Annotated in this window: 95 protein-coding genes, 3 tRNA genes, 1 other RNA gene and 2 pseudogenes (1 of these 101 cut by a window edge); 70 read left to right on the top strand and 31 right to left on the bottom strand. The window is 72.1% G+C overall.

Annotated elements, in window-relative coordinates; translation table 11 throughout:
• The 4 genes from AC2TEW_RS00505 to AC2TEW_RS00490 all read left to right on the top strand — a co-directional run.
• Window positions 1-61: the 3' portion of a tyrosine-type recombinase/integrase gene (locus AC2TEW_RS00505; protein WP_484621255.1), read on the top strand. The gene continues 545 nt to the left of window position 1, outside the view; only the last 61 of its 606 coding nucleotides appear in the window; its start codon lies off the left edge, out of view; the stop codon is at window positions 59-61.
• Between the two features lie 934 nt (window positions 62-995).
• Entirely contained in the window at window positions 996-1,376 is a 381-nt protein-coding gene (locus AC2TEW_RS00500; protein ID WP_484621254.1) for a hypothetical protein, read from the top strand.
• Window positions 1,373-3,532: a hypothetical protein gene (locus tag AC2TEW_RS00495; RefSeq protein ID WP_484621253.1), complete on the top strand. Its 2,160-nt coding sequence runs from the start codon at window positions 1,373-1,375 to the stop codon at window positions 3,530-3,532. Before AC2TEW_RS00500 ends, AC2TEW_RS00495 begins: the two co-directional genes overlap by 4 nt.
• 335 nt (window positions 3,533-3,867) lie before the next feature.
• Window positions 3,868-4,284 carry a hypothetical protein gene (locus AC2TEW_RS00490; RefSeq protein WP_484621252.1) on the top strand — a complete coding sequence of 139 codons (417 nt, stop codon included), beginning with the start codon at window positions 3,868-3,870 and terminating at the stop codon, window positions 4,282-4,284.
• A gap of 503 nt (window positions 4,285-4,787) precedes the next feature.
• On the opposite strand, the gene AC2TEW_RS00485 is transcribed toward AC2TEW_RS00490, so the two are convergent.
• On the bottom strand, window positions 4,788-4,982 hold the full coding sequence (locus AC2TEW_RS00485; RefSeq protein ID WP_484621251.1) for a hypothetical protein: 195 nt from the start codon (window positions 4,980-4,982) through the stop codon (window positions 4,788-4,790).
• Between the two features lie 222 nt (window positions 4,983-5,204).
• Here AC2TEW_RS00485 and AC2TEW_RS00480 point away from each other — a divergent pair, with 222 nt between their 5' ends.
• Window positions 5,205-6,503 carry a pentapeptide repeat-containing protein gene (locus tag AC2TEW_RS00480; RefSeq protein ID WP_484621250.1) on the top strand — a complete coding sequence of 433 codons (1,299 nt, stop codon included), beginning with the start codon at window positions 5,205-5,207 and terminating at the stop codon, window positions 6,501-6,503.
• A gap of 453 nt (window positions 6,504-6,956) precedes the next feature.
• Here AC2TEW_RS00480 and AC2TEW_RS00475 read toward each other — a convergent pair whose 3' ends face one another.
• Together AC2TEW_RS00475 and AC2TEW_RS00470 are read right to left on the bottom strand one after the other, a co-directional pair.
• Window positions 6,957-8,198, bottom strand: a complete 1,242-nt coding sequence (locus AC2TEW_RS00475) for a DUF4365 domain-containing protein (RefSeq protein WP_484621249.1) — start codon at window positions 8,196-8,198, stop codon at window positions 6,957-6,959.
• Window positions 8,199-8,347: 149 nt separating this feature from the next.
• Window positions 8,348-8,432: transfer RNA gene (locus AC2TEW_RS00470), tRNA-Ser, on the bottom strand.
• Between the two features lie 131 nt (window positions 8,433-8,563).
• Between AC2TEW_RS00470 and ffs the strand changes: the two genes are divergently transcribed.
• From ffs to AC2TEW_RS00425, 9 genes are all read left to right on the top strand, one after another.
• Window positions 8,564-8,654, top strand: an RNA gene (gene ffs / locus AC2TEW_RS00465) — signal recognition particle sRNA small type.
• Between the two features lie 159 nt (window positions 8,655-8,813).
• Entirely contained in the window at window positions 8,814-11,129 is a 2,316-nt protein-coding gene (locus AC2TEW_RS00460; protein ID WP_484621248.1) for a DNA polymerase III subunit gamma and tau, read from the top strand.
• A 120-nt stretch (window positions 11,130-11,249) separates the two neighbouring features.
• Window positions 11,250-11,594: a YbaB/EbfC family nucleoid-associated protein gene (locus tag AC2TEW_RS00455; RefSeq protein ID WP_082526132.1), complete on the top strand. Its 345-nt coding sequence runs from the start codon at window positions 11,250-11,252 to the stop codon at window positions 11,592-11,594.
• Window positions 11,595-11,889: 295 nt separating this feature from the next.
• On the top strand, window positions 11,890-12,489 hold the full coding sequence (gene recR / locus AC2TEW_RS00450) for a recombination mediator RecR (RefSeq protein ID WP_484621247.1): 600 nt from the start codon (window positions 11,890-11,892) through the stop codon (window positions 12,487-12,489).
• Window positions 12,482-13,126 (top strand): DUF5063 domain-containing protein, encoded by a 645-nt coding sequence (locus tag AC2TEW_RS00445; RefSeq protein ID WP_484621246.1) that lies wholly within the window; start codon window positions 12,482-12,484, stop codon window positions 13,124-13,126. The genes recR and AC2TEW_RS00445 overlap by 8 nt, the downstream gene beginning before the upstream one ends.
• Before the next feature lie 385 nt (window positions 13,127-13,511).
• Entirely contained in the window at window positions 13,512-14,792 is a 1,281-nt protein-coding gene (locus tag AC2TEW_RS00440; protein WP_033817621.1) for an aspartate kinase, read from the top strand.
• A gap of 355 nt (window positions 14,793-15,147) precedes the next feature.
• Complete coding sequence (locus tag AC2TEW_RS00435) at window positions 15,148-15,717, top strand: SigE family RNA polymerase sigma factor (protein WP_484621619.1); 570 nt, start codon at window positions 15,148-15,150, stop codon at window positions 15,715-15,717.
• Window positions 15,710-16,819 (top strand): hypothetical protein, encoded by a 1,110-nt coding sequence (locus AC2TEW_RS00430; protein ID WP_484621245.1) that lies wholly within the window; start codon window positions 15,710-15,712, stop codon window positions 16,817-16,819. The genes AC2TEW_RS00435 and AC2TEW_RS00430 overlap by 8 nt, the downstream gene beginning before the upstream one ends.
• A gap of 335 nt (window positions 16,820-17,154) precedes the next feature.
• Window positions 17,155-17,943, top strand: coding sequence for an SURF1 family protein (locus AC2TEW_RS00425; protein ID WP_484621244.1), 789 nt, complete (start codon window positions 17,155-17,157; stop codon window positions 17,941-17,943).
• A gap of 64 nt (window positions 17,944-18,007) precedes the next feature.
• Here the strand turns inward: AC2TEW_RS00425 and AC2TEW_RS00420 are convergent, their stop codons facing one another.
• Window positions 18,008-18,328, bottom strand: coding sequence for a hypothetical protein (locus AC2TEW_RS00420; RefSeq protein ID WP_484621243.1), 321 nt, complete (start codon window positions 18,326-18,328; stop codon window positions 18,008-18,010).
• Entirely contained in the window at window positions 18,325-20,142 is a 1,818-nt protein-coding gene (locus AC2TEW_RS00415; RefSeq protein ID WP_484621242.1) for a S9 family peptidase, read from the bottom strand. Before AC2TEW_RS00415 ends, AC2TEW_RS00420 begins: the two co-directional genes overlap by 4 nt.
• Before the next feature lie 142 nt (window positions 20,143-20,284).
• Between AC2TEW_RS00415 and AC2TEW_RS00410 the strand changes: the two genes are divergently transcribed.
• The 4 genes from AC2TEW_RS00410 to AC2TEW_RS00395 all read left to right on the top strand — a co-directional run bounded on the left by AC2TEW_RS00410 (window position 20,285) and on the right by AC2TEW_RS00395 (window position 25,340).
• The gene (locus AC2TEW_RS00410) at window positions 20,285-20,821 is read left to right on the top strand and encodes a DUF6197 family protein (protein ID WP_484621241.1); all 537 of its coding nucleotides are present in this window, start codon (window positions 20,285-20,287) and stop codon (window positions 20,819-20,821) included.
• Window positions 20,822-20,965: 144 nt separating this feature from the next.
• The gene (locus AC2TEW_RS00405; protein ID WP_484621240.1) at window positions 20,966-23,194 is read left to right on the top strand and encodes an MMPL family transporter; all 2,229 of its coding nucleotides are present in this window, start codon (window positions 20,966-20,968) and stop codon (window positions 23,192-23,194) included.
• A gap of 68 nt (window positions 23,195-23,262) precedes the next feature.
• The gene (locus tag AC2TEW_RS00400; RefSeq protein ID WP_484621618.1) at window positions 23,263-23,685 is read left to right on the top strand and encodes a GNAT family N-acetyltransferase; all 423 of its coding nucleotides are present in this window, start codon (window positions 23,263-23,265) and stop codon (window positions 23,683-23,685) included.
• Window positions 23,686-23,840: 155 nt separating this feature from the next.
• Window positions 23,841-25,340, top strand: coding sequence for an MFS transporter (locus AC2TEW_RS00395; protein WP_484621239.1), 1,500 nt, complete (start codon window positions 23,841-23,843; stop codon window positions 25,338-25,340).
• A gap of 9 nt (window positions 25,341-25,349) precedes the next feature.
• Here the strand turns inward: AC2TEW_RS00395 and AC2TEW_RS00390 are convergent, their stop codons facing one another.
• Window positions 25,350-26,987 (bottom strand): FAD-dependent oxidoreductase, encoded by a 1,638-nt coding sequence (locus tag AC2TEW_RS00390; RefSeq protein WP_484621238.1) that lies wholly within the window; start codon window positions 26,985-26,987, stop codon window positions 25,350-25,352.
• 337 nt (window positions 26,988-27,324) lie between these two features.
• Here AC2TEW_RS00390 and AC2TEW_RS00385 point away from each other — a divergent pair, with 337 nt between their 5' ends.
• The 8 genes from AC2TEW_RS00385 (at window position 27,325) to AC2TEW_RS00350 (ending at window position 33,280) form a co-directional block, all read left to right on the top strand.
• Entirely contained in the window at window positions 27,325-28,416 is a 1,092-nt protein-coding gene (locus AC2TEW_RS00385) for a SchA/CurD-like domain-containing protein (protein WP_484621237.1), read from the top strand.
• 78 nt (window positions 28,417-28,494) lie between these two features.
• On the top strand, window positions 28,495-28,935 hold the full coding sequence (locus AC2TEW_RS00380) for a cupin domain-containing protein (protein WP_033817611.1): 441 nt from the start codon (window positions 28,495-28,497) through the stop codon (window positions 28,933-28,935).
• A complete protein-coding gene (locus AC2TEW_RS00375; RefSeq protein ID WP_033817610.1) occupies window positions 28,932-30,197 on the top strand; it encodes a beta-ketoacyl-[acyl-carrier-protein] synthase family protein in 1,266 nt (421 codons plus the stop codon). Before AC2TEW_RS00380 ends, AC2TEW_RS00375 begins: the two co-directional genes overlap by 4 nt.
• The gene (locus AC2TEW_RS00370; protein ID WP_484621236.1) at window positions 30,194-31,426 is read left to right on the top strand and encodes a beta-ketoacyl synthase N-terminal-like domain-containing protein; all 1,233 of its coding nucleotides are present in this window, start codon (window positions 30,194-30,196) and stop codon (window positions 31,424-31,426) included. Before AC2TEW_RS00375 ends, AC2TEW_RS00370 begins: the two co-directional genes overlap by 4 nt.
• A 53-nt stretch (window positions 31,427-31,479) precedes the next feature.
• Entirely contained in the window at window positions 31,480-31,734 is a 255-nt protein-coding gene (locus AC2TEW_RS00365) for an acyl carrier protein (RefSeq protein ID WP_033817608.1), read from the top strand.
• Between the two features lies 1 nt (window position 31,735).
• Window positions 31,736-32,191 (top strand): SRPBCC family protein, encoded by a 456-nt coding sequence (locus AC2TEW_RS00360; RefSeq protein ID WP_033817607.1) that lies wholly within the window; start codon window positions 31,736-31,738, stop codon window positions 32,189-32,191.
• Window positions 32,188-32,538 (top strand): TcmI family type II polyketide cyclase, encoded by a 351-nt coding sequence (locus tag AC2TEW_RS00355; RefSeq protein ID WP_484621235.1) that lies wholly within the window; start codon window positions 32,188-32,190, stop codon window positions 32,536-32,538. The genes AC2TEW_RS00360 and AC2TEW_RS00355 overlap by 4 nt, the downstream gene beginning before the upstream one ends.
• A gap of 229 nt (window positions 32,539-32,767) precedes the next feature.
• Complete coding sequence (locus AC2TEW_RS00350; protein ID WP_484621234.1) at window positions 32,768-33,280, top strand: hypothetical protein; 513 nt, start codon at window positions 32,768-32,770, stop codon at window positions 33,278-33,280.
• 85 nt (window positions 33,281-33,365) lie between these two features.
• Here AC2TEW_RS00350 and AC2TEW_RS00345 read toward each other — a convergent pair whose 3' ends face one another.
• Together AC2TEW_RS00345 and AC2TEW_RS00340 are read right to left on the bottom strand one after the other, a co-directional pair.
• Complete coding sequence (locus AC2TEW_RS00345; RefSeq protein WP_484621233.1) at window positions 33,366-34,439, bottom strand: methyltransferase; 1,074 nt, start codon at window positions 34,437-34,439, stop codon at window positions 33,366-33,368.
• Between the two features lie 112 nt (window positions 34,440-34,551).
• Window positions 34,552-35,625 carry a right-handed parallel beta-helix repeat-containing protein gene (locus AC2TEW_RS00340; RefSeq protein ID WP_484621232.1) on the bottom strand — a complete coding sequence of 358 codons (1,074 nt, stop codon included), beginning with the start codon at window positions 35,623-35,625 and terminating at the stop codon, window positions 34,552-34,554.
• 267 nt (window positions 35,626-35,892) lie between these two features.
• Here AC2TEW_RS00340 and AC2TEW_RS00335 point away from each other — a divergent pair, with 267 nt between their 5' ends.
• Together AC2TEW_RS00335 and AC2TEW_RS00330 are read left to right on the top strand one after the other, a co-directional pair.
• Complete coding sequence (locus AC2TEW_RS00335; protein WP_484621231.1) at window positions 35,893-36,399, top strand: pyridoxamine 5'-phosphate oxidase family protein; 507 nt, start codon at window positions 35,893-35,895, stop codon at window positions 36,397-36,399.
• 131 nt (window positions 36,400-36,530) lie between these two features.
• Complete coding sequence (locus tag AC2TEW_RS00330) at window positions 36,531-37,652, top strand: ADP-ribosylglycohydrolase family protein (RefSeq protein WP_484621230.1); 1,122 nt, start codon at window positions 36,531-36,533, stop codon at window positions 37,650-37,652.
• Window positions 37,653-37,745: 93 nt separating this feature from the next.
• Here the strand turns inward: AC2TEW_RS00330 and AC2TEW_RS00325 are convergent.
• Together AC2TEW_RS00325 and AC2TEW_RS00320 are read right to left on the bottom strand one after the other, a co-directional pair.
• Window positions 37,746-37,819, bottom strand: a tRNA-Pro gene (locus AC2TEW_RS00325).
• Between the two features lie 110 nt (window positions 37,820-37,929).
• Entirely contained in the window at window positions 37,930-38,871 is a 942-nt protein-coding gene (locus AC2TEW_RS00320) for a metallophosphoesterase (RefSeq protein ID WP_484621229.1), read from the bottom strand.
• A 187-nt stretch (window positions 38,872-39,058) separates the two neighbouring features.
• On the opposite strand from AC2TEW_RS00320, the gene AC2TEW_RS00315 reads away from it, so the two are divergent.
• On the top strand, window positions 39,059-39,514 hold the full coding sequence (locus AC2TEW_RS00315) for a GatB/YqeY domain-containing protein (RefSeq protein WP_484621228.1): 456 nt from the start codon (window positions 39,059-39,061) through the stop codon (window positions 39,512-39,514).
• 135 nt (window positions 39,515-39,649) lie between these two features.
• Here AC2TEW_RS00315 and AC2TEW_RS00310 read toward each other — a convergent pair whose 3' ends face one another.
• Complete coding sequence (locus tag AC2TEW_RS00310) at window positions 39,650-41,920, bottom strand: transglycosylase domain-containing protein (RefSeq protein ID WP_484621227.1); 2,271 nt, start codon at window positions 41,918-41,920, stop codon at window positions 39,650-39,652.
• 400 nt (window positions 41,921-42,320) lie between these two features.
• Here AC2TEW_RS00310 and AC2TEW_RS00305 point away from each other — a divergent pair, with 400 nt between their 5' ends.
• Window positions 42,321-42,644, top strand: a complete 324-nt coding sequence (locus tag AC2TEW_RS00305) for a WhiB family transcriptional regulator (protein WP_033817598.1) — start codon at window positions 42,321-42,323, stop codon at window positions 42,642-42,644.
• A gap of 248 nt (window positions 42,645-42,892) precedes the next feature.
• Here the strand turns inward: AC2TEW_RS00305 and bagB are convergent, their stop codons facing one another.
• Window positions 42,893-44,041: an ATPase BagB gene (gene bagB, locus AC2TEW_RS00300; protein ID WP_484621226.1), complete on the bottom strand. Its 1,149-nt coding sequence runs from the start codon at window positions 44,039-44,041 to the stop codon at window positions 42,893-42,895.
• Complete coding sequence (gene bagA / locus AC2TEW_RS00295) at window positions 44,038-45,111, bottom strand: ATPase BagA (protein ID WP_484621225.1); 1,074 nt, start codon at window positions 45,109-45,111, stop codon at window positions 44,038-44,040. The genes bagB and bagA overlap by 4 nt, the downstream gene beginning before the upstream one ends.
• 160 nt (window positions 45,112-45,271) lie before the next feature.
• On the opposite strand from bagA, the gene sp36 reads away from it, so the two are divergent.
• The 5 genes from sp36 (at window position 45,272) to AC2TEW_RS00270 (ending at window position 48,104) form a co-directional block, all read left to right on the top strand.
• A complete protein-coding gene (gene sp36 / locus AC2TEW_RS00290) occupies window positions 45,272-45,430 on the top strand; it encodes a Sp36 family protein (RefSeq protein ID WP_095874066.1) in 159 nt (52 codons plus the stop codon).
• The gene (locus tag AC2TEW_RS00285; RefSeq protein ID WP_484621224.1) at window positions 45,430-45,900 is read left to right on the top strand and encodes a RidA family protein; all 471 of its coding nucleotides are present in this window, start codon (window positions 45,430-45,432) and stop codon (window positions 45,898-45,900) included. The genes sp36 and AC2TEW_RS00285 overlap by 1 nt, the downstream gene beginning before the upstream one ends.
• Window positions 45,901-46,016: 116 nt before the next feature.
• Complete coding sequence (locus AC2TEW_RS00280) at window positions 46,017-46,889, top strand: NUDIX hydrolase (RefSeq protein WP_484621223.1); 873 nt, start codon at window positions 46,017-46,019, stop codon at window positions 46,887-46,889.
• Window positions 46,890-47,091: 202 nt separating this feature from the next.
• Complete coding sequence (locus AC2TEW_RS00275; RefSeq protein ID WP_484621222.1) at window positions 47,092-47,286, top strand: hypothetical protein; 195 nt, start codon at window positions 47,092-47,094, stop codon at window positions 47,284-47,286.
• Window positions 47,283-48,104, top strand: coding sequence for an MBL fold metallo-hydrolase (locus tag AC2TEW_RS00270; RefSeq protein WP_484621221.1), 822 nt, complete (start codon window positions 47,283-47,285; stop codon window positions 48,102-48,104). Before AC2TEW_RS00275 ends, AC2TEW_RS00270 begins: the two co-directional genes overlap by 4 nt.
• A 169-nt stretch (window positions 48,105-48,273) precedes the next feature.
• Here the strand turns inward: AC2TEW_RS00270 and AC2TEW_RS00265 are convergent, their stop codons facing one another.
• Complete coding sequence (locus AC2TEW_RS00265; RefSeq protein ID WP_033818547.1) at window positions 48,274-48,948, bottom strand: Crp/Fnr family transcriptional regulator; 675 nt, start codon at window positions 48,946-48,948, stop codon at window positions 48,274-48,276.
• Window positions 48,949-49,541: 593 nt separating this feature from the next.
• Here AC2TEW_RS00265 and AC2TEW_RS00260 point away from each other — a divergent pair.
• On the top strand, window positions 49,542-50,378 hold the full coding sequence (locus AC2TEW_RS00260; RefSeq protein ID WP_484621220.1) for a sulfurtransferase: 837 nt from the start codon (window positions 49,542-49,544) through the stop codon (window positions 50,376-50,378).
• A 39-nt stretch (window positions 50,379-50,417) separates the two neighbouring features.
• On the opposite strand, the gene AC2TEW_RS00255 is transcribed toward AC2TEW_RS00260, so the two are convergent.
• From AC2TEW_RS00255 to AC2TEW_RS00245, 3 genes are all read right to left on the bottom strand, one after another.
• Window positions 50,418-52,970, bottom strand: coding sequence for an FtsX-like permease family protein (locus AC2TEW_RS00255; protein WP_484621219.1), 2,553 nt, complete (start codon window positions 52,968-52,970; stop codon window positions 50,418-50,420).
• The gene (locus tag AC2TEW_RS00250; protein ID WP_484621218.1) at window positions 52,967-53,815 is read right to left on the bottom strand and encodes an ABC transporter ATP-binding protein; all 849 of its coding nucleotides are present in this window, start codon (window positions 53,813-53,815) and stop codon (window positions 52,967-52,969) included. The genes AC2TEW_RS00255 and AC2TEW_RS00250 overlap by 4 nt, the downstream gene beginning before the upstream one ends.
• A gap of 121 nt (window positions 53,816-53,936) precedes the next feature.
• Window positions 53,937-54,317: a hypothetical protein gene (locus tag AC2TEW_RS00245; RefSeq protein WP_484621217.1), complete on the bottom strand. Its 381-nt coding sequence runs from the start codon at window positions 54,315-54,317 to the stop codon at window positions 53,937-53,939.
• Between the two features lie 350 nt (window positions 54,318-54,667).
• Between AC2TEW_RS00245 and nth the strand changes: the two genes are divergently transcribed.
• Both nth and AC2TEW_RS00235 read left to right on the top strand, forming a co-directional pair.
• On the top strand, window positions 54,668-55,594 hold the full coding sequence (gene nth / locus AC2TEW_RS00240) for an endonuclease III (RefSeq protein WP_484621216.1): 927 nt from the start codon (window positions 54,668-54,670) through the stop codon (window positions 55,592-55,594).
• Window positions 55,591-56,295, top strand: coding sequence for an NUDIX hydrolase (locus AC2TEW_RS00235; RefSeq protein ID WP_484621215.1), 705 nt, complete (start codon window positions 55,591-55,593; stop codon window positions 56,293-56,295). The genes nth and AC2TEW_RS00235 overlap by 4 nt, the downstream gene beginning before the upstream one ends.
• A gap of 548 nt (window positions 56,296-56,843) precedes the next feature.
• Here AC2TEW_RS00235 and AC2TEW_RS00230 read toward each other — a convergent pair.
• Window positions 56,844-57,452, bottom strand: a pseudogene (locus tag AC2TEW_RS00230) (DUF4389 domain-containing protein); the annotation flags it as partial.
• Between the two features lie 163 nt (window positions 57,453-57,615).
• Here AC2TEW_RS00230 and AC2TEW_RS00225 point away from each other — a divergent pair.
• Both AC2TEW_RS00225 and AC2TEW_RS00220 read left to right on the top strand, forming a co-directional pair.
• Entirely contained in the window at window positions 57,616-58,800 is a 1,185-nt protein-coding gene (locus AC2TEW_RS00225) for a MarP family serine protease (RefSeq protein WP_484621214.1), read from the top strand.
• A 127-nt stretch (window positions 58,801-58,927) separates the two neighbouring features.
• Entirely contained in the window at window positions 58,928-59,641 is a 714-nt protein-coding gene (locus AC2TEW_RS00220) for a metal-dependent hydrolase (protein ID WP_484621213.1), read from the top strand.
• A gap of 31 nt (window positions 59,642-59,672) precedes the next feature.
• Here AC2TEW_RS00220 and AC2TEW_RS00215 read toward each other — a convergent pair whose 3' ends face one another.
• The 4 genes from AC2TEW_RS00215 to nhaA all read right to left on the bottom strand — a co-directional run bounded on the left by AC2TEW_RS00215 (window position 59,673) and on the right by nhaA (window position 63,192).
• Window positions 59,673-59,903: a hypothetical protein gene (locus AC2TEW_RS00215; RefSeq protein WP_484621212.1), complete on the bottom strand. Its 231-nt coding sequence runs from the start codon at window positions 59,901-59,903 to the stop codon at window positions 59,673-59,675.
• 171 nt (window positions 59,904-60,074) lie between these two features.
• Window positions 60,075-61,037: an alpha/beta fold hydrolase gene (locus AC2TEW_RS00210; RefSeq protein ID WP_484621211.1), complete on the bottom strand. Its 963-nt coding sequence runs from the start codon at window positions 61,035-61,037 to the stop codon at window positions 60,075-60,077.
• Window positions 61,038-61,178: 141 nt separating this feature from the next.
• Window positions 61,179-61,652, bottom strand: coding sequence for a phage holin family protein (locus AC2TEW_RS00205; RefSeq protein ID WP_033822945.1), 474 nt, complete (start codon window positions 61,650-61,652; stop codon window positions 61,179-61,181).
• 214 nt (window positions 61,653-61,866) lie between these two features.
• The gene (nhaA, locus tag AC2TEW_RS00200) at window positions 61,867-63,192 is read right to left on the bottom strand and encodes a Na+/H+ antiporter NhaA (protein WP_484621210.1); all 1,326 of its coding nucleotides are present in this window, start codon (window positions 63,190-63,192) and stop codon (window positions 61,867-61,869) included.
• A gap of 358 nt (window positions 63,193-63,550) precedes the next feature.
• Between nhaA and AC2TEW_RS00195 the strand changes: the two genes are divergently transcribed.
• On the top strand, window positions 63,551-64,759 hold the full coding sequence (locus AC2TEW_RS00195; protein ID WP_484621209.1) for a serine hydrolase domain-containing protein: 1,209 nt from the start codon (window positions 63,551-63,553) through the stop codon (window positions 64,757-64,759).
• A gap of 222 nt (window positions 64,760-64,981) precedes the next feature.
• Here the strand turns inward: AC2TEW_RS00195 and acs are convergent, their stop codons facing one another.
• The gene (gene acs / locus AC2TEW_RS00190) at window positions 64,982-66,940 is read right to left on the bottom strand and encodes an acetate--CoA ligase (protein WP_484621208.1); all 1,959 of its coding nucleotides are present in this window, start codon (window positions 66,938-66,940) and stop codon (window positions 64,982-64,984) included.
• A 406-nt stretch (window positions 66,941-67,346) separates the two neighbouring features.
• Between acs and AC2TEW_RS00185 the strand changes: the two genes are divergently transcribed.
• Entirely contained in the window at window positions 67,347-67,892 is a 546-nt protein-coding gene (locus AC2TEW_RS00185) for a C40 family peptidase (RefSeq protein WP_484621207.1), read from the top strand.
• 246 nt (window positions 67,893-68,138) lie between these two features.
• On the opposite strand, the gene AC2TEW_RS00180 is transcribed toward AC2TEW_RS00185, so the two are convergent.
• Window positions 68,139-70,520 (bottom strand): SulP family inorganic anion transporter, encoded by a 2,382-nt coding sequence (locus AC2TEW_RS00180; protein ID WP_484621206.1) that lies wholly within the window; start codon window positions 70,518-70,520, stop codon window positions 68,139-68,141.
• A 328-nt stretch (window positions 70,521-70,848) separates the two neighbouring features.
• Window positions 70,849-71,844 carry an ATP-binding protein gene (locus AC2TEW_RS00175; RefSeq protein WP_484621205.1) on the bottom strand — a complete coding sequence of 332 codons (996 nt, stop codon included), beginning with the start codon at window positions 71,842-71,844 and terminating at the stop codon, window positions 70,849-70,851.
• 201 nt (window positions 71,845-72,045) lie between these two features.
• On the opposite strand from AC2TEW_RS00175, the gene AC2TEW_RS00170 reads away from it, so the two are divergent.
• Entirely contained in the window at window positions 72,046-72,951 is a 906-nt protein-coding gene (locus tag AC2TEW_RS00170; RefSeq protein WP_484621204.1) for a Fic family protein, read from the top strand.
• A 409-nt stretch (window positions 72,952-73,360) separates the two neighbouring features.
• On the opposite strand, the gene AC2TEW_RS00165 is transcribed toward AC2TEW_RS00170, so the two are convergent.
• A complete protein-coding gene (locus AC2TEW_RS00165) occupies window positions 73,361-74,278 on the bottom strand; it encodes an HAD family hydrolase (RefSeq protein WP_484621203.1) in 918 nt (305 codons plus the stop codon).
• A 610-nt stretch (window positions 74,279-74,888) separates the two neighbouring features.
• Between AC2TEW_RS00165 and ssd the strand changes: the two genes are divergently transcribed.
• The 7 genes and pseudogenes from ssd to AC2TEW_RS00130 form a co-directional block, all read left to right on the top strand.
• Window positions 74,889-76,004: a septum site-determining protein Ssd gene (gene ssd / locus AC2TEW_RS00160; protein ID WP_484621202.1), complete on the top strand. Its 1,116-nt coding sequence runs from the start codon at window positions 74,889-74,891 to the stop codon at window positions 76,002-76,004.
• Window positions 76,005-76,621: 617 nt separating this feature from the next.
• On the top strand, window positions 76,622-77,779 hold the full coding sequence (locus AC2TEW_RS00155) for a TadA family conjugal transfer-associated ATPase (RefSeq protein ID WP_484621201.1): 1,158 nt from the start codon (window positions 76,622-76,624) through the stop codon (window positions 77,777-77,779).
• 289 nt (window positions 77,780-78,068) lie between these two features.
• Window positions 78,069-78,905 carry a type II secretion system F family protein gene (locus AC2TEW_RS00150; protein ID WP_484621200.1) on the top strand — a complete coding sequence of 279 codons (837 nt, stop codon included), beginning with the start codon at window positions 78,069-78,071 and terminating at the stop codon, window positions 78,903-78,905.
• Between the two features lie 212 nt (window positions 78,906-79,117).
• Window positions 79,118-79,771 carry a type II secretion system F family protein gene (locus AC2TEW_RS00145; RefSeq protein WP_484621199.1) on the top strand — a complete coding sequence of 218 codons (654 nt, stop codon included), beginning with the start codon at window positions 79,118-79,120 and terminating at the stop codon, window positions 79,769-79,771.
• 89 nt (window positions 79,772-79,860) lie between these two features.
• Window positions 79,861-80,127 carry a DUF4244 domain-containing protein gene (locus AC2TEW_RS00140; RefSeq protein ID WP_484621198.1) on the top strand — a complete coding sequence of 89 codons (267 nt, stop codon included), beginning with the start codon at window positions 79,861-79,863 and terminating at the stop codon, window positions 80,125-80,127.
• Between the two features lie 34 nt (window positions 80,128-80,161).
• A complete protein-coding gene (locus tag AC2TEW_RS00135) occupies window positions 80,162-80,518 on the top strand; it encodes a TadE family type IV pilus minor pilin (RefSeq protein WP_484621197.1) in 357 nt (118 codons plus the stop codon).
• Window positions 80,506-80,919 (top strand): annotated as a pseudogene (locus tag AC2TEW_RS00130) (Rv3654c family TadE-like protein); the annotation flags it as partial. The gene AC2TEW_RS00135 and the pseudogene AC2TEW_RS00130, both read left to right, overlap by 13 nt.
• Here AC2TEW_RS00130 and AC2TEW_RS00125 read toward each other — a convergent pair.
• A complete protein-coding gene (locus AC2TEW_RS00125) occupies window positions 80,850-81,050 on the bottom strand; it encodes a hypothetical protein (RefSeq protein ID WP_484621196.1) in 201 nt (66 codons plus the stop codon). The pseudogene AC2TEW_RS00130 and the gene AC2TEW_RS00125 overlap by 70 nt on opposite strands.
• Window positions 81,051-81,157: 107 nt before the next feature.
• Complete coding sequence (locus tag AC2TEW_RS00120; RefSeq protein ID WP_484621195.1) at window positions 81,158-83,665, bottom strand: DEAD/DEAH box helicase; 2,508 nt, start codon at window positions 83,663-83,665, stop codon at window positions 81,158-81,160.
• A gap of 218 nt (window positions 83,666-83,883) precedes the next feature.
• On the opposite strand from AC2TEW_RS00120, the gene bldG reads away from it, so the two are divergent.
• The 5 genes from bldG to AC2TEW_RS00095 all read left to right on the top strand — a co-directional run bounded on the left by bldG (window position 83,884) and on the right by AC2TEW_RS00095 (window position 88,038).
• Window positions 83,884-84,225, top strand: coding sequence for an anti-sigma factor antagonist BldG (gene bldG, locus AC2TEW_RS00115; protein ID WP_033822951.1), 342 nt, complete (start codon window positions 83,884-83,886; stop codon window positions 84,223-84,225).
• 132 nt (window positions 84,226-84,357) lie between these two features.
• Window positions 84,358-84,777 (top strand): ATP-binding protein, encoded by a 420-nt coding sequence (locus tag AC2TEW_RS00110; protein ID WP_484621194.1) that lies wholly within the window; start codon window positions 84,358-84,360, stop codon window positions 84,775-84,777.
• Window positions 84,778-85,042: 265 nt separating this feature from the next.
• Window positions 85,043-85,447: a cyclophilin-like fold protein gene (locus AC2TEW_RS00105; RefSeq protein WP_484621193.1), complete on the top strand. Its 405-nt coding sequence runs from the start codon at window positions 85,043-85,045 to the stop codon at window positions 85,445-85,447.
• A gap of 122 nt (window positions 85,448-85,569) precedes the next feature.
• A complete protein-coding gene (locus AC2TEW_RS00100) occupies window positions 85,570-86,334 on the top strand; it encodes a small secreted protein (protein ID WP_484621192.1) in 765 nt (254 codons plus the stop codon).
• A gap of 168 nt (window positions 86,335-86,502) precedes the next feature.
• Window positions 86,503-88,038, top strand: coding sequence for a DUF7059 domain-containing protein (locus AC2TEW_RS00095; protein ID WP_484621191.1), 1,536 nt, complete (start codon window positions 86,503-86,505; stop codon window positions 88,036-88,038).
• 110 nt (window positions 88,039-88,148) lie between these two features.
• Here the strand turns inward: AC2TEW_RS00095 and AC2TEW_RS00090 are convergent, their stop codons facing one another.
• Window positions 88,149-88,772, bottom strand: a complete 624-nt coding sequence (locus AC2TEW_RS00090; RefSeq protein ID WP_484621190.1) for a hypothetical protein — start codon at window positions 88,770-88,772, stop codon at window positions 88,149-88,151.
• Window positions 88,773-89,187: 415 nt separating this feature from the next.
• Between AC2TEW_RS00090 and AC2TEW_RS00085 the strand changes: the two genes are divergently transcribed.
• The 15 genes from AC2TEW_RS00085 (at window position 89,188) to AC2TEW_RS00015 (ending at window position 112,789) form a co-directional block, all read left to right on the top strand.
• The gene (locus tag AC2TEW_RS00085) at window positions 89,188-89,772 is read left to right on the top strand and encodes a hypothetical protein (RefSeq protein ID WP_484621189.1); all 585 of its coding nucleotides are present in this window, start codon (window positions 89,188-89,190) and stop codon (window positions 89,770-89,772) included.
• 467 nt (window positions 89,773-90,239) lie between these two features.
• The gene (gene topA / locus AC2TEW_RS00080) at window positions 90,240-93,128 is read left to right on the top strand and encodes a type I DNA topoisomerase (RefSeq protein ID WP_484621188.1); all 2,889 of its coding nucleotides are present in this window, start codon (window positions 90,240-90,242) and stop codon (window positions 93,126-93,128) included.
• A gap of 125 nt (window positions 93,129-93,253) precedes the next feature.
• Window positions 93,254-96,550 (top strand): dTMP kinase, encoded by a 3,297-nt coding sequence (gene tmk, locus AC2TEW_RS00075; RefSeq protein ID WP_484621187.1) that lies wholly within the window; start codon window positions 93,254-93,256, stop codon window positions 96,548-96,550.
• A gap of 258 nt (window positions 96,551-96,808) precedes the next feature.
• The gene (locus AC2TEW_RS00070) at window positions 96,809-98,023 is read left to right on the top strand and encodes a DNA polymerase III subunit delta' (RefSeq protein ID WP_484621186.1); all 1,215 of its coding nucleotides are present in this window, start codon (window positions 96,809-96,811) and stop codon (window positions 98,021-98,023) included.
• 202 nt (window positions 98,024-98,225) lie between these two features.
• Window positions 98,226-99,305, top strand: coding sequence for an alpha/beta hydrolase (locus AC2TEW_RS00065; RefSeq protein WP_484621185.1), 1,080 nt, complete (start codon window positions 98,226-98,228; stop codon window positions 99,303-99,305).
• A gap of 345 nt (window positions 99,306-99,650) precedes the next feature.
• Entirely contained in the window at window positions 99,651-101,246 is a 1,596-nt protein-coding gene (locus AC2TEW_RS00060; RefSeq protein WP_484621184.1) for an alpha/beta hydrolase, read from the top strand.
• A 125-nt stretch (window positions 101,247-101,371) separates the two neighbouring features.
• Window positions 101,372-102,079 (top strand): leucine efflux protein LeuE, encoded by a 708-nt coding sequence (leuE, locus tag AC2TEW_RS00055; protein WP_484621183.1) that lies wholly within the window; start codon window positions 101,372-101,374, stop codon window positions 102,077-102,079.
• 154 nt (window positions 102,080-102,233) lie between these two features.
• A tRNA-Thr gene (locus tag AC2TEW_RS00050) sits at window positions 102,234-102,310 on the top strand.
• Between the two features lie 1,354 nt (window positions 102,311-103,664).
• Window positions 103,665-104,765, top strand: coding sequence for a DNA cytosine methyltransferase (locus AC2TEW_RS00045; protein ID WP_484621182.1), 1,101 nt, complete (start codon window positions 103,665-103,667; stop codon window positions 104,763-104,765).
• Between the two features lie 137 nt (window positions 104,766-104,902).
• A complete protein-coding gene (locus tag AC2TEW_RS00040) occupies window positions 104,903-105,307 on the top strand; it encodes a very short patch repair endonuclease (RefSeq protein WP_484621181.1) in 405 nt (134 codons plus the stop codon).
• 124 nt (window positions 105,308-105,431) lie between these two features.
• Window positions 105,432-108,077 (top strand): Z1 domain-containing protein, encoded by a 2,646-nt coding sequence (locus AC2TEW_RS00035; RefSeq protein ID WP_484621180.1) that lies wholly within the window; start codon window positions 105,432-105,434, stop codon window positions 108,075-108,077.
• A complete protein-coding gene (locus AC2TEW_RS00030; RefSeq protein ID WP_484621179.1) occupies window positions 108,074-109,108 on the top strand; it encodes a PD-(D/E)XK motif protein in 1,035 nt (344 codons plus the stop codon). The genes AC2TEW_RS00035 and AC2TEW_RS00030 overlap by 4 nt, the downstream gene beginning before the upstream one ends.
• A 110-nt stretch (window positions 109,109-109,218) precedes the next feature.
• On the top strand, window positions 109,219-111,084 hold the full coding sequence (locus tag AC2TEW_RS00025) for a hypothetical protein (RefSeq protein ID WP_484621178.1): 1,866 nt from the start codon (window positions 109,219-109,221) through the stop codon (window positions 111,082-111,084).
• On the top strand, window positions 111,081-112,007 hold the full coding sequence (locus AC2TEW_RS00020) for a hypothetical protein (protein WP_484621177.1): 927 nt from the start codon (window positions 111,081-111,083) through the stop codon (window positions 112,005-112,007). The genes AC2TEW_RS00025 and AC2TEW_RS00020 overlap by 4 nt, the downstream gene beginning before the upstream one ends.
• Entirely contained in the window at window positions 112,004-112,789 is a 786-nt protein-coding gene (locus AC2TEW_RS00015; protein ID WP_484621176.1) for a DUF6339 family protein, read from the top strand. The genes AC2TEW_RS00020 and AC2TEW_RS00015 overlap by 4 nt, the downstream gene beginning before the upstream one ends.
• Before the next feature lie 217 nt (window positions 112,790-113,006).
• Here AC2TEW_RS00015 and AC2TEW_RS00010 read toward each other — a convergent pair whose 3' ends face one another.
• Window positions 113,007-113,195 (bottom strand): hypothetical protein, encoded by a 189-nt coding sequence (locus AC2TEW_RS00010; RefSeq protein WP_484621175.1) that lies wholly within the window; start codon window positions 113,193-113,195, stop codon window positions 113,007-113,009.
• 704 nt (window positions 113,196-113,899) lie between these two features.
• Window positions 113,900-114,493: a TetR/AcrR family transcriptional regulator gene (locus AC2TEW_RS00005; protein ID WP_484621174.1), complete on the bottom strand. Its 594-nt coding sequence runs from the start codon at window positions 114,491-114,493 to the stop codon at window positions 113,900-113,902.
• Window positions 114,494-114,715: the final 222 nt, after the last annotated feature.

The following is a 114,715-nucleotide window of genomic DNA, read 5'->3' as shown; positions in this document are numbered from 1 at the left end:
CGCCTTGCTCTGGGGCACGGCGGCTGACGGCCTCGAAGCCTCTGGAGAAGACGCCGTCTGAGTCCGAAGTCCGAGTCGGGAGCAATACCGAGACGACAGGCTGGGGCCCGACTTTCACGTAGTCGGGCCCCAGCCTGTGGAATTGTCCGAGCACTGCGTGACCCTGGTTGCTGGCTGTAGCGATTCAGGTCATTCCTTCGTGGGCTTATGCGTCAAGATCCTTGTCGACTCCTTTGGTTCCGCTACCACTTTCCGTGTACCGCGTCATGGCGTCTTGGACATAAGGCATCTCATCCAAGTGGTACCGGAGCCTGACTAGCTGCCATGCAGCTTCGTCCGGCAGTCCGCCACTAAGTAGTCGCTGGAGACGACGCACGCGCCAGCTGCTAATGGGGGCCAAGAGCCAGCGCACGGTGGTGACCTTCACATCGGCAGTGTTGCATTTCACCTCGCGTCAGTGAACGGTAAGCAGCCATTTGCATAGGGCGCACCTCTGCCCGGGAATGGGCTGTTTGTGATCAGAGGTCTGGCAAATGCGCTGGTCACGTGACAAGCTTGGCGTGTCATGCGGCAGGCGGGGCTGCTGTACGCAGACGGGTCTAGATTTACTGTCGCAGACTGCTGATGCTCTCCCAAGTTCGAACAACTGATCGCAGTGGGCACTGTGCCGCAGGTGTCATAGGCTTGACCAGGCTGAATTCACATCTCGAATGCCTCGCATGCGGAGGCTCCCATGTCTGCGATCGCTGGAAGCGGGAATGGCTTGATTCGGCCAGAACTAGTGTGCCATATCTGTCGGTTGGCAGGCATGTTGCCGCTGGGGATCGTTAACTTCTGGGGTAGGGATATCCAGGGAGCCGTTCATGGCTTCCCGCTCTGTCTGCATGTCTTGGCGCGGGCAGTGAGGTGAGCATGAACGGATATTCGATTCAGGGGGTCTGTTGTCGACATCGGTGGAGCTGGCCGCGACAGCTGCTGGGGCTTTCGCAGGTGCGATGGGTACCGACGTGTGGGGGCTCGTCAGGCAACGGTGTGCGCAGTGGTTCCAGCGGCACGGGACGCCTGAGGAGGGGCAGGCCATCCTGGTTCGGCTCGACGAGTTCCAGCAAGAACTTGCCGGGCTGCCTGAGGACGAGCGCGAGGGTGCTGAACGGTTCTACGCCGGGCGTTTGGCGAGGGCGTTGCTGCCCCTGGCCGAGCGCAGCCTTGAAGCGGAGGCTGAACTGTTGCAGTTGATCGAGGAATTGCGGAACGATCCTCGGTCCGCGGAGGCCGGCGTGGTGATCAACAGCGGTCAGACGTTCAAGAACATCAAGACTGGCGGTGGGGACTTCACCGTAGTCGGACGTGACCAAATCAAGGGGAGGAAGGCGTGAACCCCTACGAGTCGCTTGGACCGGATGCCGAGCCGCAGGTTCCTCCTGGCCAGTCCCTGACCCGGGTTGGAACGGATCCGCAGACAGGCGTAACGGCACCCGAGTCCGCCGTTGCGGCTCCGCCCCAGCAGTCTGGCGACCCCAACGGCGTCGCGATGACGGACAATCAGATCGGCGGTGACGTCAACATCGCCCGCCGGGACCTCTACATCACGAAGTATGTTCAGGGTCTCGCGCACCTTCGCCCGCGTCCCCTCTCCCGCGAACACATCCTGCGACGTGATCTGTTCGAGCCACCGGGCGGTTTCACGGACGCGTCGCGGCTGCTCAAGGCCGAGTACGGTCAGGGAGACGCCCAGCACGTGTTGGTGCTTGTGACCGAGCGAGGAACAGGCGGGCGCACTGAGGCACTGCGATTGCTGGACGACTGTCTGCCGCGTGGTGCTCGGCTCTTTGAGTTGCTTCCCGACTGGGAGAAGCCCGACGTCGCGCTTATCCCAGAGGAGCCCAACACCGGCTACCTGCTCAACCTGGCAACTGAGGGCGACTTTCTGTCCGACCGCTTTCGCGAGCAGTTGGCGCAGTACGCAGTCCGTGCCCGGGCTGATGGCACATGGTTGGTAGTGCTCGCGAGTCGTGACGCCTGGGGATCCGTCGGTGACGCCGCCAGCGGGACAGCAGTTCCTGCCGTGCCTGCGATTCGGCCAAGCGCCGCCGGTGTCGTGGAGCGCAGGCTGCTCGCAAAGTCTGACACCGCAGACCGGGTCAAGTGGCTGAGCATGAGCGACAGCGTGTTCGTCAATCTGCTCACTCCGGACACCGCTCCGGGAGAGGCGGAACGCCTCGCCGGCATCATCGCGCGGGCCGCTGCCCACGACGACGCCAACGCCCGAGCCGAGTACAAGAACTGGGAAGGCGTGCTCGAGCAGTGGTTCAGCGGTGATGAGGACGGCGCACCCCGACCACGAGCGCTCCGGATCGCCGGCGCATTTCTGGATTGCTGCCCTGCACGGGTGGTGCTGGATGCCGCTGACCGGCTCCTCGCCATGTCACAGGTGAACTGGCCGACCTTACCTGGCGGTCCACTGGCCGGCCCCGATGCCAAAAGCCGGTGCGCCGACGCGGACATTGCCTTCCGGGCGAACGGTACAGCCTCGATCAGCCAGGACCGTCCGGGGATCGACCGGGCAGTACTTCGTCACGTGTGGCACACAAGGCCGCAGCTTGTCCCCGTGCTGAAGGACTGGTTGGGTCAGATCAGTGCTGCCAAGGAGATCGCAGAGCCGTACCGCGAGCGCCTGGCGTCCGCCTTGACCACGCTCGCCGAATCCGAAGGGCCGGGAACGATCCTCGACCTAGTCGAGCAATGGCTCGCCCAGGAGGGACGCAAGAGTCTGGCGGTCAATGTCCTCGACGACCTGGCCGTCCACCCGGTGATCGGTGCAGCTGTTCGCGATAAGCTCCGCAACTGGGCGAAGGGGACGAGCAAGGGCGAGCGGCAACGCGCAGTGGTCGCAGTCTGCGGTCGGCAGCTTGGCCACGACTTCCCGCACATCGCGCTGACCCGCCTGCGCTACGTCCTTGATCAACCTGCTGACGAGGCCACGGCACGAGCGGCCCTCGACACCTTGGCTGGCATGCTTGGTGAGCCGACGCTTGCCGCCCAGGTGCTCAAGGCGCTTGTCGACTGGATGCCGGAGCAGGACGGCGACGCCAGGCCGCCGAGTACGGCCGCGACGACCTTCATTGGTCTCCTGGACCTTGGTAGCGCAGGGACGGCGGATGATGACGGGGTCGGCTCCGTTGCCGCCTTGGTGCTCGATCTGCTCAGCCATGAGGGAGCGGAGGGCGAAGCAGTCCGGAAGCTCCTGATGGACGGATGGCGCGCCGCATGGCGCAACAGCGGAACGCGGTCGGTCGCAGCGCTAGCCCTGGATAGTTGGTGTCGCGCTGCAGAGGCGAGCAAGATCCCGGGTGGCCTTCTGCAGGAGGTGATTTCGGTTGTCTTCGAGGAAGAGGCTGACAGCCTCGGCGACGACCTCAACCACCTCCTCGGCGGTGACAGCGAATTGCGCCGCGGTCTGCGGCACCAGTATGCCCAAGCTATCCGTGACGCCATGGCCGCTCGCGCCCGCATCAGTGCGTCGGTCGAGTGAGTCGCTTCCGACTCTGGGGAGGTCGCCCAGGGCACAGGCCCGAGGCGACCTCCGCGGTTGACCGCTTCCCGAACTCGTTTACGACCGTACTGAACAGTGCGCGTGGTGGCCTTCGGTTCACAGCCGTGGTGTCATACGAATTCGCGGTGCCCGCTGACGTCGGGGCTCCTCCTCTGCACCCGCACGCGCTCACTCGATCACTGCTTCGTGCCGAGGCTGAGCGAGTCAGCCAGAGGTTTCTACCTCTACAGACCGAGGAGGCGGAGGACGCTGTCAATGGTGCGCTGGCGGACCCGATTGGGGTGGATCCACGCATCACGATCACTGGTGGGGTCGTGCTCAGCCTCGACGCGGAGACCGCGGAGTACGCCCGCCAACAGGCACTCACCGAACGCCGAATCCGGCTGGATGAGCAACGCGAGACCGCTCGGCTTGCCGCGCTGCGTGAACGCCTTGCTGACGATGCTCTCGGTCTGACCTGGTGGATCGACAAGTACGCAGACCTTCAGTTCGCGACAGGCGATCCGGAGGTGAAGGCCACTGCGGTGATCAAGGCGTTTGCTGGCGTACGCGCCGCACTGCGGCGTGAAGAGATAGATCTCATGCCGAAGGAGAGGGACTTGGTAGCAGCCAGGGTCGATGAACTCCTGAGCGCCTTGGAAGATCCGGACACTGGTGCTCGGGCTGCAGGACTTCTGGAACAGCTGGTGCACATCCTCCACACTGACGCGCAACGACCAGCTCGGTCATGAGGCACTGCACTGGTTCACGCTCCAGCTCGGCCAGCATGGCAGGGCATTACGCGGCGGTGCTCAGCGCTGTCGAGGGGAGACAGCCGGTCTTATAGCCGACGCTGGGGCACGGCTGGCGATGGGATTGAAGACTTGGGTAAGAGTGGTTGGTGGGCCCCCAAGATCCCAACTGAGACCACGCAACGACGAGGGCCCCGACCGCTGAGCGGTCGGGGCCCTCGTTTGCCCTGGCGGGCAGGTGCGGAGGATACGAGATTCGAACTCGTGAGGGGTTGCCCCCAACACGCTTTCCAATTCTCCCGAACCCTGTCCGCCGGGGTTCACACCCGTCCTGAACTGGGCCGGAGTGAGCCACTGGGCGGCGGTTGAACCCGGCTGGACGGTGAGTGAGACCAAAACTGAGACCATGGTCGACTCCCTGCAAGCACCTACTTTGGGCGAGCGGGAGCGTCACAGGTAGTAGGCCCCGGCCCGTCCAGGCGGGAGGCCCGCACCCGCTCGGGTCAGGGTGCCAGCCAGTGCAAGGCCTCGGCCCAGCGAATTCGCTGAGCCTCGTGCATCAGCGCCAGAGCGGCGGAGCCACTGAAGGCTCGGATCAGCACGTCTGCCAGCAGCATTAGGCTCAGCCGCCGACTGCGGCGTGGCTCAGGCTTCGGTATCGACACCTCACCAGCCCGCTCCTCCAGTTCGACGATCACTGTCGTTCCCTTAGCCGCTCCACTCACCTTGACCCGAACCACCTGGCCATTCGTTCTCATGGCCAACTCCCCTCATCTAGACACCGATGGGATGAGGTTGGTCGCTGCAAGCCCTGGCTAGAGGCGATCGCAGACCGATCGCGAACGCATCCCGAACAGGAGCATCGAGGGTTTCCTAGGGGATCGCCGAGATCAGGGTTGGGATTCTGGGAGGATGCAGGGGTGAACGAGGTGGCCGAGGACTGGCAGGGGGCCGTCCGACGATTTGGCGGTTTGCTAGGCCGGTTGCGCGGGGAGGCCGGGCTGACCATGCGCGAGCTTGCCGAAGCCATTGGGGTCGCCCCCGCCACTGTCTCGAAGACCGAGAATGGAGGCTACGCGAGGCCGCAGGACTTCTATATCGTCAAGCAGTGGGTCGCGGCCTGCGTGAATCACGTGGACGGGCGTAGCGGATCGTTCTCGATCCCGGTGGCGATCGACTGGTGGCGGGAAGAGCACGGTCAACTAGAGCGTCTCTACGAAAACTTGCGCCTGAGGCCGCTCGGCTCCGAATCTGTCGCGCCCACCGTGACTGCGGCCCCTAGTCACGGGCGCGAGCCCCACCCAATCCCCTTCGAGGTACTGCATCAGAAAGCGGTCGATCACCTGGCCGGCCGTTTGCCGCACGTGCGTATGGCAGCTCTGCGCACGCTTGGAGATCTGGGGGACGAGTATCCCGAGAAGCGGCAGCGAATCGTCAATGAGTTGTGCGACTACCTCCGTATCCCGCCGGACACGAGCGACGTGGGCGAGGGTCAGGTCAGGCGCACCGCCCAGATGCTGCTGGCTGCCAGGCTGAGGCCCCAACGCGGTGACGGCGTGAACCCGGTCTTCTGGCCGGACATGGATGTCGACCTGAAGCGGGGATATCTCTGTGACGCGCATTTCAGCGGCTGCGAGTTCCGCCGTGCTGACTTCGATGAAGCGCAGTTCGAGGGAGAGGCCTACTTTAATGGTGCGCGATTCGTCGGGGAGGCCAGATTTGTCGGAGCCGTCTTTCTGGGATATGAGGTCTCATTCCAGAGGGCACGCTTCGAGGCGGTCAGCTGGTTTCGATGGGTGGCCTTTCATGGCCACACCGACTTCCAGGATGCCTACTTCGGCTTCAATGCCGAGTTCTCGCGGTCGCAGTTCAGCGAGAATACCTACTTCGACCGCATGATGGTACAGAACCACGCCTGGTTCACCCATGCTGTTTTCCACGGCTCGGTCACCTTTCAGAAAGCCCAGGCTAACGGGGCGACGTTCTTGCTTGACTCCTTCCGGGCGGGCGTCGATTTCCGAGGGGCACAGTTCGCCTTGCCGCCAAGTGTTGGCAATTGCGTGGCTGTAGGCCAGGCCGAGAGCTACTGGCCCAACAACTGGGTGGAGTTGACGGCGGAGGACGCCTCCGGATTTGTTGACTCATGGCCGGAGGACTGGGCCGCAGTTGTCGAGGAGGCGCAGGCTGCGGAGACCAGGGCCCGATGGCAATCGTCATGACCAGGTGCCGACCAACACCGGCTCGGGCCGGAGCGTGATCCCGGTTGCGATCTTGACCTGCGCAGATTGCTCAGGCGACTCACGCCCGTCGCTCTGAGCAGCTTGTGCCGGTAGGGGAGTTCGCGCACCTCGTCCTCTTGCGGACACCGTTCTGTCGCGGCTTCTTGTACGCGGATGAGGCACGGTGTCCAGCCGCTCTGCTGTGTGGAACGCTTCGGCGAGACCGACGAGTTGGCCGAGAGGTACGCGGGCGTTCCATGGGTCGGTGCCAAGTCGGTGCAGGAGCGCCGTCTGGATTCGGTGGCCAGAGCACAGGAGTGGCATGCCCTCGGCTCCTGGCGAGCCGGGAAGGGGGGCATCACGGCGTAGTGGTCACGCCGCAACGACGGGCGTCTCCTTGCTCAGCTGACGGGCCCTGCCCAGGGACGGGTGTGTTCTCCGTGGAGCCGGCCGTCAACCCGCGGCGAAGGCTTCCGGTTCGGGCTCGGGAATGCGCCATTCGATTCGGACCTGCTGGTCGAGGGGTAGCGAAGGGCCACCGATGTAGATGCGGTGGATCAGATAAAGCACCGCCAGCCGGAACGCCTCCGGTTCGAGGTTCCCCACAGTGGCGCGGCTCAGCTTCATCACCTGCCGGACGACATGTGGATCGGCTTCGAGGGGACCGAGTTCCGCCACGATCTCCGGAGTAATCCGGCCGTCCTCGCGCATGGCCGATATGGAGCGGCGAAGGAGGTCCGGCTCGGCTTCGATCCGGGTGAGGACACAGTCGATGACGAACTCGTGGAGTACGTCCGCCGCGATCTTGCCGTGCTCGACGGGCTCCTCGCCCGTGCACTCCGGGCACCCGGCGCATTCGTCCAGGCCGTAGAGATCCGCCGACTCCTCGTCCGTCTGCCGGGTGGACATGAAGCAGGAGGCCACCCACATGATCTCCGGCTGACTCAGCTCCAGGTCCTCGGCAGTCGACAGGTCGGGGTCGTGCCAGAGACGATCCATGCTCTCGTCGTCCGCCCCGAGATCCGGAGGCGGGATTTCGGAGCGCATCAGGGATGCCAGACTGACGAGAAACGGCTCCCAGTCGAGCGCGCTGTGCAGAAGGGTGGCGGCATCGGCGCCGGGGCGCTTCCAGAATATGAGGTCCTCGTCGTCACCGTTGACGAAGTGCAGGACGTGGTCCGTCGAGTCGAATTCGACCCCGGACATCTCTCCCAGGTGAGTGAGAACGGCTTGCCTGCCTCGGTAGCGCCCGACATAGCGCCGGGCTTGAGCAACGAACGACTCCATCGTTGCGTCGTTCAGCACCGCGTTGGGGCTGACCCCGATGACCTTCGGGCGGTTGAACGGGCCGGACCGCCGGAGCTGCTGTGTTGCGTTCGCCCAGAAGAGCCGCTTGCTGTCCGGGTCGTACACCACGCAGTAGACGGGGATGTTCCCGTCAGCCCAGGTACTGCCGTGGTGGGCGACGGGTACCGCGTAGCCGTTGGCCCGGCGCCACTTCTCCCCGCCCTTGACCTGCACCCTGATCACGTCGCTCGTCACGTGCTCGTCCTCGACGAAGGTGACGTAGAGGTCCTCGCCGAAGTCGTTCTGCCCGGAGATCTCCTGGACAACGTGGTCGTGCTCCTCAAGGAGCGCGCGCACCGCGTTCACGGCGGCCTGGCCCACGCGCCGGCCCTTTGGGATCTTCGGCATGCTGTCTCCCCCCGGATGTTCCCCGTTCGCCTCGTCTGGGCTCGGGATGGTTGTTGCCCTCGCGATTCTGCCCCGTGCCTCTGACATGGCACCCGGAGCCGGGAACGACGAAGGCCCGGACCGTCGAAACGGTCCGGGCCTTCTGCCGGCGGAGGATACGAGATTCGAACTCGTGAGGGGTTGCCCCCAACACGCTTTCCAAGCGTGCGCCCTAGGCCTCTAGGCGAATCCTCCGTGGGAGAGCTTAGTACATGTTCTGGGGTGCTCGCGACCAGCTATCCGCAGGTGGTCACGGGTGGCTGCCTGCGGATCGTGGATGCGGGGTGGCGGTACAGGTCGCGGCGGGGATCCGCTACTCTGGTGCCAGCCCCTCGTGTGGCGTTATCTCTCTGAACCCCCCCAGGGCCGGAAGGCAGCAAGGGTAGGAGGGCTCTGGCGGGTGCACGAGGGGTCCTTGCGTTCCCGGACCAGGCCCGGACAGGCCTGCGGACAGGCTCGGACAGGGCGCAGACGGGCCCGCGGAAAGAGCCGGGCCGGGCCCGTGCGGGGCCCGGCGGTAGTGGGGTGGCCTGCGGGGCGACGCGTTTGTCTGTCGCGCCCGATATCGTCGGTGGCGTGTCCCTAGCCCTGTACCGCCGCTACCGCCCGGAGACCTTCGCGGAGGTCATCGGGCAGGAGCACGTGACCGCTCCGCTCCAGCAGGCCCTGCGCAACAACAGGGTCAACCACGCCTACCTCTTCAGTGGCCCCCGCGGCTGCGGCAAGACGACCAGCGCGCGCATCCTCGCCCGCTGCCTCAACTGCGAGCAGGGCCCGACGCCGACCCCGTGCGGTGAGTGCCAGTCCTGCCGCGACCTGGCGACCGGCGGGCCGGGCTCGATCGACGTGATCGAGATCGACGCCGCCTCGCACGGTGGTGTGGACGACGCCCGTGAGCTGCGCGAGCGCGCGTTCTTCGCGCCCGTGCACAGCCGGTACAAGATCTTCATCCTGGACGAGGCGCACATGGTGACCTCGGCCGGCTTCAACGCGCTGCTGAAGGTGGTGGAGGAGCCGCCGGAGCACCTGAAGTTCATCTTCGCCACCACGGAGCCGGAGAAGGTGATCGGGACGATCCGCTCCCGCACCCACCACTACCCGTTCCGCCTGGTGCCGCCCGGCACGCTGCGGGACTACCTGGCCCAGGTCTGCGGCCGGGAGCAGATCCAGGTCGAGGACTCGGTCTTCCCGCTGGTGGTGCGGGCCGGCGCCGGCTCGGTGCGTGACTCGATGTCGGTGATGGACCAGCTGCTGGCCGGTGCCACCGAGGGCGGGGTGACGTACCAGATGGCCACCGCGCTGCTCGGGTACACCGACTCCGCGCTGCTGGACGAGGTGGTCGACGCGTTCGCCGCGCAGGACGGCGCGACCGTTTTCCAGGTGATCGACCGGGTGGTCGAGGGCGGGCACGACCCGCGCCGGTTCGTCACGGACCTGCTGGAGCGGCTGCGCGACCTGGTGATCCTCGCCACCGTGCCGGACGCGGGGGAGAAGGGGCTGCTCGACGCGCCCGCCGACCGGGTCGCGATCATGCAGGCGCAGGCGGACGGGTTCGGCGCGGCCGAGCTGAGCCGCGCCGCCGACATCGTCAACACCGGCCTGACGGAGATGCGGGGGAACGCGGCCCCGCGCCTCCAGCTGGAGCTGATCTGCGCCCGGGTGATGCTGCCCGGCGCGTACAGCGACGAGCTGTCGTTGCAGGCCCGGCTGGACAAGCTGGAGCGGCGGGCCGCGACCGGTGCCCTGACCGCCCCGGCCGGCGGTTTCGCCGCCGCGCCGCCGTACCAGCCGGCTCCGCCGCAGTCCCAGCCGCCGCAGTCCCAGCCGCCGCAGCACCAGCAGCCGCCGTACCAGCAGCAGGCACCGGCCGCCGCGCCCCAGGCCCCCATGCCCGCACCCGTCCCCACGGCCGCGCAGGCACCCGCACCCGCGCCCGCACCGGCTCCCGCCGGGCCCGCGCCCGGCGCCTGGCCGATCCCGCGCAGCTTCCCCGCGCCGGGTGGCCCGGCCGAGCAGCCCGGCGCGGCGGTGCCCGCCGCCCCGGCCCCGGAGGCCGCCCCGGCGTACCCGCCCGCTGCCCCGACCGCACCCGTGCCGACGCCCGTCGCCACGCCCGCGCCGACGCCGCCGGCCTCGCCCGTGGCGGCGCCGGCCGCGGCCCAGGCGCAGCCGTCCGCCAGTGCGCAGCAGGGCGCCGCGCAGATCCGCCAGATGTGGCCGCAGATCCTGGACGCGGTGAAGAACCGCCGCCGTTTCACCTGGATCCTGCTCAGTCAGAACGGACAGGTGGCCGGCTTCGACGGCAGCGTCCTCCAGGTCTCCTTCGTCAACGCGGGGGCGCGCGACAGCTTCGTCTCCAGCAACAGCGACGAGGTGCTGCGCCAGGCCCTGGCCGACTCGCTCGGCGTGGACTGGCGGGTGGAGTGCATCGTCGACCCGTCCGGCGGTTCGGCGGGCGGGCTGCCCCCGGCCCCGCCCGGCGGCGGGGGTGGCGGCGGTGGCTGGGGGGCACCGGCCCCGGCGGCCCGCCCCGCCTCGGCGTACCCGCCACCGGCGGCCCCGGCGCCGATGGCCGCGCCCGTGCAGCCGGGCCAGCCGGGCCAGCCCGATCAAGCGATGCAAGCGATGCAGGCGATGCAGCAGGCGCCGTCCGCCCCGCCGGTGCAGGCCCCTCCGGTCCAGCCCCAGCAGCAGGCCCCGTCGGCCCCGCAGCCGTCCGCCGGCCACGCCGGGCCGTCGCAGCCGCAGCCCCCGCAGCCGTACGTGGCCCCGGAGGACGACGTTCCCGAGGACGACGACCCGGATCTGAACGAGCAGGTGTTCTCCGGTCAGGAGCTGATCATCCGCGAGCTGGGTGCCACGGTCCTGGAGGAGATCTACCACAACGGGTGACCGGGACGGCGGCCGACCGGCGCATCGGCCGCCCCACCCGGCGGCCGACCGGGTGGCGCGTAGGCTCGGAAGGGTGTCGTCGGTTTCGGCGACCCTTCCGTGTACAGGCAGGAGAGAGCCGTGTTCCCTGGTGGTGGCCAGCCCAACATGCAGCAGCTGCTGAAGCAGGCGCAGAAGATGCAGGAGGAGCTGGGCAAGGCGCAGCGCGAGCTGGCCGAAACGCAGGTGAGCGGTTCGGCGGGCGGTGGCCTGGTCGAGGCGAAGGTGACCGGCGCTGGTGAGCTGGTGGCGCTGACGATCGCGCCCGCCGCCGTCGACCCGGAGGACACCGAGACCCTGGCCGACCTGGTGCTGGCCGCGGTCCGGGACGCCAACGCGGCGGCGCAGAAGCTGCAGGCCGAGCGGATGGGCCCGCTGACCCAGGGCCTGGGTGGCGGCGCCGGGATCCCCGGTCTGCCGTTCTGACCCGTTCCCGCAGCTCCGGACCCGCCCGCGGGCGGGGCCGTTCCCGCGGGCCCGGATCGGCCCGGGGACCCGGCGGCGCGGCGGAATCCCGGCGCGCACGCGTCGCGCTTCGCGGCGCCCGCCCGGCCCGGCGGTCCGCCGCCACGCGCCCGCAGGGCGCGTGATGTGTGATTTATGAGGTGGTCGGGCGTCGGACGGTGTGTCCGACGCCCGATTCGTTGGATGATGGCACCGGAGCACCCGGCGCCGGGGTAACAGGCCCCGGAGCGGTGCCCGGCCGACGGAAGGCGCGGAGTTGTACGAGGGCGTGGTTCAGGACCTGATCGACGAACTGGGCAGGCTGCCCGGCGTCGGGCCCAAGAGCGCGCAGCGGATCGCCTTCCACATCCTGCAGGCCGATCCGGTGGACGTGCGCCGGCTGGCGTTCGCGTTGCAGCAGGTCAAGGAGAAGGTCCGGTTCTGCGTGGTCTGCGGCAACGTCGCGGAGGCCGAGCAGTGCCGGGTCTGCCTGGACCCGCGCCGCGACCTCGCGGTTATCTGCGTGGTCGAGGAGCCGAAGGACGTCGTGGCGATCGAACGCACCCGGGAGTTCCGGGGCCGCTACCACGTACTCGGCGGCGCGATCAGCCCGATCGAGGGCATCGGCCCGGACGACCTGCGGATCCGCGAGCTGATGACCCGGCTCGCGGACGGCACGGTCACCGAGCTGATCCTGGCCACCGACCCCAACCTGGAGGGGGAGGCGACCGCCACCTACCTGGCCCGGCTGTGCAAGCCGATGGGCCTGAAGGTGACCCGGCTGGCGAGCGGTCTGCCCGTCGGCGGGGACTTGGAGTATGCCGACGAGGTCACCCTCGGCCGGGCCTTCGAAGGGAGACGACTGCTCGATGTCTGACGTAACCCACAGCCTCACCCATACCGATGAGCCGGACGACTTCGCCGTCCAGATCGCCGACTCGGTGGAGAGCTTCGTGCTGGCGGTCTCCGAGGTCGCCAAGGGCGACGAGCCGGGCAGCGCGGTCTCGCTGCTCCTGCTGGAGGTCTCCCAGCTGCTGCTGGCGGGCGGAAGGCTGGGGGCGATCGAGGACGTCCTGCCCGAGGACCGCTTCGAGCCGGACACCGGTCCCGAGCCGGACGGCGTGGAGCTCCGGGAGCGGCTCGCCGAGCTGCTCGCGCCGATCGACGTCTACCACGAGGTCTTCGACCCGTACGGACCGCCGGAGAAGCCGAGCGCGTTCCGGATCTCGGACGACCTGGCCGGGGTGGTGGCGGAGCTGCAGCACGGGCTCACCCACTACCGCGAGGGCCGGACCAGCGAGGCGCTCTGGTGGTGGCAGTTCTCGTACCTGTCGAACTGGGGCTCCACCTGCACCGCCGTGCTGCGGGCACTGCAGTCGCTGATCGCGCACGTCCGGCTGGACAGCCCGATCGGCGCGGCGCCGGACGGGGCCGACACGGACGACGACGGGCTCACCGACGAGCAGCTGGAGCAGCAGGCCGGCGATCTGATGGCGGCCGAGCTGGGGCTCTGAGCCCCGCCGCGCCACGGCGGACGGCCTGTCTCCGGTCCGGTCAGGGTCCGGTCCGGTCTGGTCCGGCCCGGGCCGTCCGCAGCGGTGCGCCGTGGTGCGCCGGGCGGAGTGTGACGAAGCCGTCAGCGATTCGCCGGGCGCTGGAATCCCGGGTGCCGGGCGGCCGGTGGCCCGGCGATTCTGCGGGCGGGCGGCGGCCCCGCAGGAGACCTGCCGGTGCGGCCCGCCCGTGGCGTTCCAGCAGGCGATACCGGCGTCTCATCATATGGAATGCGGCGGATCGCCCTGCCCTGCTCGATAGACTGACGCGGACCGCACAGCCCCCTGCCCCTGGGGGTGCGGGGGCCATCCACCCCCCGAAACCGACTCAAGTCGAGGAGCGCACGTGGGCCTTGTCGTGCAGAAGTACGGCGGCTCATCCGTTGCGGATGCCGAGGGCATCAAGCGCGTGGCCCGCCGGATCGTCGACACCAGGAAGGCCGGCCATGAGGTCGTCGTCGTGGTGTCCGCGATGGGCGACACGACGGACGAGCTCATCGAACTCGCGGAGCAGGTGACGCCTATTCCGTCCGGCCGTGAGTTCGACATGCTGCTGACCGCCGGAGAGCGGATCTCCATGGCCCTGCTGGCGATGGCGATCAAAACGCTGGGCCACGAGGCCCAGTCCTTCACCGGCAGCCAGGCCGGTGTCATCACGGACTCCACGCACAACCGGGCGCGCATCATCGATGTCACGCCCGGCCGGATCCGCAACGCGCTGGACGGCGGCAACATCGCGATCGTCGCCGGCTTCCAGGGCGTCTCGCAGGTCAGCAAGGACATCACCACGCTCGGCCGGGGCGGCTCCGACACCACGGCCGTGGCGCTGGCCGCCGCGCTGGGCGCGGAGGTCTGCGAGATCTACACCGACGTGGACGGCGTCTTCACCGCCGACCCGCGGGTGGTGAAGAAGGCCCGCAAGATCGACTGGATCGGCTTCGAGGACATGCTGGAGCTGGCCTCGTCCGGCTCCAAGGTGCTCCTGGACCGCTGTGTCGAGTACGCGCGGCGCTACAACATCCCGATTCACGTACGCTCGTCCTTCTCCGGCCTGCCGGGGACAATTGTCAGTGGCACCAACCCGAACAAGCCCGAAGGGGGCGAGATGGAGCAGGCCATCATCTCCGGAGTCGCCCACGACACGTCCGAGGCCAAGATCACGGTCGTCGGCGTGCCGGACAAGCCGGGCGAGGCGGCCCGCATCTTCCGCGCCATCGCGGACGCCGAGGTCAACATCGACATGGTGGTGCAGAACGTCTCCACCGCGTCGACCGGACTGACCGACATCTCCTTCACCCTGCCCAAGGCGGACGGCCAGAAGGCCATCGACGCGCTGGGCCGGGTCAAGGAGGGCATCGGCTACGAGTCGCTGCGCTACGACGACGCCATCGGCAAGCTCTCGCTGGTGGGCGCCGGTATGCGTTCCAACCCCGGGGTCACCGCGACCTTCTTCGAGGCGCTCTCGGAGGCCGGGGTGAACATCGAGCTGATCTCCACCTCGGAGATCCGGATCTCGGTGGTCACCCGCTCCGAGGACGTGCCGGAGGCCGTCCGCGCGGTGCACAGCGCCTTCGGCCTGGACACCGAGACCGACGAAGCCGTGGTCTACGGCGGCACCGGGCGCTGAGGCGAGGCGCCGGGACCGCCCTCCGGGGCCGGTTCCGCGCTCCCTCCTGGCCCATGACGGACCGGCCGGTCACCTTCGGGTGGCCGGCCGGACGCCGTTCCCGGCCCGGTGCCCTGCGGCGACCGGCGGCGGAGCAGCGCCGTCCGGCCCGGCCGCACCTCGCTGACCTGGGGCGACCGTCACGGGCCCGGACCCCGCCGGACGACGGGTCAGAATCCCTCCCCGGAACCCTGGAGGGGAATTCCGGCGGTACGGAAGAATGCTTCCGGGGTCAGGGCAACCATGACAGGGGTTCGAGTGTCCAACAGGCGTGGCGAATGCGATGGGGGCAGTGGGAGTGGCGACGCTGCCGGTGATGACGCTGCCGGGGGCGGCCCGGCGGCCGGCCGATAGCGCCGTGACAGCTGCTGCGGCGGCAGCGGACGCGTCCGGGGCCAGCGTCGACCAGCTCACCGAGACCTACCAGGCCCACTACCGGTCCCTGCTGCGGCTGGCCGCCCTGCTGCTGGACGACCTGTCCTCCTGCGAGGACGTGGTGCAGGAGGCGTTCATCCGGGTGCACGCGGCCCGGCGGCGGGTCCGCGATCCGGAGAAGACCCTCGCCTATCTGCGGCAGACCGTGGTCAACCTGTCCCGGTCCACGCTGCGACGGCGGATCCTCGGTCTGCGGCTGCTGCCCAAGCCGATGCCTGACATGGCCAGTGCAGAAGAGGGCGCCTACGATGCGCTGGAGCGCGACCGGCTCCGGTCGGCGCTCCGGGGGTTGCAACGCCGTCAGCGGGAGGTACTGGTGCTGCGCTACTACGCGGATCTGACCGAGGCTCAGGCCGCGGAGGTGCTCGGTATCTCCGTCGGCTCGGTCAAGGCGTACGGCTCCCGCGGGCTGACCGCCCTCCGGGCCGTGATGGACACCAGCGATGACTGACGGCCACGGGCGGCTTCCCGGCGCCGATCCGACGAGCGGTCAGCCCGGTGAGGGCACCCCGCTGGAGCGCGAGTTGCGGCTGCTGCTGCACCGGGCGGTCGCCGAGGTCGAGCCCGATGCGGCGGCCCTGCGCCGGATCCGGATCGGTGTGCCGCGTAGACGGGTGCGCTACCGCAACACCTGGACCGGTGCGGCGGCCGCGGTCCTGATGGCCGCGGCCGCCGTCCCGGCGATCCACGGGGTCGGACCGCTGGGCCTCTCGGGAGGCGCCGGCGGCGACACGGTCCGCACCCCGGTGCACACCGGCGCCGCGCCGACCGGACCGGGTACGGCCCAGCACCCGGTCTCCTCGGTCCGTCCGAGCGACCCGAACGCCGGTGCGGGCGTGCCCTCGGACAGCGGCACCGCCGCGCCGAGCCAGGCCACCTCGGCCGGGCCGGGCGGCCAGCCCTCCCCGGCGCCCGCGCCCTGGTGCACCGCGGCGGACCTCGGTTCGCCGGAGAGCCGGGTGGAGGCGCCGGACGCGGCCGGCAAGGTGTACGGCTGGTTCGCGCTGCGGAACACCTCCACCGGCAGCTGCCGGGTCGCGGACGACGGCCGGCTCACGGTCAGCGCCGCCGTCGGCGGTGACCCGGCCGGTGTGAAGGTGGTGCCGCACCGCGCGGGCGACGCGGCGGCGGCCCTGCCGGCCCCGCCGGCCGCCCCGGCGGAGCTGCTGCTCGCACCGGGCGCCTGGTACCGGGTCAGGTTCGGCTGGGTGCCGGGCGAGAGCTGTACGTCACCGGGCGGCGGGCCCAGCGGACAGGCGGTGCCCGCGATGGTGCCGGCCCGTTTCGTCGAGGTCGCCTCCGCGGCGCCGGGCGGGGCGGACCCGGTCCCCGGCAGCAGCCCGAGCCCGACCGACCAGAGCACCCCGGCCCCGACCCCGAGCCCGTCGCCGACGGCCGCCGACCCCTCCCTCACCCTGGCGTACGCACCCCGGGCCGACGGCCAACCGGTCGCCACCGCGGTGCTCAAGGGCGCCTGTGGCGGGGCGGTCCACCAGGCCTTCCCGGAACCGGGCGGCACCGCGTCCCAGCCCTCACCGCCCCCCGGCGGCTGACCCGGGCCGCCGCCCGGCGCGGCCGCCGACAGGCTCCGGCCCGCCGTCGCCGCGTCCGGCCCGGCGTCCGCGCGGCCCGGTCCGACTGCCGACCGGGCCCGGCCGCAGCGCTCGCCGACCGCCCCGCGGCCGGGGCACCCGCCCCCGGCCTCGGCTCCCGATCGCCGTCCCCGGCCTCCGTCCCGGACCGCCGTCCGTGTCCGCGGCTCCCGGCCCGCCTGCAGCGCCGTCCGATCCCTGCCTGCCTTCCCGTACGGGTGGGCGGAGCCTTCCCGCCCCGCCCCGGGCCCGACCCGGCGGCCGGGAGGGCGTGAGGACTGGTTACCGTGGGGGGTGTGTACCGGTTTCTCCTGACCCCGCGCTGGCTCGGCGGCACCGCCCTCGGCCTGGTCGCCATCGTGGTCTGCGTGCTGCTCGGTTCCTGGCAGCTCGGGCGGTTCGAGGACCGGCTCGGCACCCACCGCGCCTCGGCCGCCGCCCCCGGTACGGCGGGCGGCCCGGCGACCCCGCTCGGTTCGGTGCTGGACGGGCCGCAGGCCAAGGTGGGCAGCGACACGGTCGGCCGCGAGGTCACCGCCACCGGCGACTACGACGCCGGGCGTCAGCTCCTGGTCCCGGGCCGGGCCGTCGACGGCCGCACCGGGTACTACGTGCTCACCCCGCTGCGGACCGCGGACGGCCGCGCCGTCGCCGTGGTCCGCGGCTGGGCGGCCGGCACGCCGGGGGCGGTCCCGCCGCCGCCGGCCGGGACGGTCAGCGTGACCGGCCGCCTGCAGGCGCCGGAGAACGCCGGCAGCGGCGGTGCGGTGGCGGGCGGCCTGCCCGCCGGGCAGCTCGGCACCATCAGCCCGGCCACCCTGGTCAATGTGCTGCCCTACGCGGTGTACGACGGCTGGGTGGCCGCCGACGACGCGCCGGCCGGGCTGACGGCCGTGCCGACGGTGCAGCCGCAGGGCGGCGACGGGCTGAGCCTGCGGGCGTTCCAGAACCTCGGCTACACCCTGGAGTGGTTCGTCTTCGCGGGCTTCGTGGTCTTCATGTGGTTCCGCCTGGTCCGCCGCGAGGCGGAGGCCGCCCAGGACCGGGCCCTCGGTCTGGACCCGGTCCCGGACCCGGTCCGGTAGCGGACGTCCGGCCACCGGAAGGATCCCCGGCCACCGGCTACCGGCCCCCGGCTACCGGCACCGGCTACCGGCTCGGCAAGGGCGTCGGTGCCGGCCCGCAGTCGTCATCGTCGTCGCCGGAGCGCGAGGTGGTGTGATGGTGCACCGTCCGGCTGCTCTTCGACGTGGACTTCGACTTCGACGACTTCGACGAGCTGCCGCCCGAGCTCTTGCTGCCGCCGCTGCTGCTCTTGCCGCCGCTGCTCTTGCCCAGTACCTGGGCCGGCGCCCCGAGCGCCTGCACGCAGTCGTAGTCGTCCGAGGACGCGCATCCGCTCGCGGTCAGCAGCAGGGTGAGCACCGCGGCCGAGGCGGCCGCCGCCGACCGGCGGGCGGGCCGGTTCACCCGGCGTCCCCGAGGTGGCGGCGGACGAAGTCGATCTCCAGCCGGAGCTGCCTGATCCGCTCCTCCACCACCAGCGAGCCGTGGCCGGCGTCGAACCGGTACACCTCGTGCACCTTGCCCAGCTCGGTGAGCCGCCGCACGTAGTTGTCGATCTGCCGGATCGGGCAGCGCGGGTCGTTGACCCCGGCGCTGATGTAGACCGGCGCCCGGACCTCGTCGACGTAGGTCAGCGGCGAGGAGGCCCGCCACCGCTCGGGGACCTCCTCGGGGGTCCCGCCGAAGAGCGTGCGGTCCAGGGACTTCAGCGCCTCCATCTCGTCGGCGTACGCGGTCAGGTAGTCCGCGACGGGGACGGCGGCCAGGCCGAGGGTCCAGTGCTCGGGCTGCACGCCGAGGCCCAGCAGCGTCAGGTAGCCGCCCCACGATCCGCCGGAGAGCACCAGCCGGGCGGGGTCGGCGAGACCGGAGGAGACCGCCCACTCGCGGACGGCGCCGATGTCCTCCAGCTCGATCAGGCCGACCCGCTCGCGCAGCGCGTCCGTCCAGGCCTGGCCGTAGCCGGTGGAGCCGCGGTAGTTGACCCGGACCACCGCGAAGCCGTGGTCCAGCCAGGCGGCCGGACCGGCGGCGAAGGAGTCGCTGTCGTGGTGGGTCGGGCCGCCGTGCACCTCGAAGACGGTCGGGAACGGTCCCGTCCCCGCCGGGCGCTGGACCAGTGCGTGCACCCGGCCGCCCGGGCCGTCGACCCAGACGTCCTCGGCCGGCACCGAGCCCGGCGGCACCGGGCCGGGGGCCCGCAGCACGACCGCGCCGGAGGTGGAGCGCACCACCGGCGGCTCGGCCGCCGAGGACCACAGGAACTCCACCGTGCCGTCCGGCCGGGCGGTGGCCCCGGCGACGGTCCCGCGCGGGGTGTCCAGCCGGGTGAGCGCGCCGCTCGCCAGCTCGTACGAGAACAGCTCGCTGCGGGCCTCGTACTCGTGCTCGATCAGCAGGCTCGCGGCGCCGGGGCGCCACTGCGCGGACAGGTCGCCGGGGAACTCCCGGCCCTGCTCGTCGCGCAGCTCCAGGGCCGTCTCGGTGCCGGTGGCCAGGTCGTGGACGGCCGGCTCCCAGCGGCCGCGGCGCTGGTGGGCGATCAGCATCCGGGTGTCGCCGTCGGCGGGGGCGAAACCGAGGCAGACCAGCCCGCGCGGGTCCGGGCGGCCGGTGACCTCGTCCAGCTCGGCGACGGTGGAGCCGTCCGCGGTGCGGATCACCCGCAGCGCGGCGTGCATGGCGTCGCCGTGCTCGGTGTGCTCGACGGCCAGCAGCGAGCCGTCGTAGGAGAGGTCGCCGATGCCGCCGTACTCCTCGTGCCGGTAGATGATCTCGGCCTTCGCGGCGCCCGGCCGCCGCAGGTGCAGGGCGGTGCCGTCCTCCTCCCGGGAGGTGCCGATCACCACCGTGCCGTCCCGGCCGAGGGCGAGACCGGTGGAGTACGCGGCGGGCACGCCCGGCACGCACTCCTCGTCCGGGCCGCCGGCGAACGGCTGGCGGCGCCAGACGCCGAGCTCGTCGCCGTCGGTGTCGTCGAACCACCAGATCCACTCGCCGTCCGGGCTCAGTTCGGCGTCGGTGGTGCCGTTCGGGCGGCCGGTCGCGCGGCGGTGGCTGTCGGTCGTCCGGTCCCAGGCGTACACCTCGAAGGTGCCGGTGGCGTTCGACACGTACAGCGCGCGTTCGGGGGCGTCCTCGGCCCAGTCCGGCAGTGACACCCGCGCCGCCCGGAACCGCTGCTCCCACGCCGGTGCGGCGCTCGTCTCCTCGCTCATGTCCCCATCCAACCCGATCGGCGGCGGGTAGCGGAACGCGCGGGGACGGCCCAACACGCGGCGGCGGCCCGCCTGACGCGCCGCCGGTTCCGACCCGGGTTATCAATGAATCCGGACAGACCCGGACAAATGGAGCGCGCACATGCCCGTCACCCTGCTGAGCCGAGACCGCCTGACGCTCACCCCGGAGGCGTCCGGCCTGGTCGCCGAGGTCGAGGCGTACCTGGCCACGCTGCCCGCCGCCGCCCGTCCGCAGCTCCCGTACGTCTGCCCGCTCGGCAGCGTCGCGCAGCCCTGGAACGCCGGGTACCCGCTGCCCCGCCGCACCCTGGCGGACCGGCTGGCCCGCCGTCCGGCCCGCCCGGTCGAGGTGACGGTCGCCGGGCACCTGCGGCTGACCTCCCGCTACCTGACCGCCCACGGCTGGCTGCAGGGCGCGATGTGGGACTGCCAGGGCCGGGTCTGCCTGCTCGGCGCCCAGTCCGCAGTCCTCGCGCACGGCTACGGCACCCCGTACACCGCCCGCCGGGGCCGGGCCCAGGTGATGGAGGTGCTGCACGCCACCGGACGGCCGGTCGGCTCGCCCGACGCGTACAACGACGCCGCCTCCACCACCCAGGCCGACGTCCACCGGCTGCTGGAGCACGCGGCCTCCCGGGCCGAACTGCTCGGCATCTGACGGTCCGTCCGCGGCGCCACCGGCCACCCGTCCGGCGGTGTGTGTCGGCACGGACGGCACCCCGGACGGTACGTATCGTCAGAAAACCGACCAAGATGACCGCCGCCTGTCCGGCCGAGCGTCAGAAGCCCTCCGGGAGAGCGCATGTCCGTGCCGAAGCAGCCGTCCACCCCGGCGGAGCCGGCCGCCACCGGTCCCGGCGCGCTCTGGCGCCTCGGCGCCTGGTGCGCCCGGCACTGGGTGATCGTGATCCTGATCTGGCTGGTGGCCCTCGGCGGCCTGCAGGCGGTCAACCGGCTCTGGGGCGGCGACTACTCCGACGACTTCGCCCTCCCCGGCTCGCAGTCCAGCAAGGGCCAGGCCGTCCTCCAGGACAACGATCCCAACATCGGCGGCTACAGCTCACCCGTGGTCATGAACGACACCCAGGGGCTCGGCGCCTTCTCCGGCCAGATCGGCCAGACCGTCACCGCACTCCAGCAGCTCCCGCACGTGACCTCCGTGCAGAGCCCGCTCGGCGTGCCCTCGCTGCCCACCGGCCCGCTCTCCGCCAACGGGCAGACCGGCTACATCACGGTCCGCTTCGACTCCAACCCCAGCACCTTCGAGGACTCCTACCTGGACGGCGTGGACTCGGCCGTCGCCCCGCTGCGGGCGGCCGGGGTGGACGTGGAGTACGGCGGGGCGCTGGGCGAACTGGCCCGGCCGGCCGCCGACGACCGGACCAGCGAGGCGATCGGCTTCGGGGTCGCGATCCTGGTCCTGCTGATCGGCTTCGGCAGCGTGATCGCCGCCGGACTGCCCCTGGTCACCGCCCTGATCGGGGCGATCGTCGGACTGGCCTGCCTCGGCCTGGTCGCCAGGCTCTCGACCTTCGCCACCGTGTCACCGACCCTGGCGACCATGATCGGCATTGGCGTGGGCATCGACTACGCGCTCTTCCTGATCACCCGTCACCGGCAGGACCTGATGGACGGGATGGACCCGGTCTCCTCGGCCGGCCGGGCCGTGTCCACCAGCGGCCGCGCGGTGCTGGTCTCCGGCTGCACGGTGATCGTCGCGCTGGCCGGCCTGTCCGCCTCCGGCGTCACCTTCATCTCCAAACTGGGCGTCGCCGCCGGCATCACGGTGGTCTCCGCGGTGCTCGGCGCGCTCACCCTGCTGCCCGCCCTGCTCGGGCTGATCGGACCGCGGATCGACCGCTTCCGGGTGCGCACCCCGGTCGCCGAGGCGACGCCGGCCCCCGAGGGCACCGACCCCGCGGCCGACCAGGCGCACGGCTTCTGGCACCGCTACGCCCGCCGGGTCGAGCACCGGCCCTGGCACTTCCTGATCGGCGGCGTGGTGGTGATCGGCATCCTGGCCATCCCGCTGTTCTCGATCCAGCTCGGGCACATCGACGACGGCGCCGACCCGACCACCTTCACCGACCGCCGCGCCTTCGACCTGATGTCCGACGCCTTCGGGCCCGGCTCCAACGGCCCGCTGACCGTGGTGATCGACCAGAGTGCCGTCCCGTCCGCGGACCGCTCCGCGCAGTCGGCCACCGTCCAGCAGGCGCTGACCGGCCTGCCCGGCACCTCCAGCGTCACCCAGTTGCAGCCGACCTCCAACGGCCAGGTGCTGTTCGGCACGGTCTACTCCTCGACCCGCCCGCAGGCCGCGAACACCACCGACGTGGTCAACCAGCTCAAACGCCACGTCCTGCCACAGGCCCTGACCGGCACCCCGGCGAGCGGGTACGTCACCGGCAGCACCGCGGGCCAGGTCGACTTCCTCGACATCGTCTCCAGCCGACTGCCGGTGATCATCGCGGTGGTGGTCGGCCTCGCCTTCCTGATCATCGTGCTGGTGTTCCGCGGCCCGCTGGTCGCGCTCAAGGCCGCCATCCTCAACCTGCTGTCGATCTCCGCCTCGTACGGCGTGGTGGTGGCGGTCTTCCAGTGGGGCTGGGGCGGCCCGGAACTGGGCGTCAACGGCAAGGTCCCGATCGAGAGCTACGTGCCGATGATGATGTTCGCCATCGTCTTCGGCCTGAGCATGGACTACGAGATCTTCCTGCTCTCCCGGGTGCACGAGGCGTGGAAACGCACCAAGGACAGCAAGGAGAGCGTGGCCCACGCGCTGGAGATCACCGCACGGGTGATCAGCTGCGCGGCGCTGATCATGTTCTCGGTCTTCGTGGCCTTCGTCGTCAGCGACAACATCGTCGTCAAGATGCTCGGCCTCGGCCTCGCCGTCAGCGTGCTGATCGACGCCACCGTGGTCCGCCTGCTGCTCGTCCCCGCCGTGATGACCCTGCTCGGCCGCTGGGCCTGGTGGACCCCGCGCTGGCTCGACCGGATCCTGCCGCACCTCGACCCGGAGGGCTGACCGGGCGCCGGCGCCCGGTCAGGACGGCGGACGTGCAGACCCCGCGGCGCGAGCCCGGCCGCTAGGCGATCCACCGCTGCACCACGCCCGCCGAGGTCGAGGCCGCCGCCCACCTGTTCGACGGGCCGCCGCTGCCCGCCGCCACCGCGCGCTTCCTCGCCGACCCGCACCACCACCTGCTGACCGCCCGCCAGGACGGCCTGCCGGTCGGGATGGTCACCGGCGTGGAGACCACCCATCCCGACAAGGGCACCGAGATGTTCCTGTACGAGCTCGGGGTAGACGACGCCCACCGCGGCCGGGGCATCGGCAGGGCCCTGGTCGCCGCGCTCGCCGCCGTGGCCCGCGAACGCGGCTGCTACGGGATGTGGGTGGTCACCGGCGAGGACAACCCCGCCGCACTGGCCGCCTACCGCGCGGCCGGCGGCCGCCCCGAGACCGGGCAGACGGTCCTCACCTGGACCTTCGACGCAGCACCGGGCGGGGCGTAGCCGTCCCGGCCGCTCCGGCGTGGCGCGCGGCGGTCCGCCCGGGCCGGTCCACGATGATCGAGTGCACCCGGCGGCAGGTCCGGGCCGGCGGGCGGGGGCCGGTCCGGACGGACCGTCAGCGCGTCCACCGCAGGCGGCACCGCGAAAGGCCCACCGTGACCACATCCCCTCCCGAAGACGACCGCGCCCAGGCCCCCGACCGGCGCTGGCAGGCGCTCTCGGTGTGCCTGGTGGCCGGCTCCATGACGCTGCTCGACATCAGCATCGTCAACGTCGCCCTGCCCTCCGCGCGGACCGGACTGCGGCTGTCCGACAGCGGCCTGCAGTGGGTGCTGTCCGGGTACGCGCTCGCGTTCGGCCTGGTCCTGATCCCGGCCGGCCGGCTCGGCGACGCCCGCAGCCGGCGCGCGGTCTTCATGACGGGCCTGGCCCTGTTCACCGCCGCCAGCGCGTTCGCCGGCGCGGCCCAGAACGAGACCTGGCTGGTCGCCGCCCGGCTGCTGCAGGGCCTGGCCGGCGGCCTGCTGGTACCGCAGGTCTCCGGCTTCATCCAGCAGCTGTTCGGCGGCGCGGAACGCGGCCGGGCGTTCGGCATGCTCGGCACCACCATCGGCATCTCCACCGCGATCGGACCGCTCCTCGGCGGCCTGCTGATCGAGGCCTTCGGCCCCCGCGAGGGCTGGCGCTGGGTGTTCTACGTCAACCTGCCGATCGGCGCCCTCGCCCTGCCCGCGGCCTACCGGCTGCTGCCCAAGGCGCCGCCCCGCGCGCCGGGGGACGCCCACCACCGCCACTTCGACCCGGTCGGGGTCCTGCTGCTCGGCGGCGGCACGCTGCTGCTGCTCCTGCCGTTCGTCGAGCAGCAGTGGCAGGGCGACGCCAAGTGGCTGCTGCTGCTCGGCGCGGCCGCGCTGCTGGCCGCGTTCACCGGCTGGGAGGTGCACTACGGCCGCACCCGCGAACCGGTCGTCCGGATGGACCTGTTCCGGGCCCACTCGTACTCGCTCGGCGTGCTGCTCTCGCTGGTGTACTTCGCCGGCTTCACCGCGATCTTCTTCGTGTTCAGCCTCTACCTGCAGAACGGGCAGCACTACAGCGCACTGCTGGCGGGCCTGGCCATCACCCCGTTCGCGCTCGGCTCCGCGGTGGCCGCCACGGTCGGCGGCCGGGTGGTGCACCGCTACGGCCGGCCGCTGGTCACCGGCGGCCTGGTACTGGTGGTGACCGGACTCGCCGCCGCGGCCCTCGCCGTCCACCTCTGGTCCGGCCGGTACGTCGGCTGGGCGGCCGCGGCCCCGCTCCTGCTGGCCGGCGTCGGCAGCGGCCTGGTCGTCTCGCCCAACCAGACCCTCACCCTCAGCGAGGTCCCGGTGGTGCGCGCCGGCAGCGCCGGCGGCGTGCTGCAGACCGCACAGCGGATCGGCTCGGCGGTCGGCATCGCCGCCGTCGGCTCGGTGTTCTTCTCCTGGACCGAAGCCCACCGCGGCGACTGGGCCGGCGCCTTCCAGCAGGGCCTGCTGGTGGCGCTGGGCTTCGTCGCACTGGCCCTGCTGGTCGCCCTGGCGGACGCCTTCGGCCCGCACACCCGCCGGGCCCGCGCCGGGGCCGCGGCCCCCCGGGAGGAGGACCGCAGCCCGGCCGGCGAAGGACGCTGAGCGTCCCGGTCAGCCCTCCAGCCGCAGCACCGCCCGCAGCACGCCGTCCAGCACCTCCAGCTGGTCCGCCCCCGGCTCCCCGGCCGGGGAGCGCCAGGCCACGAACCCGTCGGGGCGCACCAGCACCGCGCCGCCCGGCGTCGTCCCGTACGCCTCGGCCCAGTCCCGGCCGGGCTCCGGCGCCAGCTCGTGGTCCGGGCCGCCCCCGACCCGGTACGCGGCCAGCGGGACGCCGTGCCGCTCGGCGAGCTGCTCGGCCGCCGCCTTCCAGCCCGCCCCGTCCGGCCCGGTGAGCAGCACCATCGAGTCCTCGAACAGGTCCAGCACGGACAGCCGTACGCCCGCCCGGCGCACCCACAGGTGCGGCGCCCGGGTGCCCGGCTCACCGGTGGAGGCGAAGCTCTCCGGCACCGCCGACAGCTGCGGATCGGTGCCCACCACCGCGCCCACCGGGTAGCGGTACCCGAGCGCCACGGCCAGCACGTTCTTCTGCCGGCCGGCCCCCGGCACCGCGTCGTACCCCGGGTGCCGGTGCTCGGCCGACCGGGCGGACGCCCGCGAACCGGTCTCCCGGGCCACCGGCTGCCGCTCCTCGCCGTACGTCTCCAGCAGCCGCGGGCCCGCCCAGCCGCCGAGCACGGCGGCCAGCTTCCACGCCAGGTTGTGCGCGTCCTGGATCCCGGTGTTGGAACCGAACGCGCCGGTCGGGGACATCTCGTGGGCGGAGTCCCCGGCCAGGAAGACCCGGCCCTCCCGGTACCGCCGGGCCACCCGTTCGGCCGCGTGCCAGGGGGCCTTCCCGGTGATCTCGAGCTCCAGGTCGGGGACGCCGACGGCGGTGCGGATGTGCGCGGCGCAGCGCTCGTCGGTGAAGTCCTCCAGCGGCTCGCCGTGCTCCGGGTGCCAGGGCGCGTGGAAGACCCACTGCTCCTGGTTGTCGACCGGCAGCAGCGCACCGTCGCCCTGCGGGTTCGTCAGGTAGCAGGCGATGAACCGGCGGTCACCCACCACGTCCGCCAGCCGCTTGGCCCGGAAGGTGATGGAGACGTTGTGGAACAGGTCGCCGGGCCCGTCCTGGCCGATGCCGAGCCGCTCCCGGACCGGGCTGCGCGGCCCGTCCGCGGCGATCAGGTAGTCCGCCCGGACGGTCCGCAGCTCACCGGTGGCGCGGTCCTTCAAGGTGGCGGTGACCCCGTCGCCGTCCTGCTCGAACTCCGTCAGCTCGGTGCCGAACCGCAGGTCACCGCCGAGCTCCCGGGCCCGGCGCAGCAGCACCGGCTCCAGGTCGTTCTGGCTGCACAGGCACCACCCGGTCGGGCTGAAACGGGCGAGCGCGCCGCCGGGGTCGATCTCCTTGAACAGCCACTCCTGGTCGGCCCCGGTGAGGGTGTCGGCCTGCAGGATGCCGTGGTTCTCGGCCAGCACCGAGGCGGCCTCGCGGATCGCCTGCTCGACCCCCGCCGCCCGGAACAGCTCCATCGTCCGGACGTTGTTGCCCCGGCCGCGCGGATGGTGCGAGGTGCCGGAATGCTTCTCGACCAGCAGGTGGCCGACACCGAGGCGGCTCAGGAACAGCGAGGCGGACAGCCCCACCAGCGAGCCGCCCACGATGAGGACCGGCACCCGGTCGCCGACCTTCGAATTCATCGATCACTCCAGTCTCTTCGGACCTTGCGGGGGACACCGGGGCTGCCGGCGGCTGGGTGCCGACGAGGGCGAGCCCAGGTACAGACTCCGGCGGCCCGGCCCTCCACGCCCGGTGAGCGGATGTCATGTCCCGGGTTTTCGCTCGGATGGCTTCCAGCCCTCGCGCCGCCCGTGACGGCACCCCACGATCGACCTCAGACCCGAAGGCCCTCGTCGCGGAGCTCCACCCGGCCCCGCCGCCCCTCGGGTCCAACACGGCGTCAGCTCGCCGACGCGGCACCGCACACCCGGCACCCGCCGCCGGTGCCCGCTCGCCCCCTCAAGGAGAAAGTGGAACATGACGACCCTGACCGAATCCGTGCCGCAGACCCGGTCCCTGGTGGCCTCGCGCCTTCGCGTGGTGCTGTTCTGCGACATCATGGACGGCACCCAGCAGCGCTTCCTGGACGCCTACGAGCAGCTGCGCCACCAGGTGGCCGCGGTGCCCGGGCACGTCAGCGACCAGCTCTGCCAGTCCATCGAGGACCCGTCGCAGTGGCTGATCACCAGCGAGTGGGAGAGCGCGAAGCCGTTCCTGGCCTGGGTGGACAGCGAGGCGCACCGCGAGATGGTGAAGCCGCTGCACGGCTGCGTCCGGGACACCCGCTCGCTGCGGTACAACATCATGCGCGAGACCGCGGGCAACGAGACCTTCGACGGTCCGGCGCCGGTCACCGACGGCACCGTCCGGCACGCCCTCACCTTCAAGGTGAAGCCCGGCAGCGAGCAGGCCGTCGCCGACATCCTGGCGGGCTACAGCTCGCCGCAGGCCCGGGTGGACGACCACACCCGCCTGCTGCGCACCTCGCTGTTCATGCGCGGCAACCGGGTGGTGCGGGCCGTCGAGGTGGCCGGCGACCTGGCGGCGGCGCTGCGCCACGTCGCGCAGCAGCCCGAGGTCCGGGCGGTCGAGGAGGCCATCAACCCGTACCTGGAGGAGGCCCGCGACCTGAACAACCCGGAGTCGGCGCGCTCCTTCTTCATGCGGGCCGCGCTGCCGGCCGTCCACCACGTCGCCCGCCCCGGGCGGATGCCCGGCGACGTCACCCGGTACGCGGTGATCTACCCGGTGCGCAGCGGCTGCGGCGCGGCGCTGGCCGACCTGCTGGCCGGGCAGGACCAGCAGGCGGTGGCCGACCCGGACGGGGTGATCGCGGCGGCCACGCTGTTCCAGCGCGAGGACGTGGTGGTCCGGGTGGTCGACCTGCCGGCGGACCGGGAGCACGCACCGGCCGCGGTGCTCGGCGTGGCCGGCGACCGCTCGGCGGGCCTGTTCGCCCGGCTGGTCGAGCTCGGCGGCCACGACCTCGGCGACAACGCCGGCATCGCCCGCTTCGTCACCGAGTGCCGGATGGACCTGGTCACCGACCGCAGCTCGAAGGACGCCTGAACCCCAGCGGCCGTCCTCGCTCCGGCCGGCGACCGCCGCCCAGGGGCCTTCCCAGCAAGTCATCTTGGAGGTAGCACCATGACCACGCAGTTCCCACGGATCGTGCACGTCGACGAGGCCGAGCCGAACCGGCGACGCGGCGGTGACCTGCGCGCGATGCTCACCCCGACCACGGTGGGCGCCACCAGCGGGTTCATGGGCCTGGCCATCGTCCAGCCGGGGGACCGGATCGGCGAGCACTACCACCCGTACTCCGAGGAGTTCGTGTACGTGGTCTGCGGCGACCTGGAGGTGGACCTCGACGGGGTCGCCCACCCGCTGCGCCCGGAGCAGGGCCTGATGATCCCGATCAACATGCGCCACCGCTTCCGCAACGTCGGCGACACCGAGGCCCGGATGGTCTTCCACCTCGGCCCGCTGGCCCCCCGCCCCGAGGTCGGCCACGTGGACACCGAGGAGACCCACAGCCACCAGTCACCGCGCGCCGTTCCGCCGGAACACGCCCGGGTGACCTCGTGACGAGGCGGGTTGCGGTCACCGGGATCGGCATCGTGGCCCCCGGTGGGCTGGGCGTGCGGGCCTTCTGGGACCTGCTCACCGCCGGCCGTACGGCGACCCGCGGGATCACCCTCTTCGACCCCACGGGATTCCGTTCCCGGATCGCCGCCGAGTGCGACTTCGACCCGGCGGCCTGCGGCCTCGACGCGGAGCAGACCGCCCGCGCCGACCGCTACGTCCAGTTCGCCCTGGTGGCGGCCGCCGAGGCGGTCCGCGACTCGGGCCTGGAACTCGCCGCCGAGGACCCGTGGCGGATCGCGGTGTCCCTGGGCACCGCGGTCGGCGGCACCACCCGGCTGGAGCACGACTACGCGCTGGTCAGCGCGGGCGGCTCGCGCTGGGACGTGGACCACCGCGAGGCCCAGCAGCACCTGCACCGGGCGTTCGCGCCGAGCACGCTCGCCTCGGCCGTCGCGGAGCAGACCGGCGCCCGCGGCCCGGTGCAGACCGTCTCCACCGGCTGCACCTCCGGACTCGACGCGGTCGGCTACGCCTTCCAGGCCATCCAGGACGGCCGGGCCGACGTCTGCGTCACCGGCGCCTCGGACTCGCCGATCTCGCCGATCACGGTGGCCTGCTTCGACGCCATCCACGCGACCTCCGAGCGCAACGACGACCCGGCGCACGCCTCCCGGCCGTTCGACGCCAACCGGGACGGCTTCGTGCTCGGCGAGGGCGGCGCCGTCCTGGTCCTGGAGGAGCTCGAACACGCCCGCCGCCGCGGCGCCCGGGTGTACTGCGAGGTCGGCGGCTTCGCGACGTTCGGCAACGCGTACCACATGACCGGCCTCACCCAGGAGGGCCGGGAGATGTCCGAGGCGATCGACAGCGCGCTGGCCCAGGCGAAGGTCAACAGCGACGACATCGACTACGTCAACGCGCACGGCTCCGGCACCAAGCAGAACGACCGGCACGAGACCGCGGCCGTCAAGCGCTCGCTCGGCGAGCACGCGTACCGGACCCCGATGAGCTCGATCAAGTCGATGGTCGGGCACTCGCTCGGCGCGATCGGCGCCATCGAGCTGGTGGCCTGCGCGCTGGCGCTGGCCGAGGGCGTCGTCCCGCCGACCGCCAACTACGAGACCCCGGACCCGGAGTGCGACCTCGACTACGTGCCGAGGACCGCCCGCTCGATCCCGCTGCGCAACGTCCTGTCGGTCGGCAGCGGCTTCGGCGGATTCCAGTCCGCGGTGGTCCTGCGCCGGGAAGGGGTGAAGGCATGACGACCGACCGCGACGGCCGCCGGGTGGTGATCACCGGGGTCGGGGTGATCGCGCCCAACGGCGTGGGCACCGACGACTTCTGGAAGGCCACCCGGGAGGGCGCCACCGCCCTCGGGCCGATCACCCGCGAGGGCTGCGAGAAGCTGCCGCTGCGGATCGCCGGCCAGGTGCACGGCTTCGACGCCGAGGGCGCCATCGAGGGCCGCTACCTGGTCCAGACCGACCGCTTCACGCACTACGCGATGGCGGCGGCCGACCTGGCCCTGGCCGACGCCCGGCTGGGCGGCGCTCCCGAGGACCCGTTCGCGGTCGGCGTGGTCACCGCGGCCGGCTCGGGCGGCGGCGAGTTCGGCCAGCGCGAACTGCAGAACCTCTGGGGCCAGGGCCCGCACTTCGTCGGCCCCTACCAGTCGATCGCCTGGTTCTACGCCGCCAGCACCGGCCAGATCTCGATCCGCGGCGGCTTCAAGGGCCCGTGCGCCGTCGTCGCCAGCGACGAGGCCGGCGGCCTGGACGCGCTCGCCCACGCCGTGCGCACCATCCGGCGCGGCACCGACCGGGTGGTGGTGGGCGCCGCCGAGGCGCCGCTCGCCCCCTACTCGATGGTCTGCCAGCTCGGGTACCGCGAACTCAGCCTCGCCGCCGACCCCGACCGGGCCTACCTGCCGTTCGGTGCCGACGCCCGCGGCTTCGTCCCCGCCGAGGGCGGCGCGATGTTCGTGGCCGAGGCCGAGGAGTCGGCCCGCGGCCGGGGCGCCCGGATCCGGGCCGTCCTGGCGGGCCACGCGGCCACCTTCACCGGCGCCTCCCGCTGGGCGGAGTCCCGCCAGGGCCTCGCCCACGCGATCCGCGGCGCACTCGAGGAGGCGCACTGCGCCCCCGACGAGGTCGACGTGGTCTTCGCGGACGCGCTCGGCGTCCCCGAGGCGGACCGCGCCGAGGCCCTGGCCATCGCCGACGTTCTCGGCGCGCACGCGGCCCGGGTCCCGGTGACGGCCCCCAAGGCCGGCACCGGCCGGGCGTACTGCGGCGCGCCGCTGATCGACGCCGCCGCCGCCGTGCTCGCCATGGAACAGGGCGTGGTCCCGCCCACCCCCAACGTCACCGACGTCGTCCACGACATCGACCTGGTGACCGGCTACGCCCGTACGGCCGAGCTCCGGACGGCGCTGGTGCTCAGCCGCGGACTGATGGGCTCCAACGCGGCCCTGGTGCTGCGCCGCCCCTGACCGGGCGCGCGGCCCGCGGCCGCCCGAACGACCCAGACAAGGAGAACACCCTGATGGACCACCACCTGACGCACGAAGAGCTCGCCGCACTGATCAAGAGCCGGGCCGGGATCACCGTCGACCCGGCCGCGATCGGCCACCCCGAGGCGACCTTCGACGAGTTCGGCGTCGACTCGCTCGGCCTGCTCGGCATCGTCGGCGAGCTGGAGAACCGCTACGGGACCCAGATCGCGCCCGGCGCCGAGATGTCCAAGACCCCGCAGCAGTTCCTCGACGCCGTCAACGCGTCCGTGAAGACAGGAGCCTGACATGCCCGGCCACACCGACAACGAGATCCTCATCGCCGCCCCGGTCGACCTGGTCTGGGACATCACCAACGACCTGGAGAACTGGCCGCAGCTGTTCAGCGAGTACGCCTCGGTCGAGGTGCTGGAGCGCGAGGGCCAGCGGACCACCTTCCGCCTCACCATGCACCCCGACGAGAACGGCACCGTGTGGAGCTGGGTCTCCGAGCGCGAGACCGACCGCCACGGCCTCGCCGTCCGGGCGCGCCGGGTCGAGCCCGGGCCGTTCGAGTTCATGGACATCCGCTGGGAGTACGCCGAGGCGCCCGACGGCACCCGGATGCGCTGGATCCAGGACTTCGCCATGAAGCCCACCGCGCCGGTCGACGACGACGCCATGACCAACCACATCAACCGCAACTCCCGGATCCAGATGGAGCTGATCCGCGAGAAGGTCGAGAAGCGGGTCGGTGCGGCATGAGCGAGCCCGACCGCACCCACCGCGCCCTCATCGTCGCCCGGATGAAGCCCGAGTCGGCCGCCGGGATCGCCGAGGTCTTCGCCGCCTCCGACCGCGGCGAGCTGCCGCACCTGATCGGGGTCACCAGCCGCAGCCTGTTCCAGTTCGGCGACCTCTACCTGCACCTGATCGAGGCCGACCGCCCGCCCGGCCCCTCGGTCGCCAAGCTGACCGGCCACCCCGAGTTCCGGGACGTCAGCCAGCAGCTCACCGCCTTCGTCCAGGCCTACGACCCCGCCACCTGGCGTGAGCCGAAGGACGCGATGGCCCGCGAGTTCTACCGCTGGGAGCGCGCCGGCACCTCCTGACCCCGGCCGCCGCGCAGACCCCCCGGTCCCCCGGGGGGTCCAGCCATGTCCGGGCCCGGCCGCCCGGCCGCCCGGCCGCCCTGGGTGCCCCGCCGGGGCGCCGTGACCCTGACGCAGCACCCGGGTGGCGGGTGACCGCCCGGTGACGGACGGTGGTTGAGGCCCCGGCGGGTCACCGTGGCTGACGGTCTGTCGGCCGACCGTCAGGGCCGCCGAAAGGAAGATCTTCATGCGTTCTGTCCGTACCGTCCTGGCCGGCGCCGCCCTTGCCGCCACCACCCTGCTGGCCGCCCCGGCCGCACTCGCCGAGGACTCCGACGAGTCCCGCCCGGTGCTGACCTGGGAGGAGAAGCAGGCCAAGGCCGCCACCCCCGAGGGGCAGCAGACCTGGGCCGAGAAGCAGGCCAGGGCCGCCGCCGGTGAGGAGCCCGCCGCGAGCCGGGCGGCGGAGGCCGCGGCGGCCGAGGAGGCGGACGCCGCCGGGGAGGCCGGCCAGAACGTCGTGGAGGACGCCGTGGGCGCGGCGGAGGGAGCGGTGGAGGAGGCGGTGGAGGAGATCGGCGAGGAGGCCGTGCCGCGGGTCGGGCACCGGGCCCCGACCGGCGGGGTGCACGCGGGCGGCGGCGGCACCGCGCAGCTCGGGACCGAGCCCGGCGCGGCCGCGTTCGTCCTGCTCGGCGGGGCGCTGACGGCCAGCGCCGTGGTGCTGCACCGGCGCCGGTCCGGCCTCGGCGCGCGCTGAACCCCTCGTAGGCTGAGCCCCTCGTGGACAGCACGGATCCGGCCCGTCAGCGCTGCTGACGGGCCGGATCCACGAGGGGCGGGGCTCAGGCGGGCACGGTGCTCTCGAAGGCGTGCAGGTACGGGTTGACCGGCCGTACGTCGCGGACCTGCAGACCGGCCTCCGTCATCAGCGCGAGCATGCTCTCCCGGGAGTGCTTGGCGCCGCCGACGTTGAGCAGCAGCATCAGGTCCATCGCGGTGGTGAAACGCATCGACGGGCTGTCGTCGACCAGGTTCTCGACCACCACCACCCGGGCGCCGGGAGCGGCGGCGGAGACCACGTTGCGCAGGGTGCGGCGGGTGCTCTCGTCGTCCCACTCCAGGATGTTCTTGATGATGTAGAGATCCGCCCGGACCGGGATCTCGGCCCGGCAGTCGCCCGGCACCAGCCGCGCCCGGTCCGCCAGCGAACCGCCCGGCTGCAGCCGGGCATCGGCGTTGGCGACCACCTGCGGCAGGTCGAGCAGGGTGCCGTGCAGACCGGGGTGCTTCTCCAGCAGGCTGGCGATCACGTGGCCCTGACCGCCGCCGATGTCGACGACGCTGGAGACCCCGTCGAGGTCGAGGAAGGCCGCGAGCTCGGCCGCCGACTGGCGGCTGGAGCTGGTCATCGCGTTGTTGAACACCCGGGCCGAGTCGCCCGCGTCGTCGTGCAGGTACTCGAAGAACTCCTTGCCGTAGAGCTCCGGGAAGATGTTCCGGCCGGTGCGCACCGCCTCGTCCAGGCGCGGCCAGGCCTGCCAGGTCCACGGTTCGGTGCACCACAGGGCGATGTAGTGCAGGCTGTTCGGCGCGTCCACCCGCAGCTGGCGGGACATGTCGGTGTGCGCGTAGCGGTCGTCGTCCGTCTCGGTGAACACCCCGTAGCAGGACAGCGCGCGCAGCAGCCGGCGCAGCGGCCGGGGCTCGGCCTTGACGGCCGCGGCGAGTTCGGTGACCGTCATGGGCTGCTCGCCGAGCGCGTCGGCGACGCCCAGCGAGGCGGCCGCGCGGACGGCCGCGGCGCAGGCCGCGCCGAACACCAGCTCCCGCAGGCGCATCGCGGCCTGCGGGGAGACGGGTTGGGCGGCGGCGGCCGGGGGCTGCGGGGTGGTCGGGGGCTGTGCGGTGGTGGTCATCGGGCCAGCTCTCTCATGGTGGGTGCCGGCCGGTCGGGGCCGGACGGCGGGGCTTCGGCGGTCGGCGGAACGGCGGACCGGCGACGGGGTCTGCGGCGGGGTCTGCAGCGGTTCAGCAGTGGCCGGCGGGCTCGGAGGTACGGCAGGTGTTGCGGGTGAAGGCGTTGTCCGTACCGGTGTCGCGGTCCGCGAGGTCGGCCGGGCCGTTGCGCAGCGCGGTGTTGCCCTCGACGGTGACCCGGGAGCTCGGGGTGCCGACCACGCTGCGGAACAGCACGATGCCGCCGGACATCGGCGAGGCGCCCTCGTTGTCCTCCACCCGGTTGCCGGTCACCCGGGTGTCCTCCACGCCGGTGAGCAGGATCCCGGTGCCCTGGATGAAGTCGAGGCGGGGGTTGGGCGGGCAGTACGCGTTGTTCTCGTGCACGTAGTTGTCCGCGACGCTCAGCGCGCCGGCCCGGGGCAGGCCCTCGTCGCCGACGACGAAGACGCCGCCGCAGTTCCCGGAGATGTCGTTGCGCTCGACGGTGAGCTCCCGGGCGCGGCGCACCACGACCCCGATCCGGTTGCCGGACAGCCGGTTCCCGCTGATCAGGGCGCCCTCGGTGTCGATCGCGCCGCCCTCCTCGTTGGCGGCGTTCGCCAGGAAGATGCCGGCCTGGCCGTTGTTCCTGGCCTGGTTGCCCGTCACCTCCGCCCGGGTGGACTTCTCCTGGCTGATGCCCTGCTGGCCGTTGCCCTCGGCGAGGACGGCGCGTACCCGCAGCCGGTCGGTCATCGAGGCGTTCAGCCCGTTCTTCGGGAACCCGCGCAGGGTCAGCGCCTCGATCCGGACACCCGACACCGGCGCGGCCGCCGAGCCGGTGACGCACAGCCCGTGGCCGGCCGCGGAGCACGCGGCAGCCGCTCCGGCGGCGGCCGCGCCGCTCTCGTCCGGGGTGAGGACCGTGGCCTCGCCCACCCCGCGGATGGTCAGGTTCGCGGTGCCGACGGCGACGCTGCCCCGGTAGGTACCGGCCATCAGCTGGATGCCGTCACCGGGCGCGGCGGCATCGACCGCCTGCTGGATCGACTCGCCCGGCCGCACCACGTGCCACGTGGCCGCGTGTGCGGGGGGAGCCGCCCCCAGGCCGGCGATCAGGGCTGCGGAGAGGCCCGCACAGTAGTGGATCGGTCGCGTGGGCATGGGGTGGAGACCTGCCTTCCCGGGGTCCGGATGAGTCCTTGGGCTGAGTCCTTGGGCGGCGGCGTGACGGGGCCCGGCAGGGTGCACGGCCGCCGAATCGAAGCTATGGGCGATCCCGGCACCCCGCCACTCAGGGTGTCCGGGCGGTTCCCCGGGGTGAACGGCCGTGCGCCCGGGAGGCCCGGCGGGGCGCGCCCGGGAGGCCTGGCGGGGCGCGCCCGGCTACGGTGCCCAGTGGCGGCAGGCCCGCCGTACGGAGGTGGTCCCATGGCCGACCCGGTCGCGTACCGGCCCCACATGCCCGGCTACGGAATCCTGCCCGCGGGCGAGGGCACCGGGCTGCTGCCCTGGTCCTGGGCGGAGCGGCAGCTCACCGGCTCGCACGACTACTGGCTCTCCACCGTCCGGCCCGACGGGCGGCCGCACACCATGCCGGTGTGGGGCGTCTGGCTGGAGCGGGCGCTGTGGTTCAGCAGCAGCCGGGCCTCCCGCAAGGCCCGCAACCTGGCCCACCGCGCCGACTGCGTCCTGGCCACCGAGAACCCGCACGAGCCGGTCGTCCTGGAAGGCCGGGCCGAGGCTGTCACCGAACCGGCCGCGATCGGCGCCTTCCTGGCCGCGCTCAACGCCAAGTACCGCACCGACTACGCCCTCGACTTCCTCGATCCGGAGGTCAACTCCGTCTTCCGGGTGCGGCCCACCGAGGTCTTCGGGCTCCTCCAGGAGGACTTCACCGGCTCCCCGACCCGCTGGGCGTTCCACCCGGACGGCTGACACCCGACGGTGCCCGGGCCCACCGGACGGCGCAGCGTTCCACGCCCGTGGCCGGGTCGCCGGGCGGCGCCGCCGGGGCGAGCGGCATAACCGGTCGCCGGCGGGCCGCAACTGGGGCACCATGACGGCCGATGACTTCCTCCGACCGCACGACTGCGCCGACTGTGCCGACTCCGCCAACTTCGCCGACTTCTCCCGCCGGACTCTCCGGCCGTCCCTCCATCTCCGCCGGACCCGCCGGCCCCACCGGCCCGTTCGCCGCCGCTCTCGACAGCCTCAACGGACTCGCCGTCGGCGATGCCTTCGGCGCCCAGCACTTCGTCCCCGACCACCTCCCCGTCCTGCGGGCCCACCGCCTTCCCCCGGCACCCTGGCCGTGGACCGACGACACCGAGATGGCCTGCTCCGTCCTGCGGGTATCGGCCCGGGGTGGGGCACTCGATCAGGGCGGGGCGCGGGGTGAGGGCGGGGCACCGGACGAGGGTTGGGCGCGGGACGACGGCGGGATGCGGGACGAAGGCGGGACGCCGGGCGAGGGCTGGGCGCTGGACCAGGAGGCGCTCGCACGGTCCTTCGCCCGGCACCACGACTTCGACCGCGGCTACGGACCCGCGATGAACCGGCTGCTGCGCCTGGTCCGGCAGGGCGCCTCCTGGCGCGAGCAGGCCGCCGGACTGTTCGACGGACAGGGCTCCTGGGGCAACGGCGCCGCGATGCGGGTGGCGCCGCTCGGCGCCCTGCTCGCCGACGACCCCGAACACGCGGCCCGGCAGGCCGCCCGCTCGGCCACGGTGACCCACACCCACCCCGAGGCGGTGGCGGGCGCGGTCGCCGTCGCGGTCGCCGCGGCGGTCGCGGTCCGCGGCCGGACGGCGCCGATCGGCGGCGGCGAACTGCTGCGCACCGTCACCCGGCTCACTCCCGCGGGCCGGGTCCGCGACGGGGTGTTGGAGGCCTGGGACCTGCTCGACCAGCCGTACGCCGAACTGGCCGCACACCGGCTCGGCAACGGCCGTCAGGTGAGCGCCGTGGACACCGTGCCGTTCGCCCTGTGGTGCGCGGCCGCCCACCCGGCGGACTACGAGGGCGCACTGCGGGCCTGCGCCTCGGTGGGCGGTGACGTCGACACCACCTGCGCCATCGTCGGCGGCATCGTCGCGGCCAGGGTCGGCACGGCCGGCATCCCGCGCGCCTGGCGGGAGTCGACCGAGCCCCTCCCGGCCTGGTTCCGGGACGACGAGGCCGGCCGGTAGGGCGGCGGGGACGGCGCGAGGTCCGTGCGCCGCCGTTGAAGGCACAACGGCAGAGGGCCCGTCAGATCTCTCTGACGGGCCCTCTGTACTGGGTCGGGGTGGCGGGATTTGAACCCACGGCCTCTTCGTCCCGAACGAAGCGCGCTACCAAGCTGCGCCACACCCCGGTCCTGCTGTTGTTGCTTCCGTCTCCGGCGCAACGAGTAGAACTCTACCGGACGCGCGCCGAGAGACGAAATCCGATTCCCTGGAGGGCGTCCTCGCAGGTCGGCGGGGGTCAGCGACGGGGTGTGAGGGTGAGCAGGGTGGCCTCGGGCGGGCAGGCGAAGCGGACCGGGGTGTAGCGGTTGGTGCCGCAGCCCGCCGAGACGTGCAGGTACGAGCGGTGGCCGCCGGCCTGGTGGGTGGACAGGCCCTTGACCCGGCCGGTGTCCAGGTCGCAGTTGGTGACCAGGGCGCCGTAGAAGGGGATGCAGAGCTGCCCGCCGTGGGTGTGGCCCGCCAGTATCAGCGGGTACCGGTCGGCGGCGAAGGCGTCCAGCACCCGCAGGTACGGGGCGTGCACCACGGCGAGCGAGAGGTCGGCGTCGGCGGACGGGCCGCCGGCCACCTTCTCGTAGCGGTCGTGCCGGATGTGCGGGTCGTCCAGGCCGGTGAACTCGACGTCCAGTCCGGCCAGGGTGAGCCGGCCGCGGGCGTTGGTGAGGTTCAGCCAGCCGGCCTCGTCGAAGCCGTCGCGCAGCTTCTGCCACGGGTTGTGGACGGCGCCCGTGATGCCGCGGCGTCCGGTGCCGTCCGGGTTGTTGAGCCCGTGGATGCCGCTGCGCAGGGCGCTCAGGTAGCGGGTCGGGCTCTTGCGGGCCGGGCCGTAGTAGTCGTTGGAGCCGAAGACGTAGACGCCGGGGAACTCCATCAGCGGGCCGAGCGCGTCCAGGGTGGCGGGCACGCCGAGCGGGTCGGAGAGGTTGTCGCCGGTGTTGACCACCAGGTCGGGCCGCAGGCCGGCCAGGCTCTGCAGCCAGCGCTGCTTCTTGCCCTGCCCGGAGACCATGTGGATGTCGGAGATCTGGAGCACCCGGATCGGCCGCGCGCCGCGCGGCAGGATCGGGACCTCGACCCGGCGCAGCCGGAACGAGCGGACCTCGTACCCGGCGGAGTAGGCGAGGCAGGCGGCGCCGGTGGCGGCGATTCCGAGCGGGACGGAGTACAGCGGTCGCATCGGTCCATGCTCTCAGACAGTGGATCAACCGCCGAACGCGCAGGTGGTCACCGCTCTGCCGAGCGGGCCGCGGAGCCCGGAGCGGGCCCGGAGCGGGGCCCGCGGGGACGGCCGCGGCCGCGGGCCGTCCGCCCGCCGAGGGGTTAATGGGGAGCGCCGGACCTGGGCGGATGCCACACTCGTCGGCATGACAACGCTTAAGCAGCAGCTGCAGGAGGACCTGACGGCTGCGATCAGGGCCCGGGACGAGCTGCGCTCCTCCACCATCCGGCTGACGCTGTCGGCGGTCACCGCGGAGGAGGTGTCCGGCAAGACGAAGCGCGAGCTCTCCGACAGCGAGGTGCTCAAGGTCGTGGTCCGGGAGGCGAAGAAGCGGCGGGAGGCCGCCGAGGCCTTCGAGCAGGCCGGCCGTACCGAGTCGGCCGCCCGTGAGCGGGCCGAGGGCGAGGTGCTGGCGCAGTACCTGCCGCAGCAGCTCTCGGACGAGGAGCTGACCGCGATCGTCGCCGCCGCGGTAGCCGAGAGCGGGGCCACCGGGCCGCAGGCCATGGGCGCGGTGATGAAGCTGGTCCGTCCGAAGGTCGGTGACCGCGCCGAGGGCGGCCGGGTGGCCGCCGCGATCAAGGCCGCACTGGCGGGCTGACCGGCAGCCGCCGTACCCGGCGCCGAGGCGCCGCACGCAACGAAGCAGGGCACGTGCCGCACACGCCCGAGGGCGGCTCCCGGACTCCGGGAGCCGCCCTCGGGCGTTGTGCGGGTCACACCGTGCGGACGGTGGTCAGTGGCGGCGGCCACCGGTGGCGCCGCCGTTGTTGCCGCCGTTCCCGTTCCCGCCGTTGCCGCCGCCGCCGTTGACGAGGCCGCCGTCGGTGCCGAAGATCGGCGGGAAGGTGAAGCCGCCGTTGGTGCCGGCCGTGGTGGCGGCGTCACCCGAGGGCGGCGAGGCGCCGTCGGTGGGCGGGTTGACCGGGGTCTGCGGCACCGGGATGTTGACGGTGTGGAAGGTGGACTTCGCGGTGCCGTCCAGCGCGTCGTTCATCGCCAGCTGCCAGATCGGGCCGGGGCCGTCGGCGCCGTAGACGGCGCTGAAGTACTTGCCGCCGATCTTGATGTTCTTCATCGAGACGTTGCCGGTGGTGCCGCCGAGCCAGACCGAGGTGGACAGCTCCGGGGTGAAGCCGGTGAACCAGGCCGCGTACCGGTTGTCGGTGGTACCGGTCTTGCCGGCGATCTGGCGGCCGCCCTCGAGGCCGAGCGAGGAGCCGGTGCCCTTCTCGGTCACGCCGAGCAGCAGGGTGGTGACGCCGTCCGCGGTGGACTCGGACATCACCTGGTTGCAGTTGGCCTTCGGCACGTCCAGCTTCTTGCCGTCCGCCGCGACCATCGAGGTGATCGCGACCGGGGTGCAGTACATGCCGCGCGCGGCGAAGGTGGCGTAGACGTTGGCCATGGTCAGCGGGGAGACCTCCTGGGTGCCGAGCACCATCGAGGGGACCTGCTCCATCGGCTTGCCGTTGGCCTTGTTGCGGATGCCGAGCTTGTCCGCCATCTGCTTCATCGGGCAGAGGCCGACCTGCTGCTCCATCTGCACGAAGTAGGTGTTGACCGACTTCGCCATGGCGTCCTTCATGGAGAACGGCCCGACCTCGCTGGCCGACTCGTTCTCGACCGTGGCGGGCTTGCGGGTGTCGTTCTTCCAGGTGCCCTCGCAGGTGCTCATGGACGGGTAGTCCATGTCGTGCGGGGACGGGAACTCCTGGGTGATCGGCACGCCCGACTCCAGGGCGGCCGCGGCCAGGATCGGCTTGAAGGTCGAGCCGGGGGAGAAGCCGTTGCCGCCGCCCATCGCGGCGTCGACGTTGTAGTTGAGGACGGTCTGGTTCTGCTTGCCGTCCAGGCCGTACGGCCGGGTCTGCGCCATCGCGAGGATCTCACCGGTGCCCGGCTTGACCATGGTGGCCGCGGCCGAGACCGTGTCGGTCACGTAGACCTTCTTGGTCACCGCGTTGAACGCGGCGGCCTGCTTGTCCGGGTCGATGGTGGTGTAGATCTTCAGGCCGCCCTGGCTCCACAGCTTCTGCCGGTCGGTGGCGGTCTTGCCGAACACCGGGTCCTGCTTGACCACCCGGCGGACGTAGTCGCAGAAGAAGCCCATGCCCGCCTGCGCGGTGATGCAGCCGTTCAGCGGCTCGTTGTACTTGATCCCGAGCGGCGCGTCGGTGGCGGCCTTGGCCTCCTCCGGGGTGATGTGCTTGAACTCCAGCAGCTTGCCGATCACGGTGTTGCGCCGGGTCTGCGCCGCCTGCGGGTGCAGCACCGGGTCGTACGCCGTGGGGTTCTGCACCAGGCCGGCCAGCATGGCGGCCTCGGGGATGGTCAGGTCCTTGGCGCTCTTGCTGAAGTAGCGGTTGGACGCCGCCTCGATGCCGTACGCCTGGTGACCGTAGAAGGTGATGTTCAGGTAGTTGGTGAGGATCTGATCCTTGGTCAGGTCCTCCTCCAGCTTGATGGCGTACTTCAGCTCCTGGATCTTGCGGCCCAGGCTCTTCTTGGTCGCCTCGAGGAACGCGGCCTGGTCGTCGCCGGCCTGCTCGACGAAGACGTTCTTCACGTACTGCTGGGTCAGCGTGGAGGCGCCCTGGGTCGCGGATCCGGCCTCGGCGTTCTTGGTGGCGGCGCGCAGCACGCCCTTGAGGTCGACCGCGCCGTGCTCGTAGAACCGGGCGTCCTCGATGTCCACCTGCGCCTTGCGCATGATCGGCGCCATCTGGTCCGCGGTGAGGATGGTGCGGTCCCGGTCGTACACCTTGGCGATCAGCCCGCCCTTGGCGTCGTAGATGGACGACGCCTGGGAGAGGGTGGGGGTCTTGAAGTCGGCGGGGATGCTGTCGAAGCTGTCGGCCGTGTCCTTGGCCGTGAGCCCGAGCGCGCCGACCGCCGGCAGGGCCATGCCGGCGACCAGTACGCCGGCCAGCACGCTGCCGCCCAGGAACTTGATCCCGAGGCTCGCCTTTCCGAGCGCTGATCCCGTGGTTCGCTGAGGTGCCATGGGAGAACCCTACGTGCCGGATTCCCCTCCATGGGGGCAGGTGTTCGCCTACGCTTGTCACAAAGCTGCGACAGCTTCGCTCTGTTCATCATCATCACTCGTGTGAGTGATGAGCTTTGCCCGATTTGGCACCATTTGCGGTCGGATGCACCCCGGCGTGTCTCCATATTCGGACACAGAGTGTGACCATAGCGCCTCTGGGAGTGTCGGCAAGGCCTACGACCTGCGATCACTCCAACGAGTGAGGTGTTGGGTACCCATAGTCCGATTGGGTCATTTGAGATTGAGCCCGAAGGGGCTGTTGCGGAGTCCAGTTCTTCCGTAACGTCCTCAACTGGCAACGGTGAATATGCCGTTGCCGCCGTGGGGGAGCCCCGAATCGGGAGAGGACGGCGCCAGCATGGGCTGGGTAGACGACTGGAGCGCACAGGCGGCCTGCCGCACGAGCGATCCGGATGAATTGTTCGTTCAGGGGGCCGCGCAGAATCGCGCCAAGGCGGTGTGCAGCGGGTGTCCCGTCCGCACCGAGTGCCTGGCCGATGCGCTCGACAACCGGGTCGAATTCGGTGTCTGGGGAGGAATGACCGAGCGGGAGCGCCGCGCACTGCTCCGTCGCCGGCCGACGGTGGGCTCCTGGCGGAGGCTGCTGGAGACGGCGCGGACGGAGTACGAGGAGTCTCTGGCCACCGGCGTGATCCTGCGGGACTACGCGCAGGCGGGCTGACGTCCTCCGGTTCGAGGAGTCCGGGGATTTCTCGAGCCTCACGGATGCAGCGCAGCTGACGGGCAGTCGGCAGGTGTGGGGGCGCAGTCGGCCCGGTGCACCAGAGGGGGTCTGCTGCCCGAGCCGCTCATCCGAACATCCAGGCCCGTCCGGGCACCCGGGTCAGTCCCGGTCCTCGGTGGGCCGTCCACAGGTACTCGCGCTGCGCCGTGCCCGCCACCGGGGCCACGGCGCTCATGCGTGCAGGCTCATCCGTGCTGCGCGTTGAGGCGTTCACCGACGGTCCGCAGGCCGGCCAGGTCGTGCACGTCACCGGCGAGTGCGGGCACCTCGACCATCGGCACGTCCGGGTAGACCGAGACGAAACGGTCCCGGGTGCGCCGCTCCCGGCCCATGATCTGCATCCGCTCGGCGTGCAGCCGCAGCAGGCCCGCGGCCAGCGTCTCGGCCTGCACGGTGGTGGTCTGCGAACCGTTCTCCTCCAGTGCCTCCGCGGCGGCCAGCGCCCGTTCCGCGGTGAGCTGGGCGGCGCCGGTGGAGTGCACCCGGTTCAGCACCAGCCCGGCCAGCGGCATCTCGTCCGCGGCCAGCCGGTCGACGAAGTACGCCGCCTCGCGCAGCGCGTCCCGCTCCGGCGCGGCGACCACCAGGAACGCCGTCCCCGGCGCCTTGAGCAGCTGGTACGTCCGGTCGGCCCGCTCGCGGAAGCCGCCGAACATCGAGTCCATCGCGCTGACGAAGGTCTGGATGTCGGTCAGCAGCTGGGCGCCGAAGATCTTGCCCAGGGTGCCGGTCAGCAGGCCCATCCCGACGTTGAGGAACTTCATCGCGCTCCGGCCGCCGACCTTGGCCGGGGCGGTGAGCAGCCGGATCACCCGGCCGTCGAGGAAGGAGCCGAGCCGCCCGGGGGCGTCCAGGAAGTCCAGGGCGGAGCGGGACGGCGGCGTGTCCACCACGATCAGGTCCCACTGCTCGGCCGCGCGCAGCTGGCCGAGCTTCTCCATCGCCATGTACTCCTGGGTGCCGGCGAAACCGGCGGACAGCGACTGGTAGAAGGGGTTCTCCAGGATCGCCTTGGCGCGCTCCGGGTCGGCATGGGCGAGCACGACCTCGTCGAAGGTCCGCTTCATGTCGAGCATCATCGCCTGCAGCTCGCCGGGGCCCTCGACGCCCTTGACCACCCGCGGGGTGTTGTCGAGTTCGGTCAGGCCCATCGACTGGGCGAGCCGCCGGGCCGGGTCGATGGTCAGCACCACGGCCTTGCGGCCGCGCTCGGCCGCCCGCAGCCCGATCGCCGCGGCGGTGGTGGTCTTGCCGACGCCCCCCGAACCGCAGCACACCACGATCCGGGTCGCCGGATCGTCGATCAGCGCGTCGATCTCCAGCCGCGTGGTCATGCCGCCCCCTGCCGCTTGAGTTCGCCCGCGAGCCGGTACAGCCCGCCCAGGTCCACGCCTTCGCCGAGCAGCGGCAGCTCGTACGTCGGCACCTTCAGCTGCTGCAGGTCGGCCCGCTGCTCCCGTTCCAGCTCGACCCGCTCGGCGTGCTCCCTGGCCTGCTCCAGCAGCGGGTCGATCAGCGGCTCGACGGCCGCCCGGATGGTCTCCGGCTTGCGCGAGCGCCCGCCGAGCCCGGCCTCGCCCAGGGCCTGGGCGACCTCCTCGCGGTGGTCGCCGTGCACCGCCGCCACCGCGGCCGCGTCCAGCAGCGGCGGGCGGACCATGTTCACCATGACCCCGCCGAGCGGCAGTTGCGCCTCGCGCAGCTCGCCGATCCCGTCGACCGTCTCCTGCACCGGCATCTCCTCCAGCAGGGTCACGAAGTGGACGGCGGTCTCCGGCGACTTCAGCACCCGCATCACGGCCTGCGCCTGATTGTGTATCGGCCCGAACCTGGCCAGCCCGGCGACCTCGGAGTTGACGTTCAGGAAGCGGGTGATCCGACCGGTCGGCGGGGCGTCCATGACGATCGCGTCGTACGCCCGGCGGCCGTCCGGGCCCTTGCGGCGGGCCGCCTCGCAGGCCTTGCCGGTGAGCAGGACGTCGCGGACGCCCGGCGCGACCGTGGTGGCGAAGTCCACGAAGCCGACCTTCTGCAGGGCCTTGCCGGCCCGGCCCAGCTTGTAGAACATCTCCAGGTACTCCAGCAGCGCCTGCTCGGTGTCGATCGCCAGCGCGTACAGCTCGCCCTGCCTGGCGCCCGGCTCGGCCGGAAGCCCCAGCCTGGCCCGGCCGACGGTGGCGACCTTGCGCTCCTCGTAGGGCAGCGCGGCGATGCCGAACAGCTCGGCGATGCCCTGCCGGCCCTCCACCTCGATCAGCAGGGTCCTGCCCCCCTCGGCGGCCAGCGCCAGCGCGAGCGCGGCCGCCAGCGTGGTCTTCCCGGTGCCGCCCTTGCCGCTGACGACATGCAGGCGCACGCCCTCCCAGTCCGGGCCGCGCTCCTCGGGGCCGGGGGTGCTCGCCACGCTCCGTCTCCGTCCGTCCGTCGACCGGCACCGCCTGGTGCCCTCCCCGTGAGCGTAACCAGCGAGCGCGGCCGATGGCGGGAGCATCCCGACGGCCGACGGGATTGACCGCCCCGCTGTGTCCCACCTCACACTGCGGCGGGCGGCTAGAGTCAGCGCCATGACCAAGTGGGAATACGTCACCGTGCCGCTGCTCGTGCACGCCACCAAGCAGATCCTGGACACCTGGGGCGAGGACGGCTGGGAGCTCGTCCAGGTGGTGCCGGGTCCGAACAACCCGGAGCAGCTGGTTGCCTACCTGAAGCGGGAGAAGAGCTGATGAGCAAGGTCGAGGAGAGGCTGGCCGAGCTCGGGCTCACCCTGCCCGGGGTCGCGGCGCCGGTCGCCGCGTACGTGCCGGCCGTCCGGTCGGGCGACCACGTGCTGACCTCCGGCCAGCTGCCGATGGTGGCGGGCAAGCTGGAGATCACCGGCAAGGTGGGCGCCGAGGTCACCGCCGAGGAGGCCAAGCAGCTCGCGCAGATCTGCGCGCTCAACGCGCTGGCCGCCGTGAAGTCCGTGATCGGTGACCTGGACCGGATCGAGCAGGTCGTGAAGGTGGTCGGCTTCGTGGCCTCCGCCCCCGACTTCACCGGCCAGCCCGGCGTGATCAACGGCGCCAGCGAGCTGCTGGGCGAGGCGCTCGGCGCGGCCGGCGTGCACGCCCGCAGCGCCGTCGGTGTGGCGGTGCTGCCGCTGGACGCCCCGGTCGAGATCGAGATCCAGGTCCGGGTCCGCGCCGAGGGCTGATCCGCGCCGGTCCGCCGCGCCGGCGGCTCCTGCCTGCCGGAAGTCGTGCCCGCTCCTGCGCGCGGGGTCGGGGCCGGGTCTGTCCAATCCCGGCCCCGCGCGTCTAGCATCCGCTCATGGATCATCGAGCAGGGTCGCTCCCGATGCCGCCGTCCTGGCCGGCCCGGATTCGCGCGCTCGCGTCCGGCGAACTGACGCCGGTCGCGCCGAAGCCGTCCGCCACCGTGGTGCTGCTGCGCGACGCGCAGCCCGGCACGGCCGCCGGACCGCAGGCGTACCTGCTGCGTCGGCGTACCTCGATGGCCTTCGCCGGCGGGATGTACGCCTACCCCGGCGGCGGGGTGGACCCGAGGGACGCCGAGGCCGAGCTGCGCTGGGCCGGGCCTTCGCCCGCCGAGTGGGCGGAGCGCCTGGGCGTGGACGCCCGGGCGGCCAAGGCGGTGGTCTGCGCGGCGGTCCGCGAGACCTTCGAGGAGGCCGGCGTGCTGCTGGCCGGCCCCGACGCCGACACCATGGCCGAACCCAGGGACTGGAGCGCCGAGCGGGCCGCGCTGGAGGCGCACGAGCTGTCGTTCGGCGAGTTCCTCGGCAAGCACGGCCTGGTGCTGCGCAGTGACCTGCTGGCGGCCTGGGCGCGGTGGACCACCCCCGCCTTCGAGGAGCGCCGCTTCGACACCTGGTTCTTCGTCGCCGCCCTGCCGTCCGGGCAGCAGGCGGCCGACCGCGTCGGCGAGGCCGACCGGGTCGCCTGGCTGTCTCCCGCGGACGCGGTCGAGGGCTACCGGGCGGGCCGGTTCGGGATGCTGCCGCCCACCGTGACCGTGCTCCGCGAGCTGCTGCCGGCCCGTACGGCGGCCGAGGCACTGACGCTGGCGGCGCAGCGGACGATCACCCCGGTGCTCGGCACGGCCGAGGTCGCGGGCGATCGTATGACAGTGCGATGGTCTGGGTATGAAGAGCTGACCATCGAGGGAGAGTTCCCGGCGTAGCGGCGCCGGGACGGAGGAAAGGCCCGGCGTAGCGGCGCCGGGACGGAGGAAAGGGCCCGGCGCAGCGGCGCCGGGACGGAGGAAAGGGCCCGGCGCAGCGCGGCCGGGACCCACGTACGAGCGACCCGGCGCAACGGCGCCGGGGCATGTGGACCGTGCCCGGAACAGAGACCGGGTCAGCACACGGAAGGAAACTCGGCCGATGACTCACAACGACGTGGCTCGCCGGACGGCGCACGACCTGCCCGCCCGAAGCCTGACGCCCCGCCTCCCGTCCGGCGGCGCCACCACCCACGACGTGTACGCGCCCAGGGCGCTGACGCGTCCGCTTCCGGCCCGCAGCCTGACCCGGTACAGCGCGGACGTGGATCGCAGCGGAACCGAGGGCGGCCGGTGAGCGGTCTCCTCCCGGGTGACCCCGCCGCCACCGTCGGTGGCGGGGGCACCCCCCGGGCGCTGTGCGTGCTGGCGCCCAACCCCTCGCCGATGACGCTGGACGGCACCAACACCTGGCTGCTGTCCGAGCCGGGTTCCGCGGTGGCCGCGGTGATCGACCCGGGGCCGCTGGACGAGGGGCACCTGCGGCGCGTCGTCGAGACCGCCGAACGGCAGGGGCAGCGGATCGGGTTGACCCTGCTGACCCACGGTCACCACGACCACGCCGAGGGCGCCGCCCGCTTCGCCGAGCTGACCGGCAGCAAGGTGCTGGCGCTCGACCCGGCGCACCGGCTCGGCGACGAGGGACTGCACCACGGCCAGGTGCTCGACATCGGCGGCCTGGAGCTGCGGGTGGTCGGCACCCCCGGGCACACCTCCGATTCGCTGACCTTCCATCTGCCCGCCGACGGCGCCATCCTGACCGGCGACACCGTCCTCGGCCGCGGCACCACCATGGTCGCCCACCCCGACGGGCGCCTCGGCGACTACCTCGACTCGCTGCGCCGCCTGCACACCATGGCCGCCGAGCACGGCGTGCGGACCGTGCTGCCCGGCCACGGGCCGGTGCTGGCCGACGCGCTCGGCGCCGTCGACTACTACCTGGCGCACCGGGCCAACCGGCTGGCGCAGGTCGAGACGGCCGTGGAGGCCGGCTGTCGGACCGCCGCCGAGGTGGTCGCCCGGGTGTACGCGGACGTGGACCCGGCGCTGTGGCCGGCCGCCGAACTCTCGGTGCGCGCCCAGCTCAGCTACCTGGAGGACCGCGGGCTGATCTGAGCCCGCCGCCCCGCCGCTGTCCGGCCATCGACGCCCCGCCCGGTGCCCGTCCGGCGCCCCACTCCCAAGAACGCCGAAGGGCCCGCGGGAGTCGTCCCACGGGCCCTCGACATGTGCAGCGTTCCCGGTGCGGTGCGAGCGGGGTGCGCCCAGTGTCCGCCGGCCGGTGTCAGCGCGAGCGGCGCGACAGCCGCTCGACGTCCATGAGCACCACCGCGCGCGCCTCCAGCTTGAGCCAGCCGCGGCCCGCGAAGTCGGCCAGCGCCTTGTTGACCGTCTCGCGGGAGGCGCCGACCAGCTGGGCGAGCTCCTCCTGGGTGAGGTCGTGCGCGACGTGGATGCCCTCGTCGGACGGCACCCCGAAGCGGCGGGAGAGGTCGAGCAGCGCCTTGGCGACACGGCCGGGGACGTCGGAGAAGACCAGGTCCGACATCACGTCGTTGGTGCGGCGCAGGCGACGGGCGATGGCGCGCAGCAGCGCGATCGAGACCTCGGGCCGGGCGTGCAGCAGCGGCAGCAGGTCGCCGTGGCCGAGGCCGAGCAGCTTGACCTCGGTCAGCGCGGTGGCGGTGGCGGTGCGCGGGCCCGGGTCGAACAGCGACAGCTCGCCGATCATCTCGCTGGGGCCGAGCACGGCCAGCATGTTCTCGCGGCCGTCGGGCGATGCGCGGTGCAGCTTCACCTTGCCCTCGACCACGACGTAGAGCCGGTCGCCCGGGTCGCCCTCGTGGAACAGCGACTCACCGCGGGCGAGGGTCACCTCGGTCATGGAAGCCCGCAGCTCGGCAGCCTGGTCGTCGTCGAGAGCCGCAAAGAGCGCGGCGCGCCGCAGAACGTCGTCCACGAGCTTCCTCCTGCTGGTGTCTGGGCAGTGCTACTCACCACCAAGGATGACGCATGTCACTCCGATCATATGAGGAGGGGGTGACCTGCTGGACACCGTACGGGGCCATTTGTACCCATCCGTGCGGCCCGGACCTCCGCCGGACACCCGCCGACGGCCTGCCGGGCCGCCCCACAGGGCGGGCCGGAGGACGGGCCGCGCGGGCCCGGTCCGGTGCCGTCGGGCCTCCCGGGGAGCCGATACCCGGATCCGTCGCCGGGAGCCACCGCAGCGCCCGCCGACTCCCGGCGGCCCCCGTGACCGGGCCGAGGCCGCCGGCCGCCGTAGTCGTGCGGACCCCCCCAGTACCTGGGACCGGCTCCCGCGCTGGTGCCCCGCAGCCTGGTCGCCGACGTCCTCGCGGACGTCCTCGCCGATGTCCTCGCGGTCGACCGCGTGCGCCGTCCGCGGGTACCGGCCGGCGCGCCACCGGACCACCGAGCCGGGCCCGCCCGGACCGACGGCCGGTCAGGCGGAGGAGGATGTGGTCGCCAACCCGTCCCACCGAGGCGGCCGCGCCCACCGGGCCGGGCCGTCACCGAGGAGGCCGCACGATGAGTCCCCTGCCCGTCCCGGGACCCCTGGTCGACGCCGACTGGCTGGCCGAGCACCTGGACCACCCCGACCTGGTGGTCCTCGACGCGGGCGTCGGCGCCCACCGCGACGCCGAACTGCGGATCCCCGGCGCGCTCGCCTTCGACATCGACGGCGTGATGTCCGACCACAGCAGCCCCGTGCCGCACACCATGCCCCGACCCGGTCACCTCACCGCGCACCTGCGCGCGCTCGGGATCGACGACCGCAGCACCGTCGTCACCTACGACGGTGCCGGTGTCTACTCCAGCGCCCGGGCCTGGTGGATGCTGCGCGCGATGGGATTCGACCGGGCCGCGGTGCTGGACGGCGGCCTGCCGGCCTGGACCGCGGCCGGACACTCCGTGGTGCCGCGGGCCACCGCACAGCAGGCACCTCCCGCAGGCGACTTCACCGCCCGACCGCGCCCCGAACTCGTCGTCGACAGTGCCGCGGTCCTGCGGGCACTCGCCGACGACGGCACGGCGGTGCTCGACGCCCGCTCCCGCGAACGGTTCACCGGTGCGGCCGCCGAGCCCCGCCCGGGCCTGCGCGGCGGCCACATGCCCGGCGCGGCGAACCTGCCGTTCACCGACCTCCAGGCGGACGGCCGGATGCGCCCGGCCGAGGACCTGCGCCGGATGCTCGCCGCCGCGGCCGGCGGGCGTGAACGGCTGGTCCTCAGCTGCGGTTCGGGTGTCACCGCCTGCGTCCTCGCCCTCGGCGCCGACCTGGCGGGCTACCGCGACCTCGCGGTCTACGACGGTTCGTGGAGCGAGTGGGGCCTGCCGTCCGCGCTTCCGGTGGAACAGGGCTGACGGCTGGCCGGCGGTCCCCCGGCCGGCCGCCAGGGGTTGCTACGCCCGGGCGGCGCCCGCCTCCACCGGGCGGGTGCGCAGCAGCGCGCGGGTGGGCAGCGCGGTCGCCAGCAGGCTGAGGGCGACCGTGCCCGCCGCGAGCGGCAGGGCGGTGCCGAGCGGCACGTACGGTGCCGAACCGGTCAGCCCGCGGGCGATCGGGACCAGGGTGATCCAGGCGATCAGCCCGCCCAGGACCAGCCCGGCGGCCGCCACCAGCAGCGCCTCCCAGCGCATCATGCCGAGGATCTGACGGCGGGTCGTCCCGACCAGCCGCAGCAGTCCGACCTCGCGGCGCCGGTCCAGCGCGGTCATCACCAGCGTGTTGGCCGAGGCGACCGCCGCGAAGCCGCCGAGCACACCGGCCATCACGTTGTTCGCCCAGGAGTTGATCTCCATGTCCCGGTCGGCCCGGGCGGTGTAGCCGGCCGCGTCGCTGACGGTCACCCCGGGCGGGCCGAGCTCCGTCACCGCGGCGGTGACCGCACCGGCCACCGCGGCCCGGTCGGCACCCGGCGCGGCGGAGACCATGACCTCGGTGTCGAAGCCGCCGGTCACATGGCCGGCGAGGGCGACCCGCGGCAGCACCAACTGGCCGAGTCCCAGGCCGCGTTCGTAGGTCGCGACGACCGTGGGGCGGACCGTGGTGCCGTCGCCCAGCCACAGCGGGGCTCGGTCGCCGACCTTGACCCCGAGCTCGTCGGCCAGGTGCGTGTCGAGGGCCACCGTGTCGGCGGAGGAACCGAGCGCGGCCAGCGAGCCGTCCCGGACCCCGAGGTCGAGCACCTCGGGCAGCCCGGCCGGGTCACCCGAGACGCCGAGCACGGTCGCGGAGACGAGGGCGTCCCCGGAACGGTAGAGGGCGCTGCTGCGCAGGACACCGATGCTCGCGTCCACGCCGGGCAGCCGGGCGAGCTGTCCGGCGGTGCCGGCCGGCAGGCCCGGGCCGTCCGAACCGATCACCTGGTCGGCCACGAGGCCGGCGCGCAACTGCGCCGCGGTGACGTGCGCGACGGTGCTCTGGATGAACAGCAGCGTCCCGCAGAAGGCGGTCACCATCACGATCGGGGTGATCGCGGAGGCCAGCCGCCGGGCGTTGGCGCGGGTGTTGTCGGCGGCCAGCGAACCGGCGGCGCCGCCCGCCCGCAGCGGCAGACCGAGGACGCCGGTGGCCAGCCTGGCCAGCAGCGGGCCGAGCAGCGCGACCGCGAGCAGGAAGCTCATCACCACGCCGAGTGCGGTGTTGGCCGCGTCCGAGCCGTCCAGTTCGGCGGCGACGGTGGCCAGCGCCACGCCGCCGGCCAGCGCGAGGAGGCCGAGGACGGTACGGACCGGGCCGGTCCGGGCCCGTTCCACCGCGGCCTCGCCGAGCGCCTGGCTCGGACGCATCCGGGCGGGCCGCCGGGAGGCGAAGTAGCCCGACGCCAGGGCCGCCAGCAGGGTGGTACCGACCGCCACCGCGGCGGGCACCGGCCCGACGCTCAGCGAGACCTCGGCGGGTACGGCGCCGCGCGAGACCAGCTGGCCGAACCACCAGCGGGCCAGCGCCAGGCCGGGCAGCACACCGAGCGCCCCCGCGACCGGCGCGAGCAGCGCGGCCTCGGTGGCGATGGTGCGGCGGATCTGACGAGGCGTCGCCCCGACCGCGCGCAGCAGTGCGAACTCCCTGGCACGCTGCCCGGTGGCGAGCGCGACCGTCCCCATCACCACGAACACGGCGGTCATCGCGGCGATCCCGCCGAAGGAACCGCCGAGCGCGACCAGCACCTCCCGGCCCTGGGCCAGCCCGGGCCGCTCGACCGAGCCGCGGGCGTCGCCGGTCAGCACCTCGGCGTCGGAGCCGACGGCCTGCCCGACCTCCCGGGCGAGTGCCGTCGTGCTGACGCCCTCGCGCGGCCGCACCGCGATGGCGTCGACCTTGCCGGGGTGCCCCGAGAGCTGCCCGGCGGCCTCGTCGGCGAACCAGGCGGTGGGGCCGCCGTCCTGGGCGGCCGCCAGCCCGGAGATCCGATAGCTGCCGCTCGCACCGGGTGCGACCAGACGCACGCTGCCGCCCACGGACAGCTGCCCGGCCTGGGCGGCGGCGGCGTCGAGGACGACCTCCCCGGCGCCGGGGGCACGGCCCTGGACGAGGGCCGAGCCCGCCGGAGCGGTGATCGCGGTGGCGGCGAAGCCCCGGCCGGTCAGCGGCGGCAGGGCGGTGCCGGGCCCGGACTGGACGGGGAAGGCCGTGTCGGGCACCGCCGAGGCGACCCCCGGCCGGGCGGCGATCCTCGCCACCAGCCCGGCGTCGACCCGGGCCCGTTCGGGCAGCGCGGTCTGTTCGGTGTGCCGGTCCTCGCCGCTGCCCACGGTGATCCCGGCGTTCGGCGAGGCGGCGACGAGGACGGGCGCGCCGGCGTAGCGCACCGGCGCGATGTGGGCGAGCACGCCGGTCTGCAGCAGCGTGCCGCAGGCCATGATGACCGCGGCGCCGAAGAACAGGGCGACGAAGCTGCCGGCGAAGGAGGCGGGCCGGAAGCGGACGGAGGCCCGCGCGAGTCCATTCGTCATGCCGCTGCCCCGACCTGGCCGGAGCCCGTCCAGCCGGAGCCGGTCCGGTCAGCGCCTGTCCGGCCGGATCCCGAGGCGGCGGTCAGCGTGACCATCCGGTCGGCGACGGTCCGCGGATCGGGCCGATCCAGCTCGTCGGCGAGTTCACCGTCGGCCAGGAACAGCACCCGGTCCGCGTGGGCGGCGGCCACCGGATCGTGGGTGACCATGACCACGGTCGCACCCATCTCGTCCACGGCCTGCCGCAGCAGACCGAGCACCTCGTGCGCGGTCCGGGTGTCCAGCGCGCCGGTCGGCTCGTCCGCGAACACCACCTCGGGCCGGGTGACCAACGCGCGGGCGATCGCCACCCGCTGCTGCTGCCCGCCGGAGAGCTGACCGGGACGGCGCCCACCGTGCTCGGCCAGGCCCACCCGGGCCAGCAACTCCTTGGCCAGCCGCCGGTCCTGACGGCCGCCGGCCAGCCGCTGCGGCAGCAGCACGTTCTGCTGCACGGAGAGCGAGGGCAGCAGGTTGAACGACTGGAAGACGAACCCGATCCGGCTGCGGCGCAGCCGGGTCAGCCGGTTCTCGCTCAGCGCGGTGATCTCCTCCCCGCCCAGCAGCACCTCACCGGAGGTGGGCCGGTCCAGCCCCGCCGCGCACTGCAGGAACGTGCTCTTCCCGGAGCCGGACGGGCCCATCACCGCGGTGAAACTCCCGTGCCCCAGGACCAGGTCGATGCCGCGCAACGCATGGACCGCCGAATCCCCCCGCCCGTAGCTCCGCCGGACCGCACGCAGCTCGACGGCCGGGTGCGCGGCCTGCGGACGGTCGGTACGTGGGCGTTCGCGCCGCAGTGCCATGGGGACCCTTCCTCCAACGGTGGATGACGTACTCCACGCTAGGAATCGGGAGGGCCGCGCGGCCATGGTGGCCGCAGGCGTCCCAGCGGTGGGGTTTACCCCCCGCCGGGGACGTTCCGGGTCAGCTCGGACCCGGGGTGGCCGGCGGCATCAGGCACCGGGTGCTCACGGTGAGCAGCAGACGGTCCGCGCCGCCTCCGGTCGAGACGTCGATGAAGTAGCGGCCCGCGTCATTTGCGGCGTACAGGAGGGCGTCGGGCCGGTCCTGCCAGGTCTCACGGTAGCCCTTGATGGTGAAGCCCTCCTTCTCCAGCATGGTGCGGATCTTGCGGATGGCGTCGGGGTGCTGCGCCGCCGGGAGAGTGCTCGTTGCGTGGTAGGCGAGTGTGTAGCGGCCGTCGTTGACGACCTCGTCGTTCTTGCCGACGCAGTTGCTGAAGAAGGGGTTGATGCTGTCGCGCGTGAGCGCGACTCCGGCGGTCTGCGCCATGGTCTCGGCCATGTGTTGAGCCCACTCCTGAGCTGCGGTCCTGGCCATGACGGGGAGCGGCTCGGCCGGATCCGGGCCTGAGGTGCAGCCTCCCAGGAGCACGGGCAGGGACAGGGCCGCTGCAACCACGGAGAGGCGCCTCGTGTGCTGGCGCGAGGGCGGGCAGGACCGACGGGGCATCAGGGTCTCCTCGGTGATGTGACCACCGAAGTTAGCGAGGTCGATGACAACCGGTATCCGTTCAGGTACTCAACTCGGCCTGGGAACGGGACGGACCGGCCCACCGGTGGCCCGTGCGGTGACGGAGGCCGCTCCACCTGATTCGACGCCGTTCGTCCGCCGCTACGGCGTAGCCTTCGTGCATGGCAGAGAGCAAGGTCCGGAAGGCGGCGGCGACGGCCGCGCCGGCGGTGAAGGTGGCTGCGAAGCCCAGGAAGCCGGAGTCGCACCTGGCGATGGTGCGGCGGGCCCGGAAGATCAACCGGGCGCTGGCGGAGCTGTATCCGTACGCGCACCCTGAGCTGGACTTCGAGTCGCCGTTCGAGCTGCTGGTGGCCACCGTGCTGTCCGCGCAGACCACGGACCTGCGGGTGAACCAGACGACGCCCGCGCTGTTCGCGGCCTACCCGACCCCGGAGGACATGGCGGCGGCGGATCCGGAGAAGCTGGAGGAGATCATCCGGCCGACCGGCTTCTTCCGCGCCAAGGCCAAGTCCCTGATCGGACTGTCGACGGCGCTGCGGGACCGCTTCGACGGCGAGGTCCCCGGGCGGCTCGCCGACCTGGTGACCCTGCCGGGTGTCGGCCGCAAGACCGCCAACGTGGTGCTCGGCAACGCCTTCGGTGTCCCGGGCATCACCGTGGACACCCACTTCGGCCGGCTGGCCCGCCGGTTCGGCTGGACCACCGACGAGGACCCGGAGAAGGTCGAGGCGGCGGTCGCCGAGATCTTCCCCAAGTCGGAGTGGACGATGCTCTCGCACCGGGTGGTCTTCCACGGCCGCCGGGTCTGCCACTCCCGCAAGCCGGCCTGCGGCGCCTGCCCGATCGCCCCGCTCTGCCCCTCGTACGGCACGGGCGAGACGGACCCGGAGAAGGCCGCCAAGCTGCTCAAGTACGAGCTGGGCGGCCAGCCGGGCCAGCGGCTGCGCCCGCCGGCCGACTACCCCGGCCGGCCCGCACCCGCTGCTGCCGGCACCGCCGCCGGCACCGGGACCGGCACCGCGACGGCGAACGCCGATACCGACGCGGCGGACACCGAAATCGGCGGAACGGACGGGGTGGCATGACGGGGGCGATCGATCCGGACGGACTGCCGGACTGGCTGGTGCCGGTCCGGGCCGCGGCCGAGCGGGTACTGCCGGAGCAGCTGAGCCGCTTCCTGCCGCCGCCGGAGGGCGGGCGGCCGTCGGCGGTCCTGATGCTGTTCGGCGAGGGGCCGCTCGGCCCGGACCTGCTGCTGATCGAGCGGGCCCGTTCGCTGCGCTCGCACGCCGGTCAGCCCTCGTTCCCGGGCGGCGCGCTCGACCCGGAGGACGGCGACCCGGACGGCCCCGGGCCGGTGCGGGCCGCGCTGCGGGAGGCGGCCGAGGAGACCGGGCTCGACCCGTCCGGGGTGCAGGTCTTCGCGACCCTGCCGTCGCTGTTCATCCCGGTGAGCAACTTCGTGGTGACGCCGGTGCTGGGCTGGTGGCGTCGGGAGAGCCCGGTCGCACCGGTGGACCTGGCCGAGACCGGCGCGGTCTTCCGGGTACCGCTGGCCGAGCTCACCGACCCCGCGAACCGCGCCCGGCTCCGGCACCCCTCCGGCTTCACCGGGCCGGTCTTCGACGTGGCCGGACGCCTGGTGTGGGGGTTCACGGCCGGGGTGATCGACCGGGTGCTGCACTACAGCGGCCTGGCGCTGCCGTGGGACACCTCGCGGACCATCGCACTGTCCGACGACGCACTCGGCCTCGCCACGCGCGGCGTGAGCGGCGAACGCGGCTGAGCCGCCAAGCCGCCGTCCCACCCGTCCGGCCGGGCGACGGGCCCACCTCCCGGCCGGACGGCGGAGCGGCTACGGACTGCTACGGACTGCTACGGACGGCGGGGCGGCTGCCGGTCACCGGTCAGCGCGTAGAGCGTGTTCGGCACCTGCCGGATGACCGACACGGTCCCGTAGACGTGGTCGTTGTCATCGTCGTAGTCGTAGTCCCGGGTGACCGAGCTGACCACCGACGACGCCACCCCGGCGACCAGGAACAGCACCAGCAGCGCCTTCCCGCCACCACTCATCAGCAGCGGCCGGGTCGCCGACACCGCCCCCGGACCCTTGACCGGCCCCCCGGCCCCACCCGCCCCACTCGCCATCCCCGCCCCACCGGCCCCACCAGCCACGCCGGCTGCACCGGCCCCCCAGGCCGCCCCGGGCACTCCGGCGCCAGCAGCTCCGCCCGAGGCCGCCGTGGCCCCCGTACCGGCCCCCGCCGCGCCCTGCCAGCCCGGGGCGCCCTGCCCTTCCGGCCGGCCGGGGGCGGGCGGCACCGGCGGCAGCGGCGGCTCGACCACCGCCTCCGGGTCGCCGAACAGCCGCTTCGGGTACGCCGGGGTGAGCATCAGCACGTACGCGGAGAACCGCATCCGGTACCGCAGCACCGCCGCCGTCGCCTCGAACAGCGGCCGCGGCATCCGCCCCAGCACCAGCACCACCAGCCAGCTGAAGAACGCCAGCACCCACCACCCGGTGACCAGCAGGTTCTGCACGATGGCGGCCGGGATCATCAGGATCAGGCGGAAGAACACCGCCAGCCGGTTCAGCAGCCCCGGGCGTACCTCGATCCGCACGGGGTAGTCGTCCGCCTGGAGCCGGAACGGCGGGTACCGGTCGACCAGCAGCATCAGGTAGCCCTCCACCCGCGTGTCGTACGCGACGTACGAGGCCAGGTAGCTCGCCGCGAAGTCGGGCAGCCGGCCGAGCGCGAGGGCTCCGAACCAGCCGATCACCACGACCACGAAGGCGGCAATGCTCAGCAGCCAGACCACGATCAGCTGCGGGATGGCCAGCAGTGCACGCAGGAACACGGTGATCCGGCTCTGCGGACCCGGTTCGGGGATGTCGAGCGGGGGCAGCCACTCGGCCTCCACTGCGGTACTGGCATCCCACATTCCTGCCTCCCGGGCCGGTCGTCCGCGCTGGTTGTGAAGGTGTTCCGATCAGACGTTTCCAGTGCGCCACGCACCGTGCCCGTCGGGTGGACCGAGTGAGCGACCGGGAAGGACCGGGCAGGACTGTGCCCACCAGCCGCCGGGGACATGGGAGGGTATCCGGGTGAACGTCCTGGATCTGCTGCTGATCGCCGCCGCCGCGGGCTTCGCCGTGTCCGGCTACCGGCAGGGCTTCGTGGTCGGCGTGCTCTCCGTGCTGGGCTTCCTCGGCGGCGGCCTGATCGCGGTGCAGCTGCTGCCCCTGCTGCTGAGGCACATCGGGCCGGGCACCACCGCCTCGGTGGTCGCGGTGGTGGTGGTGATCGTGCTGGCGGCGATCGGGCAGGCCGTCACCACGCATTTCGGCTGGAAGCTGCGCGGCCACATCGGCAGACGGCGGGCCCGGACCCTGGACGCGATCGGCGGCTCGGTGGTCAACGTGATCTCGATGCTGCTGGTGGCCTGGCTGATCGGCTCCGCGCTGGCGGGGACCTCACTGCCGACCGTCTCCAAGCAGGTCCGCACCTCGGCGGTGCTGGGCGGGGTCCAGGACGTGCTGCCCGACGACGCACCGAACTGGTTCTCCGACTTCAGCAAGGAACTGGCCCGCAGCGGCTTCCCCCAGGTCTTCAACCCCTTCGAGCACGAGCCGATCACCGAGGTGGAGGCCCCCGACCCGGCGCTGGCCGGCAGCGCCGCCGTCCAGCGGGCCCGGCCGAGCCTGGTCAAGGTGGTCGGCACGGCCACGGCCTGCGGCAAGACCCTGGAGGGCAGCGGCTTCGTGTTCGCCCCGCACCGGGTGATGACCAACGCCCACGTGGTCGGCGGGGTCGAGGAGCCGACCGTGCAGATCGGCGGCGCCGGCCAGCTCTACGACGCCACCGTGGTCCGCTACGACTGGCAGCGCGACATCGCCGTCCTCGACGTCCCGAAGCTGAACGCCCCCGCGCTCACCTTCGCCGGCGAGGCCAGGACCAACGACAGCGCCATCGTGGCCGGCTTCCCGGAGAACGGCGCCTTCAACGTCCAGCCGGCCAGGATCCGCGGCCGGATCCAGGCCAACGGACCGGACATCTACCACCGCGGCCAGGTGGTCCGCGACGTGTACTCGATCCGCTCGCTGGTCCGCCAGGGCAACAGCGGCGGCCCGCTGCTCACCCCGGACGGCCAGGTGTACGGGGTGGTCTTCGCCAAGTCGTTGGACAGCTCCGACACGGGGTACGTGCTCACCGCGGCCGAGGTCCGGGACGACGCGGTGGCGGGTGCCACCGCGACGGCCAGGGTGGACACCGAGGGTTGCGCGCTCTGAGGGACCCGGCGGACCGGGCCCGGGCTGGTAGCGTCACCCCGCGCTCACCCGTCCCGCGCACCCCGCCGCGCCACCGGGGTGTCGACGGCGCGGACCGGGTGGTCTGGCGGGAGGGCGGAGAACCGACATGATGGGTCACTCGCACGCGATCAGCGGCGCCCTGCTCTACGCGGCCTCGGCGCCGTTCCTGCCGCCGCTGCTGCTCGGCACCGAGCTGCGGCCGGCCGACATCCTGATGGGCACCGTGCTCTGCGCGGGCGCGGCGCTGCTGCCCGACCTGGACCACCACGACGGCACCATCGCCCACTTCCTGGGACCGGTCTCCCGGCTGCTGTGCCGCCTGGTGGGGTGGCTCTCGGGCGGGCACCGGCACGCCACCCACTCGCTGCTGTTCGTCGCGCTGACGGGCGCCGGCGCCTGGGCGGGGATCACCTACCTGGGCCGGAACTTCACCCTCGGCCTGACCTTCGTCCTGCTGGCCCTGGCGATCCGGGCGCTACGGCTGCACCCGCCCGGCGACGGCCCGACGGCGTGGATCACCACCATGGGCCTGGCCGCCCTCGGGACGGCCGCCCTCGACCGGTGGATGCCGAGCGCACCGGGCTGGCTGCCGTACGCGGTGGCGCTGGGGACCCTGGCACACCTGCTCGGGGACTGCCTGACCAAGCAGGGGGCTCCGCTGCTGTGGCCGCACCGGGAACGCTACGAACTGGTCCTGATCAAGCGCACCGGCAACGGCGTCGAGACCAAGGTGCTGGTCCCGGTGATGACGGCCGCCACCTTCGTGCTGCTCTGGTACACGGCGCTCTCCCCGACCGTGCTCGGCCGGCCGGGCCACTGACGGGCCCGCCGGCCGGGCGGTGGCGGCGGGGTCAGGCCTCGCGGCGCAGCCGGGCGCCCACCCAGCGGGCGCGGCGCCCCAGGATGCGCGGGATGCCCATCCGGTGCGCCCCGGCCCGCGGGGGCCGGCCGGCGCCGTCGTAGGGCCACTCGGGCGCGTGCTCCCGCTCGCCGCGCTGGGGGGACCGGTCGGACTGGCTCTGCGAGCTGCTGCCGGTCCGGTGACGGCGCGCGGCGGGCTCGCGATCGGGCATCCAGGTCATACCTGATGAATGCCCCTGGGCCGAGCGGAGTAATCGCATCCAACCGGGCATCTGTCATGTGCGATTGTCATATGAATCTGCGTCAGCTTGGCGTCGGACCACCCCGGACCCGACTCCGGACCCGACTCCGCGCCCGATTCCGGACCCGATTCCGGACCTCCGGTTCGGGCCTCAGTCCTTGTGCTGCCCCAGCCAGTTGACGAGCTCCGCGGTGAACTCCTCCGGCACCTCCTCGTGCGGGAAGTGCCCGACCCCGGGCAGCAGCCGCCAGCGGTACGGCGCCTCGACGTACTCGCCCGCCCCGATCGCGGTCTGGGCCAGCAGCACCGGGTCCGCTGCGCCCTGGATGTGCAGGGTGGGCGCGGTGATCGGCTTCTTCATCCGGCGGGCGAACTGGATGCCGTCCGGGCGGGCCATCGAGCGCATCAGCCAGCGGTACGGCTCGATCGAGCAGTGCGCGGTGCTGGGGATCTGGATCGCCTTCCGGTAGGCCGTCACGGCCTCCCGGTCCAGCTGGCTCGGCCCGGTCCAGGCGTCCAGGTACCGGGCCACCAGGGCGCCGTCGTCCGCGACCAGCTGCCGTTCCGGGATCCACGGGCGCTGGAAGCCCAGCACGTGCTCGAAGGCGGCGATCTGCCGACGGTCCGTCAGCAGCGCCCGGCGCAGATGGCGGGGGTGCGCGGCGGAGACCGCGGTCAGACTCCTGATCACGGACGGGCGCATCACGGCGGCGACCCAGGCCAGCGTGCCGCCGGTGGCGTGGCCGACCAGGTGCGCCCGCCGCTCACCGAGCGAGCGGATCACCCCGGTGATGTCCAGCGCCAGGTTGGCCGGGTCGTAGCCGCGCGGGGTGCGGTCGCTGCCACCCATGCCGCGGAGGTCGAGCGCCACCGCCCGGTAGCCGGCCTCGGCCAGCGCGGTCAGTTGGTGCCGCCAGGCCCACCAGTACTGCGGCCAGCCGTGCACCAGCAGCACCAGCGGCCCCTCGCCGATCTCGGCGATGTGGAAGCGGGCGCCGTTCGCGGCCAGATCTCGGTGGATCCACGGTCCGGCCGAGCGGACGTCCCACCCGGCCTCGGCGGGCCGGGGAGTGACGGGCGGCGGCGTGGGAACGGGCTTCTGGTCCAGCGGCATACGGAGAGCCTGTCATACCCGCGCCACGGACACGTCCCCGGCACTCTTCCCGACGTCCTCCGCCCGGCTGCCCGGCGGTCTCCCGCCGTCCGCCCGGCGGTTCCCCCGCCGCCCGCCCGGGCTGCTACGGGATGCGGGCTGCTACGGGATCCGGCCCAGCGCCCGGTCGATCTCCTCCTTGGTGGCGGGCCGCGGCCGGGCGTTCTTCAGCACGTCCGCCGTGGCCTGCGCACCCTCGATGGTGCGGTGCGGCTTCTCGATCTTCTTGAACGAGCGCATCGCCAGCAGCCCGAGCAGCGCGGCCAGCACCAGGTACGCCCCGCCGACGATCAGGAAGGACCAGCCCAGCGTCAGCCCGAGCGCCTGCAGCCCGTACGCGGCGGCGAAACTCAGCATCGGGATGGCGGCCAGTGCCACCACGCCCGCCACCGAGATCGAGACACCGCCGGTGACCCCGCGCTTGACGTCCGCCCGGATCTCCGCCTTCGCGAGCGCGATCTCGTCGTGCACCAAGGCGGACAGATCGGCGGTGGCCGCGGCGAACAGCTGCCCGACCGAACGCTCACCGTCGTAGGGGGCCCGGCCGTTGCCTGGGTCTGCGGCTCCTGCGGCCATCAGCGGTTCTCCTTTGCGCGGCTACTCACTCGATCGACAGCTCAGCATCATGCCTCTACCGGTCAGTCAGGCACCACTCCGGGGCCGCTCAGGGGGGAACGGCGCGTCGCTCCGGCGGCAGCTGCCCGCTCCCGGCCGGAGCCTCCCGCCCCGGTTCGGAGCCTCCCGCGCCCGGCCGAAGCCTCCCGTCCGGGCCCTGGCGGGTGAACCGGCGTCAGCCCGTCTGCTGGTAGACATCGGGGATCCCGTCCCCGTCGGAGTCGCGGTTCTCGTCCTCGAACAGCTGCCGGTAGTGCCGGTTGCGCAGCTTGAGCAGCACGGTCGCGGTCACCGCGCAGAGCAGCGAGCCGACCAGGACGGCCGTCTTGGAACGGTCCGCGAGTGCCGGGTCGTCAGGGAAGGCCAGCTCGCTGATCAGCAGGGACACCGTGAAGCCGATGCCGGCCAGGGTCGCCACCGCGAACATGTCGGCCCACTTCAGCTGCGGATTCAGCTCGGCCCGGGTGAACCGGGCGGCCAGCCAGGTGCCGCCGAAGATGCCGATGGTCTTGCCGACCAGCAGCCCCAGCACGATGCCGAGCGGCGCCGCCTGCGTGAACACCTCGCGCAGCGTCGGCCCGGAGACCACCACACCGGCCGCGAACAGCGCGAACACCGGCACCGCGAACCCGGCCGAGAGCGGCCGGACCAGATGCTCGATGTGCTCGCCGGGGGACTCATTCTCGTCCCCCTCGGTGTGGCAGCGCAGGATCAGCCCCATCGCCACGCCCGAGACCGTCGCGTGCACACCGCTCTCGTGCATCAGCGCCCAGATCACCAGCGCCAGCGGCACGAACAGGTACCAGCCGTGCACCCCGCGCCGGTGCAGGAACCAGAACAGCACCAGACCCGCCAGCGACAGCCCGAGCGCCCAGAACTTGATCCCCGAGCTGTAGAACACGGCGATGATCAGGATGGCGATCAGGTCGTCCACCACCGCCAGCGTGAGCAGGAACGCCCGCAGGGCGGAGGGCAGGTGACTGCTCACCACGGCCAGCACCCCGAGCGCGAAGGCGATGTCGGTGGCGGTCGGGATCGCCCAGCCTGCCGGGTGCCCGCCGGGCCCGCTGTTGGCCACCGCGTAGACGATCGCCGGCAGCGCCACACCGCACAGTGCCGCCACCACCGGCAGCGCGGCGGCGCTCGGGCTGCGCAGCTCACCGGCCACGAACTCGCGCTTGAGTTCGATCCCGGCGACGAAGAAGAAGATGGTCAGCAGCCCGTCGTTGGCCCAGGTCTCCAGGCTGAGGTCCAGGTGCAGCGGCGTCGAGGGCCCGATGGTGTAGTCCGACACCGTCTCGTACGCGTGCGGCCACACGTTCGCCCAGATGAGTGCGACCACCGCGGCGGCCAGGAGGAGGATGCCGCCGACGGTCTCGGTGCGGAGTGCGGCGGTGATGAACCGCCGCTCGGGCAACGGCAGCAGGCCGAGGAACTGGCGGCGCCCGCCGGTCCCGGACGAGGGCGGCGGTGTGGGCTGCGGTGGCGACGGCGTGGCCACGGGGGAGGACCTCCTGAAGGCGGCGGATGGATACACCGGTGGTGCAGTGCCGACCAGACTTCCCGGCGCGCCTCAGAGACCTTTGATGTTTTGTTGACAGTCTACGGGGCTGGTCGTAGTGCTATCCGATTCGTCCTATTTTATGCCGACCCTCGTGCGGCGCCGCTTGTGGGTGCCGAGCCCGCCCCGGGTCGGGTGGCGTGGGCCGGGTCTTTGGCCGGACCGGATGAACCTTCGGCTGCGGACCGGCCTTCCACCCGAACGGACTCGGCCGGATGCAGGACCCGGTGCCGGTCCCTAGCGTCGGGGACATCCGCTGTCCGACCACGGGCGGCCAGCTTCCGCACGGAGGAACCCCATGCCCAGCCAGGAGACCGAGCCGATACGGACGGAGGGCGAGGGCTGGACGGGCGGCAATGACGCCCAGAGCGCCCCGCCCCTGTTACCCCAGCCGGCCCGGACCGTCCCGGCCCCCGCGGGGGCGAGCGCCGTCGCACCCGGACCCGCCGACGAACTCGCCCCCGACCTCGTCCGCCGCCTGCGCCCCCTGCTCGCCGCGGTCTCCCCGAGCGGCGGCATCGCCCTTGCCGTGATCAGAGGCGACGAACGCACGGTGTCCTGCCGGGGCTACGCCGACCGGGCAGCCGAACGCCCGGTCCGCGCGGACACCCGGTTCGAGCTCGGATCGGTCACCAAGACCTTCACCGCGCTGCTGCTCGCCGACATGGTCGCCCGCGGCGAAGTGCGCTACGACGACCCGATCGACCGCTACCTGCCGGCCGACTCCGTTCCCGGGTACCCGCACGAGCGGCCGATCACCCTGATCCACCTCGCCACCCACACCTCCGGCCTGCCGAGACTGCCGGGCGGGTTGGCGCCCGCGGCCGTACCGCGCTGGTTCACCGACCCGTACGCCACCTTCAACGCGGCGCACCTGCTGCGCGCGCTGCCCCGAACGCCCGTCCGCGGCACCCCCGGCGCCCAGGTGCGGTACTCCAACCTCGGCACCGGACTGCTCGGCCTGGTGCTGGCGAACGCCGCCGGGCAGCGCTACCAGGAACTGCTCCGCAGCCGGATCTGCGGCCCGCTCGGCCTGATCGACACCTCCTGCGGAACCGGAGGGGAGGAGGTCACCAGCTACCGGCGCGGACGCAACCTGCCCTCCTTCCGCATCCCCGCACTGCCGGGCGCGGCCGCGCTGCGCTCCACCGCGGACGACATGCTCCGGTACCTCCAGGCGCACCTGGCGGTCGAGGTCGTCCCCATCCCCGAACGCGGCGGCGCCGCGACCAGCCTGCGGGCTGCCCTGACAGACGTCTGCCTGCCCCGGGTGGCCCGCCGCCGCGCCGGGTCCCGGATCTGCCTGACCTGGGATCAGCGGCAGCTCGCCGAGGGCGAACTGTTCTACAGCGCGGGCTCGACCCGCACCTGCTCCACCTTCGCGGGCTTCGACCGGACGGCACAGGTGGGGCTGGTGGCGATGGCGAACACCCACCCCTCGTCGCGACGGAAGTTCGGCCAGGCGGCGTACCAGGCACTCCTGGGGCTGGCCGACGAGCGGCGCTGACCGGCCTGACCGCGCCCGGCCGGGTTGACCGGGCTGGCCGGCGTCGGCCCGCTGGCTCGGTCGGCCCATCGGCCCCATCGGCCCCATCGGCCTGTCGGGCGCGGTGCTCGGCGGACCGGGCGGGGACAGGGGCAGTGGGGGACGGACCGTGCGGAGGCGCGGGTGGCCCGCTCCGGGGCTCGGAGCGGGCCACACCGTTGATCGGGACCGGGCAGGACCGGATCAGCTGTCGCTGTCGCCACCCGCAGGCAGCTGAGCCTGGATCAGGTTCATCACCGAGGAGTCGGCTAGCGTGGTGGTGTCGCCCACCTCGCGGCCCTCGGCGATGTCGCGGAGCAGACGGCGCATGATCTTGCCGGAGCGGGTCTTCGGCAGCTCGCTGACGACCTTGATCTGCTTGGGCTTGGCGATCGGCCCCAGGGTGCGGCCGACGTGGTCACGCAGGTCGGCGATGAGCTCGGGGCTGTCGGTGGCGGTGGAGCGCAGGATGACGAAGGCGACGATGGCCTGGCCGGTGGTGGCGTCGGTGGCGCCGACGACCGCGGACTCCGCGACGGCCGGGTGGCCGACCAGCGCGGACTCCACCTCGGTGGTGGAGATGTTGTGGCCCGAGACCAGCATGACGTCGTCGACCCGGCCGAGCAGCCAGATGTCGCCGTCCTCGTCCTTCTTCGCACCGTCGCCGGCGAAGTAGCGGCCGGCGAAGCGGGACCAGTAGGTGTCGATGTAGCGCTGGTCGTCGCCCCAGATGGTGCGCAGCATGGAGGGCCACGGCTCGGTGAGGACGAGGTAGCCGCCGGAGCCGTTGGGGACCTCGTTGGCCTCGTCGTCGACGACGGTGGCGCTGATGCCGGGCAGGGCGCGCTGGGCGGAGCCGGGCTTGGTGTGGGTGACGCCGGGCAGCGGGCTGATCATCATGGCGCCGGTCTCGGTCTGCCACCAGGTGTCGACGATCGGGGTCTTGCCGGCGCCGATGTGCTCGCGGTACCAGACCCATGCCTCGGGGTTGATCGGCTCGCCGACGCTGCCCAGCACCCGCAGCGACGACAGGTCGAACTTGGCGGGGATGTCGTCGCCCCACTTCATGAAGGTGCGGATCGCGGTGGGCGCGGTGTAGAGGATGCTGACGCCGTACTTCTGGACGATCTCCCAGAAGCGGCCCTGGTGCGGGGTGTCGGGGGTGCCCTCGTAGATGACCTGGGTGGCGCCGTTGGCGAGCGGGCCGTAGACGATGTACGAGTGGCCCGTGACCCAGCCGATGTCGGCGGTGCACCAGTAGACGTCCGTCTCGGGCTTGAGGTCGAAGACGGCGTGGTGGGTGTAGGCGGCCTGGGTGAGGTAGCCGCCGGAGGTGTGCAGGATGCCCTTGGGCTTTCCGGTGGTGCCGGAGGTGTAGAGGATGAACAGCGGGTGCTCGGCGTCGAACGGCTCGGGGCTGTGCTCGCTGCTCCGGCTGTCGACGAGGTCGTGCCACCACACGTCGCGGCCCTCGGTGAAGGGGGTGTCCTGGCCGGTGCGGCGCACCACCAGGACGTGCTCGACGCCGTCGACCTTGGTCAGGGCCTCGTCGATGGCGGGCTTGAGCGCGCTGGGCTTGCCGCGGCGGAAGCCGCCGTCGGCGGTGATGACGAGCTTGGCGTCGGCGTCCTGGATCCGGGAGGCGACGGCGTCGGCGGAGAAGCCGCCGAACACGACGGAGTGGGTGGCGCCGATGCGGGCGCAGGCGAGCATCGCGATGACGGCTTCGGGGATCATCGGGAGGTAGACGGCGACGCGGTCGCCGGCGGTGACGCCGAGGTGGAGCAGCGCGTTGGCGGCGCGGGAGACCTCGTCCTTGAGCTGGGCGTAGGTGAGGGTGCGGGAGTCGCCCGGCTCGCCCTCGAAGTGGATCGCCACCCGGTCGCCGTGGCCGGCCTCGACGTGGCGGTCGACGCAGTTGTACGCGACGTTGAGCTTGCCGTCGGCGAACCACTTCGCGAACGGCGGGTTCGACCAGTCCAGGGTCTCGGTCGGCTCGACGGCCCAGTCGAGCCGGCGGGCCTGCTCGGCCCAGAACCCGAGCCGGTCCTCGGAGGCCTGCGCGTACGCGGCGGCGGTCACGTTCGCGGCCGCGGCGAGCTCCGCCGGCGGCGCGAAGCGGCGGTCCTCCTTGAGCAGGTTCGCCAGACTCTCGTTGCTCAACGCGTACTCCTCATCGAGTTCTCTTCTTCAGGGCATCCCTGCGGAGGGATTGTCCCTTGTGTCCCAGCGCACAGCTCACCAGGCGAACGGGTCTGTTGACAAGAGGAGATTCCGAGAATTGGTGTAGACCTTTTTCCGTAAGATCTGCCGCGCCGGAGCTCGGCCGGCCCCGGGCGGGCGGGGAGGGGCAGGTGTGCGACGGTGCGGGACGCCAGGAGGCCCTGTGGCACACCGATCTGACGATCAGTCGGATGAAGGCCTTGGAGAGTGCATTTCCGGGTACCTCACTGGTAGTCGTGCCAGTAGCAGTTCCAGAGGTGGTCAGGACCTCGTGGAGCACGGCGGGCCCACCGCTTCCGAGCCGGCCCGCGTCTCAGCCCTCCCTTCTTCCTTCGGGGGTCGAGCCATGCCCGAAACACCTGCCATCTTTCCCCTCCTTCCCCTTTTGCCCCGCCCCGGCGACTTCGCGGCGGTCCGGATGAACGGCGGCGTCGGCCGCCTCATCCGGGTCGGCCAGTGGCTGAACGGCGACGGGTTCGCCGACTTCGAGCACGCCTTCGTCCTCGTCGACGACGACCAACTGGTCGAGGCCCAGCCCGGAGGTGCTCAGCTGCTGCCGCTCAGCGCCTACCAGGACCATCCGATCCTATGGTCGACCGGCATCGTTCCGTTGACCGACGACCAACGGACGGCGATCGTCACCGCCGCACGCGGCTACCTGGGTGTCCCGTACAGCTTCGCCGACTATGCGGCGCTTGCGGCCCACCGCTTCCACCTGCCCATCAGCCCACTGGTGAAGGGCTATGTGGCGTCGACCAAGCACATGATCTGTTCGCAACTGGTCGACCAGTGCTACCAGGACGCCGGGGTCCGGCTGTTCGCCGATGGGCGGTGGCCGGGTTACGTCACCCCCGCCGATCTCGTCAACCGCCTGCTGGGCCAAACCTCCTGACCGTCCCCGGAACCGGGTGCTGCTGCCACCGGGTGGAAGCAGTACCCGGCGATGGCCTTCCGGTCGGTGCCTCCGGCAGCCGGTCGGGCTGCCGGAAGCCGCTACTGCCGGCCGCGGATGCCACCGGCTGTCTCTTCGCCCGGATGTTGAGTCCGTTGTTGCATCCGTCCCGCGCTGCCGACCGGGCCGTCGTGGTCCGGCCGGCAGCGCCGCACCCCCCTGGCGTACAGGGGGTGGCGCCGGCACCTATGCGGCGAGCTGCTGCTCCGCCCGGCCGTCCGGACCGTCCTGCCCCTCGGGCAGCCCGGCCGGGCCGGCGGAGACCGGGACGAACCGGCCGCTGTCCTGATCCAGGACGTAGGCCTGGGCGGTGGCGAAGTCGAAGTACATCCCGACCAGGCGCAATGCCCCCGAGGCCACTCGACGCTCGACCGCCGGATTGGCGAGCAGCTGATCGAGCTGCTGCACCACGTTGGTGATGCAGAGCTGCTCGACCGTGTCCACGACCGGGCGTCCTTCGAACTCGGCCGGGACCCGGCGCAGCCGGGCCAGCGAACCGCGCCCGTTGCGCAGCCACCGGGTCAGCGCCGTGGGAGGTCCAGGCTGCTCGTGGACGCCGTCCAGCAGCGCCTTCATCGCCCCGCAGCCGGAGTGCCCGCACACCGTGATGGACCCGACCTCCAGGACCTCCACGGCGTACTGGACCGCGGCCGCCACGGAATCGTCCGCCGCGCCCGGCTCGTGGGGCGCCGGTACCAGATTGCCGACATTGCGGACCGTGAACAGGTCGCCCGGGCCGCTGTTGGTGATCATGCTGGTCACCATTCGGGAGTCGGCGCAGGTCAGGAAGAGCTGCGACGGCGTCTGGCCGTCCCGCGCCAGCCGCGCCAGTTCCTTGCGGACCAGGGGGGCGGTGTGCTGCTGGAACCCGCGCACCCCGTCGAGCAGCCGGCCGTGCGGATCGTCGGAGCCCTGCTCGATGCAGTGGTGACCGACCCAGGGCGTCCACGCCCGGCAGCGGTGCGGACCGGTCGAGCTTCCGGAGCGCAGGGTGCCGTCGGGATCGAGGGCCTCGCTCTCCTGGCGTTTCGTCAGTATCGCGACCCGGCCGCCGGTGGCCTGGTGGCTCGCCCGCCAGACGTGGAGCGCTTCGTAGGCGGCGTGGTCGAGGAAGGAGCCGTCGTGGCAGACCGTGACCGAGGACCCGACCGGGATCCGCGCCAGCGCCCGGCTCAGCTTGGGCACGGCGGCGAACGTCAGCGGGCCGTGCGTGCGGACTGCGTACGATCCGTCCCCCTCGGCCACCACGTCGACGTGTGCCCGGGTCAGCCGGTACAGGGCGAGCAGGGCGGCGACCGCACCGCCGATGGTGACGCCGAGGGGCACCCCCAGCAGGACCACGCCGAGCACCGTCGCCAGATAGACCGGGAACTCGCGGTGCCGGTGCACCCGGCGGATGTGCGCGAAGCTGACCATCTGCACGCCGACCACCAGCACCAGCGCGGCCAGCGCCGCGAGCGGGATGTGCCGGAGCCCGCCGGTCAGCGCCGCCGCGGCGACCAGTACCCAGCAGCCGTGCAGGACGGTGGACATCCTGGTGGCCGCCCCGGCCTGGATGTTGGCCGTGCTGCGCACGGCTCCGCCAGCCACCGGCAGACCGCCGAGCAGGCCGGAGAGCAGGTTGGCCGCGCCCTGGCCGCGCAGCTCGCGGTCGAGGTCGCTGCTGCTGTGCGACATCCGGTCCACCGCGACGGCGGAGAGCAGCGATTCGACACTCGCCACCGCGGTGACCGTCAGGACCGCGGCGACCAGGGCGGGCCACTGCTGGGCCAGCAGCGATGCGGGTGGCATCGAGGCGAGTACGTGGTGGTCCCACGCGGGCAGCTCGACCCGGGCCAGCCGCAGGCCCGCGAGGACGGCGAGCGCGGTGGCCGCGGCGACGGAGGCCAGCGCGGCGGGGATCTTGGTCAGGCGTCTGCCGAGCTCGCCGGCCCGCCCGGGAAGCCGGTCGAGCCGGGGCCACCCGAAGAGCACGGCGATCGAGACCAGACCGACCGCGAGGGCGGGCAGGTGCGGGCCGGCCAGCTGGGCCGGCAGCGCCACCAGGTTGGCGGCCGCGGAGCTCTGCGGTGAACCGCCGAGGACGACGTGCAGCTGGGCGAGGGCGATGGTGAGGCCGACCCCGGCGAGCATGCCGTGCACGATGGCCGGGGAGACCGCGAGGGCCGCACGGGCGACCCGCAGTGAACCGAGCAGCAGCTGGAGCAGCCCGGCGGCGACGGTCACGGCGCAGGCGATCTGCCAGCCGTACTGGGCGAGCAGTCCGGCGGTGACCACCGTCAGTGCCGCGGAGGGGCCGCTCACCTGGAGCGGGGTGCCGCCCAGCAGGCCGACGACGAGCCCGCCGACGGCGGCGGACACCAGGCCCGCGGTGAGCGGAGCGCCCGTGGCCAGCGCGATGCCGAGGGAGAACGGGACGGCGATCAGGAAGACCGCGAGGGAGGCGGGTACATCGCGCATCAGCTGTGCGCGGCGCGCTCCGGGCGGGGGAGGCCCGGTCGGTGCCGGCGGCGGTGCGTGGTCGGTCGTGTCCGAGGGGGTGGGGGCGCTGGAGAGGTCGAGGGTCATGGTCTTCCCGTCTGTCCGGGGAAACGAACGCAGTCAGGTCCGGCGGTGGAGCTCGGGGTCGGAGTGGCTGTCGTGGGTCGCGACGGTACGGCGGGATGGCTTGGGCGCAGCAGCGGTGCGAGTCTCCGCGGCGGCCCGCGACCATCAAGAGTCGGTAAACTGAGAGTAATGAAACCTTTGCACAGCGTACAGTCGAACGGAAGGTCGGTCTCCGGCTTTCACTCCTATGAGTGGTGCGCGAACCGGCCGGGAACTCCCGGGTCGGCAACGGCCGGTGGCACCCCGCCCCCGGGGTCGCCACCGGCCGTCGTCCGCAGGGGATCCGGCGTCAGACGCGGGCTGACGCGGCGGCGTCGGCTCCGTCGGCCGAGAGCACGAATCCCTCGTCCACCTGGGTTGCGAGATCGATGCCGACCTTCGCGTTGCCCCAGCTCTCCGCGTTGCGGAGGTGGAAGTGGACGGCCTGGGCGGTGTACCGCGCGGGATCGCGCCGCTCGTGGGTGGCGTCCGCCTCGGTCCGCAGCCGTTCCAGGACCGCGCGGTTGGAGGGCTCCAGGCTCTGCAGCGCCGGCGCCTCGCCGCGCTCCAGGCGGCGGACCCAGTCGGACTGCCCGAACGAGGTGAGCAGGTCGTCGCCGACCTCGCGCCGCAGGTACGCCAGGTCGTCCGGGTGCTGCACCTTGTTCCCGACCACGCGCAGCCGGACGCCGAAGTCCTGCGCGTACTCCTTGTACTGGCGGTAGACGGAGATGCCCTTGCGGGTCGGCTCGGCCACCAGGAAGGTCAGGTCGAACCGGGTGAACAGGCCTGAGGCGAAGGAGTCCGACCCGGCGGTCATGTCCGTCACCACGTACTCGTCCTGACCGTCGACCAGGTGGTTGAGCAGGAGCTCGACCGCGCCGACCTTCGAGTGGTAGCAGGCCACGCCGAGGTCCTCCTCGGTGAAGGCGCCGGTGGCCAGCAGCCGGACCGAACCCTCGTCGAGCGCGACCGGCCGCGCGCACGACGCGTAGACCGGGTTCTCCTCGACGATCCGCAGCAGCCGTGAACCGCGGCCGGGCGGCGTGGTTTTGATCATCTCATCGGCCGAGCCGATCAGCGGGTTGCTGCCGCGCAGGTACTCCTTGATCTGCGGGAGGTGGGCGCCGAGCGACGGGAGCTCGGCTGCCTGGTCGTCCGTCAGTCCGAGCGCCGAGCCGAGATGTTGGTTGATGTCCGCGTCGACGGCGATCACCGGGCGGCCCGCGGCGGCCAGGTGGCGGATGAACAGTGCGGACAGCGTGGTCTTCCCGCTGCCGCCCTTGCCGACGAAGGCGATCTTCATCTGGGTCTCCGGCTCTCGCTCCAGCGGGCTGCGGCTGCGAGCGGCAGGCTGGAAGGCTGTTGGAAATCGTTATCGTCACCGATAGTGGCATGCTAGCGGCGGTTTGGGGTGCGATACATGCGGGAAAGTCGGATTGCCTCGAACGGGTGACGCCGGGGTTGCTGTACAGGAGTCGACCGGGGGGTCATTACCCTCGGGTAGGTGAGCACTGGAACTGATCCCCTCGCCCCGCTGGCCGATCTCCCCGGGGTGCCCGAAGCCGTGGCCGAGGTGCGCAAGGCGGTGGACCGCCTCTACGGCCACCGGGTGATGCGCAGGCGCGCCCAGGAGGTGACCTCGGAGGCGGCGCTCCGCGGTGCGCGGGCTTCGGCGGCCCTCGACGGGGCCGACTGGCCCCTGGAGGAGGTCCGCCGGCGCAGCGACTTCAGTGCCGACCCGCAGGCCCGGACGGTCGGCGGCGCGCTGCGCATCTCCGCCGAGGCGGGTCAGCTGCTCGGCACCTGGCGGCACTCCCCGCTCCAGGTGCTGGCCAGGCTGCACCTGCTGGCCGTCGGGGACGCAGACCCGTCGGCGGGCCGGCCGCGCCGCGCGGGGGAGTCGGCGGGCGTGCTGTTCCCGGTGGAGATCCCGGCCGCCGAAGGCGTGTCCGGCGATGGCGACCATCCGGCCGAGGCGGTGGAACGGGGTGGCGACCTGCCGCCCGCGCCGTCGCCCGAGGAGGCGGCGGCGCGACTGGACCAGCTGTCCCAGCTACTGGCGGCCCGGGCGGAGGGCGCCGCGAGCGGGACGCCGGCGCTGGTCGTGTCGGCCGTCGTGCACGGTGAGCTGCTGGCGCTGCGGCCGTTCGGCGAGCACAACGGGGTCATCGCGCGGGCCGCGCAGCGGATCGTCCTGATCACCGAGGGGCTGGACCCCAAGGCGATCTGCCCGGCCGAGGTGGGATTCGCGGAACTCGGCACCGAGGCCTACCGCACCGCCCTGCTCGGCTACCTGGGCGGGACACCGGAAGGGGTGGCCCGCTGGATCACGCACTGCGGTGCGGCGCTCAGGCTCGGCGTCCGGGAGAGTACGGCGGTCTGCGAGGCGATGCAGCGCGGCATGGTCTGAGCCGGCGGCCGCCCCTCGCGGGGCGGCTCGCGGCGTGCGTTCCGGTCCGAACATGGTTGCGGCGGCACCTGATCCTGCCTGGTGCCGCCGCTGGCACGGATGCCGGGTTACCAAGCATGCACCGGAAAGTGCCCATCAGGCGGGGATCCTGCCCGTTCACCTGGTGCGGCGGCCCGACAGCGGGTCGGCTGCATGTGGGTGCTCAGTCATCCGTACTCGGTCCGTGGGCCTGAACTGCGTTGTCGGAGCGACCCCGTAGGGTCCTGACCGGGTCTCGCGGGCCGTTACGTCCTTTGTATCGCGCTTTGGGTGAAAGGGGAACCCGAAATCGCGAAGCTTTTACTTTTTGTCCGTTTCGATGCTCAAGGATGCGTCGGAGCGGCCCCGGAGGTCCGCCCCCTTTCCATGATCAGGCCTGTGACCTGCGTCGTCGTGACGCGTACCAGAGCACGCCAACCGTCAGCAGGGCCGTCCCGAGGGCGACCGTCGCGACCACCGACCGGCTCGGCGCGTGGAACTCGGGCAGCCTGCGGTGGAGTTCCACGGGTCGGCTGAACACCAGCACGGGCCACTCCCGGGACAGTGCCTCCTTGCGCAGCGCCCGGTCGGGGTTGACCGCGGACGGGTGGCCGACCGCCTCCAGCATCGGCAGATCGGTCGACGAGTCGCTGTACGCATAGCAGTTGGGCAGGTCGTACCCCTCGACCGCGGCCAGCTCACGGATGGCGGAGGCCTTGTTCTCGGCGTACGCGTAGTACTCGATCTCGCCGGTGTACCGGCCGTCCTCGACCTTCAGCCGGGTGGCGATGACGTGGTCGGCCCCGAGCAGTGCACCGATCGGTTCGACCACCTCGGAACCCGAGCTGCTGACGATCACCACGTCCCGGCCGGCCGCGTGGTGCTGCTCGATGAGCGAGGCGGCCTCGTCGTAGATGATCGGATCGATCAGGCCGTGCAGGGTCTCGGCGACGATCTCGCGGACCTGCTGCACGTTCCAGCCCTTGGTGAGGGTGGACAGGTAGGCGCGGAGCTTCTCCATCTGGTCGTGGTCCGCGCCACCCAGCAGGAACATGAACTGGGCGTAGGCGCTCTTCAGGACGGCTCGACGGTTGATCAGGCCGCCCTGGTAGAACGGGCGGCTGAACGCGAGCGCGCTCGACTTGGCGATGATCGTTTTATCGAGGTCGAAGAAGGCCGCGGTGCGTGGCGCCGGATATGCGCGCCGTGCGGCGGAAGGCTCGGTGCTTTCCGAGGAGGAACGGTTCGCGGTGCCCGGTGGCGTGTTCCCGCCCTGGTCGGCGATGTCGGCGTTCTCGGTGGTGTCCACGGGAACTGAGGATAGAGGGCGCGCCCCGGGACCCCGCCATTCGGCGTACTCGTAGGCGCGCGGGTTTGTGTTTCTGGCCGCTCGGGTACACCATTGAAGTCACGGATCGTTCGCGACCGTGCTAACCCGGTCCGGCTCCTCCCCCCCGAGTCGGGCCGTGGATAGACGACCCCCGCTCTCCCCCCCGGCGGGGGTCGTCGCACGTCCGGGGCCATTTTGCCGGCGAGTTGGGGGCGGTCCGGGAGAGCTGTCAGCAGCCCCGGCGAAGTCGAGCGATGATCTTCGAGTCTCGTCCGATCGGGATCGTGGCATCACGCTAAGTGATCAGAGTCAATGCCCCATTGTGTGGTGCCCATGGGGCTTCGAGATCGTTCTCCGGCGCCTTCGCGCGTCAATTCCGCATGCCAATACCCCCCTGGCGAGTGAACAAAGTTATCCACAACCCCGACTTGTCCACAGGGATTCGGAAGGGGGATGACGGAATCCGCTCCGCCCCGCACCGTGGTGCCCGGGCAGCCGCCGCAACCCTCGCCGAGGGAAGCGGCCGCGCCCCGTCGTCGGCCGGTTCCGGCCGCCGGAACCGGACACCACCTCACCGGGGGAGACCGCCATGTCGACACCGATCACCGATCACGACCTCGCCGACCAGCCGACCCCCTCGGGGCCGCTCATCGTCACCGGGGACGAGGCGCTCGCGGAGCACCTGGTGCGGATCTGCGCCGCCGCGGGCACCGATCCGTACCTGCTGTCCGCCGCCCCGCCACCGCGACACCTCTGGGAGAGCGCGCCCCTCGTCCTGGTCGGCGACGACCTCGCCGAGGCCTGCGCCGGCCTCACCCGCCGGAGCGGGGTACTCCTGCTCGGCCTCGACCTCGACGACGGCGACATCTGGGTCCGCGCCGTCCAACTCGGCGCGGAGCACGTGCTGTTCCTCCCGGACGCACAGACCTGGCTGCTGGACCGGATCGCCGACGCGGCCGAGGGCGTCGGCCCGCCGGCACTCACCGTGGCCGTCCTCGGCGGCCGCGGCGGCGCCGGGGCGTCGACGCTCGCCTGCGCACTGGCCGTCACCGCCGCCCGAGCCGGACACCGCACCATGCTGATCGACGCCGACCCGCTCGGCGGGGGCTTGGACGTGATGCTCGGAGCCGAACAGGCCGGCGGACTGCGCTGGCCGGACCTCGCCGGATCCCGCGGCCGCGTCAGCGGCGCCGAACTGGCCGGCGCGCTCCCCGAGCTCCACCGCCTCACCACCCTGTCCTGGGACCGCAGCGACCTGCTGTCCATCCCGCCTGAGGCGATGCGCAGCGTCCTCGCCGCCGCCCGCAGACGCGGCGGACTGGTCGTCCTCGACCTGCCACGCCACCTCGATGCCGCCGCAGGACAAGCCCTGGAGCAGGCGGACACCGGCCTGCTGGTGATCCCCGCCGAACTGCGCGCGATGGCGGCCGCGGACCGGGTGGCGGCGGCCGCGCGGATGCGGGTGTCCGACCTGCGTGCGGTGGTACGGGTGCCCGGAGCGGTCGGCCTGGCCGGCGGCGAGATCGCCAAGGGACTTCGCCTGCCGTTGGCCGGAGAGCTGCCACTGGAACCCGGTCTGACCGTGGACGTGGAGCGCGGCGCGCCGCCGGGCAGCAGGGAACACGGCCCGCTCGCCCGCTTCTGCAGCAGTTTCCTGGACGAGGCCCTGCCCCCGGTGGCAGCGGCCGGAGGAGGTGCCCAGTGACCGATCGTCTGCGCAGGCCCACCCTGCGGAAGACCATCAAGGAGCGGGGCCCGGGTGCGCCGCACCGGGGTGTCACGCTGTCCCGCCGACCCATCGGACGGGGACCCGGGGACGAGCGCCGGAACCGGGCCAGACCGTTCGGGCCCTTCGCCCCGACGCCCGCAGCCCTGCGCACCGCGTCCGGGGGAGAGGCGGACGGAAGGACGGCGGAAGCGGAGGAGGCTGCGGCGAAGGCCGTGGTGGTGCGGATGACGGACACACCCGGCACGACCCGGCCCGTGGACGCACCGGCCGCAGCCGCCCGGCAGGCGCGGAAAGACCTGGACGAAGCTGGCGGTACGGCGAAGGCGCCTGCAGAGGGCTGCTCCGCATCCGCCGATGCCGTATCCGGGCCCGGGCCCGCGGAAGCCGGTGACGCCGGGGAGGGCCAGGACGCTGCCGAGGAGCAGCGCGAGTCCGCCGCGGCGGGCCGGCTCCGAGGCCGGCCGAGCCGCGCAACCCGCGGCTCCGCCCGACCGGTGCCCGTCGGGCCCGTCGTGATCGGTCCCGGGCTGTCCCGATCCGCCTCGCTCCGGCCGGAAGGGGACACGGACCGGACGGCGGCACTCGTCGATGCGGTGAGGCTCCGACTCGCCGAGACCGGTGCGCGACCGACCGCCGGATCCGTGGCCGCCGCCCTTCGATCGGCCCGCCCACCGTTGGGCGGCGGGGACACCCTCGACGCCGTCCGGCGGCTGCGCGCCGAACTGATCGGAGCCGGCCCACTGGACCAGTTGCTCTCCGCCCCCGAGGTCACGGACGTCCTGGTCAACGCGCCGGACCAGGTCTGGGTCGACCGAGGCGCGGGCCTGGAACGGGTGCCGAACATCCGCTTCCCCGACCCCGACGCCGTCCGGCGGCTCGCCCACCGGCTGGCCTCGGCGGCCGGGAGACGGCTCGACGACGCAAGGCCGTGGGTGGACGGCAGACTGCCGGACGGCACCCGGCTGCACGCGGTGATCCCGCCGATCGCCGCCGGATGCACGCACATCTCGTTGCGGACCAGCCGACCGCAACCCTTCACCCTGGATGACCTGGTGGCCTGCGGATCGCTGCCGCCCACCGGTGCACAGCTCCTGGCGCAGGCCGTCAGGGCCAGGCTCTCGGTACTCGTCAGCGGCGGCGCCGGCACCGGGAAGACCACGCTGCTCTCGGCGTTGCTCGGCCTGGTCGCCCACCACGAGCGGATCGTCCTGGCCGAGGACTCGTCCGAGCTCAGGCCCGACCATCCCCATGTGGTCCAGCTGCAGAGCCGTCCACCCAACCAGGAGGGCCTCGGCGAGCTCACCCTGCGGGATCTGGTCCGGCAGGCCCTGCGGATGCGCCCGGACCGGGTGGTGGTCGGAGAGGTCCGCGGCGCGGAGGTGGTGGACCTGCTGGCTGCCCTGAACACCGGGCACGACGGGGGCTTCGGAACCGTCCACGCCAACTCCGCCTCCGATGTCCCCGTCAGGCTGGAGGCGCTCGGCGCGCTGGCAGGCCTGGACCGTCCTGCGTTGCACAGCCAGCTCCGGGCCGCGCTGGACGTGGTGGTCCACCTGGCCCGCGACCCGGCAACGGGCACCCGCCGGGTCACCGCCCTGCACACCCTCACCGACGACGATCACGGGCTCGCCCGGACCGCGCTCGCGGTCGGGTTCGGTGCGGACGGCAGCAGCGTGCCCGGTCCCGGATGGGACGGGCTACGGCAACGGTGCGAGGCCCGCGGTGTCGAGCTGCCGAGGAGCCTGCGGTGACTGACCGTCAGATTGCGTTGCTGTGTTCGGTGCTGCTCTGCGCGGTGGCCGGGACCGCCTGGTGGCTGCTGCGTTCGGCCGTCAGGGGGATCCGGTGACCCCGGCCCCCGCGATCGGGACGCTACCGCTGATCGCTGGTCTCGGAGGCGCCGTCGTAGGTTTCCGGATCGGGCTGGGCAGCCTACGGCAGCGAGCCTGGGCGAGGCGTCGCACCCGGCTGCTCCTCGGCCGCGGCCCCGCCACCGGTTCCTGCCTGTCGGCCCGCGCCGTACGACTGCGGGGACGGCTGTTGGCGAACCGACCCCGGTGGCTGGTAACCGAGTTGCTTCTGCTGCCGATCGGCCTGCTGCTGGGCATGATCGCCCGCTCGCCGGTTCCGGTGCTGGGCGCACTCGCAGGCATCCGGCCACTCCATGGCTACCGGCGCCGACGCCGGACGAGAGGCGAGGCCAAGCGGAGGTCGGCGGCGGTGATCGATCTCTGCGCGGGGATCGCCGCCGAGCTGCGCAGCGGCGCGACCGCCGTACAGTCAGTGGAGGCCGTCATCGCCAGAACCGGGTCGCAGTTGCGCCGCAGCCTCGGGGCGGAACCAGCCACCCGGCTGGCCGCTGCCCCGTACGGAGCCGACGTTCCGCAGGCTCTGCGGCTGGTGGCGGAACTGCCCGGCGGCGGTGGCGCCGCGGCGGTCGCCGCCTGCTGGCAGGTCGCCACCGAGAGCGGGACAGGTCTGGCCGCCGGCCTGGAACACGTCGCGGACGCGTTGCGGGCCGAACGGGCCTTGGCCGAGGAGATCGCGGGGGAGCTCGCCGGTCCGCGGGCGACGGTCGCGATGCTCGCAGCGCTTCCGCTGGTCGGCATGCTGCTCGGCTTCGCGCTCGGTGTGCAGCCGGTGCGGATCCTGCTGCACACCCCCGCGGGGCTGGGGTGCCTGCTCGGCGGGGCGTTGCTGGAGGCGGCAGGGCTGTCCTGGACCGCGCGGATCATCCGGGGAGCGGAGGCCGTACAGGGCGCCGGGCCGGTACGGCGCGGGGCCGGAGAGCGGCGCGTGGCTGAGGCAGGCCCCGGTGCTCCACCGAGGTGTGGGCTGGCCCGTACCCGGCCCTTGCTGGCGAAGGGAGCGAGTTGATCATCGCGCCGCCCTTGGCCGGCGCCCCCTGGCGGCCGGCCGTGTCGCTTCTGCCGGTCGGTCTGCTCGCAGCGGCCGGACTGGCCGGGCTTGTTGGCACGGCTGCACAGGCCCATCGGGTCGTCAGGAGGCGCGAGAACCGTGCCCGAGCGGGGGCGATCCTGCGGGCCGGTCGACCCTTCCACCCACAGCGGGGACCGATTCGCCAGCGAGTGCGCCGCGTCGGATCACTGGAGGACCGGGCGAGCGCGGTATTGGCGCACCGCTGGGTGCTGCCGCTGCTCGCGCTGCTCGGAACGGTCGCCCTCCTCGGCGGCCGGATGGGCCCGCCGGCCGGAACCCTGGTCGGACTGGCCTTGTGGCGGTGGGCGCCCGCGATTCGCTCGCCGTCCGCCCGTCGAGCCGCACGCGAGCAGGACGACATCGTCCGGCAACTGCCACTGACCGCAGACCTCCTGGCCGCGTGTCTGGGCACCTGTCCCTCACCGGCCGAGGCCGCCGCAGCGGTCGCCCGGAGCGTCGGCGCCCCCATGAACACGCGCCTCGGGGGAGCGGCGGCACAGCTCTCCCTCGGCGCGGCGCCGGAGGACTGCTGGGGACAGCTGGCTGCCGACTGCCCGCCGCTGGCCCCGCTGGCCAGATGCCTGATCCGCACCAGCCTCAGCGGCGCCCCACCCGCCGAGGCGCTGAGCGGACTCGCCCACGCCCAACGAGCCGCGGCGAGCCGTGCGGCACACGCCAGGGTCCGCAGGGCGGGAGTCCTCGCGACCGCGCCGCTCGGGGCGTGCTTCCTACCGGCCTTCGTGCTGATCGGTGTGGTCCCGGTCGTGGTCGGACTGACCACCCTGTTCGCGCGGCGGATCTGACGGCCGGACCGGAGCCGACGTCCGGCCAGATACCCGGCCAGCAGAGTGGCTGGCCCACAACCCCCTACGACTGTTGAAGGAGCTTCGCCATGTCCCAGATCCAGAGCCGAGCCCACCTTTCCCGTGCCCTGCCCCGCGCCCTGAGCCGCGTCCTCGGACACCTGACATCCTGGCCGCGGTCCGGGCTGCGGAGGATGCGGTCGGGCGGCCGGGACACCGGCATGACCACCGCCGAATACGCCATCGGAACGGTCGCCGCCTGTGCCTTCGCGGCGATCCTCTACCGGGTGGTGACCAGTGACACCGTCTCGGGTGCATTGTCCGACGTCCTCGACCGGGCGCTCCATGCGGTGTGACCGACTGCGCCGGTCGGGACGGGATGCCGGGTACGTGACGGCCGAGACCGCGGTGGCGCTTCCGGCGTTGGTCCTGCTCGCTGTGATGCTCGTATGGGGGGTGATGGCTGCCGCGGGGCAGATCCGCTGTGTCGACGCGGCCAGGGTCGCCGCGCGGGCAGCGGCCCGCGGTGATCCCGATGCGGAGGCGCTGGCGAGGCAAGCGGCCCCGGCTGGAGCCGAGGTCCGCGTGGCGACCGACGACCGGACCGTCCGGGTCACGGTGGAGGCGCCGTGGCCGGGGCCGGGGAGGCTGCGTGCTCTCCTCGCGGTGCGGCTCGGGGCGAGCGCGGTGGCGGCGCGTGAGGACGTCATCGGTTCGGACGGAGGAGGCGCCTCATGGCCGTCCTGAGTACGAGGCCGATGCGGATCCGGGTGCCGAGGCTGAGGTTGACGGCCGGATGTGCCGGAGCCGGTCTGGCCCGGGCCGGTTGCCGGCTCCGTGCCCGAGGGACCACTCGGTGGGGCACGGCCGCCGCGGACCGAGGATCGGCGTCCGTCTGGCTGGTTGCCGTGGGCCTGCTCGGCTGTGCCGTCTTCGCCGTCAGTGTGGAGTTCGGGGCGGTGGTCGCGGCCCGGCACCGGGCCGAGTCCGCGGCCGATCTGGCGGCGCTGGCCGCCGCCGACCGCCTGTTGATCGACCCGGACGGGGGCTGCGGGCACGCGGCGCTGGTTGCCCGACTTCAGGAGAGCGAACTGGTGTCCTGTTCGGCCTCGACCGAGGACGACAGCGTCGAGGTGAAGGTCCAGGTTCCGGTGCGAGGGCTGTCGGTGCCGGTCGGACCGGTGACCGCGCGGTCACGGGCCGGCCCGGTGTGGGCGATGGGAGCGGATGCGGTCGAATCCCGGGCGTACTCGTTCTCGCTGGTCAAGGATCCGGCCAAGACGCCAGCCCAGGGACCAGCCCACGGGCGAACCTGCGGGCCGTCTCCGCCCCGGAGTCCGCCCGGCCGGGGCCAGAGGCGGCCCGCCCACCCGCGGCCTGCCCGGCTCAGCCCGCCGGTCCGTCCACGGATTGCTCGGCCGCCGGCTGCTCCACGGCTCGTCGCTCTGCGGCCGGTTGCTCCACTGCCGGTCGCTCCGCCGATGGCTGTTCCTCCTCGGCCCGTACCGCCGTCGCTCGGTCCGTCGTCGCCGCCCGCACCTCGTCGTTCGGCCGTGCTCCGTCCGAAGCCCCCTGGTGGTGGGGCGCACCTGCCAGCAGGATGCCCAGCAACCGGACGGCCGCGGCCTTGTCCAGCGGGTCGTTCCCGTTGCCGCACTTGGGCGACTGGACACACGACGGGCAGCCGCGCTCGCACTCGCACGCGGCAATGGCGTCCCGGGTGGCGGTCAGCCACTCCACCGCCCGCCGGAAACCGCGTTCGGCGAATCCGGCGCCGCCCGAGTGGCCGTCGTACACGAAGACGGTCGGCAGGCCGGTGTCCGGGTGGAGCGGCACGGACACACCGCCGATGTCCCAGCGGTCGCAGGTGGCGAACAACGGGAGCAGACCGATCGAGGCGTGCTCCGCAGCATGCGCGGCGCCGGGCAGTTGGTCGACGGGGATGTCGGCGTCGAGCAGCTGGTCCTCGGTGACGGACCACCACACGGCCCGGGTCCGCAGGGTGCGGGGAGGAAGGTCGAGCTTGCTCTCGCCGAGGATCTCTCCGGTGGAGATCCGCTTACGCAGGTAACCGACCACCTGGTTGACCACCTCCACCGACCCGAAGCTGAGCCGGGCCTCCCCCCACTCCTCGGTGGTGTCGGTGGACAGGATCGAGATGGAGGTGATGTCTCGGGCGGCCGTGGTGTACGGCGGGTCGGCCCGTTCGACCAGGGCGACCGAGGTCTCCAGGTCCAGGTCCTGCACCAGGTAGCTGCGGCCTTGGTGCAGGTGGACGGCGCCGGTGTGCACGGTGGTGTGGGCGGCTGCGGCGTCCACGGTGCCGAGCAGCCGGCCGGTCGGTGCCTCCACGATCTGAACGGGGTTGCCGCCGCTGCCACGCAGGTCCACCCGGTCGGCTGCCCGCTCGCGACGGGTCCAGTACCAGGAGCCGTCCGTGCGGCGCCGCAGTAGGCCACGCCGTTCCAGGACGGGGAGCAGCTGAGCGGCGGAGGGACCGAACAGGGCCAGGTCGGGCTCGCTCAGCGGGAGCTCTGCTGCGGCGGCGCACAGGTGCGGGGCCAGTACGTGCGGGTTGTCCGGATCCAGCACGGTGGCCTCGACCGGGGTCGCGAACAGCGCCTCCGGGTGGTGCACCAGGTAGGTGTCCAGCGGGTCGTCCCGGGCGATCAGCACGGCGAGCGCGCCCTGGGCCTCGCGGCCCGCCCGCCCGGCCTGTTGCCAGAGTGAGGCCCTGGTACCCGGGTAGCCCGCCATCAGCACGGCGTCCAGGCCCGACACGTCGACACCGAGTTCCAACGCGGAGGTGGAGGCCACCCCGAGCAGCCGACCGGACTGGAGGTCGCTCTCCAACGCCCGCCGTTCCTCGGCGAGGTACCCGCCCCGGTACGCGGCGACCCGACCGGCCAGCGGGCTGCCGAGCTGGTCCTGGGCCTGGAGCGCGACCAGTTCCGCACCCCGCCGGGAGCGGACGAAGACCACGGTCCGGGTCCCGGCTTCGACCAGCTCGGTGAGCAGGTGCCCGGCCTCCGCCGTGGCGGTGCGCCGGACCGGGGCGCCGTGCTCACCGACGTTCTCGGTGAGTGGCGGTTCCCAGAGCCCGAAGACCAGCGGGCCGCGGGGGGAGGCATCGTCCGTCACGGCCACGGCCGGCAGGCCGGTGAGCCGCTCTGCGGTGGCGGCCGGTTCGGCGGTGGTGGCCGAGGCGAGCAGGAAGGTCGGGTTCGAGCCGTAGCGGGCGCACAGCCGCCGCAGCCGGCGCAGCACCTGGGCGACGTGCGAGCCGAAGACGCCCCGGTAGCTGTGGCACTCGTCGATGACGACGTACTGGAGCGCCTTGAGGAAGGAGGACCAGCGGGGATGGGCAGGAAGGATTCCCCGGTGCAGCATGTCGGGATTGGTCAGCACGTACGAGGCGTACTGGCGTACCCACTCACGCTCCTCGCCGGGGGTGTCGCCGTCGTACAGCGCGACCCGCACCCGGCCGGGCACCAGCTCCGCGGCGCGCCGGCGCTGGTCGGCGGCCAAGGCCTTGGTCGGGGCCAGGTAGAGGGCGGTGGCGCCGCGCCCGTTGCGGGCCTCGGTGCCGTCGAGCAGGGCGCTCAGAACGGGGGCGAGGTAGCCGAGCGACTTGCCGGAGGCGGTACCCGTGGCGATCACCACGGACCGGCCCGACCGGGCGAGGTCCATGGCCTCCGCCTGGTGTGTCCACGGCTGCGACACGCCAAGGGCTGCGGCGGCCTCCACCACTTCCGCGCGGATTCCCTCAGGCCAGGGTGCGTAACGTGCGGCGCGGGCGGGCAGATGCTCCGTATGGGTGAGGCGGTCCGCTCGGCCCCGGTCGGTGGACAGGGTCTCGAGCAGAGCCTCGGGCTGGTGATGACGGGGCGGCATGAGGACCCAGTGTGTCACCGGCGTGACGGAGAATCGCCCTAAGCCATCGTGCGGGCATGGTCACAAGTGGTTGAATGAGGCCGTGACGGCCGCATGGCCGAGGGTCGCAAAGTCGAGGCCGAGCCGCGGCTTGCCACGCCCCTGGCCTGCGACCACGCGGTGGCGGCCACCTGGCCGAAGATCGCAATGACGTAGCAAGGCAAGGTGCTGGAGGTTCCGTGGACCTGTCCCTGTCGACCCGTACAGTCGGCGATCGCACGGTCGTCGAGGTTGGCGGCGAGATCGATGTGTACACCGCCCCGAAGCTGCGCGAGCAGCTGGTCGAGCTCGTCAACGACGGCAGCTACCACCTGGTCGTCGACATGGAAGGCGTTGACTTCCTGGACTCGACCGGCCTCGGTGTGCTGGTCGGCGGCTTGAAGCGGGTGCGGGCGCACGAGGGCTCGCTGCGCCTGGTGTGCAACCAGGAGCGCATCCTCAAGATCTTCCGGATCACCGGTCTGACCAAGGTGTTCCCGATCCACACCTCTGTGGAAGAGGCTGTCTCGGCGACCGACTGATCGCTCTCCGGATACCGGCGGGGCGCGGCGTTGTCCGCCGCCCCGCCGGTCCCGGGAGCCGACTCTGCCCGTGTCGGTCCGGAGCCGAGCGCTCCGCCGCCGCGCACGGGGTGCAACCCCGGAGGGGGATTGATGGCAACCGTCGAACTTCGATTCAGCGCGCTCCCAGGGCATGTGCGCACGGCCCGCCTGGTGGCGGCGGCTGTCGCGAGACGTGTCGGGGTCGACGAGTCGGTGCTGGACGAGGTACGACTGGCGGTCGGCGAGGCGTGTTCGCGCGCTGTCGGCCTGCACCAGCGCAGCGGCGTCGAGGGCACGATCCGAGTCGCTCTGACGGATCTGGAGAAGCGTTTCCTCATCGAGGTCGAGGACGAGGCGGGTCCGATCCTCGCGGCCGAGCGCGAGGCAGGCGCCGAACCCGAGGCGGGTGAGGACGACCTCGGACTGGCCGTGATCACCGGCCTGGTCGAGGACGTCGAGGTGGACAACGGCGCCGAGGGCGGCCTGGTCAAGATGAGCTGGCCGATCGCCAACGTTCCGGTCGAGGCCTGACACCCTCCGGTCCGACCCCGCTCCGGCCCCGCTTCGGCCCTTGTGGTCAGCCTGCGGCTCCCCGCGCTTCGCAGTCCTCCAGCCGGCCCGGCTGTGCCGCGTCCGAGCGGGTGGGTGTCCAGCGGACCCGTTGTGCCCCCGGGGCGTGATGCGGCCCGGCCGACGCCCACCCTTCGGGCCTTGATTGACAATTTGTTGAAGCAGGCGGTTCGCTGCTCTCCGGCGCGATCGGTGAGGTCTCACCACGTCCGGGAGAGGACACCCCGTGCGGATACGCATTCTCTGGCCTGCTGGGCAGGTCACCGCTGTGCTGCGCTCCACCCCCACCTCGGAGGCGCTCTGGGCCGCGCTGCCGATCGCTTCCTCGGCCAGTACCTGGGGCGAGGAGGTCTACTTCGGTACGCCCGTCCGCGTGCCGCAGGAGGCCGATGCGCAGCAGGTGGTCGAGCCGGGCACGGTGGCGTTCTGGACGGACGGCGACAGCCTGGCACTGCCCTACGGGCCGACCCCGATCTCGCGAGGCGGCGAGTGCCGACTCGCCGGCCCCTGCAATGTCCTCGGCGCGCTGGAGGGCGACGCGCAGGTCCTTCGGACCGTGCGCAGCGGCGATCCGATCAGGGTCGAGCGGGCCGGGCCGTTGGAGCCGGTGGAACGGATGGCCGGCGCCTGACCGGCGTCTGACCGGCTCTGATCTGCGGCTTCGGTACCGTCCGGCCCCGGGGCTGTGCGGCGGGGGCGGAGGGCCGTGTAGGTTCGCAGGTCGATGACCCGGACCGCCGAAAGGGCCCACTGGTGAACAAGCGACTGCTGGCCGTGACCACACTCGGTGCGGTCCTCGCGCTGGGCACCGCCGCGTGCAGCGACGACGACAACAGTGCACAGCTGGGCACCTGGGCGAAGGGCGTCTGCGACGCGGCGCAGGCGCCGATCGCCCAGTCCCGGACGGCTCTCGCGGACACCGCCAAGGTCCAGCCGGCCGAGGCTCCGGCGGATCTCCAGAAGCGGCTCGCGGTTGACCTGGCGGCGCTCGGCAAGACCAACCAGGAGCTTGCCGACGCGATCGACAAGGCCGGCGCGCCCAAGGTCACCGACGGTGCGACCGTCCAGAAGGACGCGGTCGGCGAACTGAAGCAGGCCGCCCAGGGCTATCAGGACGCGCAGAAGAAGCTCGAGGGCCTGCCCACCACGGACCAGGCGAAGTTCGCGGACGGGCTGCGCAGCGTGGGCGACCAGGTGCAGCGGCTCTCCCAGTTGTCCACCCAGGCGCTGGGCCGGCTGCAGAGCGGTGAACTCGGCGATGCGATGAAGAAGCAGCCGGGCTGCAAGACGGGCGCCCCTGCCGGCACGCCCGCCCCCGGCGCCACCGGTGGGTCCGGTGCGGCTGTGCCGCCGGCCGCCGATCCCAATGCCTCGACCAATGCCTCGCCCAACGCTTCTCCCGCTGCCGGTTCGGCCGCGTCGCCCGCCGGTGCGGCCTCCCCGGCCGCAGGTCAGTCGTCCGCAGGTCAGTCGTCCGCAGGCCAGTCGGCCGCCGCGCCGTCGCCGACCGCGAGTTGAGACGGCCGGCGGGCCGAGCCGGCGGACCCGGAGCGGTCGACCGGTCGGGCTGGGCCGGGCGCCGGGCGGGCCGGTCGGAGTGACCCCGTGTGCCGTGGCCGTGGCCGTAGCTGCAGCCTCGGCCGTGGCTGCGGCTGAGGAGCCGCGACGGCGGGGGACAATGGCGGGGTGACCAGTAGCCCCACTCTTGATGTCTCCCGTCTCGCCAAGCTCCGCGAGGCGTTGCTCGCCGCCTCGTTCACCGCGGACGGCTGCCTCGACCTGCTCGGGCCGACCGGCTATGCGGCGCTGGCGCGCAGCGAGGCGGTGCCGGCGTTGCGGGCGACCCGCGGCGGTACGCCGCTGGAGACGCTGGTGCGGCTGTTCCTGCTGCAGCAGCCGGTGTCGTACGCCGCGGCCGGAGCCGCGCTGCCGGTGGCCGACTGCCTGGCCGACGGTTGGCTGGTGGCGGACGGCGGTGAGCTGCGGGCGGCCGTGGACATCCGGCCGTACGCCAACGAGGTGGCCGGTCTGGACAGTGCGGACGCCTGGGTGGTGTCGGACCTGGGCTGCGCGGTCGGTGGCGCGGGCGGGATCGGCTCCGGCGAGACGGCCGCCGGGGTCGCGCGCAAGGACCTGGTCCTGGGTGTGGGCGGTGCCTCCACCACACTCGCGAACCTGACCGTGCGGCGGCCGGTGCGGTCCGTGCTGGACCTGGGCTCGGGTTCCGGGGTCCAGGCGCTGCACGCGGCCCGGCACGCCCAGCGGGTCACCGCCACCGACCTCAACCCGCGCGCCCTGCACTTCACCAGGCTGACCCTGGCGCTGTCCGGCTTCGAGGACGTCGAGACGGCGGAGGGAAGTCTGTTCGAGCCGGTGGCCGGGCGGAGGTTCGACCTGATCGTCTCCAATCCGCCGTTCGTGATCTCGCCCGGGAGCCGCTTCGTCTACCGCGACGGAGGCATGGCGGGCGACGGGCTGTGCCGCAGCCTGGTCCGCAACGCCGCGGCCCACCTGGAGCCCGGTGGCTACTGCCATCTGCTGGCGAACTGGCAGCACGTCAAGGGCGAGGACTGGCAGGAGCGGCTGGCCGGTTGGGTGGCGGGCACCGGGCTGGACGCGTGGGTGGTGCAGCGCCAGGTCCAGGACGTGGCCGAGTACGCCGAGCTGTGGCTGCGCGACGGCGGCGACCACCGCGGCCCCGGCGCCGACTACCAGGCCCGGTACGCGGAGTGGCTGGACGCCTTCGAGGCCGCGGACGTCGAGGGTGTCGGGTTCGGCTGGATCACGCTGCGGGCCGGTGGCGCCGCCGATCCGGTGGTCCGGATCGAGGAGTGGCCGCACCCGGTCGAGCAGCCGCTCGGCCCGCACATCGAGCGCTGGTTCGACCGGCAGGACTTCCTGCGTGCGCACGACGACGCCGCCCTGCTGGCCGCCAAGTACGTGCTGGTCGACGATGTGGTCCAGGAGCAGGTGGGCGCACCCGGCGCGGAGGACCCGGAGCATGTGATCCTGCGTCACAACCGGGGTATGCGGCGGGCGACCAAGGTGGACACGGTGGGCGCCGGTTTCGTCGGGGTCTGCGACGGCACCCTGCCGGCGGGCGACATCGTCGACGCCATCGCCCAGTTGCTCGGCGAGGAGCGGGTGGTGCTGCGGGACCGGGTGCCGGAGTCGCTGCGGATGCTCACCGAGCAGGGATTCATCGACCCGGTCACGGCCTGACCCCGGCCGGCGCCGGACCCCCCGCACGGGCCGAGGGCCCTGCGGGAGCCGGGGCCGGCGTAGGGTCCGGCGCCGGGTCCGCGGATCAGGGCGCCCGGTCCGGGCGCAGGTCAGGGATGGTACAGCTCGCTGATCGCGGTGATGTGGCCGGAGCCGTCGAGGGCGACGTCGTAGTAGTCCCCGTAGCAGTTCGAGCCGTCGGCCGGCGTGCGGTGGGCCAGGCAGTCGCCGAGGTGGCCGACCAGGGTGGGGAGCGGAACGGTCCGGGTGCCGCTGCCGTTGTTGAGGTCGACCAGGTGGGCGGTGGCGCCCGCGGCGAACGGGTAGGCGGCGGCGGACCCCTGGGGGGTGTAGTAGCCGTCGTTGTCGACGGTCGGGCCGCAGGTGAGCACGGTCTTCTGGGCGGTCAGCTGTCCGGCCGTGGCGGCGGTGGCGTGCAGGACCTGGTGGCCGGGCTTCTGGGCGGCCGTGGTGCAGTCGGCCGACGGGGATCCGGTGGGCTTGGCGGAAGGCTTGGCCGACGGTTTGGCCGAGGGGTTGGCGCTGCCGGTGGCCGCGCCGCTCGTCCCTCCCGTACCGGCGCCCGGGGTGGCCGCGCCGGTCGGGGCCGGGACGCCGGAGGCCGCCGAGGCCCCGGCTGCCGGGGCGGGGCCGTCGGGGTCGCAGGCGGTCAGGCCGAGCGTGGTGGCGGCCAGCAGCGCGGCGAGGGCGAGGAGGTGGTGGTGGCGGTTCATGCGGGATCCCCCCTGTGGAATGTCCGATGTCGTTCCGGGACACGGGTGGGGGCCGCCGCCGGGTTGCGGCGGTTGCAGGGCTGTGACGCCCGGTGCCGCTCTGTGACGGGACCGGCGAGGACTCACGCCAGGATCCCGGCCACGACCCCGGCCACGACCCCGGCCAGGACCTCGGCCACGCCCCGGCGCGAACCCCGGCGCGGACCTGGCCGGTGCGCGGTGCACGGCCCGACCTCCCTCGCCGGAACAGAGCGCTGACGTACCGTCATTGCCGGTCGGCGTGTCGCGCGCCGGTGCCGTTCACTCGTTGGACGGCTTGACGTTGCCCGGTGTACGTCGGACGTCGGTCCGGGGTTGTCCGCAGGCTGGAACTGTCTGTCCACAGGCTTGTGGACAGAGAGACGGGAGCGGCGGGGTGGAGCAGCCGACGGCGTTGGCGGCCGGGGTGGTGCTCGCGGTGTTCGGCAGCGCACTCCTGCTCTGGTGCGCCGTCGAATTGCGTCTTCGCCACCGTCTGCGTCGGCACGGCGTGCGTGTCACCGCTCGGGTGGTGGCCGACGGCACCCCGGGCGCGGACCCGTACCTGGAGCCGTACGGCGACGCCTCCGGCGAGCTGGACAGCGCCCCGCTGCTGGCGTACCCGGTGGCCGGTCGGACCGATGCCGGGGTACTGCGGGCGGTGCCCGACCCGGCCGACCGTTCCGGCGCGGGCCACGCCCCCGGCGGCCGGGCCGGCGACGACCCGACCGGGACCGGGACTGGGACCGGGACCGTGCTCGCCCGACCCCGCGGGCACACCCTGCTGCGCCGCCCGGCGCGTCTGGTGCCCGGGACGGACGTGCAGGTCGCGTACGACGCCCGGCGGCCCGGGCGCGTGGTGCTGGCGGGCCACGACGCGGCTTCGGCGTCGGCCCTGCTCAGCGACCTGTTCTGGGCCCTGCTCGGTACCAGCACCCTGGCAGGTGGCCTCAGCCTGCTCGGCGCGGCCTTCACCCGCTGACCGCGCCGCGCCGCCCCGGGCCGCCCTGCCCCGCCCCGCGGCCCAGCTCCCACCCCCGGCCGCAAACCCCGGCTCCCGCGCCCCGACCCCCCGCCCGACCGGCTCGGAGGACCCGGGCCGGGCTGATCGCCCGTCAGCCACCGCCCTGCCGGATTCGGCCGCCGAGGTGCTCCCGGGCGGCTTCCCGGGAGGGGAAAGCCCCATCTGCGCAGCGCAAAGGCACGGCATCGGGTTACCGTTCGAGTGGCGTCGGTCGGCCTAGCCGGTGAAAAAGCTGGATCCGTCCGTTTGACAAGGGTGGCCAGGGTACGGTCACACTCCGCTGGTGGGGCCGTCGCGCAGCGGCTGCCTCCGGGGCGAGGGCCCCTCCTGTTCCGATGGCGGACCGGGAGGGAAGACAGGGTGAGATTCCTGTCTGCTGCCGGGCGCCGCCAGCAGAGATTAACGACCGGGAGAGAAGAGCGAAGGTGTCCCCGAGCAGCGAGACCGCGCACGGCAAGCGACTCGTCATCGTCGAGTCGCCGGCCAAGGCGAAGACGATCAAGGGCTACCTTGGCCCCGGCTACATCGTCGAGGCCAGCGTCGGGCACATCCGCGACCTGCCCGGCACGGCCGCCGAGGTCCCGGACAAGTACACCGGCGAGGTGCGCCGCCTCGGAGTCGACGTCGACCACGACTTCGCACCTATCTATGTGGTGAACGCGGACAAGAAGTCCCAGGTCTCCAAGCTGAAGTCGCTGCTCGCCGAGTCCGACGAGCTCTTCCTCGCCACCGATGAGGACCGCGAGGGCGAGGCGATCGCCTGGCACCTGCAGGAGGTGCTCAAGCCCAAGGTGCCGGTGCACCGGATGGTCTTCCACGAGATCACCAAGGACGCGATCCAGGAGGCCGTGCGCAACCCGCGCGAGCTGAACCAGCGCCTGGTCGACGCCCAGGAGACCCGCCGCATCCTCGACCGCCTCTACGGCTACGAGGTCTCGCCGGTGCTGTGGAAGAAGGTCATGCCGAAGCTCTCGGCCGGCCGGGTGCAGTCGGTGGCGACCCGCCTGGTGGTCGAGCGGGAGCGGGAGCGGATGGCCTTCCGCTCGGCCTCGTACTGGGACCTGATCGGCACCTTCTCCACCGGGCGCACCGCGGCCGACGCGGCCAACCCGGAGAGCTTCGGCGCCCGGCTGGTGGCCGTCGACGGCAAGCGCATCGCCACCGGCCGCGACTTCGGCCAGGACGGCCGGCTGAAGACCGCCAACACGCTCCACCTCGACGAGCAGGCGGCCCGCGCGCTGGCGGCCGCGCTGGAGCAGACCGCGTTCTCGGTGCGCAGCGTCGAGTCCAAGCCGTACCGCCGCTCGCCGTACGCGCCGTTCCGCACCACCACGCTCCAGCAGGAGGCCGGCCGCAAGCTGGGCTTCGGCGCCAAGCGGACCATGCAGGTGGCCCAGAAGCTGTACGAGAACGGCTTCATCACCTATATGCGTACCGACTCCACCACGCTGTCGGAGACGGCCGTGGCCGCCGCCCGGGCCCAGGTCACCCAGCTCTACGGGGCCGACTACCTGCCGGATGCGCCGCGCGTCTACGCCAGCAAGGTGAAGAACGCCCAGGAGGCGCACGAGGCGATCCGCCCCTCCGGCGACCGCTTCCGCACCCCCGCCGAGACCGGTCTCGCCGGTGACGACTTCCGGCTCTACGAGCTGATCTGGATGCGGACCGTCGCCTCGCAGATGAAGGACGCCGTCGGCCAGTCGGTCACGGTGAAGGTGGGCGGCCGCGCCGCGGACGGCCGGGACGCCGAGTTCTCCGCCTCCGGCAAGATCATCACCTTCCACGGCTTCCTCAAGGCCTACGTCGAGGGCGCCGACGACCCCAACGCCGAGCTGGACGACCGCGAGCGCCGGCTGCCCCAGGTCACCGAGGGCGACCCGCTCGCCGCAGACCGGCTCAGCCCCGAGGGCCACGCGACCAAGCCGCCGGCCCGGTACACCGAGGCCTCGCTGGTCAAGGAGCTGGAGGAGCGGGAGATCGGCCGCCCGTCGACGTACGCGTCGATCATCGACACGATCATCAACCGCAAGTACGTCTTCAAGAAGGGCACGGCGCTCGTCCCGTCCTTCCTCTCCTTCGCCGTGGTCAACCTGCTGGAGAAGCACTTCGGCCGGCTGGTCGACTACGACTTCACCGCCCGGATGGAGGACGACCTCGACCGGATCGCGGCCGGCGAGGCGCAGTCCGTGCCGTGGCTGAAGCGGTTCTACTTCGGCGAGGGCGAGGGACTGCCCGCCGCGGGCGGGGCCGCGGACGCGGGCAACGGCGACGGCGACCACCTCGGCGGCCTCAAGGAGCTCGTCACCGACCTCGGCGCGATCGACGCCCGGGAGATCAGCTCCTTCCCGCTCAGCCAGGACATCACCCTGCGGGTCGGCCGCTACGGCCCGTACGTGGAGAAGGCCTCGCCGGTCGAGGGCGAGCCCGGTCAGCGCGCCGACATCCCCGACGAGCTGCCGCCGGACGAGCTCACCGTCGAGCTGGCCGAGGAGCTGCTGGCCAGGCCGAGCGGCGACTTCGAGCTGGGCCAGGACCCGGTCAGCGGGAACATGCTGGTCGCCAAGGACGGCCGGTACGGCCCCTACGTGACCGAGATCCTCCCCGAGGGCACCCCGAAGACCGGCAAGAACGCGGTCAAGCCGCGGACCGCCTCGCTGTTCAAGACCATGTCGCTGGACACCGTCACGCTCGAGGACGCGCTCCAGCTGCTCTCGCTGCCGCGGGTGGTCGGCGCCGACGCCGAGGGCCAGGAGATCACCGCGCAGAACGGCCGCTACGGCCCGTACCTCAAGCGCGGCACCGACTCCCGCTCGCTGACCAGCGAGGACCAGCTGTTCACCGTCACCCTCGACGAGGCACTGGCGATCTATGCCCAGCCCAAGCAGCGCGGCCGGGCCGCCGCCGCGCCGCCGCTCAAGGAGCTCGGCAACGACCCGGTCAGTGAGCGTCCGGTGGTGGTCAAGGACGGCCGCTTCGGCCCGTACGTGACCGACGGCGAGACCAATGCGACGCTGCGCAAGGACGACGACGTCGAGACCATCACCCCCGAGCGCGGCTTCGAGCTGCTCGCCGAGAAGCGGGCCCGCGGGCCGGTGAAGAAGACCGCCAAGAAGGCCCCGGCGAAGAAGGCGGCGGCCACCAAGGCCACCGCCACCAAGACCGCGGCCAAGAAGACGGCCGCCAAGAAGACCGCCGCGAAGAAGACCACCACGGTCAAGAAGGCGACCGCGGTCAAGAAGACGGCGGCCAAGAAGACCACCACCGCCACCTCGGCCGCCGCCACCAAGAGCGCCGCGGAGTCCGAGGAGAGCTGACCGTCCTCCCGTCGCGGGCCCGTACCTCCGGTGCGGGCCCGCGGTGCGTCACAACCCTGTCATGAGCCGGGCCCACGGGGGCCCGCACCCCTACTGGCGCTTGGGCCGACCGCTACGCTGACGGTATGACGAGCGAGGAGCAGCCCACCAACCGCCCCGGTGCGCCGGACCTGCCAGACGTGGCCCCGGCCGGTACCCCCGGCGAGCGCGCCCGGGCGCTGCTGCGGCTGCGCCCGTACCGGCGGCTGTGGACCGCGCAACTGGTCGGCGGCACCGCCGACCGGCTGGCGCTGCTCGTGCTGCTGCCGCTGACGGTGATCGCCGCGTTGGTGGGCGGCCAGTTCGGCCACGGGTACCGGCAGCTGGCGCTGGCGCTGGCCGCCGCGTTCGGCGCCCGGCTGCTGGCCACCCTGCTGTTCGGCGCGGTGCTGCTCGGACCGGTGCACCGGCTGGTGGGCGGCCGCCTCGACGGCCGCTGGTCGCTGTTCGGCGCCGACGTGCTGCGGGCCGTCCTGATCGGCATCGCCCCCTGGTGGGTGACCTGGACCCCCGGCTCGGCCGTCTGGGCCCTGCTCGCCACCGCCTTCGTGGCCGGCGCCGCCGAGCGGGTCTGGACGATCGGCAAGGCCGCCGCCGTACCCGGACTGCTCCCGGCCGCCGACCCGTACGCGCCCGCCGCCGAGCGCCGTCCGTCGGCCGCCAGCCTGGACGCCGTCCGCACCCTGGACGCCCGCACCGGCTGGGCCGCCCTCCCGCTGGCCGCCACCGCACTGGTGGCGCTCACCCTGCTGAACAACGTCCTCGCGGCGCTCGGGTCGGGCTGGCTGCGGGACAACCAGACCACCTCGGCCGCGATCGGCGCCGCGCTGCTGTTCGCCGCCTCCGCCGTACTGATCTACCTGCAGCAGCTGCCGTCGGCCGGTCCGACCGCGCCGCGCTCCCCGCTGCAGGGCCTGCGCGCCCCCACCGACGCCGCCCCCGGCGGCTCGGCGCTGCGCAAGGGCCGTACCGGCTCCGCCCCCTTCTTCACCTTCTCGGTCGCCGCCGCCTACGCCTCGATGGCCGGGGTCGCCGCCCTCGGCCTGCTCACCGCCCTCGACCACCGGGCCGGCCCGATCGGGTACGGGCTGCTGGTGCTCGCCGCCGCCGGGGCCCCGGCCGTCGGCGTCCGGCTGACCCGGGCCACCCTGCCCGCGCTCTCCCGCCGCCGACTGCTCGCGCTGGCGCTGCTGGTCGAGGGCGTCACGCTGATCCTGGCCGGGCTGGTCCTGGACTTCGTCCTGGTGCTGCTGCTCACCGTGGTGGCCGCCCTGGCGGCCGGCGTGGTCGTCGCCACCGGCCGCACCCTGCTCGCCCAGGAGATCGAGGAGATCCGGCTCCCCAAGGTCACCGAGCACCTGTACGCGGTGCTGCGGGCCGTGGTCGCCGCCGCGCTGGTCGGCCTGCCGCTGATCGCCGCCGCCTACGGCGAGGTCGCGTACGGCGAGGTCCGGCCGGGCGGCTTCACCTTCATCCACGGCGGCGCCGCGCTGGCCGTCTCCACCGCCGGGCTGCTCACCCTGGTGCTCGCCGGGGTGGTCCTGCTCAAGACCGACGACCGCCGGGGCACCGTGCCGCTCGGCCGGGAGCTGGTCCGGGCCCTGCGCGGCTCGACCACGCTGCCCGCCCACCGCACCACCGGCACCGGCTTCTTCATCGCCCTGGAGGGCGGCGACGGCGCCGGCAAGTCCACCCAGTCGCAGGCGCTCGCCGAGTGGATCCGCAGCAAGGGCCACGAGGTGGTGCTCACCCGCGAACCCGGCGGCAGCCCGATCGGGCAGCGGCTGCGCGCGCTGGTGCTGGACGTCGGCAACACCGGCCTCTCGCACCGCGCCGAGGCGCTGATCTACGCGGCCGACCGGGCGGAGCACGTCGAGAACGTGATCCGGCCCGCGCTGGCCCGCGGCGCCGTCGTGATCACCGACCGCTACATGGACTCCTCGATCGCCTACCAGGGCGCCGGCCGCGACCTGGCCGCCACCGAGGTCGCCCGGATCTCCCGCTGGGCCACCGGCGGCCTGGTACCCGACCTCACCGTGGTGCTGGACGTCGACCCGGGAGCGGCCCGCGAGCGCTTCACCGAGGCACTGGACCGGCTGGAGTCCGAGCCGACCGAGTTCCACCAGCGGGTCCGGGCCGGATTCCTGGCCCTCGCCGCCGCCGACCCGGCGCGCTACCTGGTCGTCGACGGCAGCCAGCAGCCCGCGGTGGTCACCACCGCGATCCGCCACCGGCTCGACCGCGAGCTGCCGCTCTCCGGACAGGAACGCGCCGCCAAGGCCGAGCAGGACCGCCTCGCCCGCGAGGAGGCCGAGCGCCGCGCCGCCGAGGAGGCCCGCAAGCAGGCCGAGGCCGCCGAGGCCGAGCGCAAGCGCCAGGAACTGCTGGAGCAGCTGCGCGCCGAGCAGGCCGAGAAGGACCGCCTGGCCGCGCTGGAGGCCGAACGGGCCGCCGCCGAGGCCGCCCGCAAGGCGGCCGAGGAGGCCCGGCTCCGCGAGGAGGAGCAGGCCCGGCAGCGCGCGGAGGCGGAGGCCGCCCGCCGCGCCGCCGAGGAGGCCCGGCTGGCCGTCGAGGCCGAGGAGCGCAAGCGCCAGGAGGCGGAGGCGGCCGCGCAGGCCGAACTCCAGCGGCAGCGCGAACTGCAGCGGGAGGAGCAGCGCCGCCGGGCCGAGGAGGCCCTGCAGCGCGCGGAGGAGGCCCGGCTGCGGGCCGAGACCGAGGCTGCGGCCGCTGCTGCGGCGGCCGCGGCGGCTGCCGCCCCGGCGGCCGAGGCTGTGACCGCGGAGCTGCCGCAGGTTGCGCCCGGGAAGCCGGGCGGGTCCGGGTCGGAGGCCGAGCCGGTCGCGCCGGAGGAGACCACCCAGGAGATCTCCGAGGAGCAGCGGGCGGCGGCCGTCCGGGCCGCGGCAGCGCGGACCTCGGTGCTGCCGAAGGTGCCCGCGGACGAGACCGCGGTCCTGCCGAAGACGCCCGCGAATGAGACCGCGGTCCTGCCGAAGGTGCCGGCGGCCGGTGAGACCGCCGTCCTGCCCAAGGTCCCGTCCGTCGACGAGACCGCGGTGCTGCCCGCCGTCGAGCCGGCCGGCCCGTCGTCGCCCAGGCCGCCGGCCGCCTCCGCCCAGGACCGGGTACCGCCCGGCCTGTGGCGGGACGAGCCGAAGGCCGCCGACCCGGAGCCCACCGCCGAGACCACCCGGGAGCTGCCGGCCGTCGAGCCGCGGCCGCGCCCGGACTGGGCCGAGGAGACCCCGATGGACGACCTGCCGAGCCTGACGGACAGCCTGCTGGGCTCCCGCGACGAGTGGGCGCACTGGGAGTCCGACGAGCAGCAGCCCGACTCCGGGACGCCGCGCGGCCTGTTCCGCAAGCGCCGCCGGGACTGAGCCCACTCCCGCACCCCGCCGCACCACCCGGCACCGGTCCGGTCCCCGCGTACGCGCAGGGGCCGGACCGGTCCGCGTCCGGACCGGTCCGCGTCCGGGGCAGCGCAGCGTCCGGACCGGGGTACTGCCCGGAACGCGGTGGTGCCCGGAACGCGCAGGGCTGTCCGGGGCGCGCGTTAGGCTCGGTGGGCGGAACCGGGTGCGGCAGGGCGGCTGGGCGGACGGGTCGGCGGGGCAGTCGGCGGCAGGGAGTGCGGCGTGAGTGTGTGGGACGACCTGGTCGGCCAGGACCGGGTGGTGGAGCAGCTGCAGGCGGCTGCCCGCGCCGCCCGGGCGAGCGTGCTGGCCGGCCGCGGCGGCGCCGGGCCGCAGCCCGGGGCCAACGCCTCGCTGATGACGCACGCCTGGCTGTTCACCGGACCCCCCGGGGCCGGGCAGACCACGGCCGCCCGTGCCTTCGCCGCGGCGCTCCAGTGCACCAGCCCCGACCTGGAGCTCGGCGGCACCCCGGGCTGCGGCTTCTGCGACGGCTGCCACACGGTGCTCTCCGGCAGCCACGCGGACGTGAAGTACGTCCGCACCGACGGCCTGTCGATCGGCGTCGGCGACATGCGTGACCTGGTGCTGCGGGCGTCCAGCTACCCGACCGGCGGCCGCTGGTCGGTGATCCTGGTGGACGCCGCGCACCGGCTCACCGAGGCCGCCGCCAACGCCCTGCTCAAGGGCGTCGAGGAGCCGTCGCCGCGGACGGTGTGGCTGCTCTGCGCGCCGTCCGTGCAGGACGTGCTGCCCACCATCCGGTCGCGCTGCCGGCTGCTGGTGCTGCGCACCCCTCCCGCCGAGGCGGTCGCCGACATGCTGGTGCGCCGCGACGGCGTGGAACCCGGGACGGCGCGGGTGGCGGCGCTCGCCGGGCAGGGCGACATCGAGCGGGCCCGCCGACTGGCCGTCGACGACCAGGCCCGGGCCCGGCGCGCGGACGTCCTGCGGATCCCGCTGGACGTCGCCGACCTGGGCGGCTGCCTCACGGCGGCGCAGCGGCTGGTCGACACCGCGAAGGCCGACGCCGAGGCGCTCGCCGAGACCCAGGACGCCAAGGAGACCGGTGACCTGCGGGCCGCCTACGGCGCCCAGGAGGGCAGCCGGGCGCCGCGCGGGATGGCCGGGGCGGTGAAGGAGCTGGAGAAGCGGCAGAAGAGCCGCGCCACCCGGACCCGCCGCGAGACGCTCGGCACCGCGCTCAACGACCTGCTCGGCTTCTACCGCGACGTGCTCGCGGTCCAGTTCGGCGCCACCGGCGAGCTGGCCAACGAGGACCAGCGGGCGGCCGTCGGCAAGGTCGCCGCGGCCGGGGTGCCCGAGCAGACGCTGCGCCGGATCGAGGCCGTCCTGGACTGCCGCCGCGCGCTGGACCGCAACGTCGACCCGCTGCTCGCCGTCGAGGCGATGACGGTCGCACTGCGGGCCGGCTGAGCGACGCCTGGCCGGCCCCTGGGCCTCGCTCGGGCCTCGAGCTCGGGGCCGGGGCCTGGTGCCGGATCGGCTGCTCCCTCGTTCGAGTGAACGTCGCCCGCCGCCCGGACGGCCCCGGCCCGCCCGGGCGGCTCGTCTTGCACCCTGAGGGCTGAGCCCGCCGCGGTGCCGGCGGCCCGTCCTCCTCCGAGGTGGTGCGCGCATGCTCCGTCCGCTCCTGGTGGTGCCCCTGCTGATCTCGGCGCTGGCCGCTGCCTGGCTCGCCCGCGGCGCGCTGCTGCGCTGGCGCGACCTGCGGGCCGCGCAGACGTACGAGCTGACCGCCGAGCAGCGGCCGATGCTGCTGCGGGCCGGCGGCGCGGTGCTCTGCGGGATGTGCGTCACCGCGCTGGCCGTCGCGCTGCTGCTGTCGGGCCGGTCGGTCCGGGGCGTCGCGGACGAAGCGCTGGCCACCGCGGGGCCCCGGCCGGCCGCGCCGCCGGTGGAGTCCCCGGGCGCCACCCCCGGGCTGCCGCCGGTGGTCACCCGCTTCGAGTCGGTCGGGCACCCGGCCGGCGGCAACCTGCTCGAGGCCGTGGTGGCCGCGCCCGACGGGCGTCCCCGCAAGGTCAGGGTGTGGCTGCCCGCCGAGTACCTGAAGGACCCGAAGGCCGCCTTCCCGGTGATCGTGCTGCACTCCGGCACCGCCGGCCGCACCGCCGACAGCGAGCTGCCGGACGTCTTCGAAGGCGTCGCCTCCGCCGTCCAGCTCGGCAAGGCCCGGCCGTTCGTGGTGGTGGCCCCCGAAGCGCCGAACGGCACCGGCCACCCCTGCGACCTGATCGCCGCCGCCCCGCAGGCCGTCGCGGACGACACGGTCCTGCGCACCGCCGTGAACGAGAACTTCCGCACCGCACCCGCCGGCCCGGGCGGCTGGGCGGTGCTCGGGGTCGAGGGCGGCGCACCCTGCGCGGCCGCCGCCGGACTGGCCCGCCCGGACCTGTACGGGGCCGCGGCGGCGATCTCCGGCCGCTACGACGCCCCGGCCCTCACCGAGGCGGGCGCCGAGATCCCCGGGACGGCGCCCGCACGCCTGCTGCTGGCCGCCGCCAAGAAGGACACCGAGGGCCTGGCCGCCGCCCGCAAGCTGCAGAGCACGCTGCACGGCGGCAAGGGCCGGGCGGCCAAGGCCGACGTACGGATCTCCGACATCGTGGAGGACTTCGCGCCGGACCGGGAACGGCTGCGGCTGGTCCGGGTCGCGGTGCAGTACCTGGCGGAGACGCTGGCCAAGCCCGCCTGAGGCCGCGGGGCCCGGCGGGCCGGGGCAGGCCGGGGCGGGGCGGGGCGGCCGAGGTGGGGCGGCGGGTCCCGGGAGGCTGCGGGTACGGGTACGGCTGCGCCGGATGCGCGGCGACCGGGTGCTGATTCCGTCCCCGGCCCGCAGGTGGTCCGGCGGACGCGGGGTGCGCCGGATACGCTCGGGGCAGCCGCCGGGTGATCATCGCCGCGAGCGGCAGGCTGGCCCGGCCACGAGGCCGGCGGCGGCGCCGGGGCAGGACCGGGCGCCGCTCGCCTCCCGTGCCCGCCTCCGAGCCCGCCCCTGCGTCCGCACCCGCGTACGCGTCCGAGGGAGAGAGAAAACACCATGCGTGCTGCCCGGCCCCTGCGACGGTTCGCTCCCGTGGCCGCCACCGTGAGCCTGCTGCTGGCGGCCGGCTGCACCTCCGGCCCGGCCGGCGGGCCGGTGAGCGGTTCCAACTCCTCCTCGGACAGCCACGGCCCGGTGGCCGCCGCGGCACCCGCCGTGACCCCGCTCGAACCGCTGCCCACCGAGATCCCGCCCGCGCTGGCCACGTACTACGCGCAGCAGCTCGGCTGGCAGAGCTGCGACGGCGACTTCGAGTGCACCACCTTCAAGGTCCCGGTCGACTACGCCGACCCGGCCGCCGGCGACCTCACCCTCACCGCTGCCCGCAAGCGCAGCACCGGCGGCGCCGACCGGCTCGGCTCCCTGCTGCTCAACCCGGGCGGGCCGGGCGGCTCCGCCGTCGAGTACCTGGAGGGCACCGCCCGCACCTTCGACCCGGGGGTGCGGGCCAAGTACGACCTGGTCGGCCTCGACCCGCGCGGCGTCGGCCGCTCCAGCCCGGTCCGCTGCCTCGACGGCGCCCGGATGGACGCCTTCACCGCCGTCGACCTGACCCCCGACGACCAGGCCGAGACCGACGCCTTGGTCGCCGCCGACAAGGAGTTCGCGAAGGGCTGCCAGGACCACTCCGGGGCACTGCTCGGCCACGTCAGCACCGTGGAGGCGGCCCGGGACATGGACGTGCTGCGCGCCCTGCTCGGCGACGGGCGGCTGAACTACCTCGGCAAGTCCTACGGCACCTTCCTCGGTGCCACCTACGCCGGGCTCTACCCGAGCAGGGTGGGGCGGATGGTGCTGGACGGCGCGATGGACCCGTCGCTGGACTCCACCGGCGGCAACAAGGGCCAGGCGGCCGGTTTCGAGACCGCCTGGACGGCGTTCGCCAAGGACTGCGTCAAGCGGGACGACTGCCCGCTGGGCAGCGACGAGCAGGAGGCCGGGCGGCAGCTGACCGAGCTGTTCCGGCAGATCGACGGCCACCCGCTGCCGACCGAATCCGGCCGCACCCTCACCGAGTCGCTCGCCACCACCGGCACCATCCAGGCGATGTACGCGGAGTTCCTCTGGCCGAAGCTGCGCAGCGCGATCAGTGACGCCAAGGCCGGCGACGGCAGCGCACTGCTCGACCTCTCCGACGACTACTACGAGCGGGCGCCGGACGGCAGCTACCCCAACCTGATGTTCGCCAACATGGCGGTCAACTGCGTCGACCTGCCGCCCGCCTTCACCGGGCCGGACGCGGTCCGTGCGGCGCTCCCCGAGTTCGAGAAGGCGGCGCCGCAGTTCGGCCAGGACATGGCCTGGATGGCGCTGGGCTGCACCTACTGGCCGGTCAAGGCGACCGGCGCCGCCCACACGGTCCGCGCGGCCGGGTCGGTCCCGATCGTGGTGGTCGGCACCACCCGCGACCCGGCGACGCCGTACGCCTGGGCCCAGTCGCTGGCCGGGCAGCTCGAGTCGGGCCGGCTGCTGACCTACGAAGGTGACGGCCACACCGCGTACGGGCGGCGCAGCGAGTGCATCGACACCGCGGTCAACCGCTACCTGCTGGGCGGTGACGCCCCGGCGAACGGGACCCGCTGCGGCGCGTGAGGTGCGACTGCAGCTGTGGGGGCGTGTTGTGCCGGGGCGCTTTGTCAGGACCGTTCCAGCACGACGGTCCTTCTGGTTAGCATGGTGCGCCCCCCTGTTCCGTGCCTGCCTGTAGGAGCGCATCCGTGCTCGGAGTCAACGACCTCACGACGTACGTCCTCGGGGCCCTGGTCATCGTCCTGCTGCCGGGCCCCAACTCGCTGTACGTCCTCTCGGTGGCCGCCCGCCGGGGCGTCCGCACCGGCTACCGGGCCGCGGCCGGCGTCTTCGTCGGCGACTTCACGCTGATCAGCCTCACCTCGCTGGGTGCCTCCTCGCTGCTCAAGGCCAACCCCGCGGTGTTCGCGGTGGTGAAGTTCGGCGGCGCCGCCTACCTGCTGTGGATCGGCTTCGGCATGCTCAGGGCCGCCCGGGAGCTGTGGCGCGAGCGGCGCGCGGCGGCGGTCGGCGCGGGCGCGGGCGCGAGCGGGACCGCGGAGACGGTGGCGGGGGCGTCGGGGACGGCGGCGGGGACGGCCGAGGGCGAGAGCTCCGAGCGGCCGTTCCGGCGGGCGCTGGTGATCAGCCTGCTCAACCCGAAGGCCATCCTCTTCCTGCTCTCCTTCTTCACCCAGTTCGTCGACCCGGCCTACGGTCAGCCGGTGTTCTCCTTCGCCCTGCTGGGCGGGATCCTGCAGGCCTTCAGCGTGCTCTACCTCTCCATGCTGATCTTCGCCGGAACGGCACTGGCCACCGCCTTCCGCCGCCGCAAGCGGCTGTCCGCCGGACTGACCGGAGGCGTCGCGGTCCTGTTCGCCGGCTTCGCGGCCAAGCTGGCGGTCTCCTCCGCCTGACGCGGCCGGGATGCCCCGGGCCGCCCCAGGAGGTGGCCGGAGCTGCGGACCTCCGCCGGGGGCGGTGCGGAGCACGGTCCGAAACTGTGTAGACTGACCCGCGTTGTTGGTGCGATGCTCAGCCCTCCGGGGCCGGGGACAAGCCGGCAGCGGTGCCGCCTTAGCTCAGTTGGCCAGAGCAACGCACTCGTAATGCGTAGGTCGCGGGTTCGAATCCCGCAGGCGGCTCCACCTAGCTCAGGTCGGATAGCTTCTGACCTGGGCTTTCGCCTTTTTGGCTCGCCCGGGTGGGCTAGACCAGACATCTGGCTCGGCCCAATGGGAACGAAATGGGAACGGCGGCCGGGATGCGTAGCCCGAGATATCGATGCACCTGCAGCTGACGCCCTGTGCATCGAGCGCCGACCACCGTGACAGATTTGCTCGACGGCGTCGGATCGCGAACCAGCGTTGATTTGAGCAGTGCAGCAGGCGTCGCTGGGCAGTGCGGCTGCCGCGTGCGCGAACTCCAGGCCCTGGCGGGACTCGCTGACTCGATACGCCAGCATTGGTCCGTATAGTCCGTCCGGCGCTCAACTGTGCTACATCGACTGGGTGTGCAACCCCCGTCAGCTGGTCCGGTCCATCGATGTCTGCCACCTTGGCGATGCCGTTCATGACTCGCAAGCCCTGCACGATGTGGGCCGCCAGGTCTTCCAGTTGACCCGCCCGCCGTGAAGCTTGATGGCCTCCACGCGAGCCTGTCTCATCGCAGGTCTCACGGAGGGCGGCTGCCTCGTCGGGTGACCCGCTGGCCGCCATCTCCGGGCTGGGGATCGCCGGGAAGCTGGCGCTCGCTGACCGGGCGTTGTGCTGGCAGCGGACTCCTCTTAGACAATGAGCCCTTTCAGTCCGCCCACCGATTGGGTGAGGGGGATGGAGCGGCGTGCCGGGCTGCGGGCTCCGATTGCGCTGGCCTCAGATCCGTCAACCGAGGGCGTAGGTCATCCTCTCGAGTCCCGCGCTGAAAGAGCTCATTAATTGCGCCGGCAACGCCTGTCCGGCCCTCGGAATTTTGGTCGCCGAGTGGCGTGGAATTCGTATTATGTCCAAGGTCCCGCTCACGCGCTTTGGCGGCCTTGCTGGCCCGGTGCTGGCGGAGGAAATGCCAGTAGATCCGACAAGTCTGAATGAAAATTGCTGAGATCGGCTTGACTTATCGAAGGCCTCCCGCGCGGTCGGCGTTTCGACCTACGCGCCCAGCTTGACCGCTGCAGCCGCGAGTCGCTAAGCGATGCCTGTGCATTGTTTTCGTGACAGGACTGTCTTCGTGATCCGATCTTCACATGCGTAGAGCTCGGAACAGGCGGCATTCCGGCTACTCGCTCGAACGGAGGAATAGAACGGGACGCTTGTCGAGTTCATCACATGAAGCGGGAGAGGGTATGCGGTGATGAACTGGTCGGCCCGGCCGGCCAGTTCGCGCGAATCGGCGATGGACTGGCAAGAGCCGGCGTCGATCGGGTATACTATCGAATGCTATTCGCCCGTGGGCGCTGACCGGACGCGGCTACGGGTTCGTGACTAATCGGAGGGGCGGTCGGGCGTGGCGGGACTGCAGGATTCGGCCAGCGGGGCGGCGCCATACCGTGTAATCGATCTCTTTGCCGGCTGTGGTGGAATTTCTGAGGGATTTCGCAGATCTGGATTCTTCCAGCCTGTGGCGGCAGTGGAGCTGAATCGGGCTGCTGCGGCCACGTACGCGGCTAATTTCGGCGAGGATCATGTCTTCCAGGGGGATATTGCCGAATGGGTCGAAGGGGACTTGCCCGAGGCTGACGTCATCACTGGAGGGCCGCCGTGCCAGGGCTTCTCTAACCTTGGCTCGAAGCGTGAAGACGATGAGCGCAACGACCTGTGGCGGCGCTACGTCGACACCCTGGTCAAGGTTAGGCCGAAGGCCTTTCTGATGGAGAACGTCGACCGATTCTTCAAGACCCATCAGTTTCAGTCACTTCTGCAGGAGCTGAATCCCGGAAATAGGCTCGAAGATTATCGGATCGACGCAGCCGTTTTGCGCGCGACGGATTATGGCGCTGCCCAACTCCGTAAGCGTACGATCGTAATCGGTACGCGCAAGGACGTGGATCAGATCATTCTTCCTGGAATGCAGGTCTCGGAGACCGGGTGGCGAACCGTGAAGGATGCCATCGGGGATATCGAGGCGGCCGTCCCGGAGGATTGCGTCGAGCTCCCCGAAGGTCGTGAGTTCAAGGTATTCGGAGGGGTGGCCCCCGGCACCTACTCGGCTCGCGAGCTACACATCACCCGAAACTACATCGAGCTTTCCCGCAAGAGGTTCAGGGCGATCCCCGAGGGTGGGAACCGCCACGATCTCCCCTTCGCGCTCCAAGCTCCCTGCTGGCGGGGTTTCCGTGGGGGCGCTGGAGACGTCATGGGGCGGCTGAGGTGGGAGAAGCCGTCCGTCACCATTCGTACAGAGTTCTGGAAGCCAGAGAAGGGCCGCTACCTCCACCCGGTGGAGCACCGAGCGATCACTCACTATGAGGCCGCTCGGATTCAGGGATTCCCCGACACATTCAAGTGGTGTGGCACTAAGGCCGAGATCGGTCGTCAGATCGGAAACGCCGTACCAGTAGAGATGGCCGAGGCCCTGGCGCGCCACATCGGCGAGCACCTGCCTTGAGGAGGGGTCGCCATGTATGGGGTGTCTGAGTTCATCCGGTCCGAGCGGAGTCGGAGAGTCTCATGACTGGACGAGCCCATTCGAGGCCAGCTGGCCGCGGCGAATCGTGGGCCTCGAGTGAGGGCGTGCGGCGCAGCATGCAGGCCAACAAGGGCCGGGACACGAAGCCCGAGCTTCGCTTGAGGAGCATCGTCCATGCGGAGGGACTTCGATACCGTGTCTCGGTTCGGCCCCTGCCGGCCGTACGCCGGACTGCGGACCTCGTCTTCACTCGCGTCCGGCTCGCGGTCTTCGTCGACGGTTGCTTCTGGCACGGCTGTCCGGAGCACCACACCAAGTCGAAGACGAACGCACAGTATTGGGCGGACAAGGTGACGGTGAACCGTGCTCGCGACGCCGAGACGGACCGCGTTCTCGCCGAGGCCGGGTGGGAGGTGCTTCGTGTCTGGGAGCACGAGGCGATCGAGGAAGCCGCGATGCGTGTGATCGAGGCCTACCGACGTCGTTCGACAGCCCTGGCCGCGGACGCGGGTTCACGGTAGGCCTGATTATCGATCAAGCGCGCATGTTCGTACCTGGATCTCACTATCGTGTCTCACGGCCAGTCTTCGTCGAGTCGCCACACCGCGAGCACCTGTGTGCCGACTCTGGGCGTGAGGAGCAAGTATGGATGACCCGCGTATCGAAGCGGCGTGGAAGCGATTCCAGACGAGGCTGGATTCGGCACTTCCTCACGAGGTCACCCAAGAGCTGCGTGACCTCTTCGTCCCGGACGAGGTGATCGAGGAACTGCTTCGCAGGCACGAGGTGGAGACGACCAAGATCGTCAGCCTGAAGGAGCCGCTTGGGTTGGGGCGTTCCAACGCTCTGCCCTGGTACACAGGCCCTCGCGCGGAGGACAAGAACTGGCCGGCGTTCGAAGGGAGGCTGCGTCGCGCGCTCGGGGCGGACGCGGTTCGAAAGCTCGATGAGGCGTCGACGCGAGTCGTCTCGATGCTCGACCACCCCGCCACGCCCACCTTCCGGTCCAGGGGTCTCGTCGTCGGACACGTACAGTCGGGCAAGACCAGTAACTTCACCGGAGTCGTCTGCAAGGCGGCGGACCGCGGCTACCGGATGTTCATCGTGCTGTCCGGGATCCACAACTCGCTCCGCCGGCAGACCCAAGCGCGTCTCATTCGCGACGTCGTCAACCTGAACCCTCCACTCTGGCACCAGATCACCAGTCCGGAACACGACTTCGTTCCGCCGCCGAACGCACAGTCGTTCTTGGCGTCGAAGGATCAGCGACTTCTCCTTGTGGTCAAGAAGAACGCCTTCGTTCTTCGAAAGTTGCGCGATTGGCTTGAGCAGGCGCAGGAGCAGCTGGGCAACTGTCCGACTCTGATCATCGACGATGAGGCAGATCAGGCGACGCTCGCGACAAGGAAGATCAATCCACTGATCAGGGATGTGATCACGCGTCTTCCGAAGGCCTGCTATGTGGGCTACACGGCCACTCCCTTCGCCAACCTGCTGAGTGATCCGCTCGACTACGAGGACTTCTACCCCCGAGACTTCATCCTGAGCCTCCCCCGAGGTGAGGCCTACCAGGGGCCGGAGACTCTCTTCGGTCGGCATCCTCTCGACGGAGAGGACCCTTCTGAGGTACCCGGCGGCCTCGACATGATCAGGACGATTCCGGACGACGAACTCGACGACCTGCGGCCCAAGAAGCAGTCGGATGCCGCCAGCTTCGCGCCAGTGATCACCTCCTCGCTGCGCCAGGCCGTGCTGTGGTTCTGGACGGCCACAGCAGTGCGGCGTCTTCGGGGCCAAGGAGATCAACACTCATCGATGCTGATCCACGCGCACTCCGACACGCGCGTGCACGACTCCTACAGAGAGCCGCTCACTGCTTTGCGTGGGGAAGTGGCCGGTGGTCTTGCCAGCGATGACCCCGCGCTGACCGAGGAGCTCCGGAGACTCTGGAACGACGAATCCGTGCGCGTCGGCGCGGCTCGGTTCGGAGTCTCGCGTCCGAGTTTCGAGGATGTGATCCAGGAACTGAGCGACGTCGTCACGACGACGAAGATCGTGATGGATCACTACCGAAGCACTGATCGTCTCGATTACGACTCCGGACCGGTGAACGTGATCGCTGTGGGAGGCAACACGCTCTCCCGAGGGCTCACGCTCGAGGGATTGGTCGTCAGTGTTTTCGTGCGCTCCTCAAACGTGTACGACACGCTTCTCCAGATGGGGCGTTGGTTCGGCTACCGCCCTGGTTACGAGGATCTGCCCCGGATCTTCATGCCCGACGAGACGCGGCGTTGGTTCATGCACCTCGCGACGGTCGAGGAGGAGATGCGTAAGGAGATCGATCGCTACCTCACTGAACACAAGTCTCCACTCGAGCTGGCAGTACGCATCAGGTGTCACCCGAAGATGAGGGTCACGGCGCCGTCGAAAGCCGGCGGCGTCCGGACTGCGGCGTCATATGGGGGACAGCTCATCGAGACGCGCTACTTCCCCTGCGCTCCGGTCGACGAGGCCGTCGGCTGGCATGCGTCCAACGAAGGGGCGGTGATGAACCTCCTCCAGGCCGCTTCTTCCGAAGGGCGAACTGACAGCGGGGTCAAGGACGGTCGGGCACTGTGGCGGGAGGTTCCACCCGAGCGGGTGCTGGACTTCCTCGACTCTTACCGATTCCACCCGAAGTCGATGGAGGCGTCACCCGACCTGATGAGGGAGTACATCCGGCGCCGCAATAAGTCCGGCGCCCTGACCTCGTGGAACGTCGGTGTGATGGGCAACGCCGTCAATGCCGCCAACCGAACCGTGTCACTTCCGGGAGGTGCCGCAGTCGCACCGGTGGTCCGAACTCGGATCAAGGCGAGTGCGGCCGATGACGTCGCCGACATCAAGACACTCACAGGTTCTCGTGACGAGGCATTGGACCTCAAGATCCCTGCTGGCGAAGGGCCTGTGAACCGCAGCCGACTTCAGGAGCTCAGGCTGCAGCAGCAGGCCGAGCGGGGCCTCATCCTGCTCTACCCGATTGACGCCAAGTCCGAGGTGCCCGTGCGGACGAAGAACGGTGAGGAGTACAAACCGGAGGGTCGCACGCCACTTGATGCCCCCGGCGAGATCGTGTGGGGCACCGCGATCGTCTTCCCGCGCCCGAGCAAGGGTGGAATCGACCTGGCTGTCGAATACGACTACGTCGCGGCGGATCTGCGCGAGGTCTTCCCCTCGGCGAGTGAGGACGAGGTCGAGGACCTCTCTGTGCTGGACCAGGATCTCGACAACGAGGCGGAAGGCAACGGGTGAGCGCGTCGATGGATGCATCGGCCCTTTCGGATCGGCTGAGGAGGCTGCTTGAGCGGCTGTGGGCGAGGCTCGACGAGGAGGCTCGTTCCGGGCCATCGGTACTCATGCTCACCGCCGAGCTCGAGATCCCCACACCCCACGGATCCGTACGTCTCGGACGTGACGCCGACGGCATGAGGCACCTGCTTGTGCCCATCGGACCGGCAAACCGGCTGGACGACGACCGTAAGAGTGCGGGAGTCCACCTGACCAGCCGTGTTCTGCTTGTTCACGACCAGCCTGTTCGCTTCGCCGACCTCCATTGTCGGCGCGCGGATTTGCAAGGCGTGTTCACCGGCTTGGTGGCGGACGTCTGTGCGAGAGTCGCCTCCGATCTGGAGGCACCGCCGTACCGCATCGCGCAGACGTTGAACGCCTGGCGCCTGTTGTTCGGCGGAGAGGTGGTGCGCTGGACGATACCGCGGCTTGCCGGCCTCTTCGCCGAACTCTTGGTTCTCGAGAAGCTGCTGGGCATCAGGCCTGATGCCGTCGCCGCCTGGCAGGGGCCGACCGGCTGTGCGCAGGACTTCCGCAGTACCCGACATGCGATCGAGGTCAAGGCGTCGACCACTGTCGCGGGCCGGGTCGTCCGCATCCACGGAGTCGACCAGCTGGAGGAGCCCGAAGACGGCACAGCCGATCTCGTGTGGTTCCGCCTCTCGGAGTCGACCGCACCTGCCGCCCGATCGGTCTTGGACCTCGTCGAGTCGTGCCGCGCGAAGACGGACGCAGTGGACGTGCTAGATACCCGCCTGGCGGCGTTGGGACTGAGCGCCGAGCCGACCGGCGCCGCAGCCGACGTCCATTTCGAGCCGACAGAGGAACGGTGGTACGAAGTGGACGAAGCGTTTCCGAGAATCGTGCCAGCGAGCTTTCACGGTGGTGCCGTGCCACTCGGTGTCCACGGAGTCGAGTACCTCGTCGATCTCGACAACATTCCCGCCCGGGCGGATCAGGTGTTCGCTCTCAACCGACTGGCGACCGACCTTTGAACTCCATCAAACCGATCTCCTGGTACTCCCAACCCTTCCGCGCTGACGGTGGCATCACGGCGGATGGATTGCTCGGCCAGCTGGGCAGACCGCAACTCTCGCGTCTGACCATGCTGGTGAGGGAGGCTGCGCAGAATTCGTGGGACGCCCGGTGCGGAGAACGGGCCGTCGTGCGGTTCCGCCTCGACCTGAGCAGCGTCGGAGCCGCGCACATCAGTGAGTGGCGGCGACTGTTCGCGAACGGTATGCCGCAGCCCGGAGACACCGACGCCGCTTTCAAACGGCTTTCACAGGCATCCTCCATCCGATACCTGGCTATCTCCGATCGTGGAACCAGGGGGCTGGGCGGTCCCACGCGCTCGGACGCCGGTCAGAGCAGCCGACGTGAATGGCTTCGCTTCGTGCTGAACAGTGGTGATCGCGAGGGTACAGACCAGCAAAGCACGTCCGGAGGCACCTTCGGATATGGCAAGGGTGCCTTCTTCCTGACGTCAAAGGCGGGGTGCACGTTCGTTTACACGCGCTTTCGCGATGAAGGCGACATGGTGAGGTCACGCTTCATAGGCGTAGCCATCCGCAAGTCCTTCTGGGACGGTGACGTCCGCTATACGGGGCGCCACTGGTGGGGAATCCCCGAGGCGGAGCACTGCGAGCCTCTGCGTGATGCGGAGGCGGACGACGCGGCACGGCGCCTCGGCCTGCCTGGGTTCGGCGCTGACGACACGGGAACGACCGTGGTCGTCGTGGATCCTGATCTGACCGACCCCACTCTTCCGGACACGGATGTCGCGGAGGAGATGAACATCAACGACGCAGGCACCTACCTGGCGGATGCGGCAGGCTGGAACCTCTGGCCGATCACGCTCGAGGGTAGAGAAGAGCGCATGATCGTGTCGGTCACCGCGAACGGAGTCGACATCGAGGTGCCGAGTCCCACCAACGACGCTGCGCTGGCCTTCTTCGCGGACGCCTACCGCAAGACGACCGCGGGCCGCGGAGAGATCCTCAGTTGCCTGAAGCCGAAGAGGGAGTTGGGCGACTTCGCCTACGAGTACACCTACGGCGCCACCGTGACGTCTCCCGCCGCGAGGGACCTGGGCATCGAGGGGGCGCCGCACCACGTGTGTCTCATCCGTGGTCCAGAGCTTGTTACCAGGTACTTCCCCGGGCCCGAGAGACCCAACCCCCAGGTCGGCTACGCCGGAGTCTTCAAGGTCGCGGGTGACCTGGACCAGGTGTTCGCCCGCTCCGAGCCGCCGACCCACGACGGTTGGGCTCACCAGCAGTTGAAGGGGCATGAGTCCACGTTCGTGCGGACGCTCGGACGACGGCTCAAGGAGCGTTGCGATTCCATCAGCGGCGCGACCAACAAGCGGGCGTTCAAGGTCGGTGACTTCTCCGTGGGCACCGTCGCGCAGCGGCTCGGGCATCTCCTGGCCGGTCCGGGAGGTACCGGCACGGCCGTGATCGACGTGGCCCCCAGGCCTGGGACTTCATTCACTACCGGACAGCCGCAGAGCGCAGAGGCAGCGGAGGAACACCACGAGGTACCCGGGACGGGCGGCGCGGCTTGGGGTTCGCTTCACGCGAATGCAGGGGACGGAGACCACTCCTCCGATCTCAAGCAGTCGGACCGAAGCCCAGGCGGGCGCACGACCGCGACCCGGCGGCCGACATTGCTCTCCACCCCCCGGTACGAGATCCTCGACGGTCGCCCCGTGCTCGTCCAGCAAGTCCGGCTGCACGGATCAGGTCGAAACGAGGGGCATGTCAGGGTCGTCACAGGAGAGGGAGCCGTCGAGAGCACCGCGCCGACCGGGGCCGCCGAGCCGACGGTCCACGGCTGGCGAACCGCTGACGGGACCGTCGTTCCCGGCGAGATTCTCTACCACTCCGACGGCCTGACCGAAGTCGAGCTCATCGTCAACGCGGTTCCCGACGCAGTTCTCGAGATCAACGTGACAGGTCAGGTATGAGCGTCCAGGCGTGGCCGTACCGCCGGCCGATCAACCGTGTCCAAGCTGAACACTGGCGTATAGACGAGGCGACGGGGGAGCTCCTCCCGGCCGCTCTGTCAGCGTGGGACTACGGCTCGGACCTCACGCTCGCCCGGGTCGTACAGCTCGACCTCGAAGGTGTACGGCGAGACTGTGGGCTACCGGACGATGCGCCTCTGCGGCTGTGCGTCCGATACTGGCCCTCGACGTCGCGGATTCGCTATCTCGGCTTCGAAGCCCCACTGCCCACACACGCGAGGCAGAACGTCACAGTCGTGGAGATGACCGTGAGGGGGGCTGATCTGGGTGGTCACCTCACCATCGAGACCCTCGTCGAGCTCGCCGGTGCCACGGTCACGGACGAGCCTTTCGTGCCACACCGAGGAGGCTCGATTCTCTGGAACGACCAGGTTCGAGTGCACCTGGAAGGGGCCGCAGGTCTGCTTCCCACAGCACCGGTCTCCTTCACTGAGGCCCGTCTGCCGCGAGGAGCCGCATGGTACGTGAGCATGGACGGCGGGGACTGGCAGCAGGCGGCGATGGGAAGCCTCTTGGTCCTCCTCAACACGGACAACCCGATGATCCAAAAGGCTTTGGAAACAGAGAAGGATGACGGCGCCGCAAGGCTCTGGGACGCGCTCGGCATCGACATCGTCACCGACCTGGTCGGCCGCGCGTTGGACGACGAGGCATTCGACGAGGATCAAAGTGTGGCGGAGATCGACGGTGACCTGACGATGGCCGGTCTCGTCCGGGCCCTGGTCCGTACGTATCTCGCCCAGCCGACCGAGACCCCGGCACTCGCCATCAAACGACTCAGAGACGAGCGCCGAGGCGACCCGTCGAGGTTCCGCGCTCAGGTGCAGTCCGGCGTCGGATTCCCGAGGGAGGCGATCCGATGAGTGTGCTCTACCCGCGATTGCTGCCTGGGGAAGCCGACAAGCTGTTCGCAGAACTGCACGATCGTTCCCCCGGTACACACGCGAAGATGGTCGCGAACCACTCGTCTCGATCGGTCTTCGCGGCCACGGGTGGTCGCCGCGTCGCAAGGAAAGAGCTCGACGACCTGCGCCACGCCATCCTGTCGGCGGCCGAAGACCAGGGCTTCCCCAACCCACCCTCAAGTGCCCAGAGGAACGCCTTCGATCAGCGGACTGCCAGGATCCTCCATGAGCAGACTCTCATGGTTCCTGGTGAGGCAGCCCAGCGACAGGTGTGGGCGTTCCTTGCGCTTGTGCTTCTTCCCGATGTATGTGTCTGGCGATGGCCGGCCAATGCGGATGGAAGGTATCTCGCGGACCGATTCAAGGGCCTGGACCTTACCCGCCATGCTCTGGCGCGCCTTTGGACGCGGGCCTATGTACTGTACGAACTCCAAGCGCCTGAGCCCTACGGGCTGCTCGCCGTGCTAGGAGAGGCCGATCTCGACCAGATCATGGCGCGGCGTGGATCGGTCGCGGCGTCACCTGCGTTGGTGCGCGCCGTCGTCCGAGGCCACAGAGACGATCAAACGTCCAACGAGATCGGCGTGTCGTCGCGCGCCGTTCTCCGGGAGAGCCTGATGCGCCTCCTTCGTCTGACGGCCTTCATTGACGTCGACGCAATCCCGGAGCCGGAGCTCGATCACCTCGTTCGCCTGCTCAGATCGGAGGCCAGGACGGCAATGCGTCGTCCACTGAGCTGAGAGCCGGGCTTTACCTCTGATCGGACGGTTGAGGCTCGCCATGCCGTTGCGATCGTGGCGACCCGGCCTGGCGAAGCCCTCGAATACCTCTTCGCCTTCCAGACTCGATGCTCTGATCGAGATGGGACCGAAGCTGAGCGGCGGCATGGCTGCCTGTCCGCCGACGCCGCGATGCGGAAATCGATCAATGACTCCTGGAGGGCGGCGGACCACTGGACTACAGAGAGCGGCCGTTCAGCAGATCATCCATAACATCCTCGGCCCGGCGAAGCACGATCCGCCCGTCGCCGTCGCTGTAGGCCACGAGGTCGCTCCCAGGATCCAGGCCAGCTTCGGCGAGAAGCCCCAAAGGGATCTGAATGTTCCCCGCGTCGTCGACGTTGATCTCAACCGGTTCTCGGATCATGCGTCCAGTGTGTCACTGGTCCAATGACGGCGGATCTGCGTGAGGCATGGTTGGCGACGTGCGATGCCGGAGCCGAGTTCTCGGCGTGCTCGGAGACGGGAGGTCACCGGCCATTGCTCTGGGATCGGGGCGGCTGAGAAACAGTCAGGTGGCCCGAACAAGGACGTCGGTCAGCCAGAGCAGGAATGGTCCCGGCCCCCGGGCAGGGTCGGAGCCGGCCTCGGCTGGCAGGGCGCTGCGTTGGACTCCCGACTCGACGCGGGAGAGTGCGCAGGTCGGGGCGCGAGCGGCGGCCCTCAGCGGTCCGAGAGGGGCCGAAATGGGAACGCCGGGGGAACGGCAGGACAGAACAGTGCAGTGCAGAGCAGTGCAGCATGGTGCAGCTAGCAGTCCTCTGACCTGCGAAGTAGTGCCATCCGGTGCAGTCCGATGCAGGGTGGTGCGCTGTCCTGGCGAGCTCGTAATGCGTAGGTCGCGGGTTCGAATCCCGCAGGCGGCTCAGTCGGACCCCAGGTCAGCCATTGGCTGGCCTGGGGTCCTTTTGTTTGCGCCGGTGCGGCTCTGTCTGCGCCCGTGCGGCGCAGACAAAGACACAAAAGAGGGTAGGGGCAGAGGGTGGGTTGGTTTGTGTTTTTTTTTTTTTGCGTGGGGGTTTCTTTTTTTGCCCCCGTGCGGCGCAGACAGAGCCGCACGGGCGGGTCGGGTCAGGTGGTGGCCGGTGGGGCCGGGGGGCCGAGTAGGCGGTTGACGAGGGTTTCGGGGTAGCCGGTGGCCGGGGGGTCGATGCCGAAGATGACGCGGACGTAGAACGGGGCGAGGAGCTGGTCGAAGATGTCCTCCAGGGGCGGGGGGTGTTCGCCGCGGGCGGTGGCCCGCTCGCGGATGCTTTCGATGGAGCGCACGCGGCGCCGGAACTGCTCACCGCGGTCGCTCTGTGCGTCGGGGTTGGTGGGCATGGAGAGGGCGACGGCGCGGATGAGGACGCGGCCCTCGGGGGTGCGGATGCTGTCGACGCTGGCCCGGGCCCAGGCGGTGAGGTCGCCGCGCAGGCTGCCGGTGTCGAGCAGGGGTGAGGTGCGCTCGAGGCGGGTGGTGACGACGTCGGCGAGCAGGGCCTCCCGGCTGCCCCAACGCCGGTAGACGACCGTGTGGTTGACGCCGGCGCGTTGCGCGATGGCCGGGATGGTGGGTTCGGCCCCGTCGGGCTCGGAGAGCAGGTCGATGACGGCCTGGTGGACGGCCGCGCGGACCTGTTCGGGGCTCCTGCGGATGCGTTCGGTGGGTTGTTTCGTGGTCACCCTCCCATCGTAAGCACAGATGTTTGCTTCTCGCGCCCGGAGGGTCTACAGTTCCCACCACAAGCACAGATCAGTGCTTAACCGATCCAGGGAGACCCCCATGAAGCAGCTGCTGTTCCCCAACAACATCCAGTTCTGGTACGAGACCCTCCGCTCCATGAGCCACATCGCCTACGGCGGCGCCGACTTCGGCGAGGTCGTCGCCACCGGCGAACGCATCAC

This window comes from Kitasatospora sp. NEAU-CNBT7, assembly GCF_057220535.1.
The sequence above is the reverse complement of the archived record's forward strand: the minus strand, read 5'-3'. Positions and strand labels throughout refer to the sequence as shown.

What these genes read in the sequence shown, in the direction of transcription:
- AC2TEW_RS00500 (WP_484621254.1), top strand. Translation starts at nt 996, where the DNA reads ATGGGTACCGACGTGTGGGGGCTCGTCAGGCAACGGTGTGCGCAGTGG.
- AC2TEW_RS00475 (WP_484621249.1), bottom strand. Translation starts at nt 8,198, where the DNA reads ATGCCGAAGATCCCAAAGGGCCGGCGCGTGGGCCAGGCCGCCGTGAAC.
- AC2TEW_RS00445 (WP_484621246.1), top strand. Translation starts at nt 12,482, where the DNA reads ATGTCTGACGTAACCCACAGCCTCACCCATACCGATGAGCCGGACGAC.
- AC2TEW_RS00435 (WP_484621619.1), top strand. Translation starts at nt 15,148, where the DNA reads ATGACGCTGCCGGGGGCGGCCCGGCGGCCGGCCGATAGCGCCGTGACA.
- AC2TEW_RS00430 (WP_484621245.1), top strand. Translation starts at nt 15,710, where the DNA reads ATGACTGACGGCCACGGGCGGCTTCCCGGCGCCGATCCGACGAGCGGT.
- AC2TEW_RS00415 (WP_484621242.1), bottom strand. Translation starts at nt 20,142, where the DNA reads ATGAGCGAGGAGACGAGCGCCGCACCGGCGTGGGAGCAGCGGTTCCGG.
- AC2TEW_RS00410 (WP_484621241.1), top strand. Translation starts at nt 20,285, where the DNA reads ATGCCCGTCACCCTGCTGAGCCGAGACCGCCTGACGCTCACCCCGGAG.
- AC2TEW_RS00405 (WP_484621240.1), top strand. Translation starts at nt 20,966, where the DNA reads ATGTCCGTGCCGAAGCAGCCGTCCACCCCGGCGGAGCCGGCCGCCACC.
- AC2TEW_RS00390 (WP_484621238.1), bottom strand. Translation starts at nt 26,987, where the DNA reads ATGAATTCGAAGGTCGGCGACCGGGTGCCGGTCCTCATCGTGGGCGGC.
- AC2TEW_RS00385 (WP_484621237.1), top strand. Translation starts at nt 27,325, where the DNA reads ATGACGACCCTGACCGAATCCGTGCCGCAGACCCGGTCCCTGGTGGCC.
- AC2TEW_RS00380 (WP_033817611.1), top strand. Translation starts at nt 28,495, where the DNA reads ATGACCACGCAGTTCCCACGGATCGTGCACGTCGACGAGGCCGAGCCG.
- AC2TEW_RS00370 (WP_484621236.1), top strand. Translation starts at nt 30,194, where the DNA reads ATGACGACCGACCGCGACGGCCGCCGGGTGGTGATCACCGGGGTCGGG.
- AC2TEW_RS00365 (WP_033817608.1), top strand. Translation starts at nt 31,480, where the DNA reads ATGGACCACCACCTGACGCACGAAGAGCTCGCCGCACTGATCAAGAGC.
- AC2TEW_RS00360 (WP_033817607.1), top strand. Translation starts at nt 31,736, where the DNA reads ATGCCCGGCCACACCGACAACGAGATCCTCATCGCCGCCCCGGTCGAC.
- AC2TEW_RS00355 (WP_484621235.1), top strand. Translation starts at nt 32,188, where the DNA reads ATGAGCGAGCCCGACCGCACCCACCGCGCCCTCATCGTCGCCCGGATG.
- AC2TEW_RS00350 (WP_484621234.1), top strand. Translation starts at nt 32,768, where the DNA reads ATGCGTTCTGTCCGTACCGTCCTGGCCGGCGCCGCCCTTGCCGCCACC.
- AC2TEW_RS00345 (WP_484621233.1), bottom strand. Translation starts at nt 34,439, where the DNA reads ATGACCACCACCGCACAGCCCCCGACCACCCCGCAGCCCCCGGCCGCC.
- AC2TEW_RS00340 (WP_484621232.1), bottom strand. Translation starts at nt 35,625, where the DNA reads ATGCCCACGCGACCGATCCACTACTGTGCGGGCCTCTCCGCAGCCCTG.
- AC2TEW_RS00335 (WP_484621231.1), top strand. Translation starts at nt 35,893, where the DNA reads ATGGCCGACCCGGTCGCGTACCGGCCCCACATGCCCGGCTACGGAATC.
- AC2TEW_RS00330 (WP_484621230.1), top strand. Translation starts at nt 36,531, where the DNA reads ATGACTTCCTCCGACCGCACGACTGCGCCGACTGTGCCGACTCCGCCA.
- AC2TEW_RS00320 (WP_484621229.1), bottom strand. Translation starts at nt 38,871, where the DNA reads ATGCGACCGCTGTACTCCGTCCCGCTCGGAATCGCCGCCACCGGCGCC.
- AC2TEW_RS00315 (WP_484621228.1), top strand. Translation starts at nt 39,059, where the DNA reads ATGACAACGCTTAAGCAGCAGCTGCAGGAGGACCTGACGGCTGCGATC.
- AC2TEW_RS00310 (WP_484621227.1), bottom strand. Translation starts at nt 41,920, where the DNA reads ATGGCACCTCAGCGAACCACGGGATCAGCGCTCGGAAAGGCGAGCCTC.
- AC2TEW_RS00305 (WP_033817598.1), top strand. Translation starts at nt 42,321, where the DNA reads ATGGGCTGGGTAGACGACTGGAGCGCACAGGCGGCCTGCCGCACGAGC.
- bagB (WP_484621226.1), bottom strand. Translation starts at nt 44,041, where the DNA reads ATGACCACGCGGCTGGAGATCGACGCGCTGATCGACGATCCGGCGACC.
- sp36 (WP_095874066.1), top strand. Translation starts at nt 45,272, where the DNA reads ATGACCAAGTGGGAATACGTCACCGTGCCGCTGCTCGTGCACGCCACC.
- AC2TEW_RS00285 (WP_484621224.1), top strand. Translation starts at nt 45,430, where the DNA reads ATGAGCAAGGTCGAGGAGAGGCTGGCCGAGCTCGGGCTCACCCTGCCC.
- AC2TEW_RS00280 (WP_484621223.1), top strand. Translation starts at nt 46,017, where the DNA reads ATGGATCATCGAGCAGGGTCGCTCCCGATGCCGCCGTCCTGGCCGGCC.
- AC2TEW_RS00275 (WP_484621222.1), top strand. Translation starts at nt 47,092, where the DNA reads ATGACTCACAACGACGTGGCTCGCCGGACGGCGCACGACCTGCCCGCC.
- AC2TEW_RS00260 (WP_484621220.1), top strand. Translation starts at nt 49,542, where the DNA reads ATGAGTCCCCTGCCCGTCCCGGGACCCCTGGTCGACGCCGACTGGCTG.
- AC2TEW_RS00255 (WP_484621219.1), bottom strand. Translation starts at nt 52,970, where the DNA reads ATGACGAATGGACTCGCGCGGGCCTCCGTCCGCTTCCGGCCCGCCTCC.
- AC2TEW_RS00250 (WP_484621218.1), bottom strand. Translation starts at nt 53,815, where the DNA reads ATGGCACTGCGGCGCGAACGCCCACGTACCGACCGTCCGCAGGCCGCG.
- AC2TEW_RS00245 (WP_484621217.1), bottom strand. Translation starts at nt 54,317, where the DNA reads ATGGCCGAGACCATGGCGCAGACCGCCGGAGTCGCGCTCACGCGCGAC.
- nth (WP_484621216.1), top strand. Translation starts at nt 54,668, where the DNA reads ATGGCAGAGAGCAAGGTCCGGAAGGCGGCGGCGACGGCCGCGCCGGCG.
- AC2TEW_RS00235 (WP_484621215.1), top strand. Translation starts at nt 55,591, where the DNA reads ATGACGGGGGCGATCGATCCGGACGGACTGCCGGACTGGCTGGTGCCG.
- AC2TEW_RS00220 (WP_484621213.1), top strand. Translation starts at nt 58,928, where the DNA reads ATGATGGGTCACTCGCACGCGATCAGCGGCGCCCTGCTCTACGCGGCC.
- AC2TEW_RS00215 (WP_484621212.1), bottom strand. Translation starts at nt 59,903, where the DNA reads ATGACCTGGATGCCCGATCGCGAGCCCGCCGCGCGCCGTCACCGGACC.
- AC2TEW_RS00210 (WP_484621211.1), bottom strand. Translation starts at nt 61,037, where the DNA reads ATGCCGCTGGACCAGAAGCCCGTTCCCACGCCGCCGCCCGTCACTCCC.
- AC2TEW_RS00205 (WP_033822945.1), bottom strand. Translation starts at nt 61,652, where the DNA reads ATGGCCGCAGGAGCCGCAGACCCAGGCAACGGCCGGGCCCCCTACGAC.
- AC2TEW_RS00195 (WP_484621209.1), top strand. Translation starts at nt 63,551, where the DNA reads ATGCCCAGCCAGGAGACCGAGCCGATACGGACGGAGGGCGAGGGCTGG.
- AC2TEW_RS00185 (WP_484621207.1), top strand. Translation starts at nt 67,347, where the DNA reads ATGCCCGAAACACCTGCCATCTTTCCCCTCCTTCCCCTTTTGCCCCGC.
- AC2TEW_RS00180 (WP_484621206.1), bottom strand. Translation starts at nt 70,520, where the DNA reads ATGACCCTCGACCTCTCCAGCGCCCCCACCCCCTCGGACACGACCGAC.
- AC2TEW_RS00175 (WP_484621205.1), bottom strand. Translation starts at nt 71,844, where the DNA reads ATGAAGATCGCCTTCGTCGGCAAGGGCGGCAGCGGGAAGACCACGCTG.
- ssd (WP_484621202.1), top strand. Translation starts at nt 74,889, where the DNA reads ATGTCGACACCGATCACCGATCACGACCTCGCCGACCAGCCGACCCCC.
- AC2TEW_RS00140 (WP_484621198.1), top strand. Translation starts at nt 79,861, where the DNA reads ATGTCCCAGATCCAGAGCCGAGCCCACCTTTCCCGTGCCCTGCCCCGC.
- AC2TEW_RS00120 (WP_484621195.1), bottom strand. Translation starts at nt 83,665, where the DNA reads ATGCCGCCCCGTCATCACCAGCCCGAGGCTCTGCTCGAGACCCTGTCC.
- AC2TEW_RS00110 (WP_484621194.1), top strand. Translation starts at nt 84,358, where the DNA reads ATGGCAACCGTCGAACTTCGATTCAGCGCGCTCCCAGGGCATGTGCGC.
- AC2TEW_RS00090 (WP_484621190.1), bottom strand. Translation starts at nt 88,772, where the DNA reads ATGAACCGCCACCACCACCTCCTCGCCCTCGCCGCGCTGCTGGCCGCC.
- tmk (WP_484621187.1), top strand. Translation starts at nt 93,254, where the DNA reads ATGACGAGCGAGGAGCAGCCCACCAACCGCCCCGGTGCGCCGGACCTG.
- AC2TEW_RS00065 (WP_484621185.1), top strand. Translation starts at nt 98,226, where the DNA reads ATGCTCCGTCCGCTCCTGGTGGTGCCCCTGCTGATCTCGGCGCTGGCC.
- AC2TEW_RS00060 (WP_484621184.1), top strand. Translation starts at nt 99,651, where the DNA reads ATGCGTGCTGCCCGGCCCCTGCGACGGTTCGCTCCCGTGGCCGCCACC.
- AC2TEW_RS00040 (WP_484621181.1), top strand. Translation starts at nt 104,903, where the DNA reads ATGCAGGCCAACAAGGGCCGGGACACGAAGCCCGAGCTTCGCTTGAGG.
- AC2TEW_RS00035 (WP_484621180.1), top strand. Translation starts at nt 105,432, where the DNA reads ATGGATGACCCGCGTATCGAAGCGGCGTGGAAGCGATTCCAGACGAGG.
- AC2TEW_RS00025 (WP_484621178.1), top strand. Translation starts at nt 109,219, where the DNA reads ATGCTGGTGAGGGAGGCTGCGCAGAATTCGTGGGACGCCCGGTGCGGA.
- AC2TEW_RS00020 (WP_484621177.1), top strand. Translation starts at nt 111,081, where the DNA reads ATGAGCGTCCAGGCGTGGCCGTACCGCCGGCCGATCAACCGTGTCCAA.
- AC2TEW_RS00015 (WP_484621176.1), top strand. Translation starts at nt 112,004, where the DNA reads ATGAGTGTGCTCTACCCGCGATTGCTGCCTGGGGAAGCCGACAAGCTG.
- AC2TEW_RS00010 (WP_484621175.1), bottom strand. Translation starts at nt 113,195, where the DNA reads ATGATCCGAGAACCGGTTGAGATCAACGTCGACGACGCGGGGAACATT.